Source organism: Pseudonocardia sp., from assembly GCF_050250275.1.
GTDB lineage: Bacteria > Actinomycetota > Actinomycetes > Mycobacteriales > Pseudonocardiaceae > Pseudonocardia.
This window is the reverse complement of the sequence record NZ_JBFWOY010000009.1, coordinates 1-115,343: the sequence shown is the minus strand read 5'-3', so window position 1 is coordinate 115,343 and position 115,343 is coordinate 1. Positions and strand designations below refer to the sequence as shown.

At 73.0% G+C, this 115,343-nt stretch carries 103 protein-coding genes, 4 tRNA genes, 4 pseudogenes and 1 riboswitch (1 of these 112 running past the window's edge); of the genes and pseudogenes, 50 read left to right on the top strand and 61 right to left on the bottom strand.

From position 1 onward, the window contains the following. The 3 genes from AB7F12_RS11015 to AB7F12_RS11005 all read right to left on the bottom strand — a co-directional run. Window positions 1–422: the 5' portion of an NAD(P)-dependent oxidoreductase gene (locus AB7F12_RS11015; RefSeq protein WP_428498257.1), read on the bottom strand. The gene continues 520 nt to the left of window position 1, outside the view; the window shows 422 of its 942 coding nt (coding positions 1–422); the start codon lies at window positions 420–422; the stop codon falls past the left edge of the window. Between the two features lie 191 nt (window positions 423–613). Continuing rightward, window positions 614–1,651, bottom strand: a complete 1,038-nt coding sequence (locus AB7F12_RS11010) for a TauD/TfdA family dioxygenase (protein WP_428498293.1) — start codon at window positions 1,649–1,651, stop codon at window positions 614–616. 5 nt (window positions 1,652–1,656) lie between these two features. Next, a complete protein-coding gene (locus AB7F12_RS11005) occupies window positions 1,657–2,868 on the bottom strand; it encodes a hypothetical protein (RefSeq protein WP_428498258.1) in 1,212 nt (403 codons plus the stop codon). Window positions 2,869–4,755: 1,887 nt separating this feature from the next. Here AB7F12_RS11005 and AB7F12_RS11000 point away from each other — a divergent pair. The 12 genes from AB7F12_RS11000 (at window position 4,756) to AB7F12_RS10945 (ending at window position 18,021) form a co-directional block, all read left to right on the top strand. Beyond that, window positions 4,756–6,510, top strand: a complete 1,755-nt coding sequence (locus tag AB7F12_RS11000; protein WP_428498259.1) for an amidohydrolase — start codon at window positions 4,756–4,758, stop codon at window positions 6,508–6,510. A 122-nt stretch (window positions 6,511–6,632) separates the two neighbouring features. Beyond that, entirely contained in the window at window positions 6,633–7,598 is a 966-nt protein-coding gene (locus AB7F12_RS10995; protein WP_428498260.1) for an ABC transporter substrate-binding protein, read from the top strand. Window positions 7,599–7,751: 153 nt separating this feature from the next. Next, window positions 7,752–8,471 (top strand): ABC transporter permease, encoded by a 720-nt coding sequence (locus AB7F12_RS10990; protein WP_428498261.1) that lies wholly within the window; start codon window positions 7,752–7,754, stop codon window positions 8,469–8,471. Continuing rightward, complete coding sequence (locus AB7F12_RS10985) at window positions 8,468–9,193, top strand: ABC transporter ATP-binding protein (protein WP_428498262.1); 726 nt, start codon at window positions 8,468–8,470, stop codon at window positions 9,191–9,193. Before AB7F12_RS10990 ends, AB7F12_RS10985 begins: the two co-directional genes overlap by 4 nt. A 14-nt stretch (window positions 9,194–9,207) precedes the next feature. Then, the gene (locus AB7F12_RS10980) at window positions 9,208–10,434 is read left to right on the top strand and encodes an FAD-dependent monooxygenase (RefSeq protein WP_428498263.1); all 1,227 of its coding nucleotides are present in this window, start codon (window positions 9,208–9,210) and stop codon (window positions 10,432–10,434) included. A gap of 358 nt (window positions 10,435–10,792) precedes the next feature. Then, complete coding sequence (locus AB7F12_RS10975) at window positions 10,793–11,869, top strand: acetamidase/formamidase family protein (protein ID WP_428498264.1); 1,077 nt, start codon at window positions 10,793–10,795, stop codon at window positions 11,867–11,869. A gap of 361 nt (window positions 11,870–12,230) precedes the next feature. Beyond that, on the top strand, window positions 12,231–12,794 hold the full coding sequence (locus AB7F12_RS10970) for a flavin reductase family protein (RefSeq protein ID WP_428498265.1): 564 nt from the start codon (window positions 12,231–12,233) through the stop codon (window positions 12,792–12,794). A gap of 116 nt (window positions 12,795–12,910) precedes the next feature. Next, on the top strand, window positions 12,911–13,549 hold the full coding sequence (locus tag AB7F12_RS10965; RefSeq protein ID WP_428498266.1) for an FMN-dependent NADH-azoreductase: 639 nt from the start codon (window positions 12,911–12,913) through the stop codon (window positions 13,547–13,549). After that, window positions 13,546–14,331, top strand: coding sequence for a YoaK family protein (locus AB7F12_RS10960; protein WP_428498267.1), 786 nt, complete (start codon window positions 13,546–13,548; stop codon window positions 14,329–14,331). Before AB7F12_RS10965 ends, AB7F12_RS10960 begins: the two co-directional genes overlap by 4 nt. 154 nt (window positions 14,332–14,485) lie before the next feature. Continuing rightward, on the top strand, window positions 14,486–15,541 hold the full coding sequence (locus AB7F12_RS10955) for a thiamine pyrophosphate-dependent dehydrogenase E1 component subunit alpha (RefSeq protein WP_428498268.1): 1,056 nt from the start codon (window positions 14,486–14,488) through the stop codon (window positions 15,539–15,541). 123 nt (window positions 15,542–15,664) lie between these two features. Beyond that, window positions 15,665–16,648, top strand: a complete 984-nt coding sequence (locus AB7F12_RS10950) for an alpha-ketoacid dehydrogenase subunit beta (RefSeq protein WP_428498269.1) — start codon at window positions 15,665–15,667, stop codon at window positions 16,646–16,648. An 11-nt stretch (window positions 16,649–16,659) separates the two neighbouring features. Beyond that, a complete protein-coding gene (locus AB7F12_RS10945; RefSeq protein WP_428498294.1) occupies window positions 16,660–18,021 on the top strand; it encodes a dihydrolipoamide acetyltransferase family protein in 1,362 nt (453 codons plus the stop codon). Between the two features lie 5 nt (window positions 18,022–18,026). On the opposite strand, the gene AB7F12_RS10940 is transcribed toward AB7F12_RS10945, so the two are convergent. Then, the gene (locus tag AB7F12_RS10940) at window positions 18,027–18,545 is read right to left on the bottom strand and encodes an Lrp/AsnC family transcriptional regulator (RefSeq protein WP_428516835.1); all 519 of its coding nucleotides are present in this window, start codon (window positions 18,543–18,545) and stop codon (window positions 18,027–18,029) included. Window positions 18,546–18,656: 111 nt separating this feature from the next. On the opposite strand from AB7F12_RS10940, the gene AB7F12_RS10935 reads away from it, so the two are divergent. Then, on the top strand, window positions 18,657–19,802 hold the full coding sequence (locus AB7F12_RS10935; protein WP_428498271.1) for a Glu/Leu/Phe/Val dehydrogenase dimerization domain-containing protein: 1,146 nt from the start codon (window positions 18,657–18,659) through the stop codon (window positions 19,800–19,802). 136 nt (window positions 19,803–19,938) lie between these two features. Further along, window positions 19,939–21,321, top strand: coding sequence for a dihydrolipoyl dehydrogenase (gene lpdA / locus AB7F12_RS10930; RefSeq protein WP_428498272.1), 1,383 nt, complete (start codon window positions 19,939–19,941; stop codon window positions 21,319–21,321). 231 nt (window positions 21,322–21,552) lie between these two features. Here the strand turns inward: lpdA and AB7F12_RS10925 are convergent. The 4 genes from AB7F12_RS10925 to AB7F12_RS10910 form a co-directional block, all read right to left on the bottom strand. After that, window positions 21,553–21,624, bottom strand: a tRNA-Val gene (locus tag AB7F12_RS10925). Window positions 21,625–21,645: 21 nt separating this feature from the next. After that, window positions 21,646–22,014: a TIGR02611 family protein gene (locus AB7F12_RS10920; RefSeq protein ID WP_428516843.1), complete on the bottom strand. Its 369-nt coding sequence runs from the start codon at window positions 22,012–22,014 to the stop codon at window positions 21,646–21,648. Window positions 22,015–22,070: 56 nt separating this feature from the next. Next, window positions 22,071–22,955 carry an anti-sigma factor domain-containing protein gene (locus tag AB7F12_RS10915; RefSeq protein WP_428498273.1) on the bottom strand — a complete coding sequence of 295 codons (885 nt, stop codon included), beginning with the start codon at window positions 22,953–22,955 and terminating at the stop codon, window positions 22,071–22,073. Further along, window positions 22,952–23,620, bottom strand: coding sequence for an RNA polymerase sigma factor (locus AB7F12_RS10910; RefSeq protein WP_428498274.1), 669 nt, complete (start codon window positions 23,618–23,620; stop codon window positions 22,952–22,954). Before AB7F12_RS10910 ends, AB7F12_RS10915 begins: the two co-directional genes overlap by 4 nt. A 243-nt stretch (window positions 23,621–23,863) precedes the next feature. Here AB7F12_RS10910 and AB7F12_RS10905 point away from each other — a divergent pair, with 243 nt between their 5' ends. From AB7F12_RS10905 to AB7F12_RS10885, 5 genes are all read left to right on the top strand, one after another. Further along, window positions 23,864–24,280: an SsgA family sporulation/cell division regulator gene (locus AB7F12_RS10905; RefSeq protein ID WP_428498275.1), complete on the top strand. Its 417-nt coding sequence runs from the start codon at window positions 23,864–23,866 to the stop codon at window positions 24,278–24,280. A gap of 102 nt (window positions 24,281–24,382) precedes the next feature. Further along, window positions 24,383–24,455, top strand: a tRNA-Gly gene (locus AB7F12_RS10900). Between the two features lie 66 nt (window positions 24,456–24,521). Continuing rightward, a tRNA-Cys gene (locus AB7F12_RS10895) sits at window positions 24,522–24,593 on the top strand. A 1-nt stretch (window position 24,594) separates the two neighbouring features. Continuing rightward, window positions 24,595–24,666, top strand: a tRNA-Val gene (locus AB7F12_RS10890). A 258-nt stretch (window positions 24,667–24,924) separates the two neighbouring features. Continuing rightward, window positions 24,925–26,172 carry a serine hydrolase domain-containing protein gene (locus tag AB7F12_RS10885; protein ID WP_428498276.1) on the top strand — a complete coding sequence of 416 codons (1,248 nt, stop codon included), beginning with the start codon at window positions 24,925–24,927 and terminating at the stop codon, window positions 26,170–26,172. 26 nt (window positions 26,173–26,198) lie between these two features. On the opposite strand, the gene rox is transcribed toward AB7F12_RS10885, so the two are convergent. Beyond that, complete coding sequence (gene rox, locus AB7F12_RS10880; RefSeq protein ID WP_428498277.1) at window positions 26,199–27,626, bottom strand: rifampin monooxygenase; 1,428 nt, start codon at window positions 27,624–27,626, stop codon at window positions 26,199–26,201. 137 nt (window positions 27,627–27,763) lie between these two features. Next, entirely contained in the window at window positions 27,764–29,143 is a 1,380-nt protein-coding gene (locus tag AB7F12_RS10875; protein ID WP_428498278.1) for a chloride channel protein, read from the bottom strand. Window positions 29,144–29,303: 160 nt separating this feature from the next. Here AB7F12_RS10875 and AB7F12_RS10870 point away from each other — a divergent pair, with 160 nt between their 5' ends. From AB7F12_RS10870 to AB7F12_RS10860, 3 genes are all read left to right on the top strand, one after another. Continuing rightward, window positions 29,304–29,753, top strand: coding sequence for a DUF4396 domain-containing protein (locus AB7F12_RS10870; protein WP_428498279.1), 450 nt, complete (start codon window positions 29,304–29,306; stop codon window positions 29,751–29,753). A gap of 44 nt (window positions 29,754–29,797) precedes the next feature. Beyond that, entirely contained in the window at window positions 29,798–30,823 is a 1,026-nt protein-coding gene (locus AB7F12_RS10865; RefSeq protein WP_428498280.1) for an ABC transporter substrate-binding protein, read from the top strand. 189 nt (window positions 30,824–31,012) lie between these two features. Then, entirely contained in the window at window positions 31,013–31,264 is a 252-nt protein-coding gene (locus tag AB7F12_RS10860; RefSeq protein ID WP_428498281.1) for a type B 50S ribosomal protein L31, read from the top strand. 40 nt (window positions 31,265–31,304) lie between these two features. Here AB7F12_RS10860 and AB7F12_RS10855 read toward each other — a convergent pair whose 3' ends face one another. Further along, window positions 31,305–32,192 (bottom strand): metallophosphoesterase family protein, encoded by an 888-nt coding sequence (locus AB7F12_RS10855; protein WP_428498282.1) that lies wholly within the window; start codon window positions 32,190–32,192, stop codon window positions 31,305–31,307. Between the two features lie 117 nt (window positions 32,193–32,309). Here AB7F12_RS10855 and AB7F12_RS10850 point away from each other — a divergent pair, with 117 nt between their 5' ends. From AB7F12_RS10850 to AB7F12_RS10840, 3 genes are read left to right on the top strand one after another with little or no spacing between them, the layout of a single operon-like run. Continuing rightward, window positions 32,310–33,635 (top strand): cytochrome P450, encoded by a 1,326-nt coding sequence (locus AB7F12_RS10850; RefSeq protein WP_428498283.1) that lies wholly within the window; start codon window positions 32,310–32,312, stop codon window positions 33,633–33,635. A 46-nt stretch (window positions 33,636–33,681) separates the two neighbouring features. Beyond that, window positions 33,682–34,530, top strand: coding sequence for a hypothetical protein (locus AB7F12_RS10845; RefSeq protein ID WP_428498284.1), 849 nt, complete (start codon window positions 33,682–33,684; stop codon window positions 34,528–34,530). A 56-nt stretch (window positions 34,531–34,586) separates the two neighbouring features. Then, on the top strand, window positions 34,587–35,495 hold the full coding sequence (locus AB7F12_RS10840) for a polysaccharide deacetylase family protein (RefSeq protein WP_428498285.1): 909 nt from the start codon (window positions 34,587–34,589) through the stop codon (window positions 35,493–35,495). Between the two features lie 23 nt (window positions 35,496–35,518). Here the strand turns inward: AB7F12_RS10840 and AB7F12_RS10835 are convergent, their stop codons facing one another. Continuing rightward, the gene (locus AB7F12_RS10835; RefSeq protein ID WP_428498286.1) at window positions 35,519–36,718 is read right to left on the bottom strand and encodes a DUF2332 domain-containing protein; all 1,200 of its coding nucleotides are present in this window, start codon (window positions 36,716–36,718) and stop codon (window positions 35,519–35,521) included. A 64-nt stretch (window positions 36,719–36,782) separates the two neighbouring features. On the opposite strand from AB7F12_RS10835, the gene AB7F12_RS10830 reads away from it, so the two are divergent. Continuing rightward, window positions 36,783–38,204, top strand: coding sequence for a glutamate decarboxylase (locus AB7F12_RS10830; protein WP_428498287.1), 1,422 nt, complete (start codon window positions 36,783–36,785; stop codon window positions 38,202–38,204). Between the two features lie 82 nt (window positions 38,205–38,286). Here AB7F12_RS10830 and AB7F12_RS10825 read toward each other — a convergent pair whose 3' ends face one another. The 5 genes from AB7F12_RS10825 to AB7F12_RS10805 form a co-directional block, all read right to left on the bottom strand. After that, on the bottom strand, window positions 38,287–38,874 hold the full coding sequence (locus AB7F12_RS10825; protein ID WP_428498288.1) for a DUF6069 family protein: 588 nt from the start codon (window positions 38,872–38,874) through the stop codon (window positions 38,287–38,289). A 167-nt stretch (window positions 38,875–39,041) separates the two neighbouring features. Further along, window positions 39,042–40,106 (bottom strand): phosphotransferase family protein, encoded by a 1,065-nt coding sequence (locus AB7F12_RS10820; RefSeq protein WP_428498289.1) that lies wholly within the window; start codon window positions 40,104–40,106, stop codon window positions 39,042–39,044. Between the two features lie 31 nt (window positions 40,107–40,137). Next, window positions 40,138–40,593 carry a DUF3037 domain-containing protein gene (locus AB7F12_RS10815; RefSeq protein WP_428498290.1) on the bottom strand — a complete coding sequence of 152 codons (456 nt, stop codon included), beginning with the start codon at window positions 40,591–40,593 and terminating at the stop codon, window positions 40,138–40,140. Further along, window positions 40,563–41,417 carry a HipA family kinase gene (locus tag AB7F12_RS10810; protein WP_428498291.1) on the bottom strand — a complete coding sequence of 285 codons (855 nt, stop codon included), beginning with the start codon at window positions 41,415–41,417 and terminating at the stop codon, window positions 40,563–40,565. Before AB7F12_RS10810 ends, AB7F12_RS10815 begins: the two co-directional genes overlap by 31 nt. Window positions 41,418–41,535: 118 nt before the next feature. Continuing rightward, window positions 41,536–42,309 carry a DoxX family protein gene (locus AB7F12_RS10805; protein ID WP_428498292.1) on the bottom strand — a complete coding sequence of 258 codons (774 nt, stop codon included), beginning with the start codon at window positions 42,307–42,309 and terminating at the stop codon, window positions 41,536–41,538. A gap of 599 nt (window positions 42,310–42,908) precedes the next feature. On the opposite strand from AB7F12_RS10805, the gene pgi reads away from it, so the two are divergent. Next, a complete protein-coding gene (pgi, locus tag AB7F12_RS10800) occupies window positions 42,909–44,573 on the top strand; it encodes a glucose-6-phosphate isomerase (protein ID WP_428516831.1) in 1,665 nt (554 codons plus the stop codon). A 73-nt stretch (window positions 44,574–44,646) separates the two neighbouring features. Beyond that, window positions 44,647–45,345: a phosphatase PAP2 family protein gene (locus AB7F12_RS10795; protein WP_428497807.1), complete on the top strand. Its 699-nt coding sequence runs from the start codon at window positions 44,647–44,649 to the stop codon at window positions 45,343–45,345. Here the strand turns inward: AB7F12_RS10795 and AB7F12_RS10790 are convergent. Further along, window positions 45,342–46,145: an Fpg/Nei family DNA glycosylase gene (locus AB7F12_RS10790; protein WP_428497808.1), complete on the bottom strand. Its 804-nt coding sequence runs from the start codon at window positions 46,143–46,145 to the stop codon at window positions 45,342–45,344. The two genes, AB7F12_RS10795 and AB7F12_RS10790, sit on opposite strands and share 4 nt — an antisense overlap. Window positions 46,146–46,266: 121 nt before the next feature. On the opposite strand from AB7F12_RS10790, the gene AB7F12_RS10785 reads away from it, so the two are divergent. Beyond that, window positions 46,267–48,051, top strand: a complete 1,785-nt coding sequence (locus AB7F12_RS10785) for an NHL domain-containing thioredoxin family protein (protein WP_428497867.1) — start codon at window positions 46,267–46,269, stop codon at window positions 48,049–48,051. On the opposite strand, the gene AB7F12_RS10780 is transcribed toward AB7F12_RS10785, so the two are convergent. Beyond that, window positions 48,052–48,810: an alpha/beta fold hydrolase gene (locus AB7F12_RS10780; protein WP_428497809.1), complete on the bottom strand. Its 759-nt coding sequence runs from the start codon at window positions 48,808–48,810 to the stop codon at window positions 48,052–48,054. A gap of 203 nt (window positions 48,811–49,013) precedes the next feature. On the opposite strand from AB7F12_RS10780, the gene rpsT reads away from it, so the two are divergent. Next, window positions 49,014–49,289 carry a 30S ribosomal protein S20 gene (gene rpsT / locus AB7F12_RS10775; RefSeq protein ID WP_428497810.1) on the top strand — a complete coding sequence of 92 codons (276 nt, stop codon included), beginning with the start codon at window positions 49,014–49,016 and terminating at the stop codon, window positions 49,287–49,289. Between the two features lie 281 nt (window positions 49,290–49,570). On the opposite strand, the gene holA is transcribed toward rpsT, so the two are convergent. Further along, window positions 49,571–50,551: a DNA polymerase III subunit delta gene (holA, locus tag AB7F12_RS10770; protein WP_428497811.1), complete on the bottom strand. Its 981-nt coding sequence runs from the start codon at window positions 50,549–50,551 to the stop codon at window positions 49,571–49,573. Between the two features lie 146 nt (window positions 50,552–50,697). Next, a riboswitch (SAM riboswitch) is annotated at window positions 50,698–50,818 on the top strand. 9 nt (window positions 50,819–50,827) lie between these two features. On the opposite strand from holA, the gene thrC reads away from it, so the two are divergent. Continuing rightward, window positions 50,828–52,093, top strand: coding sequence for a threonine synthase (gene thrC, locus AB7F12_RS10765; RefSeq protein WP_428497812.1), 1,266 nt, complete (start codon window positions 50,828–50,830; stop codon window positions 52,091–52,093). A 285-nt stretch (window positions 52,094–52,378) separates the two neighbouring features. Here the strand turns inward: thrC and AB7F12_RS10760 are convergent. The 11 genes and pseudogenes from AB7F12_RS10760 to AB7F12_RS10710 all read right to left on the bottom strand — a co-directional run. Then, window positions 52,379–53,080: pseudogene (locus AB7F12_RS10760) on the bottom strand (ComEC/Rec2 family competence protein); the annotation flags it as partial. Between the two features lie 2 nt (window positions 53,081–53,082). Continuing rightward, window positions 53,083–54,522, bottom strand: a pseudogene (locus tag AB7F12_RS10755) (ComEC/Rec2 family competence protein); the annotation flags it as partial. Further along, complete coding sequence (locus tag AB7F12_RS10750) at window positions 54,519–55,403, bottom strand: helix-hairpin-helix domain-containing protein (protein WP_428497813.1); 885 nt, start codon at window positions 55,401–55,403, stop codon at window positions 54,519–54,521. The gene AB7F12_RS10750 and the pseudogene AB7F12_RS10755, both read right to left, overlap by 4 nt. 427 nt (window positions 55,404–55,830) lie before the next feature. Next, window positions 55,831–56,700 (bottom strand): DegV family protein, encoded by an 870-nt coding sequence (locus tag AB7F12_RS10745; protein ID WP_428497814.1) that lies wholly within the window; start codon window positions 56,698–56,700, stop codon window positions 55,831–55,833. A gap of 40 nt (window positions 56,701–56,740) precedes the next feature. Continuing rightward, window positions 56,741–57,472 carry a diglucosylglycerate octanoyltransferase gene (gene octT / locus AB7F12_RS10740; protein ID WP_428516971.1) on the bottom strand — a complete coding sequence of 244 codons (732 nt, stop codon included), beginning with the start codon at window positions 57,470–57,472 and terminating at the stop codon, window positions 56,741–56,743. Beyond that, a complete protein-coding gene (locus AB7F12_RS10735; protein ID WP_428497816.1) occupies window positions 57,469–58,080 on the bottom strand; it encodes a histidine phosphatase family protein in 612 nt (203 codons plus the stop codon). The genes octT and AB7F12_RS10735 overlap by 4 nt, the downstream gene beginning before the upstream one ends. Before the next feature lie 11 nt (window positions 58,081–58,091). Beyond that, entirely contained in the window at window positions 58,092–58,496 is a 405-nt protein-coding gene (rsfS, locus tag AB7F12_RS10730; protein WP_428497817.1) for a ribosome silencing factor, read from the bottom strand. Window positions 58,497–58,571: 75 nt separating this feature from the next. After that, entirely contained in the window at window positions 58,572–59,174 is a 603-nt protein-coding gene (gene nadD, locus AB7F12_RS10725; RefSeq protein ID WP_428497818.1) for a nicotinate-nucleotide adenylyltransferase, read from the bottom strand. Between the two features lie 35 nt (window positions 59,175–59,209). Further along, entirely contained in the window at window positions 59,210–59,821 is a 612-nt protein-coding gene (locus AB7F12_RS10720; protein ID WP_428497819.1) for an alpha-ketoglutarate-dependent dioxygenase AlkB, read from the bottom strand. Between the two features lie 45 nt (window positions 59,822–59,866). Then, entirely contained in the window at window positions 59,867–60,427 is a 561-nt protein-coding gene (locus AB7F12_RS10715) for a TetR/AcrR family transcriptional regulator (RefSeq protein WP_428497820.1), read from the bottom strand. Between the two features lie 87 nt (window positions 60,428–60,514). Next, complete coding sequence (locus AB7F12_RS10710) at window positions 60,515–60,877, bottom strand: SPW repeat protein (RefSeq protein ID WP_428497821.1); 363 nt, start codon at window positions 60,875–60,877, stop codon at window positions 60,515–60,517. 179 nt (window positions 60,878–61,056) lie between these two features. Between AB7F12_RS10710 and AB7F12_RS10705 the strand changes: the two genes are divergently transcribed. Next, a complete protein-coding gene (locus AB7F12_RS10705) occupies window positions 61,057–61,728 on the top strand; it encodes a hemerythrin domain-containing protein (protein ID WP_428497822.1) in 672 nt (223 codons plus the stop codon). Here AB7F12_RS10705 and AB7F12_RS10700 read toward each other — a convergent pair whose 3' ends face one another. From AB7F12_RS10700 to AB7F12_RS10675, 6 genes are all read right to left on the bottom strand, one after another. After that, a complete protein-coding gene (locus tag AB7F12_RS10700) occupies window positions 61,729–65,016 on the bottom strand; it encodes a BTAD domain-containing putative transcriptional regulator (RefSeq protein WP_428497823.1) in 3,288 nt (1,095 codons plus the stop codon). Window positions 65,017–65,053: 37 nt separating this feature from the next. Then, complete coding sequence (locus AB7F12_RS10695) at window positions 65,054–65,407, bottom strand: hypothetical protein (protein WP_428497824.1); 354 nt, start codon at window positions 65,405–65,407, stop codon at window positions 65,054–65,056. 115 nt (window positions 65,408–65,522) lie between these two features. Then, a complete protein-coding gene (locus AB7F12_RS10690) occupies window positions 65,523–66,413 on the bottom strand; it encodes an SRPBCC family protein (protein WP_428497825.1) in 891 nt (296 codons plus the stop codon). Beyond that, entirely contained in the window at window positions 66,406–66,723 is a 318-nt protein-coding gene (locus AB7F12_RS10685; protein ID WP_428497826.1) for an ArsR/SmtB family transcription factor, read from the bottom strand. Before AB7F12_RS10685 ends, AB7F12_RS10690 begins: the two co-directional genes overlap by 8 nt. Window positions 66,724–66,772: 49 nt before the next feature. Then, window positions 66,773–68,191, bottom strand: a complete 1,419-nt coding sequence (locus tag AB7F12_RS10680) for a vWA domain-containing protein (RefSeq protein WP_428497827.1) — start codon at window positions 68,189–68,191, stop codon at window positions 66,773–66,775. After that, window positions 68,191–69,075: an AAA family ATPase gene (locus AB7F12_RS10675; protein WP_428497828.1), complete on the bottom strand. Its 885-nt coding sequence runs from the start codon at window positions 69,073–69,075 to the stop codon at window positions 68,191–68,193. Before AB7F12_RS10675 ends, AB7F12_RS10680 begins: the two co-directional genes overlap by 1 nt. Window positions 69,076–69,202: 127 nt before the next feature. Here AB7F12_RS10675 and AB7F12_RS10670 point away from each other — a divergent pair, with 127 nt between their 5' ends. Then, the gene (locus AB7F12_RS10670; RefSeq protein ID WP_428497829.1) at window positions 69,203–71,356 is read left to right on the top strand and encodes a RecQ family ATP-dependent DNA helicase; all 2,154 of its coding nucleotides are present in this window, start codon (window positions 69,203–69,205) and stop codon (window positions 71,354–71,356) included. 6 nt (window positions 71,357–71,362) lie between these two features. Here the strand turns inward: AB7F12_RS10670 and fxlM are convergent, their stop codons facing one another. The 12 genes and pseudogenes from fxlM to AB7F12_RS10610 form a co-directional block, all read right to left on the bottom strand. Then, window positions 71,363–72,577 (bottom strand): methyltransferase, FxLD system, encoded by a 1,215-nt coding sequence (gene fxlM / locus AB7F12_RS10665; RefSeq protein ID WP_428497830.1) that lies wholly within the window; start codon window positions 72,575–72,577, stop codon window positions 71,363–71,365. A gap of 233 nt (window positions 72,578–72,810) precedes the next feature. Beyond that, window positions 72,811–73,944 (bottom strand): annotated as a pseudogene (gene proB, locus AB7F12_RS10660) (glutamate 5-kinase); the annotation flags it as partial. Then, the gene (gene obgE, locus AB7F12_RS10655) at window positions 73,941–75,584 is read right to left on the bottom strand and encodes a GTPase ObgE (protein ID WP_428497868.1); all 1,644 of its coding nucleotides are present in this window, start codon (window positions 75,582–75,584) and stop codon (window positions 73,941–73,943) included. The gene obgE and the pseudogene proB, both read right to left, overlap by 4 nt. An 84-nt stretch (window positions 75,585–75,668) precedes the next feature. Continuing rightward, on the bottom strand, window positions 75,669–75,926 hold the full coding sequence (gene rpmA, locus AB7F12_RS10650; RefSeq protein ID WP_147104275.1) for a 50S ribosomal protein L27: 258 nt from the start codon (window positions 75,924–75,926) through the stop codon (window positions 75,669–75,671). Between the two features lie 12 nt (window positions 75,927–75,938). Further along, window positions 75,939–76,247, bottom strand: a complete 309-nt coding sequence (rplU, locus tag AB7F12_RS10645) for a 50S ribosomal protein L21 (RefSeq protein WP_428497832.1) — start codon at window positions 76,245–76,247, stop codon at window positions 75,939–75,941. 141 nt (window positions 76,248–76,388) lie between these two features. Further along, window positions 76,389–79,910 carry a translation initiation factor IF-2 N-terminal domain-containing protein gene (locus tag AB7F12_RS10640; RefSeq protein WP_428497833.1) on the bottom strand — a complete coding sequence of 1,174 codons (3,522 nt, stop codon included), beginning with the start codon at window positions 79,908–79,910 and terminating at the stop codon, window positions 76,389–76,391. Between the two features lie 167 nt (window positions 79,911–80,077). Further along, window positions 80,078–80,863, bottom strand: coding sequence for a TIGR03936 family radical SAM-associated protein (locus AB7F12_RS10635; RefSeq protein WP_428497834.1), 786 nt, complete (start codon window positions 80,861–80,863; stop codon window positions 80,078–80,080). Window positions 80,864–80,891: 28 nt separating this feature from the next. Then, window positions 80,892–81,443, bottom strand: coding sequence for an N-acetyltransferase family protein (locus AB7F12_RS10630; RefSeq protein ID WP_428497835.1), 552 nt, complete (start codon window positions 81,441–81,443; stop codon window positions 80,892–80,894). Then, window positions 81,436–83,394 (bottom strand): TIGR03960 family B12-binding radical SAM protein, encoded by a 1,959-nt coding sequence (locus AB7F12_RS10625; protein ID WP_428497836.1) that lies wholly within the window; start codon window positions 83,392–83,394, stop codon window positions 81,436–81,438. Before AB7F12_RS10625 ends, AB7F12_RS10630 begins: the two co-directional genes overlap by 8 nt. Before the next feature lie 180 nt (window positions 83,395–83,574). After that, on the bottom strand, window positions 83,575–84,453 hold the full coding sequence (gene dapA / locus AB7F12_RS10620) for a 4-hydroxy-tetrahydrodipicolinate synthase (protein WP_428497837.1): 879 nt from the start codon (window positions 84,451–84,453) through the stop codon (window positions 83,575–83,577). A gap of 107 nt (window positions 84,454–84,560) precedes the next feature. Then, window positions 84,561–85,352 carry a TspO/MBR family protein gene (locus AB7F12_RS10615; protein WP_428497838.1) on the bottom strand — a complete coding sequence of 264 codons (792 nt, stop codon included), beginning with the start codon at window positions 85,350–85,352 and terminating at the stop codon, window positions 84,561–84,563. Between the two features lie 49 nt (window positions 85,353–85,401). Continuing rightward, window positions 85,402–87,126, bottom strand: a complete 1,725-nt coding sequence (locus tag AB7F12_RS10610; protein WP_428497839.1) for an acetyl/propionyl/methylcrotonyl-CoA carboxylase subunit alpha — start codon at window positions 87,124–87,126, stop codon at window positions 85,402–85,404. Window positions 87,127–87,228: 102 nt separating this feature from the next. Here AB7F12_RS10610 and AB7F12_RS10605 point away from each other — a divergent pair, with 102 nt between their 5' ends. Genes AB7F12_RS10605 through AB7F12_RS10580 form a run of 6 tightly spaced genes read left to right on the top strand, consistent with a single transcriptional unit; the run spans window position 87,229 to window position 93,583 of the window. Next, window positions 87,229–88,776 (top strand): acyl-CoA carboxylase subunit beta, encoded by a 1,548-nt coding sequence (locus AB7F12_RS10605; protein ID WP_428497840.1) that lies wholly within the window; start codon window positions 87,229–87,231, stop codon window positions 88,774–88,776. Further along, a complete protein-coding gene (locus AB7F12_RS10600) occupies window positions 88,773–89,540 on the top strand; it encodes an enoyl-CoA hydratase/isomerase family protein (RefSeq protein ID WP_428497841.1) in 768 nt (255 codons plus the stop codon). Before AB7F12_RS10605 ends, AB7F12_RS10600 begins: the two co-directional genes overlap by 4 nt. Further along, window positions 89,540–90,310, top strand: a complete 771-nt coding sequence (locus tag AB7F12_RS10595) for an ester cyclase (protein WP_428497842.1) — start codon at window positions 89,540–89,542, stop codon at window positions 90,308–90,310. The genes AB7F12_RS10600 and AB7F12_RS10595 overlap by 1 nt, the downstream gene beginning before the upstream one ends. Further along, a complete protein-coding gene (locus AB7F12_RS10590; protein WP_428497843.1) occupies window positions 90,307–91,506 on the top strand; it encodes a cytochrome P450 in 1,200 nt (399 codons plus the stop codon). Before AB7F12_RS10595 ends, AB7F12_RS10590 begins: the two co-directional genes overlap by 4 nt. Continuing rightward, window positions 91,503–91,697 carry a ferredoxin gene (locus tag AB7F12_RS10585; protein WP_428497844.1) on the top strand — a complete coding sequence of 65 codons (195 nt, stop codon included), beginning with the start codon at window positions 91,503–91,505 and terminating at the stop codon, window positions 91,695–91,697. Before AB7F12_RS10590 ends, AB7F12_RS10585 begins: the two co-directional genes overlap by 4 nt. Continuing rightward, window positions 91,694–93,583: an FAD-dependent oxidoreductase gene (locus tag AB7F12_RS10580; RefSeq protein WP_428497845.1), complete on the top strand. Its 1,890-nt coding sequence runs from the start codon at window positions 91,694–91,696 to the stop codon at window positions 93,581–93,583. The genes AB7F12_RS10585 and AB7F12_RS10580 overlap by 4 nt, the downstream gene beginning before the upstream one ends. Before the next feature lie 78 nt (window positions 93,584–93,661). Here AB7F12_RS10580 and AB7F12_RS10575 read toward each other — a convergent pair whose 3' ends face one another. Continuing rightward, the gene (locus AB7F12_RS10575; protein WP_428497846.1) at window positions 93,662–94,765 is read right to left on the bottom strand and encodes an NAD-dependent epimerase/dehydratase family protein; all 1,104 of its coding nucleotides are present in this window, start codon (window positions 94,763–94,765) and stop codon (window positions 93,662–93,664) included. A 90-nt stretch (window positions 94,766–94,855) separates the two neighbouring features. On the opposite strand from AB7F12_RS10575, the gene AB7F12_RS10570 reads away from it, so the two are divergent. The 9 genes from AB7F12_RS10570 (at window position 94,856) to AB7F12_RS10530 (ending at window position 103,381) form a co-directional block, all read left to right on the top strand. Continuing rightward, entirely contained in the window at window positions 94,856–96,241 is a 1,386-nt protein-coding gene (locus tag AB7F12_RS10570) for a phytoene desaturase family protein (protein ID WP_428497847.1), read from the top strand. Next, a complete protein-coding gene (locus AB7F12_RS10565) occupies window positions 96,241–97,353 on the top strand; it encodes an LLM class flavin-dependent oxidoreductase (protein ID WP_428497848.1) in 1,113 nt (370 codons plus the stop codon). Before AB7F12_RS10570 ends, AB7F12_RS10565 begins: the two co-directional genes overlap by 1 nt. After that, entirely contained in the window at window positions 97,350–97,787 is a 438-nt protein-coding gene (locus AB7F12_RS10560) for a nuclear transport factor 2 family protein (protein WP_428497849.1), read from the top strand. Before AB7F12_RS10565 ends, AB7F12_RS10560 begins: the two co-directional genes overlap by 4 nt. Window positions 97,788–97,818: 31 nt before the next feature. Then, window positions 97,819–99,033, top strand: a complete 1,215-nt coding sequence (locus tag AB7F12_RS10555) for a cytochrome P450 (protein WP_428497850.1) — start codon at window positions 97,819–97,821, stop codon at window positions 99,031–99,033. Window positions 99,034–99,044: 11 nt separating this feature from the next. After that, a complete protein-coding gene (locus AB7F12_RS10550) occupies window positions 99,045–99,455 on the top strand; it encodes a nuclear transport factor 2 family protein (RefSeq protein WP_428497851.1) in 411 nt (136 codons plus the stop codon). 16 nt (window positions 99,456–99,471) lie between these two features. Next, window positions 99,472–101,043: a class I adenylate-forming enzyme family protein gene (locus AB7F12_RS10545; RefSeq protein WP_428497852.1), complete on the top strand. Its 1,572-nt coding sequence runs from the start codon at window positions 99,472–99,474 to the stop codon at window positions 101,041–101,043. 23 nt (window positions 101,044–101,066) lie between these two features. Then, window positions 101,067–101,900, top strand: coding sequence for a mycofactocin-coupled SDR family oxidoreductase (locus AB7F12_RS10540; RefSeq protein ID WP_428497853.1), 834 nt, complete (start codon window positions 101,067–101,069; stop codon window positions 101,898–101,900). 9 nt (window positions 101,901–101,909) lie between these two features. Beyond that, a complete protein-coding gene (locus AB7F12_RS10535; RefSeq protein WP_428497854.1) occupies window positions 101,910–102,671 on the top strand; it encodes an SDR family NAD(P)-dependent oxidoreductase in 762 nt (253 codons plus the stop codon). A 62-nt stretch (window positions 102,672–102,733) separates the two neighbouring features. Continuing rightward, on the top strand, window positions 102,734–103,381 hold the full coding sequence (locus AB7F12_RS10530; protein ID WP_428497855.1) for a TetR/AcrR family transcriptional regulator: 648 nt from the start codon (window positions 102,734–102,736) through the stop codon (window positions 103,379–103,381). A 322-nt stretch (window positions 103,382–103,703) separates the two neighbouring features. On the opposite strand, the gene AB7F12_RS10525 is transcribed toward AB7F12_RS10530, so the two are convergent. The 6 genes from AB7F12_RS10525 to ndk all read right to left on the bottom strand — a co-directional run bounded on the left by AB7F12_RS10525 (window position 103,704) and on the right by ndk (window position 108,416). Next, window positions 103,704–104,402 (bottom strand): alpha/beta fold hydrolase, encoded by a 699-nt coding sequence (locus tag AB7F12_RS10525; protein ID WP_428497856.1) that lies wholly within the window; start codon window positions 104,400–104,402, stop codon window positions 103,704–103,706. A 105-nt stretch (window positions 104,403–104,507) separates the two neighbouring features. Next, complete coding sequence (locus tag AB7F12_RS10520; RefSeq protein WP_428516973.1) at window positions 104,508–105,332, bottom strand: ABC transporter permease; 825 nt, start codon at window positions 105,330–105,332, stop codon at window positions 104,508–104,510. Further along, window positions 105,329–106,162: an ABC transporter permease gene (locus AB7F12_RS10515; RefSeq protein WP_428497858.1), complete on the bottom strand. Its 834-nt coding sequence runs from the start codon at window positions 106,160–106,162 to the stop codon at window positions 105,329–105,331. Before AB7F12_RS10515 ends, AB7F12_RS10520 begins: the two co-directional genes overlap by 4 nt. Continuing rightward, the gene (locus AB7F12_RS10510; RefSeq protein WP_428497859.1) at window positions 106,162–107,085 is read right to left on the bottom strand and encodes an ABC transporter ATP-binding protein; all 924 of its coding nucleotides are present in this window, start codon (window positions 107,083–107,085) and stop codon (window positions 106,162–106,164) included. The genes AB7F12_RS10515 and AB7F12_RS10510 overlap by 1 nt, the downstream gene beginning before the upstream one ends. A gap of 408 nt (window positions 107,086–107,493) precedes the next feature. Next, a complete protein-coding gene (locus tag AB7F12_RS10505; RefSeq protein WP_428497860.1) occupies window positions 107,494–108,024 on the bottom strand; it encodes an N-acetyltransferase family protein in 531 nt (176 codons plus the stop codon). Next, a complete protein-coding gene (gene ndk, locus AB7F12_RS10500) occupies window positions 108,006–108,416 on the bottom strand; it encodes a nucleoside-diphosphate kinase (protein ID WP_428497861.1) in 411 nt (136 codons plus the stop codon). Before ndk ends, AB7F12_RS10505 begins: the two co-directional genes overlap by 19 nt. Window positions 108,417–108,524: 108 nt before the next feature. Here ndk and AB7F12_RS10495 point away from each other — a divergent pair, with 108 nt between their 5' ends. Further along, a complete protein-coding gene (locus AB7F12_RS10495) occupies window positions 108,525–109,487 on the top strand; it encodes a lysyl oxidase family protein (RefSeq protein WP_428516975.1) in 963 nt (320 codons plus the stop codon). A gap of 17 nt (window positions 109,488–109,504) precedes the next feature. On the opposite strand, the gene AB7F12_RS10490 is transcribed toward AB7F12_RS10495, so the two are convergent. Genes AB7F12_RS10490 through AB7F12_RS10475 form a run of 4 tightly spaced genes read right to left on the bottom strand, consistent with a single transcriptional unit; the run spans window position 109,505 to window position 114,755 of the window. Beyond that, window positions 109,505–109,894: a DUF4233 domain-containing protein gene (locus AB7F12_RS10490; protein ID WP_428497863.1), complete on the bottom strand. Its 390-nt coding sequence runs from the start codon at window positions 109,892–109,894 to the stop codon at window positions 109,505–109,507. Then, the gene (locus AB7F12_RS10485) at window positions 109,891–111,399 is read right to left on the bottom strand and encodes a bifunctional folylpolyglutamate synthase/dihydrofolate synthase (RefSeq protein ID WP_428497864.1); all 1,509 of its coding nucleotides are present in this window, start codon (window positions 111,397–111,399) and stop codon (window positions 109,891–109,893) included. Before AB7F12_RS10485 ends, AB7F12_RS10490 begins: the two co-directional genes overlap by 4 nt. Beyond that, window positions 111,396–114,014, bottom strand: a complete 2,619-nt coding sequence (locus AB7F12_RS10480; protein WP_428497865.1) for a valine--tRNA ligase — start codon at window positions 114,012–114,014, stop codon at window positions 111,396–111,398. The genes AB7F12_RS10485 and AB7F12_RS10480 overlap by 4 nt, the downstream gene beginning before the upstream one ends. 42 nt (window positions 114,015–114,056) lie before the next feature. Continuing rightward, window positions 114,057–114,755, bottom strand: coding sequence for a hypothetical protein (locus AB7F12_RS10475; RefSeq protein ID WP_428517913.1), 699 nt, complete (start codon window positions 114,753–114,755; stop codon window positions 114,057–114,059). 39 nt (window positions 114,756–114,794) lie between these two features. Here AB7F12_RS10475 and AB7F12_RS10470 point away from each other — a divergent pair, with 39 nt between their 5' ends. Next, window positions 114,795–115,220: a PPOX class F420-dependent oxidoreductase gene (locus AB7F12_RS10470; protein WP_428517911.1), complete on the top strand. Its 426-nt coding sequence runs from the start codon at window positions 114,795–114,797 to the stop codon at window positions 115,218–115,220. On the opposite strand, the pseudogene AB7F12_RS10465 reads toward AB7F12_RS10470, so the two are convergent. Beyond that, a pseudogene (locus AB7F12_RS10465) lies at window positions 115,217–115,343 on the bottom strand (IS630 family transposase); the annotation flags it as partial. The gene AB7F12_RS10470 and the pseudogene AB7F12_RS10465 overlap by 4 nt on opposite strands.

The window sequence follows — 115,343 nt, the reverse complement described above, 5'->3', positions numbered from 1 at the left end:
GGACCGGAGGCGACGAGCGTGAGCCCACCCGATCGCACCACCCGGGCATTGCCGCTCACCGGACACGCGAGGAACGGCACGCCCAGGTCGTTGCAGCGGCGGCGAACCTCCGCGGACTCGGCCGTCGCGATCGTCGAGCAGTCGACGAGTGACGCCGGGAGCGAGGACGGATCGGCGAGCAGGCCGCCATCGCCGAACAGCACCCGGTCGAGGTCCGGTGCCGTCGACACCATCGTGAAGACGACGTCGTTGTCCCGCAGCTCCGCGATCGACCCCGCCACCGATGCGCCGAACGCGAGGAGCGGCTCCGCCTTGGCGGTCGTCCGGTTCCACGCGGTCAGTTCCACCCCCGCCCGTGCGAGGTTCGCCGCCATCGCGACGCCCATCCGACCGGTTCCGATCCAGCCCACACGCTGAGCCATGCCGTACCTCCGACTGCACTAGTTTTGCTTCACGATCCTGATGGGGGCTGTGACTTCTCGTCCCCGAGCGGATGAACGCACCGCACGGCATCCGTCCAGGTGGTCCGCGTACGGGCTCGACGAGGCGCCGTGTGGCGGATCGAGCACGTTCGCGGGCCACTCGTGCTGCCCAGGCACGACGGGTGCGGTGATCAACCGTTCTCGGCGGCCGACAGGATCCTGTCCGCGCGCTCTGCCGCGGTGAGACCGACGTTCCCGAACCGGAAGTCGTAGATGATCGACTTCGGAGCGGCCGGGTCTGCGTCGGCGATGTCCAGCCACAACCGGAGCAGGTGACGACGGCGGTCGGCATCGGCGCTGTCCTGGAACTCGCTGCGGCCGTGCCACACTCGGTAATCGTTGAGCCAGAGGAGGTCGCCCGGCTGCAACAGGTACTGGAGCGGTGCTTCCGGTCGCCCGGCCACCTCCTCCATGACGTCGAGGGCCTCGGCCTGCATGGGCGTCAGCGGTGGTGCATTGCCCGTGCGCACCGCGTGCTCGATCATCTGACGGCCGGGGTAGAAGCATCCGAACCGGTCGCCGTCGACCGCGAAGATGGGCTGCTCGACGTAAGCCGCCTCACCCGGACGGGTCTCGCCGAGCCGTCCCACCGGGAAGGGCTCGTAGAGGACGGCGAGCAGGTCGGGGCGTTCCGCCTGCAGGACGGCGTGGACGTACTCGGCGTCGACCAAGGTCGACTCGCCACCGTGGGGCGCCTGGTGCACACACAGCAGGCCGGCCAACGGGGTCAGATCGCAGTGGTACTCCAGGTCCGCGGCCGACTTGTAGCCGCGCTCGAAGGCCTTCTCCCCGGAGCGGACCTCACGGCGGACCTGACCGATCAGATCCAGATCGCCGCTCTGTGTGACCGGCACGCCGAACAGCGAACCGATCATCCAGTACAGCCGTTCGGTCACCTCGAGGTCCAGACCCTGGACCGGAACGCCCCGCAGCACGGCGAACCCGGGCCCCGAAGGGCCGAACAGCGCCGCGCGGCACTGATCGACGAAGGGCCGGCACTCGTCGGCGAGGCCCTCGTCAACCGTGACATCGACGAACGACGCGTCGGCCTGGATCGACGCGGCTGAGGTCAGCGCGCCCTTGAGGTGGTCAGGCAGCTCGACCAGCCAACTCTTGTCAGCACGGATCGACTGCCCGTTCCAGGCACGTCCGACGGTTCCGCTGTGCATGGTGCTCACGCCTTTCCTCCCATGTCGACTGCTCCTGGTTCCGCGTTCGTTCGGGTGGTGATCATTTCCGAGAAGCCGCCGGCCGCTTCGACGCCGAAGTGGGCGTGCGCAGCCGCCAGGGTGGCGTTGTCGGCGTTGTCGGTCGCCTGGGTCCGCTGCATCTGCAGGGCGAGGAAGAGCTCCTGCAGCGGGTCGCCGACCCGAGCGACGCTCGACCCGACGGATCGGAACATCAGCTCGCCCGCCTCGTAGCTCAACCGCACGGCGGTCCAGACCATGTTGGGCAGCCGCTCGTAATCGGCGAGCGAGGGCGGGTCGCCGGCCGCGGCCCGCTCGTTGAGCTCGAGCGACTTGCGGGCTGCGGCGTACACGATGTTCTCGGCCGCATCGACCATGGCGGCCGCCTGTCCCCATGCCCGCTGCGAGTCCGGATGGAGGTACCGCAGAACCTGCGGCGGGTGGATCCGCTTCTTCGTCCGGATGATCTGCTCGAACAGATCGAGACACCCCTTGGCGGCGCCGATCTGCGAGCAGGCGAGGGTCAGCGCGTAGTTGATCCCGTTGTACCCGAAGTACATCGGGTTCTTCGTCCACTGCCAGCCGAGGTCCCCGCCGTCGTAGCTGTCGTGCAACCAGGTGAACGGAGACGTCCGCTCCTGCGGTACGAACACGTCCTCGACCAGGACCGAGTTGGATCCACTGGCGTTCAGCGCCATCAGCTGACCGCCGCCCCAGTCGTCCAGGATCCGGAAGTCCGCACGCGGCAGCAGGACGACGATCCGCGCGAGCTCGCCGTCGGGGCCGGTGGTCATCGCGGTGAGCATGGCGTGGGTCGAGTAGGGCACGCCGGACGAGTAGGCCCAGGTCCCCGACACGCGGTACCCGCCGGGCACGGCGACGGCCTTGCCTCTCGGCGCGGCCGAGTGCGGCGCGATGAAGCGACCGTGCTGCTCGAAGACTTCGGCGACCACGGACTCGGAGAAGTGTGCGATGAACGGCACCATGTGCCCGGTCCCGAGAGCCAGGCACCACCCTGCTCCCGGGTCTGCGCGGCACACCTCGACCATGACCTTGGCCCACGTCTCGAGGGACAGTTCGAGACCGAGGTACTTCCTCGGCTGCAGGATCCGGTAGAAGTCGGCTTCGATGAAGGCTTCGTGCACGGCCGGCGTGTAGGTACCCAGATCGGACGCCTCGTGCCGGGATTCCCGGAGCATCGCAGCAAGCGTCCGGGCACGCTGGATCAGCTGATCCTCGCCGGTCAGAGCCCCCATGTCGGTCGGGACTGTCGTTGTACTCACCATACCGCCTTCTCTCGACGTGCCGGATGGCTCGAGATCTTCCAGATCGGGTCGAGCAGCTCGACCCCGGTCGACTATCTCGTCCGCGGCCGGTCCACCGGACGCGGACGCTCCGCGACGTGCTTCGCCGCGTCCGCGAAACAACGTGCGACCGATCGCATCAGCAACGGCGCCGGGCCGTCACCCGCCGCAGACCCCGCCGGTCGTTGACGGTCAGGTACCGCACCTGTGCGTGGTCCCGGATCATCACCGTCCCGGGCCGCCGGTGCAGCCGACTGAGGACTCCGGGCGCCGACGCGCTGAAAGGCGCCTCGGAGGCCGGGGCTCCGGCGCCGGGTGCACCTCCCGAAGCGAGCGGTGACGGTCGAGGGACAGCGGGTCGAATCCGCCGGAACGGCGGACGCCACCGGGCGGAGGACCCCTTCAGTTCTTCACTCCTTGTCCTCATCGGTGTCGCGACGAGACGTGACGGACAGGCCCGGCCGAGCCACTCGGCGCGCACGATCGGCTGACGAGCATCGAGACCCACATCGTGCGCCGGGCCTCGCACCGACTGGCACCTCCCTTTGGACCACCCGCGCGACATGCAGGCGTATGCGATCGGTCGCAGAACCGTATACCGGCCTCTCGATCACCGTCAAGCCTCCCAGCAGCTCGCCCTGCCAGGCTCCGACCACGGCCCACGGGATCGGCGGCGTCGACGCCGCAGTGCCCAGGACGGTGCGGGCGGACAGTGGTCGAAGGCCGGGGGCATGCGACCGACACCGGGACGAGCAGCGGCCTGCGCAGGCCCGAGACCGTCAGGCGGGCCCGCATCGCCTCCCGCCGGCTCGGTGGCCGCTCGACCTCCATCGCTCGCGTTGCGGACGAACTCGCTCGAGCTCGGTCGGCGTTCTCGTTCCGGACCTCGACAACCCGCAGATCTCCCCTCGTCCGCGGGATCGAGAACGTGCGACTCCCCCACAGCCACCCGTTCCGGTCGGCCACACCGACGATGATCAGGAGCGCACACGAGCCCAGTGCGGGAGCACGTCGTCGCCGCGTGCGGAACGGGGTGATCGTCGCGACCGGACGCCTGCACGACGAGGTGCGGGTCGAAGCGCAGCGGCGTGGCGCCCCGAGGGTGCCGGTCACCCGCACGGCCGGCCCGAACGCCGTTCCCATGGTCCCGGGCGGCGACCGCAACGGCGTGGCAGTCGGCGTCGGCCACCTGGTCGGACACCGCCGGATCGTCCACCTCGCGGGCCCGGGGACGCGTCCCCCGCGATGGTGCGGCGAGCAGCCGGCCGCACGAGGACCTCGGTGACGCGCAGCGCGGTCGCCGGTGGCCATCCTGTCCTGAGGATCAGGCGCAACCGTCCGCGACGGCCGTCGCAGCCGCCCCCCGGCAGCTACGCACGTCAGGCGCAGCGACGCCCGGGCCGGGCCGGAACCATCCGGCCCGCCGGAACCGTCTCGTGTCCGACACGAGGCCGTTGCGCCGTCGCAACACGATCGTGGTCATGGCAACCGTCGGTCGGACCAGGGAGTACGGAGAGACCCCCGTCCTCTTGACGGGTAGACGCTCCTCTGGGCATGATCCTGCGACCGATCGCACGCGCAGTCGCACTTCAGCCTCGGGAGAGCCGGGTCGTCGTGCCGAGTCGACCATGCGGGCCCCGTCATCGCAGCACGTGACCGAGGGCTCCCGGAGGAGGACGACATGCAGACGAGCACCGTCGTGGCGCGGCGTGCCCAGGCCGAGGACCGCCCGTCGACCGGCCACCACGGGAGCGCAGGGCAGATGTCCTCGGGGAGGCCGGGTTGAACGACACAGGGCGATCCGCCGCCGACACGGCGATGGACGACGGAGAGCAGTGGGTCATCCGCCGCGCGTCCGTGTTCTCCGGCGCCGCCGCGATGCCGGGCCTGCACGACGTGTGGATCTCGGGTGAGCGGATCGTCGCCGTGACCCCCACCGACGCATCCGCCCGGGCGGACCTCCCGTCCCTGGACGCGCGTGGCAGGCGGCTCTCGGCCGGGTTCACCGACGCGCACGCGCACCTTGATCGCGAGGGTCTGCGTGCAAGGTTGACCCCGCTCGGCGCGCCGCGGTCGCGGCAGGAACTTCTCGATCGGATCGCGGAGGCCGTCGCCCGGGCACTCCCCGGCGAGTGGATCGTCACCGAGCCCCTGGGAACCCCGCCCGACTACCCCGACGCGGTACCGCCGGGAAGCGACATCCTGCCCACCTTGCGGGAACTGGACGCCGTGAGCCCGGAGAACCCTGTGTACATCCGCCCGATCTGGGGCTACTGGAACCCCGGGGTGCCGCTCGTCTCGGTCGCGAACTCGCTCGCGCTGGCACTGTGCGGGGTCGACGTCGAGACCCCGGCGCCGAGTCCGCGCGTCACCATCGATCGTGACGAGAGCGGGTTGACCGGCGTCTTCGTCGAGCGAACTGCCCAGCCGATCGTCGAGCACGCACTTCTCCCCGCCCTGCCAGGGTTCGACGTCGTCGACCGGATGGCCGGGGTGCGTGAGGGCATACGCGTCTACAACCGTCACGGCACGACCTCCGTGTTCGAGGGCCACGGTCTCGCGGCACCGTCGGTGAGCGCCTACGGTCTGGTCGCGGGCGAGCGAGCCGCCTCGATGAAGGCGACGATCATGCTCAGCGCGGACTGGCGTTCGGAGTCGTTCGAACGTGTGGGCGACGTCGTGTCGGAGTGGCAGAGGTGGGCGGCGTCCCGGTCGCGGCGTATCGGCGTGCCCGGCATCTACGTCGAACCCGTGTCCGACGGCGACCACGCACCACGGAGGGCGCGGCATCCGCAGACGGGGTGGGCGGGGTTCACCGCGGCGTCGGTGCAGGACCGCGACGCGCTGCAGGCGCTGCTCGACGAGGCCGCACGCGCACGGATCCGGGTGTCGACCATCTTTCCCGGCATCGCCGAGATGATGGAGAGCACGGCGCGACGTGTCGGGGACATCCGCGATCTGCGCTGGGTCGTGAGCCACCAGCAGGTGTTCACCGAGGCCGACCTCGAACGAATCGCTCGACTGGGGATCGTCGTGACGACGATCGCCGGTCACCAGATCCACCGAACCGGAGAGCACGCCGCGCGGGTGCGGGATCCACACGCCCGGGTGGTGCCGCTTCGCAGCATGCTCGATCGCGGCATCCCTTTCGCGCTCGGTTCCGACAACCGCCCGCCCAGCCTGTTCGACAGCATGCAGCACGTGGTCCTCCGCAGAGGGCGTGGCGGCACGGTGGTCGACCCCGATCAGGCGCTCACCCCGTCCGAGGCGTTGTCGGCGATGACGCAGGGCGGCGCGTTCCTCGTCCAGGCCGAACACGACCGCGGAGAGGTGCGCGCGGGCATGCGGGCCGATCTCGTCATCTTCCGCGACGACCCGCTGACCGTCGCGCCCGCCGAGCTGTCGTCCGTCGAGACGGACGCAGTGATCGTCGACGGGTCGCTCGTGATCGGCGACGGGGAACGCCGACCCGGCTCCCGGCCGGAGCGCTTCGGGCTCCTCACGCAGGTACGACGCGGGACTCCCCGGGGCACCTAGGCCCTGGCTCCAACGCTGACAGCGCTCGTTCCGAAGGCGCCAGTCACACCTCCATCTCGTCCGAAAGGTCGCCCATGAGCATTCCCACCTCGTCCCCCCCACACTCTGGTGTGCTGCGTCGCGTGCGGACCGCCGCCGCCCTCGCGACGATTTCCGTCCTCGCCCTGGCCGGCTGCGCGGGTCCCACGACAGGCGAGTCATCGCAGGTCGTTGCGCGCATCGTCACGGTCGGCTCGCCGGGCACCAGCTACGGCTTCATCTCCGGCCGACTGGAGGAGACGGTCGCGAGAGCGGGTGCGACAGCCGAGGAGACAGGGTACTTCCCGGCGACCGAGCCGGCGTTGGAGGCGTTGAACGCCCGAGCCGCGGACTTCGCCGAGGTCACCACCTCCGGCGCGCTCAGCGGCCTCGCCGGAGCCGGCGACTTCCTCTTCCTCGGCGTCAACACGGCGGCGCCGGGGGCGAACACGACGATCGTCGTGCCGAACGACAGTCCGATCCGGTCGTTCGAGGACCTCGCAGGGCACAGCGTCGCTGTGACTCGGGGAGCCGCGGGCGAGTACATCGTCGACATGGCCCTGGCGAACCGGGGGATGGCGACCGACTCGGTGAAGAAGGTCTTCCTCGGCCCGGGAGACGCCGCCGCGGCGTTCACGAACGGTTCCGTCGATGCGTGGGCGGCGTTCTCGACGTTCATCCCCTTCGCCCTGGAGGCAATGAACGCGCGCACGATCGTCGAGCGGGACGAGCTCGACGGCAAGTACGACTACGGCGTTCTCGTGGTCCGGCGTGAGTTCGCCGAACAGCACCCCGACGTCGCCACGGCGGTTCTCGACGGCTACACCGCAGCGAGCGACGAGACCAGGGCCGACCCGACCGCATGGCTGGCGGCGCAGGAGAAGGCGAACGGATTGTCGCCGAGCCAGCTCACGTACCTCAAGGAGAACCTCGGCCGGTACGTGCCGTACTCCGCGGAGACGACCGCCGCTCTCCAGGCCGGCATCGACGACTGGTCCAGGATCGGGACGCTCCAGCGCGAACTCGTCGCATCGGAGATCGTCTTCGGCTACGACCCGGCCAGCGACTGAATGGACGACATGAAACCTCACACGGTCAAGACGTCCGTCGCCGTCAGACCTGCCCCGGCCGCGGAGCCGCAGGCGGTCGCCCCTCGGCGCCGGCGTACCGACAAGACGAAGCGCAACCGACACAGATTCATCCGATGGGTCGGGCCTGTCGGGGTGCTGGCGATCTGGCAGATCCTTTCGGGCACGGGAACCCTCCCCGAGAACATCCTGCCCTCGCCGGTCTCGGTCGTGGCGGTGTGTGCCGACCTGCTCCAGGCCGGCGAGCTGCAGGAACATCTCGTCATCTCATTTCAGCGGGTCACCTTCTCGCTGCTCATCGGGGTGAGTGTGGGAGTCGTGCTCGCCGTGCTCTCCGCCCTGTGGAAGGTGGGCGAGTCGCTCATCGACCCGCTGATGCAGATGGGCCGGACGGTGCCGATCCTGGCGCTCGTGCCGCTGTTCATCCTGTGGTTCGGCATCGGAGAGCCGTCGAAGGTGATCATGATCGTCCTCGGCGTGGTGTTCCCCGTCTACCTCAACACGTACGCGGGCATCCGCAGCGTCGACGCGAAGCTCGTGGAGGTGGGCCGGATCGTGGGTCTCTCCCAGTGGGGCATCGTGCGGAACATCGTGCTCCCGGGGTCGCTGCCCGGGTTCCTCGTCGGACTCCGGTACGCGCTCGGGCTCGCCTGGCTCCTGCTCGTCATCAGCGAGCAGGTCAACGCCCTCGCCGGCGTCGGATACCTCATGAACAACGCGCGGGTCTTCATGCGTACCGATGTGATCGTCCTGGGCATCTTCATCTACGCCGCAGCGGGGTTCTTCTCGGACTGGCTCGTTCGCGTGATCGAGAAGCGGGCACTGGCCTGGAGAGTAGGAGTTCAAGGACGATGACTGCACCGACGAAGCCCGCACCTGTCGCGATCTTGAAGGGCGTCACGCGCCGCTTCGGCGATCGTGCCGTCGTGAACAACGTCGACCTCGAGATCTACCGCAACGAGACCGTCGCACTGCTCGGACATTCCGGTACCGGCAAGAGCACGCTCCTGCGGGCGCTCGTCGGGCTCGACGACGAGGCCGAGGGTGAGATCATCGTGCCCCGGCGGGTGGCGGTGGGATTCCAGGAGCCGCGCCTGCTCCCGTGGAAGAGTGTGTGGCGGAACGTCGCGCTCGGCCTGCCTGCCCCCGCAGCGCAGGCGAGAGCCGCAGCACTGGCGACGCTCGACGAGGTGGGACTGGCGGCGAAGGCCGACGTCTGGCCGAAGACGCTCTCGGGAGGCGAAGCGCAGCGCGCCTCGCTCGCACGGGCACTCGCGCGTGATCCCGAGCTCCTCGTGCTCGACGAGCCGTTCGGCTCCCTGGATGCGCTCACGAAGCTCAAGATGCACGGTCTGCTGCTCGAACTGTGCAGGCGACACGAACCCGGCGTCCTTCTGGTGACCCACGACGTCGAGGAGGCGATCGTCCTCGCCGACCGGATCCTGGTCATGGACGACGGGTCGTTCGTCACCGACATCCGCATCGATCTGCCGCACCCGCGGGTGCGCGCCGGCGATGAGTTCGCGGCTCTGCGTGCGCGCCTGCTCGCGGATCTCGGCGTGCACGACGAGGCATGACAGAGGTGGAGAAGATGAAGGTCATCATCGCTGGTGGAGGCATCGGCGGCGTGTGCGCTGCGCACGCGCTGATCGCCCGAGGCATCGATGTCACGGTGTACGAGAAGGCAGGTGACAGCCGTGAGGTCGGTGCCGCCTTGATGCTGACGCCGAACTCGACCCGTCTGCTCGCGCACATCGGTCTGCTCGAACGGTTGCGGTCGATCGGTGTCCAGACCCGCGCCGCGGTCCGACGCAGCGCGCTCGACATGTCGCTCAAGTACGGGATGACTCTGGGCGTGGAGGCGGAGGAGCTGTTCGGAGCGCCGCTGCTGCACCTGCACCGCGGCGAGCTGCTGGGGACGCTCTCCGACGCTCTGCCTCCAGGCGTGCTCCACCTCAACCGCCGGGTGGTCGGGTTCGGGCAGGATGCAGAGGGCGTCCGACTGGAACTCGAGGGCGGCGAGACGGTCGTCGCAGATCTGCTCGTCGCGGCCGACGGCAGCCAGTCCCGCATCAGGAGTGCACTCTTCGCCCCCGCGGAGCGGGTGTTCCGCAAGGGCTGGTCGCATCGTGCGCTGATCCCGCGGGACTCCAGTCCGCTGGCGCGCGAGTTCGCGGACGCGGCCACTCTCACGTTCTTCGGCGACGCGCAGGCCGTCGGGTTCATCTCGTTCGCCGGACCGCACTTCCTCAACACGATCGTGGGCACGCCGGGTTGGGACCTCGACCTGCCGGACGGACGCACCAACGTTCCCGTCACCCATGAGGAGGTCATGGGCTTCATCCAGGATTGGGACCCTCGCCTTCAGGACTTGCTGAGCCATGCCGGTCAGTTCGTTCGCTGGCCGATGTACGACACCGAGCCACTCGACACCTGGAGCAGAGGACGGGTCACCCTCCTCGGAGATGCCGCGCACGCGATGCTCCCGACGTACGGCCAGGGCGCGTCGCAGACGATCGAGGACGGATTCGCCCTGGCGCACGCCCTCGCCGTACACGGCGACAGCGTGGGCGACGCGCTGGCGCAGTACGAAGCCGTGCGCATCCCGCGCACGCGAGAGATCCAGATCGGCGCGCGCCGACTGTCGGGAACCGGCCGGCGCACCGACGGCGACCTCGTCATGGCGGCCCAGCCGATGCAGCCTCCGGGCGATGGCCGGTTCGTGAGCGGTGTCGGCCTCGGGCTTCCCCCCGATCCCGCCGCAATCTACCGCTACGACCTGCACGCGGTCCTGAACGGCTCGCAGAGCCCGACATGAGACGTGGCGCCGGCCGGGCGTCGGGTCCGAGCCCTTTGGCCGTGGAGGCGGGTGAGGAGGCGCCTGCACGAGTAGACGCTCACTCGTCGACGTTCGGGGTCCTGCCCCTCGACGATCGCTCGCCGCGACGACGTCGACCGCCCCACACCCTCGCGTTCGACCGAGCCGCCCTATGCGATCGATCGCATCGACGAATCCATGACAACACCGGCCCTGCCGCAGCCACCGACGAGGCCGTCGGCCGCGCGAACCCGACGCTGCCGGGCCTGCCGGGCCCGACCCCGGCCGCCACCCCCGCCCACCGCCGTGTGGGTCCTGCACGGGCCGGCTCGTGCTCGGCCCGTGAAAGGAACCCCCGATGACCGCCGAGACGGTCGCCCGCACTCACCGGCTCGAGGCACGCCCGGACACCGTGTTCTGGGGCAGGCTCCCGTGCGCCGACGACCCACCGATCCTCACCGTGGCCGCTGGTGATCGGATCGTCGTGGACACGGTGAGCCACGAGGGCATCCTCGAGGACCAAGGACGCGACCCGGTCCGCTACTTCAGGGAGTTCGGAGTCCCGCCGGAGTCCGTCCTCACCGACGCCCAGGCCGTCGCCGCAGAGGTACCCCACACCGCTACGGACGGCCCGCACGTGGTGGTCGGTCCGATCGGCGTCGCCGGGGCGGAGATCGGTGACTCGCTCGCGATCCGGATCGAGTCGCTGGCCCGGCGGGCCGACTACGGGATCGTGTCGAACCGGCACCGCAAAGGAGCGCTGCCCGACGTCTTCCCCCTGCACGGTGCGGCGCTGACCAGCGTCTTCGTCACCGTCGAGGAGGAACACGGGGTGATTCCGGTGCGCCGTGAGACCGCCGCACCGCGCGTCCGTTTCCCGCTGGCGCCGTTCCTCGGCACCATCGGCGTCGCGTCCGCCGGGCGCGAGCGCCTGCATTCGACTCCACCGGGTGCACACGGCGGCAACCTCGACATCAGCCTGCTCCGCCCCGGCTGCACGCTCTACCTGCCGGTCCAGGTCCCTGGTGGCAACCTCTACCTCGGCGATCCGCACTACGCCCAGGGCAACGGCGAGGTCGCCCTCACTGCGTTCGAGGCGCCGCTCCAGGCGGAGATCACGGTCGACGTACTGCCCGCGGAGCACGTCCGACTCCTGCTCGGCGACTGCAGCGGTCCGGTCGTGCGCACGCCGGACTTCCTGGTCACGACCGGTCTCGACCCCGATCTCGACATGGCCGTCCGACACAGCGTGCAGAACGCGATCCACGTGCTGGGCGCATCCTTCGGGATGGCCCCGGACCTCGCCTACGCCTACCTCAGCGCCGCCGTGGACTTCGACATCTCGCAGGTGGTCGACATTGTGAAGGGAGTGCACTCCCGCATCCGCCTCGCCGACTTCGCCGACGTCCCTGCACCTCACGGGCTGCGATGGTGAAGCCGCCCTCCCCGACCGAGCCGGAAGCGATGAGGGTCTTGCCGAGCATGCCTACGCCCGACCTCCACAGCACCATCCACGACCGCGACGGGAGGACTGCAGACCCTGGACGACTCCGGTCTGGTCGCTACCGGACCGACGTCCCCAGCGCCGGCGTCGCGCGGTGCGCAGGCGTCAGCCGCTCCGGCGCGATCGGTGGACCCGTTGCCGGCGGTCTGCTCGTCGCCGTGGGCCCCGGACTGAACTCGATCTCCTCCATGCCGGCGGCCATCGCCGTGTTCGGCGCCCTGCTCGTTCCCTCCGCGGCTTCTCGAACGGCGAAGTTCGCCGCCGCTGCGCCTGCCCTGGACGCGAGGCCGCGGTGACGGCGGAGCAGACGGCTCACCAGGCGGGGACGGACGAGTTCGGCCGGGGTGTGCTCGCGCTCGCCCCGGCTGTCGCCGGATCTCCTCAGGTGCGCACCGTGTTCGGGCGCTACGCGGCGAGCGTCGGTGCGATCTGCGCCCTGATCGACGGGACTCCGGTGGGCCTGGTGGCAACCTCGCTGGCCGTGGGTGCCTCCTACGACCCGCCGATGGTCACCTTCTCCTGCCGCAAGGAGTCGAGGACGTGGCCGGTGCTGCGCTCGGCGCCACGCATCGGGGTCTCCGTGCTCGGCGAGGGACAAGCTGCGGCCTGCGCTCAGATCGCGGGGCCTGCGACCGCCCGGTTCCGCGGCATCGACCTGCACGGGACTGCCGAGGGCGCACTCTTCGTCAGGAACGCGATGACGTGGCTGGACTGCCGGATCGCCGCCGAGGTGGAGGTCGGCGACCACGTCGTCGTCGTGCTGGAACTCGTGGAGGCCGGGCACGACCGGGCGACCAACCCCCTGATCTTCCTCGACGGGGAGTTCCCCACCCTGCGCCGGGCCGCGGCGCCGTGACGCACGGGCCCCAGCCCCACGGCTGTTGCTCGGGCGAACCGCCGGTGCCCTGCACCACCTGCCGAACGCCCCAGACGTGAACACCCAACCCACCAGCCCCGAGGAGATCATCAGCGATGTCCGTCCTGCGCATCGACACCAGCATCCAGGGCCCGCGCTCGGCCAGCAGCGCGCTCGCCGACGTCGCCGAGGCCGAGTGGTCGGCCGTCCGCCCCACGACCACGTTCGTCCGCCGCCACCTGGGCGCCGAGCCGTTGCCCGCAGACGCCTGGGCCGCCGCGATCACCGGCGGGCCGCTCCCTGAGGAGCAGCGCACACCTGCCCAGCGGGACGCCATCGCTCTGGCCCGCACCCTGGCCGACGAGATGCGCCACGCCGACGCCGCGATCCTCGCTCTGCCGCTCTACAACTGGGGCGTCTCCCAGCACGCCAAGACCTGGATCGACCTGACCATCGCCGGCGCGGAGAAGGGCGAGCGACTGCTGGAGGGCAAGCCTGCCATCGTGCTCACCACCCGCGGCGGGGGTTACGGGCCCGGCACCCCTCGTGAGGGCTGGGACCACAACACCGCGTTCCTGCGCCGCATCGTCGCGGACGTCTGGGGCGCCGAGCTCACCCTGATCGAGCGCGAGCTCACCCTGGCTCGCGTCAACCCCGCCATGGAGGCGTTGCTGGAGACCGCCGAGCTGATGAGGAAGGCCGCGCACGAGGCGGCCTCGCACGCCGGCCGTGCCGCGGCATCGTCAGCGCGGTGAGCGGGTGGGATCGTCGTCCAGGGTGCGCCGCGCTGCCGAGCGCCGACCGGGTGCAACCCACCGCGGTTCCCACTGGTGCGCCGGCGCGTGAACGCGCCCGGATCGTCCTGCTGCTGAGCCTCACCTTCGTCACGGGGGTGGTCGACGTGGTGAGCTACGTCGGTCTGGACCACGTGTTCGTCGCCAACATGACGGGCAACGTCGTGCTCCTCGGCGCCGTCGTCACCGCCCAGGGCTCGGTACCGATCGTGTCCGTCGCGGCCGCGTTCGCCGCCTTCGTGCTCGGCGCTGCCGTGGCGGGCAGGGTCAGCAACGGGCGGGAAGGCAGCGGCGCACCCGCGGCGATACTGCTCGGGGCCTCGACGGTGCTCCTGGCTGGTAGCGGCGCACTCCTCGATGTCGCCCCGCTCTCGCCGCTCGTGCCCGCCGTGCCTATGGGAGCGCTTGCGCTCGCGATGGGCCTGCAAGGCGGGTGGGCCCGAGCGCACGCCGCTGCGGACCTGCCCACCGTCGTGGTCACCTCGACGCTCGTCGGCCTCGCCTTCCAGTCCGCGCTGGGCACCGGGGAGCACCAGCGGTGGCGCCGTCGCGCGGCCGCGGTCACGTTGTTGGTGCTCGGCGGACTGGCCGGCGGGCTCCTGCTCCGTGTCGGGCCGGGCCTCGCCCTGGGATTGTGCGCCGGCATCACCGCCGCTGTGGCCGTGGTGTCCTGGCGCGTGGAGCGCTGCACCACGACCAACCCCACCGAACCGCGCATCCGACCGCAACACTCGAACAAATGACTGATATCTGCGCTTGTGTTCGGTCAACCGTTCGTTCTTCTTGCTGATCTTGTTACACTCGATCGCATCCGCCTACCAAGGCGGTTGCCCTCCACGGTCACGACCGCCTCACCAGGCAGCCGCGCACCGGTGGAGCCACTGGTGGAGGAACCGCATGAAACCCGTGCAGCTGCTCGACCCCGAGGGACACCTGCGTGAGGATCCGCAGTGGCCCCTGGACGTCACCCCCGAGCTGGCCCGCGACCTGTACCGGCGGATGCGCATCGCCCGCCGATTCGACGACGAGGCCCTCGCCCTCCAGCGGCAGGGCGAGCTCGGTCTCTGGCTGCAGTCGTTGGGCCAGGAGGCTGCGCAGGTCGGATCGATCACCGCGCTCCGCGCCGACGACCACGTCTTCCCCAGCTATCGGGAACACGCCGCCGCTCTGTGTCGTGGGATCACCCCCGCCGAGCTCCTCGTGCAGTGGCGGGGCAACAGCCACAGCGGATGGGACCCCGCCGACCACCGCTTCCACATCTACACGCTCGTCCTCGCAGCTCAGCTCCCCCACGCGACCGGATATGCGATGGGTGTGCAGCGCGATGGCTCGGACGAGATCGTCGCCGTGTACTTCGGCGACGGATCCAGCAGTCAGGGGGAAGCCAGTGAGGCCCTGAACTGGGCCGCCGTGGCCGAGGTGCCACTGCTGTTCTTCTGCCAGAACAACCAATGGGCGATCTCCACACCGACCGTCGCACAGATGAGAGCTCCGCTGCACCAACGAGCATCGGGGTTCGGACTCGACGCACATCTCGTCGACGGCAACGACGTCTTCGCCGTGCACGCGGTCACCCGTGCTGTCGCCGACCAGATCCGCTCGGGGGCTGGACCCGCCCTGATCGAGGCCGTGACCTACCGGATGGCCGGCCACAGCACCTCGGACGACCCCACCCGGTACCGGACGTCCAGCGAGCTGGACAGCTGGCGGGGCAAGGACCCGATCGCGCGTCTCGAGCTGTTCCTGACCCGCGAAGGCTGGTTCGACGAGGAGTACCGCTCCGAGCTCGACGCCGAATGCGACGTCCTGGCCGTCGAGACGCGTCGCGTCTGCCGTGAACTGCCTCTCGGGGACATCGCATCGCTGTTCGGCACGGTGCTGGCCGAGGAGAGCTCGGCGCTGGCCGAGGAGCGTCGGCGGTACGAGCAGCGGATCGCCTCCTACGTCGACTGACCATCCCCTGGACCCGATCGCCACCGGGTGATCCCCCGAACGACCGGACCTGCCGACGCCACATCGGCGACACCTCACCGGACCCGCCGTCCACCCCCGACGGCACACCTCACGGGAGCGGACATGCCCGTCATCACCCTCTCCAAAGCGATCAACACCGGCCTGCGCCGAGCCCTGGAGGACGACCCGAAGGTCATCGTCATGGGGGAGGACGTCGGCGGGCTCGGCGGCGTCTTCCGCGTCACCGACGGCCTGCAGAAGGACTTCGGCAGCGACCGCGTCATCGACACCCCACTCGCCGAGGCAGGAATCGTCGGCACCGCGATCGGCCTGGCACTGCGTGGTTACCGGCCCGTCTGCGAGATCCAGTTCGACGGGTTCGTCTACCCGGCCTTCTCCCAGATCGTGTCCCAACTGGCCAAGATCCGCGCCCGCAGCAGCGGGAAGCTCGCCGTGCCCGTGGTCATCCGCATACCCGCCGGCGGTGGGATCGGTGCGGTCGAGCACCACAGCGAGTCCAACGAGGCCTACTTCGCCCACACCGCAGGACTGCGGGTCGTGTGCTGTTCGAACCCGCAGGACGGACACTGGATGCTGCGCCAGGCCGTCGCCTGCGAGGACCCCGTCATCTTCTACGAACCCAAGCGCCGCTACTGGTCCAAGGCCGAGGTTGCCGACGCCGCCGACGACGATCGCGTGCTCCCCCTCGACCGCGCCCGGATCGTGCGACCGGGACGGGACCTCACGCTGCTCACCTACGGCGGAATGGTGCAGCCCTGTCTCCAGGCCGCGAACGCCGCCGTCGAGGACGGCCGCGACATAGAGGTGATCGACCTGCGAAGCCTGTCGCCACTGGATCTGGGCACCATCACCCGCTCGGTCGAGAGGACCGGTCGCTGCGTCGTCGCCCACGAGGCACCGACCTTCGCCGGGTTGGGTGCCGAGATCGCGTCTGCCGTGACCCAGAGCTGCTTCTACCACCTCCAGGCCCCGATTCTGCGGGTCGGCGGATTCAACACCCCCTACCCGCCCGCGAAGTTCGAGGACCAGTACCTGCCCGACCTCGACAGCGTCCTGGACGCCGTCGACCGATCCTTCGCCTGGTGAGCACCCCCGACATGAGCGCTCGACAGTTCCGCCTGCCCGACGTCGGTGAAGGTCTGGAGGAGGCCGAGGTCGTCACCTGGCACGTCGCCGTGGGCGACACGGTGACCCACAACCAGGTCCTCGTCGAGATCGAGACCGCCAAGTCCATCGTCGAGCTCCCGTCCCCCTTCGAGGGGACCGTCCTCGCGCTCCTCGTGCCGGAAGGCGAGACCGTCGCCGTCGGGACGCCCATCATCTCGATCGGCGCCGGGTCCGGCTCGACACCCGTCGACGAGCCGGCCGCCGGCCCACCCACTGACGGGGCGCCGACCTCCGCCCCGAACACGACGGCGGCCGAGGCCGGTTCGACGGCCACCGACGACGAACCGGCTCCATCCGTCCTGGTCGGTTACGGCCCGACCGAGTCCAGCGGAACCCGCCGGCGGCGCAAGGCTCCGGCGTCGACCGGCAACGGTGCCGACCCGAGCGGCGGGGTGGCGCCCAGGACTGCGATCAAGGCGAAGCCTCCGGTCCGCAAGCTCGCCAAGGACCTCGGCATCGACCTCGCCGCCGTCAGCCCGTCCGGACCGGACCACACGGTGACCCGCCAGGACGTCCTGGAACAGGCCGAGAACAGCGCGCCGCCGCAGGTCCCCACGATTCCAGCGGCCCCCACAGCGCAGCCGGACGACGCGCGGTCGACCCGCATCCCGGTCAAGGGGGTCCGCAAGGCCATCGCCACCGCCATGGTGAGCAGCGCGTTCACCGCTCCGCACGTGACCGAGTTCGTCACCGTGGACGTGACCCGCTCGGTGAAGCTGGTGGAGAAGCTCAGAGCCGAGCGAGCCTTCGAGGGCTCACGCGTGACGATGCTCCTGCTCGTCGCCCGAGCCCTCCTCGCCGCCGTCCGTGACTTCCCGGAGATCAACGCCCGCTGGGACGGCGACACCGACGAGATCGTCCTGCAGCACCGGGTCAACCTCGGAATCGCCGCAGCGACTCCGCGCGGGCTGATGGTGCCCAACATCAAGGACGCCGGGTCGTTGACCCTTCCGAGGCTCGCCGAAGCGCTGACCGGCCTCGTCCGCACCGCCCGGGACGGGAAGTCGACCCCGGAGGACATGTCCCGAGGCACGATCACGATCACCAACATCGGTGTGTTCGGCGTCGACGCAGGTACGCCCATCCTGAACCCGGGAGAGGCCGCCATCCTGTGCCTCGGAGCCGTCCGCCGGACGCCCTGGGAGCACAAGGGCGAGGTGGCGCTGCGCTGGACCACCCACCTCTCGCTGTCGTTCGACCACCGGCTGGTGGACGGTGAACTCGGCAGCAAGGTCCTCGCCCGCGTCGGGAGAATCCTGGAGAACCCGAAATGGGAACTGCTGCTGAGCTGACCCGGCTACGAGCCGGTCGCCCGGCCGAGTGGACGGTCGTCACCGTCATCCGACGGTGCCGCGGTCAGCGGGGTCGCCGACGACCACGCCTGCAGGATGATCATCGACTCGCTGTGCTGGAAGTCGGCTACCGACCACACGTCGCCGAGCAGGATCTCGCGCAGGTGCAGCTGATCGCGGACGAGCAAGGTGAGCAGGAGGTCCCATCGCCCGGTCACCAGCTGGACCGAGCGAACCTCGGAGATGCCGCGCAGCGAGTCCACGGTGTCGCGGACCGGCTTGCCCTGGCGCAGCTGGATCGCCACGACCACCTCCAGACCGTAGCCCAGCGCGGCCGGGTCGACCTCCGCGCGGAACCCGCGGATCGCTCCACTCTTCTGCAGCCGGTCCAGCCGCTCGCCCACCGAGCTCGGCGACATCTGGATCGCCCGGGCCAGCGCACGATTCGACAGCCGAGGGTTGTCGAGCAGCAGCTCGAGCATCCTGCGATCCGTCGCGTCGACCTCTCTGCCGTCCCGCTCCATGATCGCCCCGTCTCCCCCGTCACCACGCATGACAGGCACGCACAGTAGCGCCCAGCCACGTGACCGGACCGCCACGAGCTACGTCCGGACACCCCGCCGAATGGACACATGGTGAACCACACCAGCCTGACGAACACGATGGCCGACCGGGACTTCGAACAGGTCGTCGTGTGCCGCGATCCCGCCACCGGACTTGAGTCGGTGATCGCGGTACACGACACCACCCTCGGCCCGGCGCTCGGCGGCATCCGGATGCGCGCCTACCGGGATCTCGACGCCGCCGTCGCCGACGCCCTGGACCTGGCCGAGGCGATGACCTACAAGGCCGCGCTCGCGGGTCTGGACCTCGGCGGCGGCAAGAGCGTGATCAACGCGGACCCCCGCCGTGTCGACCGGGAACGCCTGATCGAGGCCCACGCCCGCTACATCGGCACCTTGGGCGGCCGCTACATCCCCGCGGTGGACATGGGCACCACCGTGCACGACCTCGACATCGTCGGCCGGCACGTGACGCCGGTGTCCGGTCGACGTCGAGATCCGTCCGTCTTCACGGCGCAGGGAGTCGTCGCGGCCATCAGGGCAGCAGTGACGCTGCGGGACGGATCCACGCTCAGCGGTGTCCGCGTCGCCGTGCAGGGTGTCGGACACGTGGGCAGGCAAGTCGTCGCCCTGCTCGCCCAGGAGGGCGTCGAGCCGTACGCAGCCGATGTCGACCCGGCACGGCTCGACGAGGTCTGCCGCGAGTTCGGAGCCACCCCGGTCGACGTCGAGGACATCCTCGCCGCCGACGTCGACGTCATCGCGCCCTGCGCCGCAGGCGGAGTGCTCGACGAACGTGCTCTCGACCGGCTCAAAGCCCGCTACGTCGTCGGTGCCGCGAACAACCTGCTCGCCCACGACGCGATGCCCACCCGGCTCACCGAGCGCGGCATCGTCCACGTCCCCGACTTCGTCGCCAACGCCGGCGGTCTGATCGCCTGCGAGGCGGAGGTCCGCGGCGACGACAGCAGCCTGTCAGCCGACGTGGAAGCCATCGGGCACACCACGAGGGCTGTTCTCGACCGAGCACTGCAGACGGGCGCGGACACCGTGACCGTCGCCATCGACCTCGCCCGGTCCCGGATCGACGCCCGGCGAGGGGCACGACCGTTCTTCCGCGACCGACGACGCGGTTCTGCCATGCCCATCGTGACGACGCCCCCCACGAGGGAGCCCCTCCTCCCCCGCACGCCGCAGGCCGCCGGGGGCCCGCAGTGACCATCCACGGGCTCGGTCGTCCCGGACCCGGCCACCTCGCCGGCTGTGCCGCCGTCGGTCTCACCCGCCGGGGCGGTCTGCTTCTCGGCGGGTGGTCGCGCACGACGGAGTGCCGGCCGCTCCAGGGGGCGACGGCATGACCGAGCAGCACGCCGACCTGGTGATCCTCGGCGGTGGCTCCGGCGGCTACGCCTGCGCGCTCCGCGCCGCCGAACTCGGCAGGTCCGTCGTCCTCATCGAGAAGGACGAGCTCGGTGGCACCTGCCTCCATCGCGGGTGCATCCCGACCAAGGCCCTGCTCCACGTGGCAGAGGTCGCCGACCATGCCCGACACGGCGCCGGCATCGGGGTCCGCTCGGAGCTGACGGGCATCGACATGGCGGCCGTGAACGCCTACAAGGACGCCGTCGTCGGGAGACTCCACAAGGGACTGCAGGGGCTGGTGGCCTCTCGAAAGATCACCCTCGTCGAGGGCAGGGGAACCGTCGTGGGCCCCCGCACGGTCGAGGTCGGCGGCGACCGCCACACCGGCACACACCTCGTCCTGGCCACCGGGTCGTATCCCAAGACCGTCCCCGGCCTCGACGTCGCCGGTCGCGTGATCACCTCCGACCAGGCGCTGAGCCTCGATCGGGTGCCCGACCGGGCGGTGGTGCTCGGCGGCGGGGTCATCGGCGTGGAGTTCGCGTCGGTCTGGGCGTCCTTCGGCACCGAGGTCACCATCGTCGAAGCCCTCCCCCGGCTCGTCCCCAACGAGGACGCCTTCATCTCGACCGCGCTGGAGCGCGCCTTTCGCAAGCGGAGGATCACGGCGCGAACCGGTGCCCGGTTCGCCGGTGTCCGGCAGACCGGGCACGGGGTCACGGTGACGCTGGAGTCCGGTGAGGAACTCGACGCCGACCTGCTCCTGGTCGCCGTCGGCCGCGGCCCCAGCACGACGGGTCACGGCTTCGCGGAGGCCGGCGTGGCCATGGAGCGGGGGTTCGTGACCGTGGACGAACGCCTGCGCACCAGCGTCGAGGGCGTCTACGCCGTGGGCGACATCGTCGCGGGCCTCCAACTCGCCCACCGCGGCTTCGCACACGGGATATTCGTCGCCGAACACATCGCCGGCCTCGATCCGCAGCCTCTGGTCGAGACCGAGATACCCCGGGTGACCTACAGCGACCCCGAGATCGCATCCGTGGGGCTGACCGAGGAGCAGGCGAAGCAGCGCCACGGCGAGGTCCAGACGATCACCTACGATCTCGGCGGCAACGGCAGGTCCCAGATCCTGCAGACGGCCGGAGCGGTCAAACTGGTGAAGGCCGGACCGAAGGGCACCCCGGGACCCGTCGTCGGCGTGCACATGGTCGGCGCTCGAGTCGGAGAACTCGTCGGCGAGGCCCAGCTCATCGTGAACTGGGAGGCACACGCCGATGACGTCGCGCCGCTGATCCACGCCCATCCGACGCAGAACGAGGCGCTCGGCGAGGCGCACCTCGCCCTCGCCGGCAAGCCGCTCCACACCCACGGCTGAGCGCACCCGGGCGGCCGTCGCCCGCCCGGGAGCGAGGGCCTCGGACTGCTACAGGTCGCGCGGGATCAGCCTCACGGTGTCGCGCGTGGTGCGCGAATGCACTCGCGCTCAACCGCCCCTCGTCCGGCAGCGCGTACGCGACGCTCCCACATGCTCCGGCCGCCACCCCGGAAACGACGAACGGCCTGGTCCCAGGGCTCGTGATGAGCCTCTGACCAGGCCGTTCGGCTGTGGGCGATACTGGGATCGAACCAGTGACCTCTTCGGTGTGAACGAAGCGCTCTCCCCCTGAGCTAATCGCCCGCTGCCGTCGCCAACCCTACATCACCCGAAGATCGGGCTCCTCAGCCAGGTCCAGTGTTCCAGCCCGACCCAGCCGGCGACCAGCGCGAACGCGTTCAGCAGCCACAGTGTGCCGACGACGATCGCCGCCGTGGCGAGGACCACCAGGCTCTTGACCGCCCAGTGCTGCCGGCCGAGCCAGTCGGTCCAGGCGTCGTACTTGCCCCGGGCGTACCCGAGGACGCGCTTGGCCCAGGTGAACTCGGTGGAGAGGATCGCGAGGCCGGCGAAGACGATCAGCCAGCCGGGGCCGGGGTACGGGATGGCGATGATCCCGGCGGCGAGGACGGCGGTGCCGACGACGCCGACGCCGATCTTCCAGGCCCGGCGCCAGGTGGGCCGTTCCTCGATCCGCGCTCGGAACGCGGCGAGTCCCGTCGGCTCTTCGCGTTCGTCGGTCTTCTCGCTCAGATCTCCACCTGCCCGGTCGCGACCACTTTCGTAGGGACGGCGGGGAGGTCCCTGCCGGGTTCGAGCGAGATCGCGTACCAGCCGTAGTCCCCCGTCGCCGTGCCCGATCCTATGTCGTGCGGTCCGGTTTGTGTGGATGCGACGTCGAAGGTGCCGAGCGGGCGGGGGTCTCCGTCACCCATCCCCCAGAGGACGTAGGTGTCGTCGGCCGCCGAGTTGGCGGGCAGGCCGACGGTGACGACGGCCCGGGTGGCGCCGTCGACCATGACCGCGGCGACCGGCGACCGGCCGGGTTCGGCGGCGAGCCACGCGTGCCGGACGCCGGGCCGGTCGAACCGGGCGACCATGTCGATGATCGTCTGGGTCTGCTGGATCTGGGCGTCCCGCTGGTTCTGCAGCTGGACGGTGCGGGCGGCGAGTCCGCCGACGCCGGCGGCGACGATCAGGGCGAGGGCGGCCGCGACGAGGGTGCGGGTGCGTCGGCGGGGGGCGCGGTGAGCGGCCGGCGGCCGTGACGGGCCACCGGGGCGCGCGGGTGCGGGACCGCGCCCGGCCGCGGCGGGCGCAGCCGGTGCGGGTGGTGCGGGCGGCGCAGGTGGTGCGGGCGGGGCGGGCGCCGGGTCGACGGATGGTGCGACCTGCGGGGTGCGGGCGGCGGTGTCGAGGATCGCGTCGCGCAGCCGGGGCGGCGGGTCGACCTGGTCGACCGAGCTGCCGAGGCTCGACAGGACGGCTTCGGCGTCGCCGGCTGCGGCGGTGCAGTCGGGGCAGCCGGGCAGGTGCGCGAGGGCTTCGAGCTCCTCGTCGGGCTCGAGGGTGTGCAGGACGAGGCCGACGGCCTGCTCGACGCGCGGGCAGCCCGGCCGGGGCGGACGGGTCACCGCGCACCTCCGGTCAGGTCGCCGGGCACGTCACCGAACACGGGTCCCAGTTTGCCGCGCAGTTTCTGGATGCCGGTGAACATGCGCGACTTGACGGTGCCGAGGGGCACACCGACGAGGGCGGCGACCTCGCGCTGGGTGTAGCCGCCGAAGTAGGCGAGGGCGAGGGCTTCGCGCTGTTCGTCGGGGAGGGCGCCGAGGGCGTCGCGGACCTGCCCGGCGACGACGGCGCCGAGGGCGGCCTGGTCGGCTCCGGGTCCGGCGGGGGCGGATCGGTCGTCGGCGTCGTCGCCCGCGGGCACGGTGCGGCGACGGACGGCGCTCTCGCGCCGGACGGCGTCGACGGACTTGTGGTGGACCAGCGTCATCAGCCATGAGCCGAACGCGCCCCGCAGGGGGTCGAAGCGGGCGGGATCGCGCCAGACGGCGATGAACACCTCCTGCACGACGTCCTCGGCGATCCCCTCGTCGGCGCAGATCCGGCGGGCGAGGGAGTACGCGGCCCGGCCGTAGCGGTCGTAGAGCGCGGCGAGGGCGGTGGAGTCGCCGCCGGTCATGCGGCGGACGAGGACGTCGTCGGCCGGTTCACCCAGGACGCGTGCGGCGTCGTCGCGCGTGCGGCCGCGCCGACCCGACGTGCCGTGCTCGCCGGTCGGGTCGGCCACCAGGGTGTTCCTCACGCTCGTAGTTCGCACCGTCCCCGGTGCGCGGTTCACCCTATGTCGCCGAGTCGTGCACCGCGCGGCGAATCGTGCAGGTCGGGGCGTTGCCGGAGACCCCGGGGCACTCACCCGGGTGGATTTCGCCGATCTTTCGGGCGGACTCGCCGCAGTCGACCCGTCACATCTTCGCGGGACGCTCGTTTTTGTGCATGACGGACCACGCGGGACCCCAGGAAGAGGAGCACGATGCGCGACGTAACCAACATCATCTGCAAGCAGACGGTGTTCGAGCTGATCGCTCCCGACTCGACGGTGTCGGTGAACGTCGAGCTGACCTACTCGTTCAAGGACCCGTTCGCGGTCGAGGCGTCGTTCCGGACGGGCAATGCGCAGCCGGTCGTGTGGGTGTTCGCGCGGGAGCTGCTCGCCGACGGCCTGTCGGAGGCGTCGGGCGACGGTGACGTGACGGTGGCCCCGATCGAGCGGGACCAGGTCGAGCTGGTCCTCACCTCCCCGTCGGGCCATGCGCGGTTCCACGCCTCGGCGTCGGTGCTGTCGGACTTCCTGGAGCACACCTACGCCGCCGTCCCGCCGGGCGCCGAGTACTCGTGGCTCGACTTCGACGCGGCGCTCACCGACCTCCTCGAGAAGACCATGGACTGATTCTGCAGATCAGGGGCCGCACGCAGGTCCTGGAGGGGGGTGCTTGCACCGGCCCTCCAGGCTTGCGCTAATGTTTCCCCATCGCACCGACACGGTGCACATGCGGACGTAGCGCAGCTGGTAGCGCATCACCTTGCCAAGGTGAGGGTCGCGGGTTCGAATCCCGTCGTCCGCTCGGAGGAACCTCGAGTCAACTTCTGGACCTCCAGGTCTCGAACCGCCGGAGCGATCCGGAGGATCGGGCGGAGTGGCCGAGTGGCTTAGGCAAGGGCCTGCAAAGCCCTGTACGCGGGTTCGATTCCCGCCTCCGCCTCGGGCGATTAGCTCAGTGGGAGAGCGCTTCCTTGACACGGAAGAGGTCACAAGTTCAATCCTTGTATCGCCCACAAGGTCAAGGCCCCGTCCGCGCTGCGGACGGGGCCTTGTTCATGTCCGGGTGTCCACGCCCCGCGGGTCGATCGCGATGGCACGACCGGGCGCCGTCACACACCGTCCGCAGCCGGGGACGGACAGCAAACGTGTATGCCGACAGGCCGGTCCGAGGGCCACAATGGACCAATCGGCGCTTATGCGACTCCTCTCGGGGCGGTAGACCGTAGGCGGTGTCCCTCTGCGGGTCGCCTCCGGCGCCGAGGGAGCAGGACATGAGCCGATCGTGGATTCGGTACCTCGGGGCGGTGGGCCTCACGCTCGTGCTGATCGCGGCGGGCGCCGCGCCGGCCGCAGCCACCACGTCGTCGAAGGGTGGCCACGGCGCCGGGAGGTCCCTCGACCGGGCGACGCTGGCGGAGGTACAGCGCATCATCGCCCGGTTCCAGGACACCAACCACACCCCCGGTGTCCTGGTCGGGATCTGGAGTCCGAAGGGGAACTTCGTCAGCGCGACGGGCGTCGCCGACCTGAGGACGGGGGCGCCGCTCACCCCTGACATGCAGTTCAAGATCGCCAGCCAGACGAAGGCCTTCACGGGCAACCTCATCCTGCAGCTCGTCGGAGAGGGGCGTGTCGCGCTCGACGACCGCATCTCGAAGTGGGTGGCCGGGGTGCCAGGCGGTGACCGCATCACGATCCGTCAGCTCCTGACCATGACCAGCGGCCTGAGCACCGGCTTCCTGGTCCAGGAGGCGAACGTGAACAAGCTGGCCACCGGATGCACCGAAGAGGAGGTGCTCGCGGCCGGTGCGGCGGAACCGCCCGTCGCGGCGCCGGGTGAGATGTGGTCCTACAGCAACTACGGCTACGACCTGCTGGGGCGGGTCGTGGAACTGACCACCGGTCTGGACATCAGCACGGCGATCCAGCAGCGCATCGCCGAACCCCTCGGGCTGCACCGCACCTTCCTGCCCAGGTCGGGCAACGGTCTGACCAAGCCCTTCACCCACGGGTACGGGACCGGTGGCGTCCTGTCCGCCGTGGCGCCGGGTGTCGCGTCCGACGACGTCACCGCCCTGCACCAGTCCTGCGTCGGGGCGTCGGGCGGCATGGTCTCCACGCTCTCGGATCTGCAGGTCTGGTCACGGGCCCTGGCGACCGGCGCGCTGCTGGAGCCGAAGGTGTGGCGCGAGGCGACGAAGGACCCGATCCCGTACGTCTTCTCCGACGGCTACAACAGCACCGGTCGCTGGTTCCAGGGGTTGGGCTTCGTCAAGTCCGGCCCGTTCATCGGCAAGGAAGGCAGCTTCCCCGGGTACGAGTCGATCACCATGTACTCGCCGTCCCGACGAACGACGATCCAGGTCGTCGCCACGAAGCAGCCCAACGGCATCACCCCCACGCTGATGTTCCAGGCCCTGGCGATGGCGCTCTACGGTCCGAACCTCGGTTTCGGGCTGACTCCGGAACAGGCTCTCACTCCCAGCTACACGGGCCTGCCGCCGGTCGCGGGGCCCTGAGGGCCGGCGGTCAGGCGGTCAGGCGGTCAGGCGGGTACACCGAACCAGGTGATCAGCTGCGCCGTCAGGTCGTCCTGGTCGTCGCCGACCCACGCGACATGGCCGTCGGGTCGCAGCAGGACCGCGGGCGCGTCGAGCTCGTCGCCGACGTCGTCGATCCGGTCGACCCGGTCGGCCCACCCCACGACCGTCAGCCGACCGGTCCGGTCGAGCAGCATGCCCCGCCCGGCGTGCATGCGCCGGTAGAGCCGGCCCTCCTGCAGCGCGATGTCGCGCAGCCGCCGGCCCAGCAGCGGGTGGCCGTCGCCGAGGTCGTAGCGGACGCCGATCGCGGTGATCTTCTCGACCAGGTACCGGTTGACCTCCTGGAAGTCCATGATCTCTGCGAGGAGGGCACGCGCGGCCCGCGGGCCGGGTTCGTCGGTCATCAGCAGGAGCTGGGCGCGGGTGTTGTCCAGGACGGCCGCGGCGACGGGACGTCGTTCGGTCTCGTAGGTGTCGAGCAGGTTCTCGGGGGCCCAGCCGGCGACGGTGGCCGCCAGCTTCCAGCCGAGGTTGAAGGCGTCCTGGATGCCGAGGTTGAGGCCCTGCCCGCCCATCGGTGGATGGATGTGGGCGGCGTCGCCCGCGAGCAGGACGCGACCGGCCCGGTAGTGCCGCGCCAGTCGGGTGGCGTCGCCGAAGCGGGAGAGCCAGCGCGGTGAGTGCACGCCGAAGTCGGTGCCGGCATAGGCGATGAGCTGGGTGCGGACCTCGTCGAGTGTCGGTGCGGCCCTGCGGTCCTCGGCGACCCCGGCGGCGGGGACGACGACCCGGAAGATGCCGTCGTCGCCCATGGGGCCGAGGCCGAAGCGCAGTTGCCTGGTGCGGACCTCGGCGACGACCGCGGCGATCTCGTCGGCGGGGGCGGTCACCGCCATCTCGCCCAGGAGTGTGTCGACGCGGCTCGGTTCTCCGGGGAAGGCGATCCCGGCGAGGCGGCGGACGGTGCTGCGCCCGCCGTCGCACCCGACGAGCCGGCTCCCCCGGACCGAGGTGCCGTCGGCGAGCCGTGCGGTGACGCCGTCGGTGTCCTGCTCGAGGCCGGTCACCGCGCAGCCGCGGCGCACGTGTGCTCCGGCGGCGACGGCGTGCTCGCCGAGCAGCCGGTCGGTCAGTGGTTGCGGGATTGCCAGTACGAACCCGTGCGCGGTGTCCAGCCCGGGGGGCGGGGGTTTCGCGATGGCGGCGAAGGAGCTTCCGAGAGGGTGCGTCCGGCCGTGGGCGAGGAACCGCTCCAGCAGCCCGCGCTGGTCCATGATCTCGATGCTGCGCACGTGCAGCCCGAGGGACCGGACGTTCGACGGGGGTGCCTCCTCCTTCTCCAGCACGAGCACGGAGACGTCGTGCAGTCGCAGCTCGCCGGCCAGCATCATGCCGGTGGGGCCGCCACCGGCGATGATCACGTCGTACATGTACCGCCCATCGGTCGTCGGGCCGTCGTCCCCTGTTCTCGCAGGTCACGACGCTCGGGTGGGCGATTGTGCGGCACTGTCGGGGTCTTGCGGCAAGCCCCCCGGAGCGCTGTACGTTGAGGTGGGGCGGCGGGGCGTCAGTGCGGGGACGGCACCTCGGACAGCCGCGCGGAGTAGATCGAGTACCCGTCGACGCGGCGCGCCACGGTCGTCGCGATCAGGGTGACGACGGCGGCGGGGACCATGATCTCGAAGCCGCTGTGGGTGAGTTCCAGGACGAGCGCGAGCGCGGCGAGGGGCGCCTGCATGCCGGCGCCGAGCATGGCGGCGGCGCCCATCATCGCGAAGGCCCCGACGGGCGCGCCCGGCCAGAGCAGTGCCCACGCCGAGCCGAGGAAACCGCCGAGGACGGCCCCGGTAGACAGTGTCGGGGTGAGTAGTCCGCCGGCGGCGCCACTGCCGAGGCACAGCGTCGTGACCAGGGGTTTGAGCACCATCAGGATTGCGAACAGGCCGAGCCCGCCGATGCCGAGGAACGCGTCGCGGGCCATGCCCTGGCCGTTGCCGTAGAGCTGGGGCCACAGCAGCCCGAGCGCGGCGAGGACGGCGAACGCCCCGAGTGGGGCGACGAGCTCCCACCTGCCGCGCGGTCGGTGGTGCGACACCCACGCGACGAGCCGGACGAACCCGACCGCGGCCAGCCCGATGACCGGCCCGGCGAGCAGTGCCCAGCCGATCTCGGAGAGGTGGAACGGGTAGCTGGGGATGTCCGGGTAGACGGGGCCGGTCGGCAGGTAGATCCAGCCGACGAGCGTCGCCGTCGCCGACGACGCGAGCGCCGGCAGGATCACGGGCAGCCGGACGGTGCCGCACAGCACCTCGGCGGTGAACAGGGCGCCGGCGAGCGGCACGTTGTAGACCGCGGCGACGCCGGCGCCCGCCCCGCATGCGACGAGCAGCCGGCGCTGCGCCGGGCTCAGCCCGAGAGGGCGGGCGAGGATGCTGCCGCAGACCCCGCCCATGAGCTTGGGGGCGGCTTCCCGCCCCAGCGAGGCCCCGAGTCCGACCACGATCTCCGACAGCACCGACGTCCCGGTGCTGCGTGCGACGGAGAGGGTGCCGTCGCCGCGCCAGATGGCGTCGTCGACCTCGGAGGCCTGACCTGCGGTGGCCCGGCGCAGCACGTACCAGCCGACGCCCGCGATCACGCCGGCGGCGAGCAGCGGCAGGACCCGGTGGAGCGGGTCGGCGGCGGCGACGGCGGCCTCGACGTCGGAGGTGGGTGTCCCGGCGCCGAAGGCGAGTCCCTGCACAGTGAAGAGGACGAGCATCAGCGCCACACCGACGAGGCCCGCGGCGATCCCGGTGAGCACGACGGCACACCAGAACCGGACGGTGAGCGGGACGTCGCCGTCGCCGGTGGCGTTGGGCTGTTCCATCGCGCCTCGGCCGGACGCGATCCGCTTGCGCAGCAACGGTGGCGGTTCGCGTCGTCGCTCGGAGGGCCCTTCGGCCACGGTCGCCTCCCTGGTCGGTCCGACCGCGCTGGTGAATGTCCGGTCATTGTGTCGGATGTGCCGGCGCCGGCGACAGCGACGGACGTCACCCAAATACCCCCTGGTGGTATAAGCGGGACCGGCGTACACCTACCGGGGGTATCGGAGGGAGGTGCTCGGGATGAGCACTCGGGTCAGCTGGGGAACCGCCGCACAGGCGACGCTGCACTGCCTGACCGGCTGTGCGATCGGCGAGGTCCTCGGCATGGTGATCGGCACCGCGCTCGGGCTGCACAACGCCGCGACGATCGTGCTGTCGATCGCGCTCGCGTTCGCCTTCGGCTACGCGCTGACGATGCGCGGGGTGCTGCGCGCGGGCGTCGGGCTGCGACGCGCGCTGAAGATCGCGCTGGCCGCCGACACGGTCTCGATCGCGGTCATGGAGGTCGTCGACAACACCGTGATGGCGACCGTGCCGGGCGCGATGGACGCCGGGCTCACGTCGGGCCTGTTCTGGGGGGCGCTCGCCTCCTCACTCGTCGTCGCGTTCCTGCTGACGACGCCGGTGAACCGGTGGATGATCGGCCGCGGGCTCGGGCACGCGGTGGTGCACGCCCACCACGCGCACTGAGCCCACGCGCACTGAAATCGCACAGGGCAGGCTAACCTCACCGCATGCTTCCGACGAACCGACCGCGCCGGCGTCCCGGATGGGGCGCTGCCGCGGTCGTCCTGGCCGTGGCGCTCGTCGCCGGCGCCTGCTCCGACCGGTCCCAGGACGTCCGTCCCGGGAACACCGACGTCGCGACCGGCGGCACTCAGTTCTCGACCGCCGACGAGGCCACCGCGAAGTTCGGCGCCGACGCCGCGCCCGGCGTCTTCCCGCGGACGGTCACCCACGCGAACGGCACGACCCGGCTCGAGCGCAAGCCCGAGCGGGTCGCCGTCCTCGACAGCGGTGAGCTCGACGACGTCGTCGCGCTGGGGCTCACACCCGTCGTCATGGCCAACCCCAACAACACCGCGCCGTCCTACCTCGCCGACAGGACCGCCGGCGTGCCGACGGCCGGGGACGTCAGCACGCTCGACCTCGAGTCGATCGCGGCCGCGAAGCCCGACCTGATCCTCGGCAGCAAGCTGCGCGCCGACCAGCTCTACGACCGGCTCTCCGCCATCGCTCCCACCGTGCTGAGCATCCGGCCCGGGTTCCCGTGGAAGGAGAACCTGCTGCTCGTCGGCGCCGCCACCGGCGAGGAGGCGAAGGCCGTCGAGCTGCTGAACGGTTACCAGCGCCGCGCCGACGCCCTGCGGGCGACGATCTCCGGCGACCCGCCGACGATCTCGATGGTCCGCTTCATGCCGGGGCGCATCCGGCTCTACGGCAACCTGTCGTTCATCGGGGTCGTCCTGAAGGACGTCGGACTGCCCCGCCCGGCCGCGCAGGCCTTCGACGAGCTGGCCACCGAGATCTCGGCCGAGCGTATCGACCAGGCCGACGGCGACTGGATCTTCTACTCCAGCTACGGCCCGCCCGAGCGGACGGCACAGGCCACGGTGCTCGACAGCGCACTGTGGCAGGGCCTGCCCGGGGTGGCCGCGGGACACGTGCGCCCGGTCGACGACGAGACCTGGTTCCTGGGCCTGGGGCCGATCGGCGCGGGCCGGGTCCTCGACGATCTGGAACGACTCCTCGGTTCCTGACCTCGCCCACGACCGTGTCGTCAGCGCCACCGGATCGCGCTGATGACACGGCCGGTGGCGGTGCCACCGCCGCGACACCGACCGGGCCGGGGACGCCGGCGGCACCGCAGCGCCGGCGCTCCGACCACGGAATGAAAACGATTGTCATCATGTTGAGGACGACGGAAGCCACCGCGGAAGGAGCCCACCATGCGCACCGGAATCCACCCCACCTACGGGCCCGTCGTCTACCAGGACCGGGCGACCGGGGACACGTTCCTCACCCGCTCGACGGAGACCTCGACCGAGACCGTCGAGTGGTCCGACGGCAGCACCTACCCCGTCGTGAAGGTCGACGTGACGTCGTACTCGCACCCCTTGTGGACGGGCACGACCCGCGTGCTCGACGAGGCGGGCGCGGTCGAGAAGTTCCGCCGCCGCTACGGCGACCGGCGCCGCTGACCTGATGTCGACTACCCCTGTGTGCAGCGATCCTCGCAGCTCACAGGGGTTTGTCGTATCGGGCGAGCGGATCGGGCTCCGGTGCCGGGACGGGCAGGACCTGGCGCGGGAGGGTCTCGGTGACGATGCCGCGCTCGGCCCGGAACCGCTGCTCGCGCGGGTAGCCCAGCGACACCTCGACGAACCGGACCCCGTCCTCCCACGTCACGCGCGGCACGTGCAGGTGCCCGTAGACGACCGTGCGGGCCCGGTAGCGGACGTGCCAGTCGGCGGTCCGCGTCGAGCCGCACCACAACGAGAACTCCGGGTGGCGCAGGATGCGCGTCGGCGAGCGGGTCAGCGGCCAGTGGTTGACCAGCACCGTCGGCAGGTGCGGGTCGATCCCGTCGAGACGGCGCTGCGTCGCGGTGATCCGCGCGTCGCTCCACTCCTGCCGCGACGCGTAGGGATCCGGGTACAGCAGGAACTCGTCGGTGCACACCACCCGGGCAGCCTGCGCGGCGGCGATCCCCTCCTCGACGGTCGACGTGCCCGCGGGCAGGAACGAGTAGTCGTAGAGCAGGAACAGCGGGGCGACGACGATCGGGCCGTCGGCACCCGTCCACACCGGGTACGGGTCCTCGGGGGTGACGACGCCGATCCCGCGGCAGCGCTCGACGAGCCGGTCGTAGCGGGCGACACCCTTCGGCGCGCCCTCCTCCTTCGGACGCGTCCACAGCTCGTGGTTGCCCGGCACCCAGATCACCTCTGCGAACCGCTCGCGCAGCGACGCCAGCGTCGACACGGTGTCCTCCACCTGCTCGGCGACGTCGCCGGCGACGATCAGCCAGTCGCCGGGGTGGGTCGGGCGCAGCGCCGCGGCGATCTCGCGGTTCTCGGGGTGGCGGACGTGGAGATCGCTGACGGCGAGCAGTCGGGGGTCGGGCACCCGCACAGTCCTACCCGCCGCGATCCTCGCGGTGTGGGCGGCGTGCGCGGCACCACCCTCTGGACGCACCTAAGTTACCGGCGGTAAGTTGCCCGCAGGCGAGGCGAGGAGGCAGCCATGGCGGCGTCGGGCGGGCCACGACGACTCATCCGGTGGGCGCTGCGACACGGGATGGTGCGCCGCGCGGTCGGCAAGCGGGCCGCCGCGGGCGAGCTCGGTGCCCGGCTCATGCTCGACCCCGCGGTCCTCGCGCAGCCCTACCCCTTCTACGAGGAGGTCCGCGCCCGCGGCCACTTCGTCGACACCGGGCTCGCCGTCACCACCGTCGACCACGCCGTCGTCACGGAGATCCTGCGCAGCAAGGACTTCGGTGTCGGAATGCGACTGCCGGAGAACCTGCCCGGCGCCGTCCGGATCGCCCTCAAGGCCGGTGGCACGTGGCCGCTGGGGCCCGCACAGCCACCCTCGATGCTCTCGTCCGACCCGCCCGACCACACCCGCTACCGCAAGCTCGTGACCCGTGCGTTCAGCGCGAAACAGGTCGCAGCACTGCGCCGGCGCACCGAGGAGGTCGCCGCGGGCCTGCTCGACGACCTCGCCGCCCGCCCCGGCGGCACCGCCGACCTCGTCACCGACTACGCCGCCCTGCTGCCCGCCACGGTGATCGCCGAGATGCTCGGCGCCCCGCCGGCGATGCGCGACCAGTTCCTGCGGTGGGGCGAGGGGGGCGCGCTCTCGCTCGACATGGGGCTCACCTTCGCCGAGTTCCGACGTTCCGAGCGCGACATCGACGCCCTGCACGCCTGGATGCTCGGCCACTTCGACCGCATCCGCGCGAACCCCGGCGAGGACATCCTGTCCGCGCTCGTCGGCGTGCACGACGAGCAGGGCGGGCTGTCCGAGGACGAGCTGTCCAGCATCGCGATGCTGCTGCTCGCCGCCGGGTTCGAGACGACGGTCAACCTCATCGGCAGCGGCGCCGCGCTGCTGCTGGAGCACCCCGACCAGCTGGCACTGCTGCGCGCGGACCCGTCGCGGTGGAACAACGCGATCGACGAGATGCTGCGCATCGACTCACCCGTGCAGCGCACCGGCCGGGTCGCCGACGTCGACGTCGAGGTCGCCGGCACCCGCATCCGCGCCGGGACGGTGGTCATCGTGCAGCTCGGCGGCGCCAACCGCGACCCCGCCGTGTTCGACGACCCGACCCGCTTCGACGTGCTGCGCGCCAACGCGGGCGAGCACATCGCGTTCTCCGGCGGCATCCACTACTGCCTCGGGGCCGCGCTCGCGAAGATGGAGGGCGAGGTCGCGCTGCGGACGCTGTTCGAGCGCTTCCCCGACCTCACCGCGGCCGGGCCCGGGCGCCGCCGCCCGACGCGCACGCTGCGCGGCTACGCGTCGCTGCCGGTCGCGCTGTCGAGGACCACCGTCCCCGCCTGAGGCCCACCCCTCGTCATGATCGGCGGGCGGATGGCAGGCTGCGGTGGTGGACATCACCATCGACCTGGTGCCGACCATCGGCGAGGGCCGCGCGCTGGTCGCCTGGCTGCTCGCCTCGTTCGTGGTGACGTTCGTCGTGACCCGGGTGATCACCCGGATGATCGCGAGCGGACGCGGACCGTTCCGGGACACCACGATCGGTGGCGTCCACATCCACCATCAGGTGTACGGCATCTTCATGATGATCGGCGCCGGCACGTTGATGTTCACCTACCGGCCCGAGGCGCCCTGGGCGGAGGTCCTCGCCGTCGTCTTCGGCGCGGGCGCGTCGCTCACCCTCGACGAGTTCGCGCTCTGGCTGCGCCTCGACGACGTCTACTGGGCCGAGGAGGGCCGCCGGTCGGTCGACGCGGTCATGATGGCCGCCGTCGTCGGCGGACTGCTGCTCATCGGCAGCAACCCGCTCAACGACGCCGACGCCGGCACCGGGGCACCGCTCGTCGCACTCAACATCGCGATCAACCTCGTGTTCGCCGCGCTCGCCATCCTCAAGGGCCGCAACATTCTCGGCCTCCTCGGGGTGTTCATCCCCGTCGTCGCGCTCGTGGCCACGTGCCGGCTCGCCCGGCCGCACTCGTTCTGGGCCCGCCGCCGGTACAAGCCCGGGTCACGCAAGCTCGAACGGTCGTTGCGGCGGTTCCCGCCGGGCCGGCTCAACCGGTGGGACAAGGTCGTCGACTGGCTCGCCCGACCGCCCGCTCCCCCGCGGATCGACCCGGCCGCGCCACCCGTCGTCGAGTTCGGACCGGCCGTCGCGCACGCCGACGCCCCGGACCCCGCCACGCCGGGCACGGTCGACGGTGCCGCCCCGGGTGGCCAGTCGGGCAAGGGTTGACCGCGCACCGGCGTGTCCTCCGGACTTGATGCCCCTATCGGGTCATCATCACGCGAGTGCAGGACGTACCGGTGCGGGTCGGGACACCGGAAGACGAGACGGCCGACGGTGGCCCCGACCGCCCCGTCGCAACCCGCTGCGCACCGCGCCGCATTCCGGTCACGCGCACGTCGACGCCCCGGCCGCTCGCCCCGCCACGGGGACCGGCGTTCCCGTCGCGGCCCGCGCTGACCCGGACCTCCGCCGTCCTCACCGCCCTGCTGTTCGGGATGATCACGTTCGTCAGCGCACCCGACTCGCCCTTCCGGATCGTGGCGCCCCCGGCCCCGCCCGCCGCCGTCGCCCCCGCCCGCCCCGCCGCGGTGCCGCAGGTGATCACCGAGGTCCGGCAGAACGGCACCGCGGGCGCCCGGACCGTCGCGCTGACCTTCGACGACGGGCCGGACCCGACCTGGACACCGAAGGTCCTCGACGTGCTGGCGCGCAACGGTGCCGTCGCCACCTTCTGCATGGTGGGAACCCAGATCGAGCGCCATCCGCAGCTCGTCGCCCAGGTCACGGGCGCCGGGATGCGGCTGTGCTCGCACTCGCGCAGCCACGACGAGTCGCTGGCCACCCGGCCCGAGCCCGCGCTGCTCGCCGAGATCACCGACGTCCGCGACCGCACCGCCGACGACCCACGCGCCGACGTCCGCTACTTCCGCGCGCCCGGCGGTTTCTGGTCACCCGCGATGCTCACCGACGCCGCGACCCACGACCTGCAGCCGCTGGGCTGGTCGGTCGACCCGCGCGACTGGAACCGGCCCGGCGCCGACGCCGTCGTCGCGACCGTGCAGAAGAACATCCACGACGGGGCGATCGTGCTGCTCCACGACGGCGGCGGGAACCGCACCCAGACCGTCGCGGCGCTGGAACGGCTGCTGCCCTGGCTGACCTCGCAGGGCTACACGTTCGTCTTCCCCTGACCCGCCCGCCGGGTCCTGCCACGTCAGCGCGCCGGCAGCCACTCCAGCCACGCCGCGCTCGGGTGCGCGCGGCCCACGACGCGGCCGCTGCGCCGGCCGTCGCGCAGCGAGACGTGCCCGATCACGCCGAACACCCCGCCCGCGCGGTTGTGCGCGACCCAGCCCTCGGGCACCGGCAGCCCCTGGACGGTGGCCTCGGCGTCGGGGCCGAGCGGGACCAGCGGGTCGACCGAGACCCACTCGATCGGCCGCAGCCGGCTCAGCCGCTGCAGCAGCGCGTCGAACCGGGCCAGCTGCGCGGGCGGCAGGAAGACGTGCACATAGGTGTCGAGCAGGCACACCGTCGCCTCCTCAGGCAGCCCGGCGACGGCGTCCTCCAGCACGTCGAGCAGGTCCCCGCGGACCGCGCGAGCCCCCTCCGAACGGGCGATCGCGGCCGCGGCCGCGAACCGGGTCACCGCGCCCGCCTCCGGCGGGACGCAGGCGGCGAGCCAGCCGTAGGTGTCGGGGTCGGCGAGGTCGTGCGGCTCCACATCGACACCGACGCGGGCCAGGATCGGCGGCACCCGCGCCGGGACGTCGGGCGCCACCCCGTGGACCGCGCAGTCGAGCTGCACCGACGCACCCGGATCACCACAGGTCAGCGCCTCTCCCCCGGCCAGCCGGTAGGTGTAGGCGTAGCGGTCCAGGTGCAGGGCCAGGCCCGCACCGGTGCCGAGGTCGACCAGCGCGAGCGGGCGTCGGTCACGGTCGGCGATCGCGTTCAGGACCGGCAGCACGTCGAGGCAACGAGCGACCTCGTTCATCTGGTAGCGGTGGCCCGCGCACAGCGCGGCCAGCGCGTCGCGCTCCTCCCGGACGAACGCCGCGGCGGCCGCGGGGAAGCCGCCGTCGTCGACGGGCTGCGGACCGCCGGGCCGCGGGAAGTAACGGGCGAACGCACTGTCGGGGCGCAACGCCGCCTGCCGCGACAGCGCCGCCACCACCAGCAGCGCAGGCACGCGATCGGGCGGGATCGACGCGGCGAGGGCGCGCAGCACGTCGTCACGCGCGACCGCGGTCAGCGTCGCCGCCGTCAGCCACCAGCTCTCCGGCGCGCCCGGCGGCGACCAGGCCGCCGCCACCGCGAGCGCCTGGTCGGCGACGACCTTCTCCCGCTGCGCCGCATCGGACCCCGCGGCGCCGGATTCCGATGCAGCGGCGGGGGCGTGATCGGCGTCCATCGCGGCAGTGTTCACCTCGAAGGGACGACGCGCCAAGAACCACTTCTCCCCTACCTTGACCGACATGCCCATCGCGCAGCCGCCGTCGGAGACCGGTGGCAACCGGTCGGACGTTTCCGTCAACCCGATCTTCGCCCGCGAACCGGTCGCGATCCCCCGGTTCGCGCTCCCCGACGAGGGGCTCGACCCCGAGATCGCCTACCAGATCGTGCACGACGAGCTGATGCTCGACGGCAACGCCCGGCTCAACCTCGCGACGTTCGTGACCACCTGGGCAGACCCGCACGCCGAGCGGCTGATGACGGAGTCGTTCGACAAGAACGTCATCGACAAGGACGAGTACCCGCGCACCGCCGACCTCGAGGCGCGCTGCGTGCGGATGCTCGCGAAACTCTGGAACGCCCCCGACCCGCAGCACGCCGTCGGCTGCTCGACGACCGGCTCCTCGGAGGCGTGCATGCTCGGCGGGCTGGCGCTCAAGCGGCGCTGGCAGATCGCCCGCCGCGCGGCCGGGAAGCCGACGGACCGGCCCAACATCGTCATGGGTGTCAACGTCCAGATCTGCTGGGACAAGTTCGCGAACTTCTTCGAGGTCGAGCCCCGGCTGGTGCCGATGAAGGGCGACCGGCTGCACCTGGGCGCCGCCGAGGCGGTCGCGCTGTGCGACGAGAACACCATCGGTGTCGTCGTCATCCTCGGGTCCACGTTCGACGGCAGCTACGAGCCCGTCGCCGAGGTCTGCGCGGCCCTCGACGACCTGCAGGAACGCACCGGTATCGACGTGAAGGTCCACGTCGACGGCGCGTCGGGTGCCATGGTCGCACCGTTCTGCGACCCGGACCTGGAGTGGGACTTCACCCTCGACCGGGTGGCGTCGATCAACACCTCCGGGCACAAGTACGGGCTCGTGTACCCGGGGGTCGGCTGGGTGCTGTGGCGCGACGCCGCCGCGCTGCCCGAGGAGCTGGTCTTCCGGGTCAACTACCTCGGCGGCGACATGCCGACGTTCGCGCTGAACTTCTCCCGACCCGGCGGACAGGTCATCGCGCAGTACTACAACTTCCTGCGCCTCGGCACCGCCGGCTACCGCCGCGTTCAGCAGACCTGCCGGGACGTGGCGACGACGCTCGCGGCACGGATCGCCGAGTTCCCCCGGCTGTCGCTGCTGACCGACGGTTCTCAGCTGCCGGTGTTCGCGTTCACCGTCGACCAGGACGCGCCGTTCTCGGCGTTCGACCTGTCGGCGGCGCTGCGGGAGGCGGGCTGGCTCGTCCCGGCCTACACGTTCCCGGCCGACCGCGAGGACCTCGCGGCGCTACGCATCGTGGTACGCAACGGGTTCTCCCACGACCTGGCCGGTCTGCTGCTCGACGACCTCGCCCGCGCCCTGGAGCGCCTGGGCCGTCAGCCGGGACCGCAGCGCGGCGCGGAGTCGTCGTCGTTCGCACACGGCGCGGGCGCGCCGGCCGGGTCCGCACAGCGCTGACCGGCCCCGGGTGGCCGACCCGCCCCGGGTGGCGCCGGCCGCCGTAGCACCCGGCGCCGCCCGGGTCGGCGCACTCGCGGGGTCAGCGAGAGGCCGCGCGACCGCCCGTCGCCGACACCGCGGCGCCCGTGACCAGACTGCCGATCGCGATGCCGATGACCAGGTAGATGATCGCCGACGCGAGCTTGACGCCCAGGTCGGACGTGCCGAGGAACGGCAGGATCACGGCGACGACCGTGCAGAGGCCGACGATCCAGCCGAAGTAGGCCAGCGGACGTGGTGTGCTCAGCAGCAGCAGGTGCGCGAGGCCGGTCGCGGCGAGCGCGGCGGCCGCGGCCAGCAGGCACAGCACGGCCGTCTGCCCACTGCCCAGCGGGCCCGAGGCCAGCGGGCCGAGGAACTCCACCTTGGGCAGCGCCCGCGCGATCAGCACCCCGACCAGCCCGATCAGCGCGGCGACGATCGCCGTCGCCACCCCACCGGACCACAGCCGCGCGGCGTTCACCGGCGGCGCCGTCGTCCCGGGCGGTGTCGCACGACCCGCCGCGAACTGCTGCCGCCCGTAGGGGTCCTGCTGCTGGTCGGCGGGCAGCTCGCGGGTGCGGTCGTCGTACTGCGACGGGTTGCGCGGGGTCCCGTACTCGTCCCCGGTCCCGTATCCCCGTGTCATCGTCGTCCGTCTCCCAAGCCGAGTGCGGTCGCAGTGCACGCCGGTCCCGCCGGCGCGTCGCGCGATTGTCGCGCACATCGTCGGCGATGCGGCGTTCGAAACGTCCACCGGAAGTGTTCCGATCCGGTGACGACGACCTCGCCCGGCGCCGCGGCCGGCACCCCCGGTCAGCCGCCGAGCACCCGGCGGGCCTCCTCGACCTGGGCCTGCAGCACCTCCAGCCGGGTCGCGGTGGCCCCGTCCCACTCACCGCCCGGACCCATGTGGCCCGCGACGTAGCGCGAGTACACCCCGGCCCCGATGCAGGCCGAGCGCCAGCGCGCGAAGGCCACGTAGTAGTCGACGACGTCGCCGCCCAGCGGGGTGCCCGTCCGTTCGACGTAGCGCGCCACCAGCTCCTCCCGCTCCGGGAAACCGGGCTGCGCCGTCGGGCTGTTGGTGCCCGCGGGAACGGAGTCACCCGGGCGGGTCCACGACATGAGCAGCCAGCCCAGGTCGGCGAGCGGGTCGCCGAGCGTCGCGAGCTCCCAGTCGAGGACGGCCCGCACGTCGCCGTCGGGTGCGTACATGAGGTTCCCGGCGCGGAAGTCGCCGTGCGCGATGCGGGTCACCGTCGCGTCGGGGGCGGCCGCGGCGAGGAGGTCGTGCACGGCGTCGATGCCCGTCAGGTCCTCGACCGCCGACGCGTGGGCCTGCTTGTGCCACCGCTTGAGCTGGCGCTGCAGGTAGCTGCCGGGCCGGTGCAGGTCGCCGAGCCCGGCCTCGTCGGGGTCGACGGCGTGCAGGTCGGCGAGCACGTCGACCGTCGCGAGACCGGCGGCGTGCCGGGCGGCCTGCGGATAGGCGGCGCCTGCGGCGTCGTCACCGAGGACGGTGCCCTCGACGAACCCCATCACGTAGAACTCGGCGCCGATCACCTCCGTGTCGGCGCAGTAGGCGACGGGTCGCGCGACCGGCACCGGTGTCGGGTGCAGCGCCGAGATGAAGCGCCATTCACGGCTCATGTCGTGGGCGGTGGCCAGGACCCCGCCCATCGGCGGGCGGCGCAGCGCCCAGGAGGCGCCGGCGTCGTCGACGATCCGGTAGGTCAGGTTCGAGTGCCCGCCGGCGATGCGGTCGACGCGCAGCGTCCCGGACGCGGCGGACACCTCGTCGACGTGTGCGTCGAGCCAGCGGGCCAGGGGCGCCACGGGCACGGGGTCCCCGGTGGCGGTCTCCGTCGATCGGCTCATCCGCCCATTCAAGGTCCTCGGCGCAGGCCTGTCACGTGAGCGGCAGCACAAGGCGGGCAAGGAGCCTCGCCGGTTCCCCCGCCGGGTCGGCGGTGAGTCCGGTGTGGACGGAACCGGCACGCACGACCGTCGACCGGGGCGCGGTCAGCCGGCGGAACCGTCGCCCCAGGTCCTCCCCCTCGGCCGGGCCGGTCGCGGCGAGCGCGGCGTCGGTGAGCCGGTCCGACCGCGCGGGCGCGGCCGCGGCCGCGGTCCCCGCGACGGCGTCGAGGGCCAGGCCGATGGCCTCGACGTCGGCGTGCGGGTCGAGGACGGCGATCCGGGTGGCGTCGAGGTGCACCGCCGCGCCGAGGAAGTCGACGTCGCGGCAGTAGACGAGCACGCCGGCGTTGACGGCCTCACCGCGGTCGGGGCGGGGCACGACCTGCAGCAGTGCGTACTCGTAGAGGTGCAGGGTCATCGCCCCGCCCGCCACTCCGCGAGCCACGACGGGTGCCTCGCCGGGCGGTTGCGGCGCGCGGCACCGGTGGCCGCTGCCTCGCGCAACGGCGGCAGCCAGGCGTCACGGGCGTCGAGCCGGGCGGTGAGGGCGGCGACGTAGGCGGCGCGGACGTCGTCGGGTACCCCGAAGCCGGGTTCGCCGCCGAGCCACTCGTCGGGCACGGCTGCGGTGGCCGCGGCCAGCAGCTCACCGGTGACGCGTGGGGCCAGCTCGGCGTCGGCGGCGTCGACGTCGGGCGCACAGCCGACCAGCACGTGGTCGGCCGCGTCGTAGGGGCGGGCGGCGCGCTGGGCCAGCGCCTGCGCCGTGGGCGGCCCCGACCAACCGTGGTGGAAGGTGAGGGTGGCGCCGTGGTCGATCAGGTAGGGCCGCCGGTGCCACAGCAGCAGGTTCGCGTTGCGCCAGGACCGGTCGACGTTGCCGACGAGCGCGTCGAACCACAGCACCCGGCCCGCGAACCCGGGCCCGGGGTCGAAGGCGAGCGGGTCGAGGTCGAGCGCGCCGGGCAGGAAGTCGACACCCAGGTTGCGACCCGGGGAGTTGCGCAGCAGCTCCTGGACCTCCTGGTCGGGCTCGGCCAACCCGAGCCGCGGATCGACCTCGACGGTGACCAGCTCGGGCACCGGCAGGCCGAGCCCGCGCGCCAGCTCGCCCGCCACGATCTCGGCGACCAGCACCTTGCGCCCCTGGCCGGCGCCGTGGAACTTCACGACATAGGTGCCGAGGTCGTCGGCCTCCATCAGCCCCGGCAGCGACCCGCCCTCACGCAACGGCGTGACGTAGCGGATCGCGGTCACCCCTCGCAGCACGACACCCCGTCCTCTCGCTCGGCGACCATCCTTGCCGACGGCCGTCGCGGCGGAGAGCGGGGTGTGCGTGCGCCGCGGGGGGCGGACCGGCGCTCGCGGGAACCCTGACGGGTCCGGCTCAGCGGGAGGAGAACAGGTGCGGCTCCGGCTCGGTCCAGGCCGGGACGTAGCGGGCGGGCTCGCGGTCGTCGGAGCCGGCGGCCGAGCGGGGCGCGTCGTGCTGCGCCGCAGCGGGATCGGCGGCCGGGCGCGGCGCCGGGCGGCCCATCGGGACGAACGTCTCGCTCAGCATCGGGAAGCCGCGCGCCTCGGTCGTGGCGTCGGCGTCGGCAGCGGGGGCGGTCGTCGCGGAGACGGTCGCGCCGGCCATCGCGGGGGCAGCCGGGCGGCCCGTGTCGTGCACGGTGACGACGACCGAACGGCGCTCGGCGCGCCGGGCCTCGGCGCGGGCCCGCCACCCGGCGGCGACGTGGGACAGGCTGAGCCGGCCCGGGCCGAACGCGGCGATGCCCAGCACCACCGCGATGATCATGCCGACGAGCTCCCAGCCGCCGTCCTTGACGAAGATGCCGTTCTTGGCGTGGACGAACCAGACGGCGCCGGACATGACGAACACGAAGCCGGCGGCGGCCCAGCGGACCATCACCCCGAACAGCAGCAGGAGCGAGCCCGTGAGCTCCACGACCAGCGTGAACGCCGTCGCGGCGATCGCGATCGGGATGCCGAAGTTGGCGAACACCACCGTCGTCGAGGCGAACCCGGTCTGCACGAAGGTCTGCCAGACGTGCGCGAGCATCACCACCGAGACCAGGACGCGCGCGACGAGGATCAACACGTCGCGGTACCAGTTCTCGGCCCAGTCGCGGACCTGGGCGGGGAGCGTGCGGGGCATCTCAGCCTCCTGTGCATCGATCGTTCGTCGTGTCCGGCAGGGCGTGTGTCCGGGGCGCTGCGCGTGTGCCGCGTGGCCGACGCTGCGTGCCCGACCGGACGCTTTCCGTAGCGGTCGTGGAGCCGACGTTAGCCCGGACGCCATCCCCATGGGAGACGAACGGTCGAACCGACGACGACCGAACGGTCCTGCGCGGTGAGCTGTCGCACATCGACCACTCAGCTGTGTAACGCTCGTCCGCGCAAAAGGTGACGCTCCGAGATTCGACCAGGACCTACCGGACACGTTTCGACCCGAAAGTGTGGTGTGCGTCCGTACGGAGGTGGGGTTACCACCACCACGGTCGGCGGGTCAGCACGGTCGTCGCGCCCACCCCGGTGCGGCAGAGTTCCGGGTGCCGGGCGGGAGGGCAGCACCTGGGGGGCCCGCCCGGCACGGACGACCACCACGTCGCCGCCGCTGGGGAGCGGGCCGCGACACCGGTGGCGGGGTTGTCGACGGGGGCGTCGGGAACCCGCAACGGCCGGGCGGCACTGGGGAGCGCCGCCCGGCCGATCTCGTCCTCCTCAACCGCGTCCGAGGTCGGCATGATGGGCCCCGTGAGCGCATCGAGCCGTCCCGCCGACATCACGTCGACACCCGAGTGGGCCGCACTGGCCGCCCACCACCGCGAGGTCGAGCCACTCCACCTGCGCGAGCTGTTCGACTCCGACCCCGACCGGGTCGAGGCCTTCACCGCCACCGCGGCCGACCTCGTCCTCGACCACTCCAAGCACCGCATCACCCGCGACACCCTGCCGCTGCTGTTCGCGCTGGCCGAGCGCGCGGGCATCCCCGACCGGATCACCGCGATGTTCCGCGGCGACCACATCAACACCAGCGAGGACCGCGCCGTCCTGCACACCGCACTGCGGCAACCGCGCGACGTGGTCCTGCACGTCGACGGCCAGGACGTCGTCACCGACGTGCACGACGTCCTCGACCGCATGGGCGCCTTCGCCGACGCGGTGCGCTCGGGAAAATGGACCGGACACACCGGCGAGCGGATCCGTGACGTCGTCAACATCGGCATCGGTGGCTCCGACCTGGGCCCGGTCATGGCCTACGAGGCGTTGCGCGCCTACGCCGACCGCGACCTCACCGGCCACTTCGTGTCCAACATCGACCCCACCGACCTCGCCGAGACCCTGCGCGGCCTCGACCCGGCGACGACGCTGTTCATCGTCTCGTCCAAGACGTTCACCACGCTCGAGACGCTGACCAACGCGCGCAACGCCCGCGACTGGCTGCTGGCCGCCCTCGGCGACGCCTCGGCCGTCGCCAAGCACTTCGCCGCCGTCTCCACCAACGCCGAGAAGGTGCGCGAGTTCGGCATCGACGAGGCCAACATGTTCGGCTTCTGGGACTGGGTGGGCGGGCGCTACTCCGTCGACTCCGCGATCGGGCTCTCGCTCATGGTCGCCGTCGGCCCCGACCGGTTCGGCGAGTTCCTCGCCGGCATGCACGCCATGGACGAGCACTTCCGCACCACGCCCGCGGAGCGCAACGTCCCGATGATCGCCGGGCTGCTCAACGTCTGGTACTCCAACTTCTTCGGCGTCCAGACCCACGCCGTCCTCCCCTACAGCCAGTACCTGCACCGGCTGCCCGCCTACCTGCAGCAGCTGACGATGGAGAGCAACGGCAAGTCGGTGCAGCAGACCGGCGTCCCCGTCACCACGACCACCGGCGAGATCTGGTGGGGCGAACCCGGCACCAACGGCCAGCACGCCTTCTACCAGCTGCTGCACCAGGGGACCCGGCTCGTGCCCGCCGACTTCATCGGCTTCGCCCGGCCCGCGCACGAGCTGCCCGGCGAGGGCGCGGCCGACATGCACGACCTGTTCTCCGCCAACCTCTTCGCCCAGACCGCGGCGCTCGCGTTCGGCAAGACCGCCGAGGAGATCGCCGCCGAAGGCACCCCCGCCGACGTGGTGGCGCACAAGGTGATGCCGGGCAACCGCCCGACCTCGACGATCCTCGCGGCCGAGCTCAGCCCGTCGGTCCTGGGCCAGCTCATCGCCTTCTACGAGCACGTGACGTTCGTCGAAGGCTCGATCTGGGGGATCGACTCCTTCGACCAGTGGGGCGTCGAGCTGGGGAAGGTCATGGCCAAACAGATGGTGCCGGTGCTCTCCGACGCCGACCCGTCCTACGACGGTCTCGACGCCTCGTCCGCGGCCCTGGTCCGGCGCTACCGGGAGCTGCGCGGCCGCCCCGCCTAGCGGTGCCACCACCCCGCGACCGACGCCGAGCCGACCGGGTGCGGCCCGCCCGCTGCTCGGCGAGACTGGCCGGATGCGTTCACCGTCCGCGCGGCTGCCGGTCCTGCTCGGCGTCGTCGCGGTGCTGGCCCTCGCCGTCGCCGCGGGCTGGCTGCTGCATTTCGGCGCGACCGGCACCGGCACCGCCGACGCCGACGCGGCGCTGCTCACCGACGCCGTGGCCGTCCGCGAGCCCGTACTCACCACCACCGCGGTGACGATCACGACGATCGGCAGCACCGCCGCGATGGCCCTGCTCGCCGCCGCCATGTGCATCGTGAGCTGGCTGCGCGGCCACCGCGCCGACGCCCTGTTCGTTGCGGCCGCCGCGATCGGCGGCAGCGTCCTGTTCCGGCTGCTCAAGCTCTTCTACGACCGGCCCCGCCCCCCGGTGGCGACCCGGCTGGTGAACGAGACCAACGAGTCCCTGCCGTCGGGGCACGCGACGATGTCCGTGGTCATCGTCGGCGCGCTCCTCGTGCTGCTGTGGGCGGGACGCAGCACCGCGGCCCGCGTCGCGCTCGTCACCGCCGCGACGCTGTGGGTGGTGGCCGTGGGCGCGACCCGGATCTACCTCGGCGTGCACTGGTTCAGCGACGTGCTCGCCGGCTGGTTCGTCGGCGCGACCTGGCTCGCGGTGTGCGCGGTCGTACGCCGGTCGTGGGGCAGCCGACCCGGCGAACCGGCCCCGGTCGACGCCGACCCGGTCGGGCCCGTCGAGGACGGTCGCTAGCCCTGCTCCTTACCGCACCACCACGTCGACCGGCCGCCGACGGTCCCGTGCACCATCGGCGCCCCGCACCGCGGGCACGTCCCATCCGCGTGGCGGTGCTCGATGACCCGTCCGGTGTGGACGCCGCCGTTGGCGGTCGCCGCCCGCAACGCGCGTCGCAGACTGCGGTGCAGGCGGTTCACCTCGGAACGGTCCAGCTCGTCGGACGGACGCGACGGCGAGAGCCGGGCCTGCCACAACGTCTCGTCCGCCAACAGGTTGCCGACCCCCGCGAGCACCTTCTGGTCGAGCAGCCGCGCCTTGAGCGGCGCGTGGCTGCGGCCCAGCCGCTCCCGCAGCTGCGCCGCCGTGATGTGCTCGGCGTCGGGGCCGAGCGCGTCGATGTCCGGGTCCAGCCGCACCCGCCCGAGCCGGCGCTTGTCGAACAGCCGCAGCTCGCCGCCGTCGTCGAACCGGACCGTGAACCGGTTCCACCCGGCCTGGCGGGGCGCCCGGTCCGGCCGCGGATCACCGCCCGCACGCACCCCGTCGGCGTCGGTGACGACGATCCGCCCGCCCATCCCCAGGTGCAGGCCGAGAGCCGGGCCCTCCTCGCCGTGGACGTCACGCGTGTCGCACCACATCGACTTGCCCCGCCGGTGCGCCGCCGTCAGCGTGCCGCCGAGCAGCACCGACGCGATCTCCCCCGGCCGGTGCGGGCGGCACACCCACTCGTCGGTGTCGTCGACGGCGACGATCCGACGGTCCAGCGCGTGCTCCAGGACGCGCCTGGCCGCTTCGACCTCGGGGAGCTCGGGCACGTGAGCAGTCTCGCCCAACCGCCTTCGCGGCGCGCGCCGCAGCGGGACGCACGCCGCGGCCGTGAACGAGCACCGGAACACCCGGCGATCCCCGGAGGTTGACCACCGCGTGACGACCCGGATGCGTCTGCGCGCCCCCGAACTGCACGGCCGGCGATGGCTGGGCACGGGAGGCCGTGACCTCACCCTCGCCGACCTGCGCGGCAAGATCGTCCTGCTCGACTTCTGGACGTTCTGCTGCGTCAACTGCCTGCACGTCCTCGACGAGCTGCGCCCGCTCGAGCAGCGCTGGTCCGACGTCCTCGTCGTCGTCGGCGTGCACTCGCCGAAGTTCGTGCACGAGGGCGAACCCGCCGCCGTCGAGGCCGCCGTCGAGCGCTACGGCGTCGGGCACCCGGTCCTCGACGACCCCACCCTGCAGACCTGGGACGCCTACGCCGCGCGCGCCTGGCCGACCCTCGTCGTCATCGACCCGACCGGCTACGTCGTCGCGCAGCTGTCGGGCGAGGGACACGCCCACGGCCTCGACGTCCTCATCGGCGAGCTCGTCGCCGAGCACGAGGCCGCCGGGACCCTCCACCGCGGCGACGGCCCCTACGTCGCACCCCCCGACCCGGCGACGGCGCTGCGCTTCCCGGGCAAGGTCATCGCCCTGCCCGGCGGCACCTTCCTCGTCTCCGACACCGCCCACCACCAGCTCGTCGAGCTGGAGACCGACCTCGTCACCGAGCGGCGCCGGTTCGGGACCGGCCGCCGCGGCCCGTTGTCGGAGCCGCAGGGCCTCGTCGCGCTGCCCGCCGACGTCGCCGCCGAGGTCGGCTACGACGTCGTCGTCGCCGACTCGGTGAACCATGCGCTGCAAGGCCTCACGCTGGCCACCGGCGAGCTGCGCCGGGTCGCCGGCACGGGCGAGCAGCTGCGCGACCGGATCGACGTCGGGGGCACCGCCGAGGAACTGTCCACACCCTGGGACGTCGCCTGGTGGGAGGGCCGCGTCGTCGTCGCCATGGCCGGGTCGCACCAGCTGTGGTCGTTCGACCCGCGCACCGCGACGGTGTCCGTGCTCGCCGGCACCACCACCGAGGGCCTGCGCGACGGCCCACCCACCGACGCCTTCTTCGCCCAGCCCTCCGGCCTCGCCACCGGCCCCGACGCGACGCTGTGGGTGGCCGACGCCGAGACCTCCGCACTGCGCTCGGTCGTCGCCGCCCCCGCGGTGGGCGCCGCCGTCACGACCGCCGTCGGGCTCGGCCTCTTCGACTTCGGGTTCCGCGACGGCCCCGCCCCCGACGAGGCGCTGCTGCAGCACCCGCTCGGCGTCGGCATCCTGCCCGACGGGACCGTCGCGATCGCCGACACCTACAACGGCGCCGTCCGCCGCTACGACCCCGCGACCCGCACCGTCACCACGTTGGCCCGCGACCTCGCCGAGCCCTCGGACGTGATCGTCGACGGCGACACCCTCGTCGTCGTCGAGTCGGCCGCACACCGGCTCGTGCGCCTGCCCATCCCCGCGGGCGCCCGCGTCGACGCCGGGGCGCACACGGTGCGCCGCGCACGCACCGACCTCGCCCCCGGCCCGCTGCGGCTGCGGATCGACTTCACCCCACCCACCGGCCAGCACCTCGACAGCCGCTTCGGCGACCCGACCTCCCTGACCGTGACCGCGTCACCGCCGGCACTGCTGGTGAGCGGCGCCGGGACCGCACCGGGCCTCGCGCGCTCCGTCGAGCTCTCCGGTGAGGTCACCGAAGGCGTCCTGTCGGTCAGCGTCGCCGCCGCGGCGTGCGACGAGGGCGACGGCATCTACGCCGCCTGCCACCGCTACCAGCAGGACTGGGGCATCCCGGTCAGGCTGGCCGCGGACGCACCGTCGGAGCTGACCCTGGACCTGCGGGCCCTCTGATCAGCGGAACGAGGTCCAGAACCGGGTGAGCGCCGCCGCGCCGCGCGCCGGGTCCTGCAGCATCCACCAGTGCCCCAGCCCGTCGAGCTCCTCGACCCGGGCACCGGCCCGCTCCGCGGCCCGCAGCTTCTGCTCCCGCGTGCCGACGTACGGGTCGTCCGACGGGATCAGCACCAGGCCCGGCACCCGGGCCGCGGCGTCCAGACCGGCGCCGAGATCGGCCATCGCAGGCTGCGCCGCCGACCGGTACAGCCGCAGGATGCACTCCCCCATCGCCGGGTCGAACGCCGCCGCGACCTTGTCGGCCACGGCCGCATCCATCCCGTCCGCCGCGAGCCGCTGCGCACGTCGCGCGACCGGTGCCGCCCCCATCCGCGCGACGAGCTCCTCCCCCACCCGCGGTGTCTGCCACTGCTGCGCCAGGTCGTGCCACACGTAGTCCGGGTCGTAGATGCCGACGACGTCGCACGCCCAGCTGCGCACGAGGTCCGGCCGGGCCAGCACCGCGTTCACGACGTGCCCGCCGCCCCAATCGTGCCCCACGAGATCGACCTGCCCGCCACCCGCCGTGAGCTCCTGCAGCTCGGCGACCAGCCAGTCGCGGTAGGCCTGCCACGTCGCGGCGAACCCGTCGGGCACCGGCGCGCCGAAACCGGGCGGGGACAACCGCACCGTCGGCTCCTCGACACCCAGGTGGTCCACCAACGGACCCCAGATCGCCGCCGTCTCCGGGTTGCCGTGCACGAGGACTACCGTCATGGACGGACCGTAACCAGCGGGACCGACGCCCGCCCGGCTCACGACGTCACCCGACGGGGGCGAGTGAGGGCGCGGCGGAGTCGCTGTTAGCATGAATGACCGAGCGCACGGCGTGCTCGCTCGATCCGGGTCACACGACCTGCGGTACGGGTCGTAACGCCGGCCCAGTACACGTTCCAGGTAGGAAGACTCGAGGCAGACGCGTGGCCAACATCAAGTCCCAGATCAAGCGGGTCAAGACCAACGAGAAGCGCCGCCAGCGCAACAAGGCGGTCAAGTCGTCGGTCCGTACCGCCATCCGCCGGTTCCGCGAGGCCGAGGCGGCCGGCGACACCGAGAAGGCCGTGGAGCTGCAGCGCGCGGCCGCCAAGGCCCTCGACAAGGCGGCCAGCAAGGGCGTCATCCACCGCAACCAGGCGGCCAACCGCAAGTCGGCCATCGCCAAGCGCGCCGACGCGCTCACCGCGTCCGCGAGCTGAGCACCTCCGGCGCCCTGCGCCGGACCAGGCACCCGACGACGGCGCCGCCCGCAATTGCGGGCGGCGCCGTCGTCGTGTCTGCCTCGTCGAGCGGCCCGCCGCCGCGCCCCGCGAGCCGTACTGCCGGTCGGGCCGTACTCCCGGTGGGTGCCGGTCGGGCCGCGCTCCCGCCGTCGAGACTCACCGCCCCCGCCGAGCTCGACCGAGCTGCTTCGATCATGGATGCGACCGGTCCGACGTCGGACTCGCCGGAGGTGTGCGTCCCTCGGCATGTCGGACCGTCAGCGCAGCTCGCGTGCGTCGATGATGCGACGGACCGCGCGTTCGAGCGCGAACTCCGGGTCGGCGGCGGCGCCCTTGACGTCGGCGTTCGCCTCCGCGGCCGCCGCGAACGCGACCGCCAGCCCCTCCGGCCGCCACGACCGGACCTGGCCCTGCGCCTTGCGGATCTTCCACGGCGGCATCCCCAGCGAGCTCGCGAGCCGGTTGGGGTCGCCCCGCCCGGCGGAGCCGACCTTCGCGAGCGTCCGCACCGCGTCGGCGAGCGCATCGGCCACGAGCACCGGCGCCACCCCCAGCACCAGCGCCCAGCGCAGCGCCTCGAGCGCACCGGCCCGGTCGCCCGCGACGACCTTGTCGGCCACGGTGAACCCCGACGACTCGGCCCTACCCCGGTGGTAGCGCCGCACCGCCGTCTCGTCGATCGCGCCACCGGTGTCGGCGACCAGCTGCCCGGCCGCCGACGCGAGCTCGCGCAGGTCGGACCCCACGGCCTCCATCAGCACCTCGACGGCGTCGCCGCCGATCTTCCCGCCCAGGCGGCGCACCTCGGCGCGGACGAAGTCGGCCCGCTCGGCCGGGCGGGTCAGCCGGTCGCAGCGGACGACCTCCGCGCCCGCCTTGCGCAGGTCGTCGGCGAACGACTTGCCCCGGGCGCCGCCCTGGTGGACGAGGACGATGACGATGCCCTCGGCCGGCTCGGCCGCGTAGCGCAGCACGGCGGTGGCCATGTCCTTGGCGACCTCCTGCGCCGAGGTGAGCACGACGACCCGCCCCTCGGCGAACAGCGACGGGCTGAGGTGCTCGGCCAGGTCCTCGGGGGCGAGCTCACCGATCCGCATCCGGCGCACGTCGGTGTCCGGATCGGCCGCCCGCGCCCTGCCCACGATGTCCTGCACCGCCCGCTCCGCGAGGAGCTCCTCCTCGCCCACGACGAGGTGGACCGGGTGCGGAGGCGTCGCGTCGGCGGCCGGTGGGGTCACCCCCTCATCGTGGCCCAGCGCCGGCCGAGGACGTGACCCGCCTCCCAGATTCCGGACGGCGGCTTCGCGTCGGGGACGGTCATGTCGTACCGTTGACCCGAGCACCGGCGCGCACCGCGACCAGCCGGGCTCGCACAACCGAATATGGCTCATCCAGAGGGGTAGAGGGAACGGCCCGTTGACACCCCGGCAACCGGCGGCACACGACCATCGCGTGTGACGATCACGGTGCCAATTCCGACCCGCTTCGTGCGGGGAAGATGAGGAGATTTTCCGATGACTTCTGTTGCGCCCGCGCGCGCCACCGGCCTCGACCTCGGTTCGGCCCGTGCCCTCTCCTGCCGCGAGTGCGGCCACGAGACACCCCTCGCCGCGGAGTTCGCCTGTCCGCAGTGTTTCGGCCCTCTCGAGGTGGCCTACGACTTCCCAGCCGTCACCCGTGGGTCGATCGAGGCCGGCCCACAGTCGATCTGGCGCTACCGCGACCTGCTGCCCGTGCCGTCGAACGTGCAGGCGCACCCCAACACCGAGCCGGGCATGACGCGGCTGATCAAGGCCGACCGGCTCGCCGCCGCCCTGGGCCTGCGTTCCCTGTGGGTCAAGGACGACACCGGCAACCCGACGCACTCGTTCAAGGACCGCGTCGTCGCCGTCGCCCTCGCCGCCGCCCGCGAGCTCGGCTTCACCGTGCTGTGCTGCCCCTCGACCGGCAACCTCGCCAACGCCGTCGCCGCCGCGGCCTCCCGCGCCGGCTGGGACTCGGTCGTGCTGATCCCGTCGTCGCTGGAGAAGGCCAAGGTCCTCACGACCGCCGTCTACGGCGGGACGCTGCTGGCCGTCGACGGCAACTACGACGACGTCAACCGCCTGGCCACCGAGCTCGCGGCCGAGCACGAGGAGTGGGCGTTCGTCAACGTCAACGTCCGCCCCTACTACGCCGAGGGCTCGAAGACGCTGGGCTACGAGGTCGCCGAGCAGCTCGGCTGGCGCCTGCCCGAGCAGATCGTCGTCCCGATCGCGTCCGGCTCGCAGCTGACCAAGGTCGACAAGGGTTTCCAGGAGTTCGGCAAGCTCGGGCTCGTCGAGCCCACCCCGTACCGGATGTTCGGCGCGCAGGCCACCGGCTGCTCGCCGGTCGCGACGGCGTTCGCCGAGGGCCACGACGTCATCCGGCCGGTCAAGCCGGACACGATCGCCCGCTCGCTCGCGATCGGCAACCCGGCCGACGGCCCCTACGTCCTGGACTCGGTGCGCCGCACCGGCGGCGCCATCGGCCACGTCTCCGACGACGAGGTGCGCGACGGCATCCAGCTGCTGGCCCGGACCGAGGGGGTCTTCGCCGAGACGGCGGGCGGGGTCACGGTCGCGACCGCGAAGAAGCTGATCGAGGCAGGCCAAATCGACCCCGACGCAGAGACCGTCCTGCTCATCACCGGTGACGGCCTGAAGACCCTCGACGCCGTCGCCGACCGCGTCGCCCCCAGCGCGACCGTCGCGGCCACGAGCAAGGCCGTGCGCGAGGCGCTCGCCGGTCTCGGCTGAGCCGTTTCTCCCCCGCCCGGGCCGTGCACGTCGTCGGCGGCCCGGGAGCGGATCACCGCGCGACACCACCGAGGGGCCGTCGTCGCCCGCCTGCGATCCGGCGACGACCGCGGTGTCGCCGTCGTGGTCGGTGCGCCGTACTTCCACGCCCGCCGAACCGAGGACGCCGAGCAGCTGCGGATCGGGGTGCCGGTAGCTGTTGCCGGCCCCGACCGAGACCAGCACGACCCGCGGCGACACCGCCGCGAGGAACTCCCGCAGGCTGTAGCGCGACCCGTGGTGGGGCATCTTCAGGACGTCGGCGCGCAGCGGCACCCCGGCGGCGAGCAGGTCGGCCTGGGCGGCGATCTCGACGTCACCGGAGAGCAACACCGACCCCGCCCGCGTCCGGGCCCGCACCACGAGCGATCCGTCGTTGACGGCGGTGCCGTCGTCGGGGTCGACATCGGCGGCCGGGTGGACGGGACCGATCACGTCGAGCACCAGCGCGGGCCAGGTGAGCCGCTGCCCGGGCCCCAGCGCCACCACACTCGTTCCGGCCTCCCGGGCCTGCACCGAGAGGCGCCGCAGGGCCGCGCCGGGCCGGCGGGACGGCCCGACCGCGATCCCGCCGACGGCCCTGCCCCGCAGCGCGCCCGACATCCCTCCGACGTGGTCGGCATGCAGGTGGCTGACGACGACGAGGTCGAGCGAGTGGACGCCCAGCCGCGCCAGGCAGGCGTCGACCGGTCCGTCGTCGGGGCCGGCGTCGACGAGTACCGCGTGCCCGGGTGAGCCGGTGGCCAGCACGAGTGCGTCGCCCTGCCCGACGTCGCATGCGACGACCCCCACCCGGCGGGCGGCCAGCCGGGGGTGACGACCCGCGTCGGCACCAGCACGAGCAGCAGGCCGACCAGCACGGCCGCCAGCAGCGCCCGCAGCCGCCGCGACCGCACCAGCACCGCCAGCACCACGACGACGGCGACCAGCAGCAGCGCGCCGACCCATCCCGACGGCCACGGCACGACGCCGTCCTGGACGGCGGCGGCCCGGTCGGCGACCAGGACGAGCCACCCGACCTCGGGCCCTGCCGACCACGCGCACACCCGGGCTGCGGCCGGGCTCACGACCGACAGGAGCGCGGCCAGCACCCCGAGCACCGTCGCTGGCGGGACGGCGGGCGCGGCGAGGAGGTTGGCCAGCAACGAGACCAGGCTGACGGTGCCGCTCAGCCCGGCGATGAGCGGTGCCGTCGCGATCCCGGCCGCGGCGGGGACGACCAGTGCCTCAGCGATCCCCGGCGGCACACCGCGCTCACGCAGCCGACGAGCCCACCCCGGAGCGACCAGCACCAGCGCCGCAGTGGCGGCGGCCGAGAGCGCGAAACCGGGGTCGACGGCGAGTCGCGGCATCCACAACAGCAGCCCGACGACGGTCGCGGCGAGGGCCGGCACCGCGGACCGCGTGCGCCCCATGGCCAGCGCGAGCAGCACGACGCCACCCATGACCGCGGCCCGCAGCACGCTCGGCGACGGCCGGGCCAGGACGACGAACCCGACGAGTGCCAGCCCGGCCCCGACCGCGCACACCCGCGGCCCGGCGCGCAGCAGCCGCAGCAGGAGCAGCACCGCGCCGGCGATCACGGCGAGGTTCGCGCCGGACACGGCGGTGAGGTGGGTGAGCCCGGCGGCGCGGAAGTCGTCGGTGACCTCGGGGACCTGGTCGCGGGTGTCGCCGACGGTCAGCCCGGGCAGCAGGCCCGCCGAGCGCTCCGGGAGCACAGCCGACGCGGTGCGCAGGCCCCCGCGCAGCGTCCCCGCGGCGCTCTGCCACCACGGTGGTGCGGTGACCTCGCCCGGTGCGCCGCGGACCCGGAGGACGGCGACGGTGAGGTCGCTGCGGGAGGGCGGCGCGAGCAGGCCCTCCGCCCGCACGGACTGTCCCGGCAGGAGCCCGGACCAGCGGTCGGCGGGGGCGATCAGCAGCACCCGGCCACCGGTGGTCCACCGGCCGGCGCCGGCAGCGGCCTCGGTCAGGTCGGCGGCGATCGTGACCTGGCCGCCTGCCGCGATCGGCGCGCCCGTGGCCGGGCGGACCGGGCGTGGGTCGTCGGTGAGCGTGACCCGCACCGTTGCCGACGCCCCGGTCGCCGCCGCCGCGGCCAGCGGGTGCCCGGCGACGACCCCGACGTTGGTGCCGACGACGACCGCCGCCGCCGCGGCGCATCCGAGCGCGGCCGCGGCACCGGCGGCCCAGCCGCGACCACGGGCGCGCCGGACGAGCACGACCCCGCCGACGAGCAGCACAGCCGCGACGACGACCACGCCCGCCACCCCGCCGAGCAGCCCGGTGAGGGTCACCGCCCAGACCGCGAGGGCGGCCGGGACCAGCCGCAGGTCGGGCGGGACGCGGGTGTCCTCGTCGACCTCCTCCCGGACGGCGGCCGTCATCGTGCGACGACCAGTTCGCGCAGCTGGGCGTACTTGCGCTCGCCGATGCCGTCGATCTCGCGCAGCTGGTCGACCCGGCTGAAGCGGCCGTTGCGGGTGCGCCAGTCGACGATGCGTTGCGCCGTGACCGGGCCGACGCCGGGCAGGCCGTCGAGCTGGGCGACGGTCGCGGAGTTGAGGTCGACCGTGCCGCCCGTCGTCCCGCCCGGCGCCGGGGGCTCCGCCGCCCCCGATCCGAGGGCCTCGCCCGGTGGTGCGGGGGCGCCCACGACGACCTGCTCCCCGTCGGCCACCCGTCGTGCGAGGTTGAGGCCCGCGGCGTCGGTGCCGGGCAGGACGCCGCCCGCCGCCTCGACGACGTCGGCCACCCGGGCGCCGCCGGGCACCCGGACCAGACCCGGCCGGGCGACCGTGCCGACGATGCTGACGACCAGCTCGCCGCCGGGCGCCGACCCCGTCGGCGGCGCGGAGCCGACCGGCCCGTCCACGAGCGGCGACAGGCCCGCCACGGGACCCGGCGGTAGCGGCTCGGCGCGCGGCCGGTCGAGCCACACGCCCACTGCTGCGGCGAGCGCGGCGAGCAGGGTGACGACGGTCAGCGCGACGGCCCCGGGACGCCCGGGATCCAGGCGTGCCCGCCGCACCGGCTCCGGCACCCACCGCCGGACCGCGGCACCCCGCCGGCGCCGGAGCCGGTCACCGAGCCGGCCCGCACGACCGGCCGGCGGCGCCTGCGGCACCGCCGTGAGCTCGACGGTGTCCGGCTCGACGATCCACTCAGGACGATCGTCCCAGTGCTGCTCGGCGGGTGTCGGCCGCGGGCACGGCGGGCTGCCCAGCGCAGCGGCGAGCCGCCGCCCCGGATCCACCGCACCTGTCACGGGATCGACGGTAGGGGCCGATCAGCTGCTCACGACCTCGTCGACCGAGCACTGTGGATGGCTTGGCACCGATGTGGACAACCCGGCTTCCCGGGGCTCGGCACAGTCGTTCGTGTCGGCCCGATGTGCAAGGCTGCGCGGGGACCGTCGGCCACCGCGCGCCACCGGCCACCACGGGCTCGACGGGCCGGATCCGACAGCCGGATCGGCCAGGCGGGGTCGACCAGGCCGGGTCAGCCCGGCGGGTCAGCCAGGCCGGGTTAGCCAGGCCGGGTCGACCAGACGGGGTCGACCAGACGGGTCAGGCAGGCCGGGTCGACCAGGCGGGGTCGACCGGGCGGGGTCGACCAGGCGGGGTCGACGAGCCGTGCCCCGACGACTCGTCGGCGGAACGGACTCCCGGGTCGAACCCGGCGCGTTGATGCGGTCAGCCCTCGTCCGGCGCGCCGTCCCCACGCCGGGGCACCACCACGATCCCCAGCAGGCCCTGCCCCGCGTGCGCCCCGATGACCGCACCGACCTCCGACACCAGCAGCCGGGCGGCCGAGGGCAGCCGTTCCCGGAGCTTCGCGGCCAGCTCCTCGGCACGTGCGGCGACGCCCAGATGGTGCACGGCCAGGTCGGCGCCCTCCCCCGCGGCGGCGACCGCGAGGTCGAGAAGTCGTTGCGCCGCACGGGCGCTGGTGCGCACCTTCTCCAGCGGCATGATCCGGCCCTCGGCCAGGTGCAGCAGCGGCTTGACGGCGAGGGCGGTCCCGAACAGCGCGGCGGCGGCGCCGATGCGCCCGCCGCGGCGCAGCCGTTCGAGGTTGTCGACGGAGAAGAAGACGCGGCATCGGGAGGCGACGTCGGCGGCGGCGTCCTCGACGTCGGCACCGCAGGCGCCGGCATCGGCGGCGTCGCAGGCGGCGAGGACGGCGTACCCGAGCCCCATGGCGACGGCGCGGGAGTCGACGATGCGGACCCGCTCGGGCCCGACCTCCTGGGCGGCCAGGCGCGCCGCGTCCCAGGTGCCGGAGAGCTCGCGGGACAGGTGCACGGAGACGACCCCGGTGGCGCCGGCGGCGAGGGCCTCGCGGTAGACGGCCTCGAACGCGGCGGGGGTGGGCCGGGAGGTGTGGACGGCGAGTGTCTTGTCGGCGAGGGCGGTGACGAGTTCGGCGGGACCGATGTCGGTGCCGTCGCGGCCGGTGCGGTCGCCGAGGCGGACTTCCAGGGGGACGACGCGGATGCCGCGTTCGGCGGCGAGTCCGGCAGGGAGGTAGGCGGTCGAGTCGGTGACGACGGCGACGGGCACGACGACGGACCCTAGCGCCTCGGCGGCGTATCCGGACACATCAGGCGCGGCCCGGGTCGATCAGTTCGGCGACCGCCGCCCCGACGGCCGTGTGGGCGGTCCAGCCCCAGTGCATGCCGTCGGGGTTGCCGTGGCCGCCGCGGACGTGGTCGCCGACGAGCGCGGGGACGTCGAGTACCCGGACCCCGGTCTCGGTGGCCCAGCGGCGGGTGGCGCGTTCGGCGGCGGCGCGGCCGGGGTGGACGCCGCCGTAGATCGCGGCCCGGTGCGGGGCGGGCAGCGCGGCGACGACGGGGATACCGGGGCGCAGCGCGGTGACGGCGGCGCGACATCGTTCGAGGTAGGCGACCGTCAGCCGCGGTGGCAGGGCGACCGGGCCGCCCCCGAGCCGGGCGAGCGTCCGGGCCAGGCGCGGCTGCGCGCGCAGGTAGCCGGCGCGCACGGCCGCGCGCAGCGGTTCGGGCCGCAGCACGGGGATGAGCTCGCGTACCGCGGTGGGCAGCGGCGACGGGAGCGCGTCCATGCCGCCGACGCCCAGGACGAGTGCACGGGCGTGGGGCACCGCGGCCCAGGCGCGCGGATCGTGGGTGAGCGCGTGCCAGGCGTGGCGGGCGGTCCAGCCGGCCCCGGCGAGGAGCTCGGTGCGGGCGCCGAGTGCGGCTGCGGCGATGTTGGGCCAGAGCCTGGGGTCGTCGGCGGGTTCGGCGCGTTCGGGGCCGTGGAAGGCGAGCGAGTCGGCGAGGACGAGTAGGCCCGACCCGCCCTCGCTCACCTGCTGACGCCCATGTTGTACGCGGTGAGCCGCCACATCGCCTTGCCGGGTCTGCGCCCGAGCACCGCCCAGTGGGCGTTGCCCATGCCGCCGACGGCGGGCCACACGGTCTGCGGCAGGTCGAGCAGGCCGGACACCATGCCGGCGATGACACCGCTGTGGGCGACGAGCAGCACGGTGATGTCGGCGTCGGTCTCGGCGTACTCGGCGTCGAGCTCCTCGACCAGCGGCACCGACCGGGCGACGACCTCGACGCGGGTCTCCCCGGCGGGTGGGCGCCAGAAGGGGTCGGAGCGCCAGGCGTCGATCGCGCCGGGCGTGTCCCTCTCGATCTCGACGATCGACTGCCCACCCCAGTCGCCGAGGTCGGTCTCGCGCAGGCGGACGTCGTGCTCGACGGTGAGTCCGGTGACGGCGGCGACCTCGTCGGCGGTGCGGGCGGCACGGCTGAGGTCGGAGCTGATGAGGCGGGCGGGCTCGAAGCGGGCGAGCTGCGGAGCCGCCTCGCGGGCCTGTCGCAGACCGGCATCGGTGAGCGTCGAGTCGATGTGGCCCTGCATGCGGCCCTCGACGTTGTGGTCGGTCTGCCCGTGCCGCAGCAGGACCACCCGGCGCAGGCTCACCCGGCCGCGCCGGACGACTCGGTCTCGTCGGGCTCGACCCGGGCCTCCTCCGGGAAGTCGAGCACCGGGCAGTCCTTCCACAGCCGGTCGAGGCCGTAGAAGCCGCGTTCCTCGGTGTGTTGGACGTGCACGACGATGTCGGTGAAGTCGAGCAGCACCCAGCGGCCTTCCCGGGTGCCCTCGCGCCGCGTCGGCTTGACGCCGTGCTCGCGCAGCTTCTCCTCGATGCCGTCGACGATCGCCGAGACCTGCCGTTCGTTGGGCGCGGAGGCCAGCACGAAGCAGTCGGTGATGACGAGCTGCTCGGACACGTCGAGCACGAGGATGTCCACGGCCTTCTTGTCCGCGGCCGCGGCCACTGCCACGCGGGCCATCTCGATCGCCTGATCGGTCGCCGTCACGGTTCCCCTTCCGGCGCGACCCGGGGGTCGGGACCGCGCGACGTCGACGATTGTCCCAGGACGGGCGGGACGCCCTCAGCTGGGCCGGTCGGTCGGCTTCCGGTAGAGCGAGCGCTTCGAGATGTACTGGACGACACCGTCGGGGACGAGGTACCAGACGGGGCGGCCCGCGGCGACGCGGCGACGGCAGTCGGTCGAGGAGATCGCCATGGCGGGGACCTCGACGAGGGAGACGGCCCCGTCGGGTAGATGGTCCCCGTCGAGCTCGTAGCCGGGCCGGGTGACGCCGACGAAGTGGGCGTTCTCGAACAGCTCGTCGAGCTTGCGCCACGACAGGATCTGTTCGAGCGCGTCGGCGCCGGTGATGAAGAACAGCTGCGCGTCGGGGTTGGTCTTGCGCAGGTCGGCGAGGGTGTCGGCGGTGTAGGTGGGGCCGCCGCGGTCGATGTCGACGCGGCTGACCGAGAAGCGCGGGTTGGACGCGGTGGCGACGACCGTCATGAGGTAGCGGTCCTCGGCGGGGCTGACCTCGGCGGCGGTCTTCTGCCAGGGCTGGCCCGTGGGCACGAAGACGACCTCGTCGAGGTCGAAGCGGTCGGCGACCTCGCTGGCCGCGACGAGGTGGCCGTGGTGGATCGGGTCGAACGTCCCACCCATCACACCGATCCTGCGCGTCATCGACGCAGCTTAAGGGGCGGCTGCGGCCGGGCCGATCATCGCGGGTAGGCGTGCCGGAACTGGATGCTGATCCGGGGCGCGCAGGCCCGGACCTTGGGGACGCTGTGCTGGCGGGTGCGCTGGCAGGTACCGCCCATGACGAGCAGGTCGCCCGGGCCCGGCAGGTACGACACGCTGGGACCGCCGCCGGTGGGGCGCAGCCGGAAGGGCCGCGCCGCCCCCAGTGACACCAGCGCGACGACGGCCGACGGGAGCTCCCGGGCGACCCGGTCGCCGTGCCAGGCGACGCTGTCGGCGCCGTCGCGGTAGAGGTTGGCGCCGACCTGGGTGAACTCGACCCCGTACCGCTCGCCGAGCAGCCGGGCGAGACCGGCGAGCCGGGCGGGTGCGTCGTCGAGGTTCCAGCGGTGGGTGAGCCGGGGCTCGGTGAGCGTGCGCTCGTACATGCGGACGGTCCGCCCCGACCACGGGGTCCGGTCGAGCAGGTCGGCGAACAGCCGGTCGGCGCCGTGCAGCCAGCCGGGCCCGTGGTCGAGCCAGGCGCCGTCGCCGAGGTCGTGGCGGACCACGCGGGCGAAGTCGCCCGCGGGCCCGGGGTCGGGTGCGTCGTCGAACAGCGACGGCTGCCACGCGAGGTCGATGGCCATGCTCCGGGACGCTACCCTCGTTCGAACATCAGTTCGAACTATTTCTCAGTGGGGCCGTTCGAGTGCGGAGGCGAGGAAGGTGAGCTCGCGGCGGATGGCAGCGGCGCCGTCGTCGACGTGGCGGGCCACGGAGTGGCGGTAGCTCACGGCGGAGGCGAGCAGGTGGGCGGCGCTGTCCACATCGGCGTCGCAGCGCGGGAGGGCGGCGGCGATGACGTCGCGGATCTGCTCGACGAGCAGGTCGAAGCGGGCGTGCAGGGCGTCGAGCACGGCGGGGTGGGTGTCGGCCTCGCGCCACAGCAGGTGGGAGAGCAGCGCCGACGACCCGAGGGAGGCGTCGAGGCCTGCGACGAGCCGGTGCAGGCTCTCGGTGACGTCGCCGGGGACGACGACGTCGGCGGGGGCGACGCGCTCGTCGGGCAGCCGGTCGACGAGCGCTTCGAGGAGGTCGGGCTTGCGGGCGAAGTAGTAGTGCACGAGCCCCTTGGGCACGCCCGCGCGGTCGGCGATCCGGGAGGTCGGCGTGGCCTCGAAACCGGCTTCGGCGAACAGCGTCTCGGCGGCGTCGAGGATTCGCTCGCGGGCGGGTCGCTCGTCGTCGGTCATCGGGTCGTTCCCGTCTCGGCGAGGGGGTCGCGCCGGGCACGCGCGGCGGCCGCGGCCCGGGGCCGCGGCCGTCGCTCTTCGGAGGGGTCAGTGCTGCGCGGTGAGGCCGGTGTGGCTGTGCTGCGCCGCCGGGATGGCGGTGAGCCCGACGACGACCGCGAGGGCGCCGGCCACCCAGGACGTCCAGGACGCCCCGAGGAGGTCGCTGTAGCCGAGCACCCACGGCGAGATGAACAACAGCACGCCCAGTACCGCGTGGACGTACTCGCTCGCGACGGACCGCGGCGCGCCGAGCGACCAGAGACCGGTCGCGGCGAGGAGGACCCCGAGGACGACGAGTGCCCACACGGCCGCGGCGTCGACGGTGAGCACCAACGGCGAGAGTGCCGCCAGCACGCCGATCACCACTGCCGCCCAGTCCTGCCAGCGTTGCCATGACCTGGTGGTCATAGCGATCACCTTCTTTCCTGACGATGTCCCGAGTCTGCGCCTTGACTGACCGGCCGGTCAAGGCGCGCTGCTGTCTGCTGGGTCACCCGCAAGTCGACGACAAGTCGGCCGCAAGTGGGTCGCCGGACAGTGGTCGTCGACAGCTCGACGAGCGAGCCCACGAACAACCGGAGAGACCGATGACCGCCACCACCGCCACCACCCCCGACCTGCTCGGACTTCGCCTGCTGCACCGCGCGATGCGCACCGAGCTGCACCGCACCACCGCGATGGCCGAGCGGCTCGCCGACGTCCGGACCGGGTGCTCGCCCAAGCGCGCCAAGGCCATCGACAAGTGGGTGCGCGACCTGTGCGCCGAGATCCACCACCACCACACCGCCGAGGACCTCGACGCGTGGCCGGTCATCGCCGCACGGGCAGGCGCCGCCGTCGACCTCAGCGAGCTCTCCGACGACCACGCCGCACTCGACCCGCTGCTCGAGCGCGTGCGTGCCGCCTCGCACGCCCTGGCGAACGGCCGCGCCGAGGAGCAGCCGGCGCTGGCGTCGGAGCTGGCCGCGGCACTGCGCGTCGTCCGCGACGAGCTCGACGAGCACATCGTGGCCGAGGAGCGCGACGTGTTCCCGATCGTCGAGCAGTACGTGCCCGCCGACGAGTGGAAGGCCGTCGAGGCGGCCGTGCAGAAGCGCAAGGGCGGCCCGGGGATCGGGTTCCAGCTGCCGCGGATCGTCGCCGTCACGACGCCCGAGGAGCTGGCGGCGATGCGCAAGGTCGCCGGGCCGGTGCTCGTCGCCCTGTTGAAGGTGATCACGCCGGGCTACGACCGACGGGTCCGGCTGGTGTTCGGCTGATCAGCCCAGCTCCGCCGACGCCCTCGCCGCCCAGTGCGTCGCGCCGAGTCGCTCGGCGAGGGCGACCGCGCCGCGGAAGTGCTCCTCGGCGGGCAGACCCAGCAGCCGCGCGAGGCGGCCGAGCGTCTCGTCGACGGGGCCGAGGGTGACCGTGCCGCTGGAGAGCCCGGCGAGCGTGCCGGCCCAGGGGCGCAACGCCTCGTAGCACTCGGCGGCGACCTCCCGGTCGGCGAGCGCGACGGCCGTCTCGGCCCGCATGGCCATCCCGAGCTGCCAGTAGTACGTGCGGCGCTGCGGCACGTCGGGGCGCCACACCTCGCGGGCCCGCGTCAGGTCGCCCGCCATGGCGAGGGCGAGCGCGTACGACTCCGCCGCCTCGACCGGCGCCCGCTCGTGCACCATGGCGAACAGGCCGACGAGCTGCTCGCTCACCGTCCCGCGGGCGTGCGCGACGGCGAGCCGGCCGAGGAGCGCGATGAGCCCCGCGTTGGTCACCCCGCCCGCCTCGAGCCGCGCGCCGATCTCGGCGTAGGCGGCCTCGGAGGCGGCGAAGTCACCGGCGACGAGTGCCCGCAACGCCGCGAAGATCGCCGACCAGCCGAGGGTGAACCCGAGCTGGCCGCCCGGTGCGGCGGCGACGGCGGCGGCGACGTGGCGCCCCGCCGCATCGAGGTCCTGCTCCGAAGCAGCGTCCATGAACAGCAGGTGCAGTCCCTGCGCCCGGTAACCGGGCAGGCCCGCGCGGTCGGCCAGCTCGACCAGCTCGGTGCCGACGCCCTTCATCTCCTGCCACAGGTCCGGCCCGAAGATCGCGTAGAAGCGGGCGTTGAGCGCGAGGCAGCGCAGCGCCGGGTCGGCGCCCTCGCCCTCGGTCAGCGCGAGCGCCTCCGCGGTCAGCTCGCGCACCCGGTCCTCCTGCTCCCCCTCGATCTCGAAGACCAGCGAGGTGAGGAGCCGGACGCGGTCGGCGACCCGGTCGACAGGGGTCCGCGCGAGCAGCGCGTCGAGGACCTCCACGAGCCGGGTGTCGACGCTGTTGTCGGCCCGCAACGTCCACGACACCGGGGCGTCGTAGCAGGTCACGACCCTGGTCAACGTCGGGTCGGCGACCGGGGCGGGGGCGAGGGCGAGGGCGAGGGCCTCGGCGCGGCGGCGGACGGCCGGGGCCGTGGCGCCCGCGTGCGCGAGCGCGGAGACGTGCGCGCAGAGGACGTCGAGCCGGGCGTCGCGGTCGAGGCCGGCGGCGTCGAACCGGTCGGCGACCGCGGCCCACAGCCCGGCGGCCTGCCGGTGCGCGCCCGCGGCCGCGGCGGCGCGGGCCGCGTCGGAGGCGAGGACGACGGCGCGCCCCGCGTCGACCGCCGCGCCCGCGGCCAGCGCGTGGTGCGCCAACGCGCTCCGGTCCCCCGGCCGCACGACGGAGACGGCCTCGAGCGCGGCGGCGTGTGCCCGGGTCCGGCGCAGCCGCGGCATGTCCTCGTAGAGCGTGTCGCGCACCAGGACGTGGGCGAACCGCACACGGGCCGGGTCGGGCTCGGTGAGCAGCCCGGACATGACACCGAGCTCCAGCGCGTCGAGCGCCTCGTCCTCGCCCGCCTCGCCGACGAGCGCCAGTAGCGTGTCGACGTCGACGTCGCGCCCCAGCACCGCCGCCTGCCGCAGCACCGTCCGGGCCTGCGCGGGCAGCCGGGCGAGCCTGCGGCGCAGCACGTCGCCCACCCCGGCGGGGACGGCGGTCGCCGCGGTCGCCCAGCCCTCGGCGGCGGCGAGCCGTGCGGTCTCGCGGACGAACAGCGGGTTCCCGCCGGTGCGTTCGGCGACGCGCGTGACCATTTCCTCGGTCAGGTCACCGGAGCCGTTGCGACGCAACAGTTCCGCAACGGACGCCCGGTCGAGGCCGGGCAGCTCGATGCGGTCGCCGATGGGCCCCGCCAGTGCGGCGAAGGTGGCGGCCAGGTCGTCGCCCGCCTCGGCGGGCCGCAGCGTCGCGACGACGAGGAGCCGGTGCCCGGCAAGGCCTCCCGCGACGGTGCGCAGCAGCTGCAGCGACTCGCCGTCGGCACGGTGGAGGTCCTCCAGCACGACGAGCAGGGGCGCGCCGGCACTGTGCGCGGCGAGCAGCTCGGCGACGGCCGTCGCCAGCCAGAACGTGCGGTCCGGGGTGACCGGACCGGCGGAGAGCAGCGGGGCGAGGCGGTCGGCGAGCCCGGCGGCGGGCGGGTGCGCCGCCGTCAGGGCGGTGACGATCTCGCGCCACGGCCACCCGGGCGGGGCGCCCTCGGCCTCGGGGCACCGTCCGACGACCGTGCCCCAGCCACCCGCGGCGAGCTCGGCGCGCAAACCCTCGACCAGCGTCGACTTGCCGACGCCCGCGTCGGCGGAGACGAGCACGACCTGTGGGCCGGGCGTTCCGGCCTGCGCGGCGGCGGCGCGGAGCCGGTCGAGCTCGGCGTCGCGGCCCAGCAGCACGGGCGGCTGCGCGGCGGGCGGAGCCGGGGACGCGGCCGCCGCCCTCACCGTGGCCACCGGCGCTGCGCCCAGGTGCGCCGCCTGGGCCAGGACATCGCGTTCCAGCTCCCGCAGCGCCGGACCGGGATCGACACCCAGCTCCTCGACCAGCCGCGCACGCGCCCCCGCGAGCGCCGCGAGCGCGTCGGCCTGCCGCCCGGCCCGGTACAGCGCCAGCACCAGCAGCCGGACCGCCTCCTCGCGCAGCGGATGGTCACGGACGTGCCGGTCGAGATCAGGGACGACCGCCGCGGCCTCCCCCGTCGCCAGCCGGGCCTCCGCGAGCCGCTCCACGGCCTGCAACCGCAGTTCCGCGAGCCTCGCCGCCTCGGGTGCGGCCCACGGCGCGTCGGCGAACTCGGCGTACGCGGGACCCGCCCAGCAGTCCAGCGCCGCGCGCAGCGGCGCGACCGCGGCGGCGGGCGGCAACGCGGCGGCCTCGTCGAGCAGGCGCGCGGCCCGCCGCGCGTCGAGGGCGTCGGGCGCCAGGTTCAGTGCATAGCCGGGCGCGACGCTGACCAGGACCGTCGCCGGTGCCCGCGGCGGCCGGTGCGGTTCGAGGATGCGCCGCAGGTGCGAGACGTGGACCTGCAACGCGGCCAACGCGCGGGGCGGCGGTTCACCCGACCAGATGTCGTCGACGAGCAGGTCGGCCGACACGGGCTGGCCGCCCGCGACGGCGAGCCGCGCGAGTACCGCACGCTGCCGGGGACCGCCCAGGTCGGCCGGGCGGCCGTCGACGTCCGCGCGCAGCGGACCGAGGACGGACACCGAGGCCACGACCGTCACGATACGGCCCGCCCGGACGGCGGCGTGATCAGCCGGGGAGCTGGGAACGGACCTTTCGCGACGGCGCGAACACGAACAGGCTCACCAGGTCCGGGGCGTCGACCACGCCCGGACCGCCCGCGCGCACCCACTCCACGATGCCCTCGGTGACGTCGTCGTCGAGCACGTCGCGCAGCCAGATGGGGCGCGCTCCCGCGGCCCGGCCCGCCGAGGACGGCGACACCACCACGACGTTGGACTGTGCGCACACGTCGAGGCAGTCGCTGGCCCTGACCTTGCCGGTGTCGCCGATGCCGTCGACGAGCCGGTCGAGCTGTGCGAGGTGGTCGACACCGGGGTGCTTGCGCGCGGTGCCGCAGCAACAGCCGCGGCAGACGGTCACGCGGCAGGGAGCGCCGGAGCGGCCGGGGGTCGCGGCGGCGCCACGACTGGCGCGACGGAAGCTCACCGGGCTCGGCGGTCGGGAACGATCTCCACCCGGTGAGGGTACCCGGCGCTCAGGCGTGCGCGGACGCCCAGGCCGCGGCCTCGGCGGCGACGTGCGCGACCGCGCCGCCACCCCACTGGTCGACGGCCGCGTCGCGCTCCCCGGCGTCGGTGCCGGTCACCGTGAGCACCAGGCGGGCGCCGTGGCCGGTGCCGTCGCCGAGCTCGAGGCGGACGGTGTCGCCGGGCTCGGTCGGCGCGACGTCGAGCGCGAGGACCCGCGGCCGGTCGGCCTCGACGACCGTGCCGAGCGCGACCTCCTGCGCGGCCGGGGCCCGGAACGGCTCCCCCACCCCCGGCGCGGGGAGTCCGCCCAGGAACAGGTCCCACGCCACCTCGGCCGGGCAGGTCAGCTGCCGTTCCCAGCGCGCGGACCAGCCGGCCGGGCCGTCGGTGACCTCCGGACGGTCGAGCCCGAAGCGCGCGACGAGCTCCTCGTGCCGGGAGACGGCCCGCCCCGACGGCGGCACCGGCGTTCCGGCCAGGACGGGCGAGAGCGCGGCCAGGCACATGTCCCAGCCTGCGGCGTAGCTCGGCGCGCCGTAGCGGTCGTCGAAGGTCGTGACCAGCACGAACCGGGTGCCGTCGCCGTCGGGTTCGAGCTCGAACCGCATGTCGTCCTCGCCCCAGGTGAACGCGAGCAGGCGCGGCGGGTCGAGCGCGGTCACCTCGCCGGTGAGGTGCGGGCCGCCCTCACCGAAGGTGAACGTCATCGTCCCGCCGACCCGCAGGTCCACCTCGACCGCCGACGGGAACCACTGCGCGAGGTGCACGGGCTGTGTGACGGCACGCCACACCGTGTCGACGGGGTGGGCGTAACGGCGTTCCAGGCGCAAGGCCCAGCGGTCGGCGGCGGGGGCGAACTCGGGGTCCGGGCCCGGGCCGGGGTCTGGATCAGGCATCGGGGTCCTCCATCCGGTCGAGGTGGTGGCCGAGCGCGTCGAGGCGGTCGGCCCACATCCAGCGGTAGGGCGCGAGCCAGTCGTCGATCGCGGCGAGCGGCTCGGGACGCAGCTCGTACCAGCGGCGCTGCGCCTCGGCGCGGACCGTCACGATCCCGGCCTCGCGCAGCACCCGCAGGTGCTTGGAGACGGTCGGCTGGCTGACGCCGAGGGCGTCGACCAGGTCGGTGACGGTGCGCGGGCCGGTGCGCAACAGGTCGAGGACACGCCGCCGCGTCGGGTCGGCGACGACGGCGAACGGCTCGGACACACGTCGAACATACCGCTTCAGGCATATACGTCAAGCGGCATACACGCTCTCAGATCGGGAGCAGCGACTCCACGACCGACGCCAGCTGCGCCGCGGTGCGGCACTCGTGCATCGGGACGACATCGGCGTAGCGCAGCGCCGCCGAGTCGCCCGTCCCCCACTGCCGCCGCGGCTCCGGGTTGAGCCAGTGCGTGTGCCGGGCCCGGCCGGCGAGGCGACGCAGCACCGTCAGGTTGGGGTCGCGGTAGTTGGTGCGGGCGTCACCCAGGATCAGCAGCGAGCTGCGCGGGGTGAGCGCGTCCGACCAGTACTCGGCGAAGCTGCCGAAGGAGCCGCCGTAGTCGGAGTGCCCGTCGAAGGCGACGAGCGAAGCCTCGCGCAGCACCCGGTTCATCACCCCCGACAGCTCCGCACCCGGCTCGAACAGATGGGTCACCTCGTCGGCACGCTCGACGAACGCGAACACCCGCACCTTGCTGAACTGCTCCCGCAACGCCTGGACCAGCAACAACGTGAAGTGGCTGAACCCCGCGACCGACCCGGACACGTCGCACAGCACGACGAGGTCGGGGCGGCCGGGCCGGCGCGCCCTGAACGCGGGGTTCATCGGGACCCCGCCGGTGGACATCGAGCGTCGCAGCGTGCGGCGCATGTCGAGCTCGCCCCGCTTGGCGTGCTTGCGGCGCACCGCGAGCCGGGCCGCGAGCCTGCGCGCCAACGGGTGCACGGTGCGGCGCAGCTCTGCGAGCTGACCGGCGTAGGCGGAGAGGAACTCGACCTGCTCGGCCTGCTTGGGCACCGCGGTCCGGGCGACCTGCTCGCGGCCGCGGGTCTCCGCGGTCCGCCTGCGGACCTCGTCGGTGATCATGTCGCGGAACCGGGCGATGCGGTCGCGGAGCTCGCGGCGCAGCACCTCGTCGGCGAACGAACCGGGTTCGATGTCGGGATCGCGCAGCGCCTCGACGATCCGCGCCAGCAGCGTCTCCGGCGAGAGCACGCGCAGCGCCTGGTAGGCCGACCAGCTCGGCTGCGCGCCCGGCCGGTCCCCCGCCCCGCCCGACCCGGTGCGCGCCAACGCGTCGACGACCGCGCGGGCCAGCTCGGCCAGTGCGGCGTCGTCACCGTCGCGCAGCAGGTCGGCGAGGATGTCGCGCAGGGCCTCGACGTCGACGTCGCCGTCGTCGGCGTCCCCGACCCGCGGCACCTCGACCTCCCCGGAGCCGGCGCCCAGCGCGGCCGGGAAGAACAGGTCGAACAGGGTGTCGAACACCTTGCGCTGCCCCGACCGGCGCAGCACCGCGGCGGCGAGGCCCTCGCGGAGCTGGTCGCGGTGCAGCAGGTCCAGCGCGGTGAGCACCTTCGCGGCGTCGATGGTCTCCCCCGGCCCGACCGCGACCCCGTGCGACCGCAGCGCGGCGACGAAGTCGACGAGATGCCCGGGCAGGCCGTGCGGGGCGAGCAACGCCATCAGTTCAACCTCAGCTCCGCTGCCGCCTTGATCTGGTCGGACTGGTGCTTGAGGACGACGCCCAGCGTCGTGCGCACGGCGTCGTCGTCGAGGGTGTCCATCCCGAGCGCCAGCAGGGTGCGGCCCCAGTCGATCGTCTCGGCCACCGACGGCGCCTTGCGCAGCTCCAGCCCGCGCAGCACCCGCACGGTGCGCACGAGGGCGTCGGTGAGCGCGTCGGTCAGCTCCGGGACCCGGCTCGCGACGATGCGCCGTTCCAGGTCGGCGTCGGGGAAGTCGAGGTGCAGGAACAGGCAGCGCCGCTTGAGCGCCTCCGACAGCTCCCGCGTGGAGTTCGACGTCAGCACCACGAACGGCTTGCGCGTCGCCGTGATCGTGCCCATCTCCGGGACGGTCACCTGGTAGTCCGACAGCACCTCCAGCAGCAGGCCCTCGACCTCGACGTCGGCCTTGTCGATCTCGTCGACGAGCAGCACGGTCGGGTCGGGGCGCCGGATCGCGGTGAGCAGCGGCCGCGGGAGCAGGAACTCCTCGGAGAACACGTCGTCACGGGTGCGGTCCCAGCTCTCCGCGCCCTGGCTCGCGGTGATCCGCAGCAGCTGCTTGGCGTGGTTCCACTCGTAGAGCGCGCGGGCCTCGTCGATGCCCTCGTAGCACTGCAGGCGGACGAGCTCCGCCTTGGTCGACTCGGCGACGGCCTTGGCCAGCTCGGTCTTGCCGACGCCCGCCGGGCCCTCCACGAGCAGCGGCTTGCCGAGCCGGTCGGCGAGGAACACGGTGGTGGCGACGGCCGTCGACGCGAGGTAGCCGGCCGCCGCGAGCCGCTCGGTCACGTCGGCGACCGACCCGAACGACGGCGACTGGAGTGGGCTCACGTCTCGCATCCTGCCTGCCGGTGCCCCGTTCCGCCCAGAGGCGTCTCATCGGGTGCCGCGAGTCACAACGCGGACGTCGAGCTGTCTCACGGGAGACCGGTGCGGAAACGTCGGTGGCGGCGGGCACCATGGGGGCATGGCTCCCCCCACCGCCCCCGCTCCGCGCGACGGCGCCGGTCCCGCACTGCGCGACGGCGCCGGTCCCGTACTGCGCGACCGCGCCGAGGAGCTGCTCGCGGGCCTGGCCGGGCCCGGCGCGCGGCTGCGCGAGGACCAGTGGACCGCGATCCACGCCCTGGTCGCCGAGCGCAGACGGGCGCTCGTCGTGCAGCGCACCGGGTGGGGCAAGTCCGCGGTCTACTTCGTGTCGACGGGGCTGCTGCGCGAGCAGGGCGCCGGGCCGACCGTCATCGTGTCGCCGCTGCTGGCGCTGATGCGCAACCAGATCGACGCGGCGGCCCGCGCCGGGATCCACGCGGTCACGGTGAACAGCGCGAACGTCGACGACTGGGACGCCACGTACGCCGCGATCGACACCGGCGAGGTCGACGTGCTGCTGGTCAGCCCGGAGCGGCTCAACAACCCCGACTTCCGCGACCGGGTCCTGCCGCGGCTCACCGCGTCCGCGGGGATGCTGGTGGTCGACGAGGCGCACTGCGTGTCCGACTGGGGGCACGACTTCCGGCCCGACTACCGGCGGCTGCGCAACCTGATCGCCGACCTGCCCGACGGCATCCCCGTGCTGGCCACCACCGCCACCGCGAACGACCGCGTCGTCGTCGACGTCACCGAGCAGCTGGGCCTGGCCTCGGGCGAGCCGCTGGTGCTGCGCGGCACGCTCGACCGCGACAGCCTCCGGCTCTCGGTCGTTCAGCTGGTCACACCGGCGCAGCGGATGGGCTGGCTCGCGTCGCGCCTCGACGAGCTGCCGGGCGCGGGGATCGTCTACACGCTCACGATCCAGGCCGCGGAGGAGGTGGCCGCCTTCCTGCGCGAACGCGGGTACGCCGTCGCCTCCTACACCGGCAAGACCGACCCCGAGGCGCGGCTCGCCGCGGAGGCCGACCTGCTGGGCAACCGCGTCAAGGCGCTGGTGGCCACGAGTGCGCTCGGCATGGGCTTCGACAAGCCCGACCTGGGGTTCGTCGTGCACCTCGGGGCACCGGCCTCGCCGGTGGCCTACTACCAGCAGATCGGCCGCGCGGGCCGCGCGCTCGACCACGCCGAGGTCGTGCTGCTGCCCGGGCGGGAGGACCGCGACATCTGGAACTACTTCGCCTCGCTGGCCTTCCCGCCCGAGCCGCTGGTCCGCCAGACCCTCGACGTGCTGTCGGGTTCGCCGCTGTCGACGGCCTCGATCGAGACCCGGGTCGACCTCTCCCGCACCCGGCTGGAGATGCTGCTCAAGGTCCTCGACAGCGACGGCGCCGCCAAGCGCGTCAAGGGCGGCTGGATCTCCACCGGCGAGCCCTGGTTCTACGACGCCGAGCGCCACCAGCGCATCGCCGCGGCCCGCAAGGTCGAACAGCAGGCGATGCTCGACTACATCGCGACCGACCGGTGCCGGCTCGCGTTCCTGCGCTCCCAGCTCGACGACCCCGGCGCCGCCGACGACCCGCGCTGCGGACGCTGCGACGTCTGCACCGGACAGGTGTTCTCCCCCGAGGTCGACGCGGCAGCCGCCACCGCGGCCGCGGCCCGGATCGCCCGGCCCGGCGTCGTCGTCGCGCCCCGCAAGCAGTGGCCGAGCGGCATGAAGGACGTGGGGGTCCCGCTGGCGGGCCGCATCTCCGCCGGCGAGGTCGCCGAGGAGGGCCGCGTCATCGGCCGGCTATCCGACATCGGCTGGGGGACCCGGTTGCGCGAGCTCGTCACCGGCGACGACCAGCCCGTCCCCAAGGACGTCCTCGACGCGGTCGTGACCGTCCTCAAGGGGTGGGACTGGGCGCGGCGCCCGGTCGGGGTCGTGGGCATCGGGTCGCGCACCCGCCCGCACCAGCTCGACCACCTGGCCCGGCGGATCGCCGACATCGGGCGGCTGCCGCTGCTGGGAACGCTGGCGCCGCACGGCGAACGGCCGCCCGCGCGGGACAACTCCGCGCAGCGCCTCGCCGCGGTCGCCGACGCGTTCGACACCGCGTCGCTGCCCTCGCTCGACGGGCTCGACGGCCCGGTCCTGCTCGTCGACGACGTGATCGACAGCGGCTGGACCATGACCGTGGCCACCCGGGCGGTCCGGCTCGCCGGCGCCCCCGCGGTGCTGCCGTTCGCGCTGGCCCAGGCGGGCTGACCGGGCTCAGGGCGCCGGCGGGCGGAGGTGCTCCACCAGTACCGTCGCCGACGGCAGCTCCACCCGGCACCGCCCCGGGGGCCGGACGGTCCCGCGCGGTGACACCGTCAGCTGCAGGTCCGCCGAGTGCGGCCGCTCGGCACCCACCCACGCCGCGACGAGCCCCGCGACGTGCGCCGCCAGTTCCGGACCGACGTCACCATGACAGCGGACCCGGGCCGGACCACCGTCGTCGTCCTGCACGATCGCCGCGAACCCGCCCACCCCCGGGACGGCGAGCGTCGCCCGGGCACCCGCGATCGCCACCAGCTCCGCCGCCGTGTCCGACGCGGCGGCGGCGTCGCGGGCGAGCAGCCGGAACACCGTCGGTTCGGCGAGGGCGAGCCAGAGCCCGAGGCCGTCCCAGACGTCGGCCCCCGCCAACCGGACACCCAACGTCGTCTCCGGGCCCGGCCGGTCCAGCGCCCCGCGGATCGCGTCGCGGTCGGGCAGCGACGTGCCGGGGTCGGCGAGCTCGGCCCACCAGCCCTCGTCGTCGAGCGCGACCACCTGCTCCTCCCCCGCGCCCTCCCCACGGAGCCGGATGAACGCGCACGACCGCACCGACGCGCTGCGCAGCAGCCCGTCCGCACCCAGGTCGAGCGCCACCGACAGCTGGCTTCCCCGCACCCGCAACGGCAGCAGCAACCGGCCGCCCGCCGCGAGCTGCGCGACCCACTCCGGCCGCAGGTCGGCGGCGCCGACCGTCAGCACCACCCGGTCGTATGGTGCACCCGCCGGGTGGCCCAGCGCGCCGTCGCCGGTGACGAGCACGACGTCGGGGCACCCGGCCGCGACGAGGTGGCCCGCCGCGGCGACGACGATGTCCTCGTCGATGTCGACCGACGTCACGACGCCCGCCCGGCCGACCAGCTGCGCCATCAGCGCCGCGTTGTAGCCGGTCCCGGCCCCGATCTCGAGCACCCGCTGCCCGGGGCGCAGGTCCAGCTGCTCCAGCATGATCGCCACCATCGACGGCTGCGACGCCGAGCTCAGCGCCACCCCGTCGACGACCTTGGTGACGACGGCGTTGTCCGCGTAGGCGGTCTCGACGGTCGAGTCCGGCAGGAAAAGGTGCCGCGGGACGGTGCTCATCGCCCGCGCGACGGCGTCGGTGCGCACGCGGCCGTCGCGGCGCAGCGCGTCGACCATCCGCGCTCGCGCCTCCTGCGCGGAACCCATCCGCGGGAGTCTGCCACCGCCCGCCCGCCCGGGCATCCCGGACGATCACCCCTGGCCGGCTGCGACGCCCCCGCGCGCAACCTCACGGTCGTCCCGAGCCGTAACCACGACCGTGAGGTTGCGCCCCGCTCCGGCCGGCCCGCACGCACCCCGACCCGCGCGCAACCACACGGTCGTTCCGGAGCGGATCGGCGACAGTGCGGTTGGGCGCGGGGGCGTCGGCGCGGCGCGCAGGTCAGGGGGACGAGGTCGTCGGCGTGGACGACCTCGCGGCGCTGCTCGGGCGGCAGCTGCGAGGTGCGCCGGCCGATGATCGCGGGGAGCTCGCTCGCGTCGTAGCCCACGACCCCCCGGGCGACGACGACCCCGTCGGGGCCGACGAGATCGACGACGTCGCCGGCGACGAAGTCGCCCGAGATGCCGTGGATGCCCGCGGCCAGCAGGGAACGGCGGCGGCCGATGACGGCGGCGACCGCGCCGGCGTCGAGGTCGAGGCGGCCGTGGACGTCGGCGGCGTGGCGCAGCCAGAACCGGCGCGCCGACATCCGCCGGCCCGAGGGCCGGAACGCGGTGCCGGTCTTGGGGCCGTCGGCGGCAGTGTCGAGAGCGGCGGTGACCTCCTCGGCCGAGGTCAGCAGCACGGGGATGCCGGCGGCCGAGGCCATCGCCGCCGCAGTGATCTTGGTGCCCATCCCGCCACGGCCGAGGCTGCCCTGGCCGGGCCGGGCGATCTGGACGGACTGCAGGTCGACGGGGTCGTCGACCTCCGCGACCAGCGACGACCCCGGCTTGCGGGGATCGCCGTCGTAGAGGCCGTCGACGTCGGAGAGCAGGACGAGCCCGTCGGCGCCGACGATGTGGGCGACGAGCGCGGCGAGCCGGTCGTTGTCACCGACGCGGATCTCGTCGGTGGCGACCGTGTCGTTCTCGTTGACGACGGGCAGCACGTCGAGCCCCAGCAGCCGTTCGAGGGTGCGCTGGGCGTTGCGGTAGTGGGAGCGGCGGATCATGTCGTCGGCGGTGAGCAGGACCTGGCCGATGGCGAGGTCGAACCGCGCGAACGACGCCGAGTACGCGTGCGCGAGCAGCAGCTGCCCGACCGACGCCGCGGCCTGCTGGGTGGCGAGGTCGCGGGGTCGGCGGTGCAGGCGCAGCGGGGCGAGCCCGGCGGCGATGGCGCCGGAGGAGACGAGCACGACCTGGGTCCCGGCGGCGCGACGGCCGGCGAGGGCGTCGACGAGCCGGTCGAGCCGGGTGGGGTCGATGCCGCCGTCGAGACTGGTGAGCGACGACGACCCCACCTTGACGACGATCCGCCGCGCCGCGGCCAGCTGCTCGCGCGGCGTGGGCACGACGCGTGGGGTCATCGCCGGCTCGTCTGCTCTGCCTCGTCGGGCCCGGCCTCGTCGGCCCACACACCCTCGTCCCAGGGGTCGCCGGCCTCGGTGACACCCGGGACGCCGGCAGCGTCCCCGGGACCGTCGGGGTCGAGGCCGTCGGGGGCCACGTCGTCGGGGGCCACGTCGTCGGGGTCGTCGCCGAGGTCGGCCTCGGCCTCCGCGGCGAGCTCGTCGTCGGTGCGGTGACGGCGCCGCTCGGCGCGGGCGGCCTTGCGGACGGAAGCGCTGACGCGGTCGTTCTGGTCGAGGCGGCGATCGGTGCCGCGGCCCGACATCAACGTCGCGACCCCGGCCGGCGTGCTGGGCTGCCACTCGAACACGTAGTCGCCGATCGTCACCGGGCAGCCGGGGACGGCTCCGGCCTTGGCCAGCGCCTCCTCGACGCCGAGCCGGGCGAGCCGGTCGGCGAGGTAGCCGACGGCCTCGTCGTTGTCGAAGTTGGTCTGGCGGATCCAACGCTCGGGCCGCTGCCCCCGCACGAGGAAGCCGCCCTCCTCCTCGGGGTCGACCTCGACGGTGAAGCCGCTGTCGTCGACGGCCTGCGGCCGGATGACGACGCGGGTCGCCTCGGCGACGGGCTGCGCCGCCCGGTAGTCGGCGACCTGCGCGGCCATCGCGAACGACAGCTCCCGCAGCCCGGCATGGCTGGCCGTGGAGATCGCGTACACCGGCCAGCCGAACTCGGCGGTCAGGTCGCCGGTGACGATGTCGACGAGGTCGGCGGCGTCGGGCACGTCGATCTTGTTGAGCGCGATCAGCCGCGGACGCTCCGCGAGGTCACCACCAAGGGCCGGGGTGTAGCGGGCCAGCTCCTGCTCGAGGGCGCGGACGTCGGCGACCGGGTCGCGGCCGGGTTCGAACGTCGCGCAGTCGACGACGTGGACGAGCACGGAGCAGCGCTCGATGTGGCGCAGGAAGTCCAGCCCCAGGCCACGGCCCTCGGAGGCACCCGGGATGAGCCCGGGGACGTCGGCGACGGTGAACACCGAGTCGCCCGCGCTGACGACGCCGAGCTGCGGGACGAGCGTGGTGAACGGGTAGTCGGCGATCTTCGGGCGCGCCTGCGACAGCGCGGCGACCAGCGACGACTTGCCCGCCGACGGGAACCCGACGAGTCCGACGTCGGCCATGGACCGCAGCTCGAGGACCAGCTCGCGGGTCTCACCCTCCTCGCCGAGCAGGGCGAACCCGGGGGCCTTGCGAGCGGCCGACGACAACGCCGCGTTGCCGAGCCCACCACGACCACCCTCGGCCGCGACGAACCGGGTACCGGCACCGACGAGGTCGGCGATGATCTCGCCGTCCTCCCCGAACACGACGGTCCCGTCGGGCACGGCCAGCTCCAGGTCCTCGGCGTTGGCGCCGGCACGGAAGCTGCCCTGGCCCTCCTTGCCGTTGCGGGCCTTGGCGTGCGGGCGGTGGTGGAAGTCGAGCAGCGTGTGCACGCCGGGGTCGACGACGAGCACGATCGAGCCGCCGCGTCCGCCGTTGCCGCCGTCGGGACCGCCGAGGGGTTTGAACTTCTCCCGGTGGACCGACGCGCAGCCGTTGCCACCGCTTCCCGCGGTCGCATGGACAACGACCCGGTCGACGAACCGAGACATCAGGTTTCTCCTACCTCATGAGAACGCAAACGGCGGGCCGCCCTGCTGGGCAGCCCGCCGTTGCTGAAGATCGCGGTGGTGCAGGCCTCAGACCTGGACCGGAACCACGTTCACGGTCTTGCGACCGCGCTTGAAGCCGAACTCGACCGAGCCCTCGACCAGCGCGAACAGCGTGTCGTCGCCACCGCGGCCGACACCGTCGCCCGGGTGGAACTTGGTGCCGCGCTGACGAACGAGGATCTCGCCCGCGTTGACGGCCTGGCCGCCGAAGCGCTTGACGCCGAGCCGCTGGGCGTTGGAGTCACGCCCGTTGCGCGAGCTGGACGCACCCTTCTTGTGAGCCATGTCCAGGTCTCCTTACTTGCTGATCGCCGTGACCTGGACCCTGGTCAGCGGCTGACGGTGGCCCTGACGCTTGTGGTACCCGGTCTTGTTCTTGAACTTGTGGATGCGGATCTTCGGGCCCTTGGTGTGCTCGACGACCGTGGCGGTCACCGAGGCCTTGGCCAACGCGTCCGCGTCGGTGGTGAGCTGGCCGCCGTCGACGAGCAGCAGGGCCGGCAGGCTGATCTCGGCGCCGGGCTCACCGTCGATCTTCTCGACGGTCAGCACGTCGTCCACGGCCACCTTGTACTGCTTGCCGCCGGTCTTGACGATCGCGTACATCGTTGACGCACGACTCCTGAATATCGGGGGACACGAGGCGCGCTGCGTGCGCGCCGCCACATCCCGTCGACATGCGCGGGCGCGGCTCCGGTGTCCCAGGGTACGGAACGGATTTCTCCAGGGTCAAACCGGGTCCCCGGTCTACTCCCCGGCCTTCTCATCGGTCCCGGCGGGCGGACCCGCCGGGCGTGACGCGGCACGCCGCTGCCTGCGCGGACGTGCCTCGGTGACGGGCTCGGGCTGCGGCGCGACCGTCACGGGCGCGGCCGCAGCCTCCTCCGTCGCGGGCCCGGGAAGGGGTGCGGTGATGACGGCCGCGGCCGCCCCGCTCGGCGAGCCCGCGGTGCGGGTGACGCGGCCCCTGCGCCGGCGCGGACGGTCTCCGGCGTCGTCGGGATGCGGTGCGACGCCGTTGGTGGGAACCGGGTCGTGCCCGTTGAGGGCCGGCGCGGCGCCGTTGCTCGCCGGGGCACCGTTGCGCTCGGCGTGCCCGGCGACGGCGACCGGGGTGTCGTCGGCCGGGGTGTCGTCGGCCGGGGTGTCGTCGGCTGTCGCGGGCGCCGACGTGGCCGGGGCCCCCTCGGCCGCGGCGGCACCGGTGATCGCCGGGTCGACGGGCTGGGGCGTCGGCGCGGCCGGCCGCACGGACTCCGCCGGCGGCACGGTCTCCCCTGCCTGCTGCGACTCCCCTGCCTCCCGGGACCCGCCTGCCTCTCGTGACCCGCCCGGCTCCGGGGAGTCCGCCGCCACGGAGGCCGCGGACTCGTCGGAGGTGGTCGCCGACCTGCGCGACCGGACCCGGCGGCTGCGCCCGCGCGGCGCGTCGTCCTGCACGGCAGCAACGTCGTCCTGCACGGCAGCCACGTCGTTCTGCGTGGCAGTCACCTCGTTCTGCGCGGCAGCAACGTCGTCCTGCGCGGGAACCGCGTCGGACGCCGGTGCCGCGTCGACCGGGGACACCGCGGCGGCTGCGGCGACCTCGGTGGCCCCCGGAGCGCCGTCGGGATCATCGGCTCCGGCGAGGCGGAGCGCGGGCTGCGCGGTCCGGCCCTCCGGCTTGCCCTCCGACGCGATCGACGCCGCGACGACGGCGATGTCGGCCGACGCCGAGGGGCGCTCCTCGGCCGGCTCCGGGCGGGCGTCGTCGCGACGGTTGCGGTTGCGGCCGCGACGGCCCTCCCGCTCGTTCTGCCGTTCGCCCTTGTCGTGCTTGTGCTCGCCCTTGTCGCTCTTGGCGTCGCCGTCGGTCGACACGATGACCCCACGCCCGCGGCAGTGCTCGCACGGCATCGAGAAGTGCTCCAGCAGCCCGCCGCCGACCCGCTTGCGCGTCATCTGCACCAGGCCGAGGGAGGTCACCTCGGCCACCTGGTGGCGGGTGCGGTCGCGGGCCAGGCACTCGGTGAGCCTGCGCAGCACCAGGTCGCGGTTGGCCTCGAGCACCATGTCGATGAAGTCGACGACGATGATGCCGCCGATGTCGCGCAGCCGCAGCTGACGGACGATCTCCTCGGCCGCCTCGAGGTTGTTGCGGGTGACGGTCTCCTCGAGGTTGCCGCCGGACCCGGTGAACTTGCCGGTGTTGACGTCGACGACCGTCATCGCCTCGGTGCGGTCGATGACCAGCGTGCCGCCCGAGGGCAGCCACACCTTGCGGTCGAGCGCCTTGAGCAGCTGCTCGTCGATGCGGTACTCGGTGAAGACGTCACCGGGGCCGACGTGGCGGTGCAGGCGGTCGGCCAGCTCCGGGGCGACGTGGCCGATGTAGCTGGAGACGGTCTCCCACGCGTCGTCGCCGGAGACGACCAGCCGGGTGAAGTCCTCGTTGAACTGGTCGCGGACGACCTTGACCAGCAGGTCGGGCTCCTCGTAGAGCAGCGCGGGGGCCTTGACCTTGTTCGGGCCGGTGGCGTCGGCCTTGCTCTTGACGACGTCCCACTGCGCCTGCAGGCGACGCACGTCGCGCTCCAGGGCCTCCTGGGTGACGCCCTCGGACGCGGTGCGGATGATGACCCCGGCCTCGGCCGGGACGATCTCCTTGAGCATGTCCTTGAGCCGCTTGCGCTCGGTGTCGGGCAGCTTGCGGCTGATGCCGGCGGTGCCGCCGGAGGGGACGTAGACCAGGAAGCGCCCGGCCAGGCTGATCTGCGTGGTCAGCCGGGCGCCCTTGTGCCCGATGGGGTCCTTGGTCACCTGGACGAGGACGCTGTCACCGGTCGACAGGGCCTGCTCGATGCGGCGGGCCTTGCCGTTGAGGCCTGCGGCGTCCCAGTCGACCTCGCCGGCGTAGAGCACGGCGTTGCGGCCGCGCCCGATGTCGACGAACGCGGCCTCCATGCTGGGCAGCACGTTCTGCACACGGCCGAGGTGGATGTTGCCCACCATCGACGAGCCCGACGGGCCGTTGCCGTCGTGGGTGCCGCCCGCGACGAAGTGCTCGACGAGCACGTCGTCCTCGAGGACGGCGATCTCGACGCGGTCGCCGTGCTCGCGCACGACCATCGACCGGTCGACGGACTCGCGGCGGGCCAGGAACTCGGCCTCGGTGAGGATCGGGACGCGGCGGCGGCCGGCGTCGCGGCCGTCGCGGCGGCGCTGGCGCTTGGCCTCGAGACGGGTCGAGCCGCGGACGCTCTGCACGCCGTCGGAGGCCTCGTCGTCGTTGCTGCGCTCGCGGGGGGTGCGGACGCGGGTGACGGTGCCGGGCGGGTCGTCGGAGGACTCGACGTCGTCGCCGTTGCCGCGACGGCGGCGACGGCGGCGCCTGCGCCGGGAGCCGGCGGCGTCGTCCGCGTCGTCGGAGTCGCCGTCATCGCCGGAGTCGGTGTCGGACTCGTCGGCGTCGGACTCGTCGGCGGCGGGATCGGCATCGTCGGAGCTGTCGTCGGAGCTGTCGTCGGACCGGCCGGGCGCGGCGTCGGCCCCGTCGGAGTCGGAGTCGGAGTCGCCCGACTCGGCGTCGGAGCCCCGGCCCCGGCCACGGCCACGGCGGCCACGGCGGCGGCGACGCCGACCCGAGGCGTCGTCGTCGGAGTCGTCGGCGTCGACCTCGGTGTCGTCGACGTCGCCGTCGGCCACGGTGTCCTCGACGTCGTCGCCGTCGGCCACGGTGTCGTCGTCGGCCTCGCCGGTCGGGCCGGTGGTGGGCGCCTCGACGACACGGAACGGGTCGGCCGCCTCGGGGGCGGACGACGCGGCGCGGGTGCGCCGGGTCGCGCGGCGCTCGGCGGCGGGGGCCTGGAAGACCGGCGCGGCGAACAGCGGCGGCGGCGCGGCGACCTCGTCGGCCTCGGCGGCGACGGGATCGGCGGCCACGGCGGCCTCACCCGCCGCGGCGGCGGCCGCGACGTCGGCCGGGATGTCGGGGAGCGCCGGGGCGGGGACCGTCGTCGTCGCGTCCTCGTAGGCGTCGTCCGCGACGGCGGTCTCGTCCTCCGCGCCCGCGTCGGGCAGCAGCGCCGTGACGACCCGCTCGGCGAGCGTCCGGTCGACGCTCGACTGCGGGCTGCGCACCTCGGCGCCCAGCTCCGACAGGGTCGCGAGCACCTCGCGGCTGGTGCGTCCGATCAGCTTGGCCAGGGCGTGCACCCGCAGCTTGGCGGGCAGGTCGGCCAGCACGGACGGCCCGCCGGTGCTACCGGCGGGCGCATCGTTGTTCGACATTCAGCTCCTTCGCCCCCGGGCGCCTCCTGGTGAGGGGGCGGCCGCGCAGGGGCCCTACGTCAATCGTTCTCTCCCCGCGCGGTGCGCGGGGAGCAATCCTCAGCTGCGGTGTATCTCGACGGTGGCCGCGGCGCGGCGCGGGGGGCTCCCTCGTCGCACCGAGCCGCTCAGACCTGGGCGGTGACCCGGCCAGTGCCGAACGGATCGGCGAGCTCACCCGAGTCGTCGAGCAGTCCCTGCGCCATCCGGGTCGCCCTCGCGGGTACCGGCGGCGTGAGGCCTGCGACAACGTCGAGTGCACCCAACACATCGTCGGGTCGAACGGCGGGTGTCGTCTGCCGCACGACCGCGGTCAGTATCGCACAGCCCGCAACCGCTGCGGTTGCGGTCGCGAGCCCCGGACCGTTGCTCGCGGTCAGGACCGTGGCCCTCACCAGGGCTTTCCGGACGTCGATCTGCTTTCGACCCGACGGTGTGACACGCTCGATGACGACGGACTCCTCCGCCAGCAACGCGTCGACGGCCGCGCGGAGCTCGGCCTCGGCCACCCCGGGCAGCTCGATGGCCCAGCGCACGGCGTCGATCCGGTCGGCCAGCGCGGGCGGCGTGGCGAGGACCGCCTCCAGCACGTCGAGCCCCGACGGCAGCGCCCGGTCGAGCGCGTCGGCCAGCTGCGCGGGATCCACCTCACGGGTGAGCCCGATCTCCATGTACTCGGCCTCGCTCGCCGCGCCGGTGGGCGCGGCGCCGATCCAGGACAGCCGCGGGTGCGGGCTGAACCCGTGCGAGTGCGACACCGGGACCCCCGCGCGGCGCACCGCACGTTCGAACGCCCGGGCGATGTCGCGGTGTGACAGGAAACGCAGCCGGCCCCGCTTGGCGAAGCGCACACGAATCCGCTGCACCGTCGGGGGTGCCGGGTTCGCCGCCTCGCCGGGCCGTACACGCGCCATGACGGCAAGGGTACGGAGGTGGGCCCGGTCAGGCGGGATCCGGGGCGGCGAACGGGTCGAGCACCAGGAGCGCCTCCCCCGCCGGGGCGAACCCGGCACGCCGGTAGAACGACGCGCTGCCCGCCGTCGGCGCCAGCATCAGCCGCCGGTAGCGGCGCTCCCCCGCGTGGTCGACGGCCGCCTCCAGCAGCGCGCGCGGCACACCGCGGTCGGCGAACCCGGCCAGCACGAACGCGTTGCCGACCTGCCCGACCCGCCCACCCCGCGACCCCGGCCGGGGCATCGACACGATCTCGACGACGTTGATCGACCCGATCGGCGTCCAGCCCGCCCGGTCCGAACCGACCTCGGCCAGCCAGAAGGTCCGCCGCGGCTGCTCGGTGCGCCACCACTGCGCGAACGCGGCCTCGAACCCGGGGTCGTCGACGGGCGCGCCCGCGCGCTCCTCCAGCCACGCGCGGCGCAGCGCCGCGAGCGCCTCGACGTCGCGTTCGTCGGCGACCCGCACGACGAACTCCGGCCGCGCGGCCGAGCCCGGCCCGTAGGAGCCGGATGCGGACGCCGATGCGGACTCAGGCACTCCCGAACCGGTTCCCGCCGACGGGGTCGGCGACCGTCAGCGGGAGCAGCTGCGTCCCGCTGGGACCGACCTGGATGTCCTGGCCCGTCGACGGGCACACCCCGCAGTCGAAGCACGGCGTCCACCGGCAGTCGTCCTGCTCCCCACCGGCCAGGGCCTCCTGCCAGTCGTCCCACAGCCAGTCGCGTTCCAGACCGGAGTCGAGGTGGTCCCACGGCAGGACCTCGTCGCGCTCGCGCTCGCGGGTGGTGAACCAGTCGAGCGTCACCCCGAGCGGGGCGAGCTCGGCCTCCGCGGCGCCGGTCCAGCGTTCGAAGGAGAAGTGCTCGCTCCAGCCGTCGAACCGGCCGCCCTCGCGCCACACCCGCTCGACGACCCGGCCGACGCGCCGGTCGCCCCGGGCGAGCAGGCCTTCGATCAGCGACGGCTTGCCGTCGTGGTAGCGCATGCCGATGTTGCGGCCCAGGCGCCGGTCGGAGTTCACGGCCTCGCGCAGCTTGCGCAGCCGCTCGTCGACGACATCGGGGTGGGCCTGCGGCGCCCACTGGAACGGGGTGTGCGGCTTGGGGACGAACCCGCCGATGGAGATGGTGCAGCGGACGTCGTTGTGCCCCGACGCCGCGCGCCCGGCCTTGATGACCCGGTGCGCCATCCCGGCGATCTCGAGGACGTCCTCGTCCTCCTCGGTGGGCAGCCCGCACATGAAGTAGAGCTTCACCTGCCGCCAGCCCTGCGCGAACGCCTCCGAGACGGTCCGGATGAGGTCCTCCTCCGACACCATCTTGTTGATGACGCGCCGGATGCGCTCCGACCCGCCCTCCGGGGCGAACGTCAGCCCGGAGCGACGGCCGTTGCGCGAGATCTCGTTGGCCAGGTCGATGTTGAACGCGTCCACGCGCGTCGACGGCAGCGACAGCGACGTGTTGGAGCCCTCGTAGCGGTCGGCCAGGCCCTTGGTGATCTCGGCGATCTCGGAGTGGTCGGCGCTGGAGAGCGAGAGCAGGCCGACCTCGTCGAAGCCGCTGGCGCGCACGGCCGAGTCGACCATCGCACCGATGCCCTCCAGCGACCGCTCCCGGACCGGGCGGGTGATCATGCCCGCCTGGCAGAAGCGGCAGCCACGGGTGCAGCCCCGGAAGATCTCGACGCTCGCGCGCTCGTGCACCGTCTCGGCCAGCGGGACCAGCGGGGCCTTCGGGTAGGGCCAGTCGTCGAGGTCGCGGGTGGTGCGCTTCTGCACGCTGCGCGGCACCCGCGGGTCGGCGGGCTCCACCGCCGCGATGGCGCCGTCGGCGCCGTAGGACACGTCGTAGAGGCCGGGGACGTAGCAGCCGTCGGTGGCGGCCAGGCGCAGCAGCAGCTCCCGGCGCCCGCCCGGGCGGCCCTCGGCCTTCCACGCCGCGACGACGTCGGTGATGTCGCCGACGACCTCCTCGCCGTCGCCGATCGCGACGACGTCGACGAAGTCGGCCATCGGCTCGGGGTTGAACGCGGCGTGCCCGCCCATCAGGACGACGGGGTGGCTCTCGTCGCGGTCGGCGGCGTGCAGCGGGACGGCGGCGAGGTCGAGCGTCGTCAGCAGGTTGGTGTAGCCGAGCTCGGTGGAGAAGCTGACGCCGAGGACGTCGAAGTCGCCGACAGGGCGGTGCCCGTCGACGGTGAACGCCGGCACCCGGTGCTCGCGCATCAGGGCCTCGAGGTCGGGCCACACCGCGTAGCAGCGCTCGGCGAGGGCGTCCGGGCGCTCGTTGAGCACCTCGTAGAGGATCATGACGCCCTGGTTGGGCAGGCCCACCTCGTAGGCGTCGGGGTACATGAGCGCCCAGCGGACCGGGGTCGCGTCCCACTCGTCCTCGTCGGCCACCTGGGCGTTGAGCTCGCCGCCGACGTACTGCACCGGCTTGGACACGCGGGGCAGCAGCGGTTCGAGGTCGGGAAACACGGAGGTCACGCAACGTCAGGGTAGTCGCGTGCTCGCGGCGACGACGCCGCCGCCCCCGAGCCGTGTGCGCCCGCGAATCCGGCCAGGTCCGCAGGCGGGCGGGCCCGCGCGAATTGCAGGAACGGCACTTCCCCGCAACCGGGTTGCGGGAGTGCCGTTCCTGCAGATCGGGGCCGGCCCCCGGGGCGCCTACTCCAGCAGGCCCGCCGAGCGCAGGGCAGCGCGGACGTCCTCGTGGTGCACCTCGTCGAGCGGGACCAGCGGCAGCCGGATGCCCGGCTCGATCAGCCCCAGCTCGGCCAGCGCCCACTTCACCGGGATCGGGTTGGGCTCGGAGAACAGGGCGCGGTGCAGGCCGGCGAGGGTCGCGTCGATCTCCGACGCGGTCTCGTCGTCACCGGCGACGGCCGCGTTGCACATGCGCGCCATCGCCTCGGGGGCGACGTTGGCGGTGACGGAGATGTCGCCGTGGAACCCGGCGAGCATCGAGGCGCGGGCGGTGCCGTCGTCGCCGGAGTAGAGGGCGAAGTCGGACAGGCCGAGGGCGACGAGGTCGCGGACCCGGTCGAGGTCGCCCTTCGCCTCCTTGAGCCCGACGATGTTGGGCACCTCGGCGAGGCGCTCGACGGTCGACGGCAACATGTCGCAGGCGGTGCGGCCGGGGACGTTGTAGAGGTACTGCGGGAGGTCGACGGCCTCGGCGACGGCCTTGAAGTGCCGGTACAGGCCCTCCTGGGGGGGCTTGTTGTAGTACGGGGTGACGAGCAGCGCGGCGTCGGCACCGGCGTTCTTCGCGGCCTGCGTGAGGTGGATGGCCTCGGTGGTGCTGTTGGCGCCCGTGCCGGCGATGACGGGGACGCGGCCGGCGGAGACGTCGATGGTGTGCCGGATGACCTCGGTGTGTTCCTCGACCGAGAGGGTCGCGGACTCGCCGGTGGTGCCGACCGACACGACGGCCGCGGTGCCGGCCTCGATGGTGCGGTCGACGAGCTTGGCGAGGGCGTCCATGTCGACGGAGCCGTCCACCCGCATCGGGGTGACGATGGCGACGATGCTGCCGGTGATCATGGTGTACGTCCTTCGCGGCGGGCCGGGATTCCGGGCGACGACGCTACCCGTCCGGGTGGATTCGGCCGAGCCCCCGTGCTCTGGGCCACTCACCGGCAGCGTCGGGGTCAGCCCCAGGCCAGGCGGGTCGGCTGGACCGACCGGCCGACGCGGCGGATCGTCACCGACACGATCAGGGCGGCGGCGACCAGGGCGGTGACGGTCACGGCGACCGGCCGGTCGTTGGTCGCGACCCCGACCAGCGCCCACACCGTCGCGGCGGCGTAGCCGACGACCGCGGTCCCGGTGTTGACGACCCAGCACACGATGGCGGCCGCCACGAGCAGCACGGTGATGGCGGCGGCGAGGGCGAGCGCACCGTCGCCGGGCAGCCCTTCCGCGACGCCGGTCGCGGCGGTGCCGAGCACCGTCGCGAACGACACCCAGCCGGTGTAGATCGCGATCGGCGCGCGGAACAGTGCGCGCTCGGCGGGGCTCGTCGCGGGCTCGTGGGACAGCCTGCCGAACACGACCGCCAGGCACACGAGCAGGGCGATGATCACGACCTCGGCGGCGAGGATCTGGCGGGTGCCGAACGCGAGGATCCACAGCGGGTTCAGGACGGCGGAGGCCGCGAGCCACCAGCCGGTGCGCCGGTGGACGGCCCGGGATCGCTGGGCGGGCAGCAGCGCGAACACGGCGTAGGCGAGGAAGCCCAGGTAGATGAGCCCCCAGATGGAGAACGCCCAGCCGGCGGCGAGCACCGGCGTGGGGTTGTCGTTGGCGACGACGCCGACCCCGTCACCGATCGCGCCGGAGCCGCCGAATGCCGACACGACGATCTGCACCACCGCGAGGACCAGCACGACTGTGCCGCGGACGAGGTCGGGGAGCGTGCTGCGGGGGGCCGTAACCGTCATGCCGCAATGCTGCCGCCGCGCGGCGGGTCCGGCCAGTCGGGCCGCCGCGTCAGCCGAGTTCCAGGAGCGGGGAGCCGGCGGCGACCGGGCCGCCCACCTCGACCAGGACGGCGGTCACCTCCCCGGCGACGCCCGCGCGGATCTCCATCTCCATCTTCATCGCCTCGAGGACGGCGACGACGTCCCCGGCCTCGACCTGCTGCCCCGGGCGGACCCGCACGTCGACGACCGTGGCGTCCATGGGGGCGACGGCGGGTCCGGTGCTCGCCGCGCCTGCGGCGGCGGCGGGGACACCGGCGGCGCGGGAGGTGCGCGCGACCGGTCGCGGGCCGGCGCCGTGGACGTCGACCTCGACGACGCCGCGGTCGGTGGCGATGCGGACGCGTCGGCTCGTCGTGTCCGGCTGTGGTGTCCGGGTGCGCGGCCGCGCATCCGGGTCGGGTGTCCAGTCCCGGGCGACGGAGCCCGTGTCGTGGGTCGCGGCGGTGAACGACTCCGAGGCCAGCACCGACCGCAGGTAGGGCGCGGTGGTGGGGATGCCGTCGATGCGCAGTTCGTCGAGGGCCCCGACGAGCCGGCGCCGCGCCGACTCCCGGTCGGTGCCGTGCGCGAGGACCTTGCCGAACATGGAGTCGTAGTCGGGCGCGACGGCACCGCCGGCCTCGATGCCGAAGTCGTTGCGGATCCCGGGGCCCTGCGGCAGGTCGAGGGTGTCGACGCGGCCGGGCGCCGGCCGGAAGCCCTCCCACGGGTCCTCGGCGGCGATGCGGGCCTGGATCGCGTGCCCGCGGGTCACGATGTCGTCCTGGGTGAACGCGAGCGGCTCCCCGGCGGCCACCCGCAGCTGGGTGACGACGAGGTCCTGGCCGGTGACCAGCTCCGTCACCCCGTGCTCGACCTGCAGGCGGGTGTTCATCTCCAGGAAGAAGAACTCGCCGGTCGCCGGCAGGACGAGGAACTCGACGGTCCCGGCCCCGACGTAGCCGACCGTCCGGGCGAGTGTGACCGCGGCGGCGGTGAGCGCGCGCCGCAGACCGGTGTCGAGGCCCGGCGCCGGGGCCTCCTCGACGAGTTTCTGGTGCCGGCGCTGCACCGAGCAGTCCCGGTCGCCGAGGTGGACGACCGTGCCGTGGGTGTCGCCGACGATCTGGACCTCCACGTGCCGTGGCTGCTCCAGGTAGCGCTCCAGGTGCACCTCGGACCGGCCGAACGACGCCGCGGCCTCGCGCCCGGCGGCGGTGACGGCGGCGGCGAGCGCGCCGGCCGCGGTGACGACGCGCATCCCGCGTCCGCCGCCGCCGTGGGTGGCCTTGACGACCAGCGGGAACCCGATGCCCTCCGCTGCCGCGGCGGCGTCGTCGACGGTGACCGGTCCGCTCCCCGGAGGGACGGGAACACCGCACTCGACGGCGACCGCGCGGGCGGCGACCTTGTCCCCCATGCGCGCGACGACGTCGGCGGACGGGCCGACGAACGTCAGCCCCGCCGCGGGGACGGCCGCGGCGAAGGCGGCGTCCTCGCTGAGCAGCCCGTACCCCGGGTGCACGGCGTCGGCGCCGGAGCTCTTCGCGGCGTCCAGGATCGCGTCGACGTCGAGATAGGACGAGCGGGCCGGCGCGGGCCCGATCCGGACCGACTCGTCGGCCATCCGGACGTGCGGGGCGGCGGTGTCGGCGTCGCTGAACACGGCGACCGTGCGCAGGCCGAGCTCTCTGCAGGCGCGCAGGATCCGGACCGCGATCTCACCGCGGTTGGCGACGAGCACTGTCCGCACGGGACCTCCTGGGTTGGGACTGTCGCACCCTATCTACCAATCGACCGTCTGGTAGTCTAGCGTCGGTCGGCGAGACCCCTGCACGACCGACCCGGAGGTCCCGTGACTGCCGAGAGCCCCGCAGTTGCCCAGCGCACGGCCGATCGGATCGCCCTGCTGCGCGACAAGCAGGAGGCCGCGCACGCCAGCGGCGGACCCGAGGGCCTGCGCCGCCACCGCGAGTCCGGACGGCTGCCCGTGCGCGAGCGGATCGACATGCTCGTCGACCCCGAGAGCTGGTTCGAGATCGGCGCCCTCGCCCTGCCCGAACTGCGCCGCGCGAAGCCCATCCCGGGCGACGCCGTGGTCACCGGCTTCGGGCTGCTCGACGGCCGCCGGGTCGGCGTCATCGGGATCGACTCCAGCGTCGTCGCGGGCACCACCGCGCCGATCAGCATGCGCAAGCAGGGACGGCTGATCGAGCACGCGCAACGGCACGGCTTCCCCCTCGTCCTGCTCTGCGACGCCGACGGCGGCCGGATGCCCGACGTCTCCGGCTGGCGGTTCTCCGGGCTGCCATTGGACTTCACCACCTTCCTCAAACCCCCGCCGGGCGAGCCCGTCGTGCCGCGGGTCGCGGCCGTGCTCGGGCCGTCGTACGGCGACTCGGCGCTGCACGCCTCCACGGCGCACTACGTCGTGATGGTGCGCAGCGGGTCGATCGCGCTGTCGGGGCCCTCGGTGGTGGAGCCCGCGATCGGCGAGAAGGTCAGCGACGACGAGCTGGGCGGGCCCGCCGCGGCCACCGAGGCCGGCAACGCCCACCTCGTCGTCGACACCGAGGCCGACGCGATGGACGCGGTCGCCGCCTTCCTGTCCTACCTGCCGCAGAACTCGACGCTGCCCCCACCGGTCGCGCCTCCCCTTCCGCCGCAACGGGATCCGGGCGACCTCGCCGACATCGTCCCGCTCGGCGCCCGCGCCGGGTACGACATGCGCGACGTCTTCGCCTGCATCGCCGACGCGGCGAGCATCCTGCCGTGGGCCGACGGCTGGGGCGCCTCGCTGCTGTGCGCGCTGGCGCGGATCGAGGGCCGGGTCGTCGGCCTGGTCGGCAACCAGCCGATCGTCCGCGCCGGGGCACTGGACCCCGCGGCGCTGGCCAAGGAGGCCGCGTTCGTGCGGCTGTGCGACACGTTCGGGGTGCCGCTGGTGTTCCTGCACGACGTGCCGGGGCTGATGATCGGCACCCAGGCCGAGCGCGGCGGCATCCTGCGCGGCTACGAGGTCCTGGTCTCCGCGATCGCCGAGGCCACCGTGCCGAAGGTGGGTGTGGTGCTGCGCAAGGCCTACGGCGGCGGGCACTTCGCCATGGGCGGACGCCCCACGAAGCCCGACTTCCTCTACGCCTGGCCGTCGGCCGAGCTGGGCTTCATGGCCCCGGAGACGGGGATCCGCACGATCCACCGTCGCCGGCTGGAGAAGGTGCTGGCCGAGCAGGGCCCCGAGGCGCACGCGGCGCTCGTCGCGGAGCTCACCGCGGAGTGGGTGAGCGAGGCCGAACCCTGGGAGGCCGCCGCGCACCTGTCCCTCGACGACGTCATCGAGCCCGCCGCGACCCGGCACGTGATCGCGACGAGCATCGACATCACGCTGGGAGGCCGGGCGTGAGCAACATCCGGGTGCACACCGACGACGCCGTCGCCGTCCTCACGATCGACGACCCGGCGCGGCTCAACGCGATGGGGCGCACCTTCTGGCCGGAGGTGCGGGACGCGCTGGCGCGCCTGGAGTCCGACGGCCGCACCCGCGCGCTCATCGTCACCGGCGCCGGGGACAAGGCGTTCTCTGCGGGCGGCGACATCGCCAGCTTCGCCTCGCTCACCGACACCGCGGCCAAGCGCGAGTTCCAGCGCGACTGCATGCGCACCTTCGCCGCCGTCGAGGAGTCGCCGCTGCCGGTGATCGCCGCGGTCAACGGCTACGCGATGGGTGGGGGCTGCGAGCTGGCGCTGGCCTGCGACATCGTCGTCGCCGCCGACACCGCGACGTTCGGGATGCCCGAGACCGCGGTCGGGCTCGTCCCCGGGTTCGGGGTGCTGCGCGCGCCGTCGGTGATCGGGCGGCACTGGACGAAGCTGCTGATGTTCACCGGCGAACGGGTCGACGCCGAGACGGCGCTGCGGATCGGGCTGGCGCAGAAGGTGGTGCCCGCCGCGGCGTTGATGGACACCGCACGAGAGCTCGCCACCACGATCGCGGCCAAGGCGCCGCTCGCCGTCGCCGCCGGGAAGGGCCTGGTCAACCGGGGGGTCGACCGCGGCGAGTTCGACCACTCCACCGCTGCGCTCACCGCCCTGCACGCCACCGAGGACGCCGCCGAGGGCATCGCGGCGTTCGTCGGGAAGCGGGCGCCGACGTTCGAGGGGCGCTGATGGAACCGCTCGTGGCGCTCATGCGCCGGTACGTCAACGACTACACCAACCGGCACGACACCTCGGTCTGCGCCGAGATCATGGAGCCGGACTACACGCTGCGGATGGGCCCGCACGAGGTCGCGGGCCGCGACGAGCTCTACATCCCCGCCGCCCGGAAGCAGTTCACCGAGTTCCCGGGCCTGTGCCTGACGGTCCACGAGATCGTCACCAACGGCGAGCGGCTCGCGATGCGGTTCTCCGAGCACGGCCGCTCCGTCCGCCACGACGGCGCCGCCGCGGTGTGGACCGGCCTCGGGCTCTACCGCTGGAACGGGCGCAAGCTCGTCGACAACTTCGTGGAGCAGGACTACCTGTCCCGCCGACGGCAGCTGGCCGGCGGACCGACGGCGGTCGTCGAGGCGCCGGCGACGGCGCCGTGGGACACGGTCGCGCTCGCTCCGGACCCGACCGCCGAGCTCGCCGTACGCGAATGGATCGCCGCCGACGAGGGCGGCGCGACCGTCGACGACTCCGGGCCGCTGCTCGCGGACGGTTCCTCGCAGGTCGACGACCTCTTCTCCGCCGGGCCGGACGTCGCGTTCCGGGTCACGCGCACCGGCACCTACAGCGGCGGCCTCGACGTCGACCCGGCGATGGTCGGGCGTCGCGCCACCCTGCACATGGTCGGCCTCGTGAGGGTCGAGGGCGGCCGGGTCGTCGGCGGGCACGTGGTGCGCGACCGGCTCGGCCTCACCCGCTCCCTCAAGGCCGTGGGGAGCCCGTCGTGACCGTCGACCTCACCGCGCCCGCCGCCAGCGCCGACCCCTACGCGGTGCTGCGGGAGCTGCGCGCAGCCGACCCCGTGCACTGGAGCGTGACCCACCGCGCCTGGCTGATCACCCGCTACGACGACGTCTCCGACGCCTTCCGCAACAAGGCCTTCTCCAACGACCGCGTCCGCCCGGTGCTGGCCCGCCGCACGGAGCCGAGCGCGGCCTCCGACGTGCTGGGCCTGCTGGCGGGCTGGATGGTGGTCACCGACCCGCCCGAGCACACCCGGCTGCGCCGCCTCGCCGCGGGCGCGTTCAAGGGTCAGCGGATCGCGGTCATGGGCGAGCAGATCACCGCGATCGTCGACGCGCACATCGACGCCTTCCTGGCGGGTTCGGGCGAGCAGGACCTCATCTCCGAGGTGGCGTACCCGTTGCCCGCCACCGTGATCGCCACGATGCTCGGCGCCGCGCCGGAGGACCGCGACCGCTTCCGTGAATGGTCCGACGAGCTGGCCCTCGTCGCGTTCGGCACCGGCGGCGCCGCACGCGCCGACCGGCACGAGCGGGCGCTGCGCGGGTTGCGCGAGATGGACACCTACTTCCACGAGCTCGTCGACCGCCGCCGCCGCGACCCGGGCGAGGACATGTTGTCCGCGCTCATGGCGAAGGACGGCGACGACCTGCTCTCCGACGACGAGCTCGTCGCCATGTGCGCCCTGCTGCTGTTCGCGGGCCACGAGACCACGACCAACTCCGTCGCCAACGCGACGCTGGCGCTGCTCCGCCATCCCGACCAGCTCGACCGGCTGCGCGCCGATCCCGACCTCATCGGCCCCGCCGTCGAGGAGCTGCTGCGCTTCGACGGGCCGATCAAGGTGCTCAACCGCTGGGTGGTCGCCGAGACCGAGGTGCGGGGCAAGCGGATCTCCCCCGGTGAGCGGGTGCACCTCGTGCTGGCCTCGGCCAACCGCGACCCGGAACGTTTCGACGACCCGGACACCCTCGACCTGGGCCGCAACCCCAACCCGCACATCGCCTTCGGCAAGGGCATCCACGCCTGCATCGGGGCGCAGCTGGCGCGGCTGGAGACGCGGATCGCCGTCGGGCGCATCGTCTCCCGCCTGCCCGGCCTGGTGCTGGCGCAGGAGCCCTCGTGGAAGGACGTCCTGGCGTCGCGGGCGATGGACCGGTTGGTGGTGCGGCACTCGTGAGGATCGCTGTCGACAGCTCGCTGTGCGAGGCGCACGGGCAGTGCTCGGTCGTCGACTACGACCTGTTCCCGCTCGACGACGACGGCTACTCCGCGGTCGGTCCCGACCGCGAGGTGCCCGCCGGCGAGGAGGCGGCCGCGGAGCTCGGCGTGGCCGCGTGCCCGGCCCGGGCGCTGCGGACGCTGCCGTGAGCGTGCTGTTCTCACCGGTGCGCCTCGGTGCGCTGACGCTGAAGAACCGCCTGGTCATGGCCCCGATGGGCACCTGCCTCGACAACGGCGGGTACATCACCGACGACACTGTCGCCTACTACGAACGACGGGCCCGCGGCGGCGTCGGGGCGATCACCGTCGAGGGCTGCCTCGTCTCGGCCGACACCGTCGGGCCGGAACCGCGGATCAGCGGGCCGGAGTTCCTGCCGGGGCTGCGCCGGGTCGTCGACGCCCTGCGCCCCCACGACGTCACCGTCGGCGTCCAGCTCATGCACCCCGGCCGCCAGGTCGTCGACGGGCCGTCGGTGGCGCCGTCGCCGGTGCCCCTCAACTCCGTCGCGCCCGTCCCCCACGAGCTGACCGTCCCCGAGATCGCGACGATCGTCGCCGACTACGCGCGCGCCGCCGTGTTCGCCCGCGAGGCGGGTTTCGACTTCCTCGAGGTCCACGGCGCCCACGGCTACCTGCCGTCGAACTTCCTGTCGCCGCAGCACAACCACCGCAACGACGCCTACGGCGGCGACCTGGAGAACCGGGCGCGGTTCGCCGTCGAGGTGGCCCGCGCGATCGTCGCGGCCGTCGACCTGCCGCTGGTGTGGCGGCTCAACGGCACCGACGCCGAGCCCGGCGGGTTCGACCTCGGCTCCGCGGTCACGGTCGCCCGGATGCTCACCGCCGCGGGGGTCGCGTCGATCAGCGTGACCTCCGGGACCTGGCTGACGCTGCAGGAGACCCTCGCCCCGATGTCGACCCCCCGCGGGCACATGCGGGAGCTGGCCGCTGCCGTCCGCAAGGCCGTGGACGTGCCGGTGATGGCCGTCGGGCGCCTCGACGACCCGGCGCTCGCCACCGAGCTCGTCGAGTCGGGCGAGGCCGACCTGATCCTGCTGGGCCGCGGGCTGATCGCGGAACCGGACTGGCCCGCGCTGGTGCAGGCCGGACGTCTCGACGAGGTCCGCCCCTGCATCGCGTGCAACGCCTGCGTCGACCTCGTCGGGCGTGGCGAGCGGGCCCGCTGCTCGGTGAATCCCGAGGTCGGCCGGGAGCTGACCTGGTCGGTCACCCCCGCCGCGCACCCGCGGCGGGTGATGGTCGTCGGCTCCGGGCCGGCGGGGCTGGAGGCCGCGCGGATCGCCCGGCTGCGCGGGCACGACGTCTCCCTCTGGGAACGCGACGCCGAGCTCGGCGGGAAGCTGGAGGTCGCCGGGCTGGCACCGAGCAAGCACGAGGTGTTGCGGTTCAGGGCCTTCCAAGCGGCGCGGGTCGCCGCACTGGGCGTGGAGATCCACACGTCGGCGCCGGTGTCGGCGGCGACGATCCGCGCGCTGCACCCCGACGTCGTGATCGTCGCGACCGGCGCCGACCCGCTCGTCCCCCCGATCCCGGGGATCGACGGCCCGACCGTCCACGACGCCCAGGCCGTGCTCCGGGGCGATGTGCCCGTCGGGCCGGGGACGAGGGTCGTCGTGGTCGGCGGCAGCGCCACCGGCTGCGAGACCGCGGAGCTGGTGCGGGCGCAGGGTGCGGAGGTGGCAATCGTCGAGATGCGCGGCAGCATCGGGCGCGGCATCGAGGCGATCACCCGCCGCCGGCTGGTCCGCCACCTGCGCCGCGACGGCGTGGAGATCCTGACGGGGGCGACGGTCGTCGGCATCTCCCCCGACGCCGTGAGCTGGACCGACCCCGACGGTGCGGTGCATCGGCTCCCGGCCGACGTGGTCGCCCTGGCGATCGGCTGGCGCCCCACGGGCACGGCCGACCTGGCGCTGGACGACATCGAGGTCCGTGTCCTGGGCGACGCCGACACCCCCGCCGACTTCGTCCGGGCCGTCAACACCGGCGCGGACGCGGCCCTCGCCCTGTGAACACCGTTCCCGGTGCACGAGCGACGGATGCGTCGCTCGTGCACCGGTTTCGATGATCACCCGGAGGGGGGTCGGGGCTCAGCGCGAGCCTTTCGCCGTCTGGGGGACCTTCATGCGGCCGATGCCCGTGCGGAAGGGCTCGGCCACGCCCGACAGGCCGGCCAGGGCGTCGTCGTAGGCGGCGAGCAGGGCGTCCTCGGCCGCGTAGTCGAACGGGTCGGTGGTTCCGGTGCGGCGCATCAGGTCCTCGTTGGCGAGCATCCACGCGACGGTCTCGGCCAGGCCCTCGCGCAGGCCGACGACGTCGCGGTAGCCGAGGTCGCGGCGCAGGGTCGACGTGTCCAGCACGCAGGTGGCCACCTCCCGGCCACCGAACGCCGACATCGCCCATCCCGGGCTGGGCAGCTCGTGGGGTAACGAACGGATCTCCAGCTCGCCGCCCGCGGCCTCGGCCACCAGCTGCACCCACTGCCGGAAGGTCACCAGCGAGTCGTCGGCGACGTTGTAGGCCTTGCCGCTCGCCACCTCGGGCCGGTCGACGGCGAGCAGGACGGCCTCGGCGGCGTTGCGGACGGCCATGCGCGTGTGGATGCCGTGGCCGCCGTCGGCGAGGACGACGGTACGGCGGCCGTCGAGCACCCGGCGGACGACGTTCCACTCCCAGGCGTACGGGTTGCGGGGGCCGTAGATCGTCGGGTAGCGCAGGTAGGTGGCCCCGAACGCGCCCTGCTCGGCCAGCGAGAACACCAGGTCCTCGGTGCGGCGGATGGGGGCGACGTCGTACCCGGCGGAGCGCGGGGCGTCGGGTGCGACGAGCGGGTGGTCCTCGCGGACGGGCAGGGCGAGGCCGTGCGGGAACCGGGACGACGGGTCGACGTACCCCGCGTACACCGGCACCCCGCCGACGGCGACGAAGTGCCCGCACCGCCCGGCGAGGTGCGACGCGAGCAGCCGCACCCGCCCGTAGGTGGCGACGACCGTGTCGAAGGTCCGTCGCCCCAGCGTGTCGGCGATGCCCTCCGCCTGGAACGGGCTGCCGTGCAGGTGCGGGACGTCGGGGGCGCCGTCGATCTCGTGGCGTCCGGTGTGGAAGACCGTGACGTCGTGCCCGCGGGCGACGAGCCCGTCGACGATCGGGGGGCCCGTCGGGCCGGTGCCACCCACCACCAGAACAGTTCCCACGGCCCCATCCTCACGTCGACGTCCGCGCCGGATTGACGCTATCGACGGGCTGTGAGACCGTCAAACGGTCGGTTGGTAGAGAGAGGTGTCATGCCGAGCTACGACGTCGTGGTCATCGGAGCCGGGGCCGCCGGCCTCTCCGCGGGCGCACTGCTGGCCAAGGAGGGCAAACGCGTCGTCGTCCTCGACCGCAGCCCGCACCTGGGTGGGCGCGCCATGGCCGTCCCGGACGAGGGCTTCACCGTCAACCTCGGCGGGCACCTCATCGAGGACGGCGGCTCGGGCATCACCAAGGTCTTCGAGCACGTCGGCAAGGAGCTGGTCCACGGCGAGGTCAGCAACGACATGCCGATCTGGGAGAACGGCAAGGGCTGGACCTCGATCCGCGACCGCTACACCGACCGCACCGAGCTGAAGAAGGTCATCAAGGCGCTCGTCGAGACACCGTACGAGGCCCTCGACGACTGGGACGACCGGTCGCTGCGCGAGTGGATCCACCAGTACACCGACGACCAGGGCGTCGTCGACCTCTTCGAGTTCATCTCCGTACTCGAGTGCATGACCGAGAACTGGTACGACCACTCCGCGAGCGACAACCTCTACGTCCGCAAGATGCACTTCGAGGAGCGCAACACCGCTGCCTACTCGTGCTGGCCCGGCCAGGGCTGGGACGGCATCTGGCGCGACCTCGCCGACGCGATCACCACCCACGGCGGCGAGCTGCGGCTGGGGACGAACGTCGAACGCGTCGTCATCGAGAACGGTGCGGTGAAGGGCGTCGCGATCGGGCGCGAGCCGCGGATCCTGCCCAACGAGTTCTACGAGGAGGAGATCCTCGAGGCACCGGCCGTCATCTCGACGCTGCCGGTGTGGAACGTGCTGAACGTGGTGCCGCGCAGCGCGTTGCCCGAGTGGTACGCCTCCCAGATCGAGTTCCTCGCCCAGGACAAGTTCCGGATCGCGTGGCTGGGCCTCTACATCGCCACCGAGGAGCCGGTCACGCAGTTCGACCCGCGCGAGCTGGCGACGTGGACCGCGACGCCGTCGACGAGCAGCTCCGGGTTCATGTTCGACCAGTCCGCGATGGACCCCTCGTGCTCCCCGCCCGGGACGCACCTGCACGTGATGGGCGCGATCATCCCCGGCGCCAAGGGCCGCGACCGCGAGTGGTGCCGGGCCACGATGGACGCCTTCGAGCGCGACGTCGAGACCATGTGGCCGGGGATGGCGAACCCGATCTGGCGTCGTCGGCACCTGGTGTTCGAGCCGAGCTTCGGGGTGATCCAGATGCCAGGACTCGTCGGCAAGTACCGGCCGCACTGGCGGGCACCCAACGTCGAAGGGCTGTGGTTCGCCAGCGAGACGTTCCGCAGCCGCGGCATCGGCACCGACCGGGCGGCCCGCGCGGCGCTCACCTGCGTCGAGGACTACCTGGGTGGACGGATCCCGACCTTCGGCGACGGGTGGCGCTACTGATGAAGCGGCTGCAGCTGGGCGTGCCCGGCCAGATCATGCCGCCCGCCGACGCGGCGGTGCGGTTCGCGCAGCGCAGCGAGGCCGACGGCTACGACGCCGTGTGGTGGCCCGACCACCTCATGGGCTGGCACCCCGACACGATGTGGACCGAGGACCTGACACCGCTCGCGAAGGTCCAGGCCAACCCGCACACCTACTTCGACCCGATGATCATGATGGGTGTCGTCGGCGCCCAGACCGAGCGGATCAGGGTCGGCGTGGCCGTCACCGACCTGATCCGGCGCGACCCCTCGATGGCCGCGGCAACGGCACTGACGCTCGACCACGTCACGCGGGGCCGGGCGATCATCGGGCTCGGCACCGGCGAGAGACTCAACGTCACGCCGTACGGGATGTCGTTCGAGAAGCCGGTCGCGAAGCTCTCCGAGGGCATCGACGTCATGCGGCTGCTCTGGTCCTCCGAGGGCCCGGTGGACTACCAGGGCACGTTCCACACGCTCGACCGGGCGGTCCTGGGCCTGCGTCCCTACGGCGACACGCCCCCCGAGATCTGGACGGCCGCGCACGGGCCCCGGATGCTGCGGCTCACCGGCGAGAAGGCCGACGGCTGGCTGCCGACCAAGATGACCGCCCCGGACTACGCGAAGTCGTTGACGACGATCCGCCAGTCCGCGCAGGACGCCGGCCGCGACCCGGACCGCATCACCCCCGGGATGCTCGGCTACGTCCTGATGGGCCCCGACGCCGAGGCGGTCCGCCGCCTCACCGAGGCGCCGCTGGTGCGGGCGCTGTGCGTGCTGCTGCCCTCGCAGGTGTTCCGCGACCTCGGCGTCGAACCGCCGCTCCAAGGTGGCTCGGGCTTCCACGACTTCATCCCGACGACGATCCCCCGCGCCGAGTCGTTGCGGATCATCGACGCCATCCCGCCGGAGGTGGTGCGGCACTACGCGTTCTGCGGCACCCCGGCCGAGGTCGCCGAGCAGCTCTACGAGTACCGCGAGGCGGGCCTGGAGCACCTCGTCATGTGGAACATCACCGCGTTCGGCGACCCGTCGCTCGCCCGGTGGTCGTTCACGGCGATGGCGGAGCTGAAGAAGCTGCTCGACGCATGAGCCGGGCGGTCGTCGAGGGCTACTTCGCGGCGATCAACGCCGACCGGTTCGACGATCTGGCCGACGTCTTCGCGCCGGACGTGGAGATCCACACGGTCGGCGCGGAGCCGGTCCACGGGCGCGACGCCGCGCTCGACCACTTCCCCGCGTTGCTGGCGAACTACGTCGAGCACGACGACCGGGTGACGCGCTGGATCGAGGCTCCAGGGGCGGTCGTCTGCGACATCGCCTTCCGCGGCCGCCTGACCGACGGGCGTTCCGTCGCGTTCGAGGCGCTCGACGTGTTCGACGTCGTGGACGGCCTGATCGTGCGCGTCTGCACCTGGTTCGACACCCACGACGTCCGCCGTCAGGTCCGGCCGCGCCAGGTCCCCTGTGGGAGTTGTCACAGCCGGATCACGGTGCTAGCGTCGCCTCCACCAAACGACCGGTAGACAACGTCGCCTCAGGTCTTGGGAGCCCGCCTTGAACGCTGCCACCGCGCCGGACATCCTCTCCCCCGAGTTCGCGGAGGACCCGTACTCCGCCTATCGCGTGCTACGCGAGTCGCACCCGCTGATCTGGCACGAGCCGACCAGCTCCTACGTGATCAGCCGGTACCGCGACGTCACGCGCGCGTTCAAGGAACCGGTGTTCACCAGCCGCAACTACGACTGGCAGCTCGAACCCGTGCACGGCCGCACGATCCTGCAGATGGACGGGCGCGAGCACTCGACCAAGCGCAACCTCGTGGCGTCGGCGTTCCGCGGCAAGGACCTCGCGGAGAAGTTCGTACCCGTCATCGCCCGCAACTCCGCGAGCCTCATCGAGGCCTTCCGCACGACCGGCGAGGTCGACCTCGTGGCCGAGTACGCCACGAGGTTCCCGATCAACGTCATCGTCGACATGCTCGGGCTGCCGACGAGCGACCACGCGCTCTTCCACCGCTGGTACACCGCGATCATGGCGTTCCTCGCCAACCTGGCAGGCGACGAGGAGGTCACCCGGGCCGGGTTGGCGACCAAGGCCGAGCTCGAGGAGTACCTGCTCCCCATCGTCGCCGAACGCAGGCGCAACCCCGGCGACGACCTGCTCTCGGTGCTGTGCACCGCGGAGATCGACGGCGTCGTGATGACCGAACAGGAGATCAAGGCGTTCTGCAGCCTGCTGCTGGTCGCCGGGGGCGAGACCACCGACAAGGCGATCACCAGCGTGATGCGCAACCTCGTGTCCCACCCCGATCAGCTGCACGCGGTCCGCGAGGACCGCAGCCTCGTCCCGGCGGCATTCGCCGAGACCCTGCGGCTCACCCCGCCGGTACACATGATCATGCGCCAGCCCGCGGAGGACGTCGAGCTGTCGGGCGGGACGGTCGAGGCCGGTCGGACGGTCACCTGCCTGATCGGCGCCGCGAACCGCGATCCCGAGCAGTACGCCGATCCCGACACCTTCGACATCCACCGCCCCGACCTCGACCTGACACGGGCCTACACCGCCGGTGCGAACCACACGGCCTTCGCGCTCGGCCGGCACTTCTGCGTCGGTGCGATGCTGGCCCGCACCGAGCTCGAGATCGGCATCTCCCAGCTGCTCGACGCGATGGACGACATCCGGTTCGCCGACGGTGCACCGCCGCCGGAGCAGGGCGTCTTCACCCGGGCGCCGCAGTCGCTGCGCCTGACGTTCACCCCGACCGCCTGAGAGGGAGCGCAATGACCGCACGCGCGGAGATCGAGAACACCCTGGGTCGCGCGTCCTGGGGCTACGACGAGAACGACGTCGACCTCATCGCGGCCCAGTTCACCGAGACCGCCACGATGACCATGCAGATCGGTCGCGACGGTGCCCCGATCGGCCCGTTCGAGGGGCGCGAGGCCATCCGCGCGCTGCACGCCGACTCGCTCGCCGCACAGACCGACCAGCGGCGGCACAACCTCTCCAACATCGTGGTCACCGCCGAGACCGCGGACAGCGCCTCCACCACGAGCAACCTCACGCTGCTCTCCATCGAGAACGGCGCACTCAAGGTCCTGTCCAGCGGCTGGTACCGCGACGACCTGGTCCGCGACGGCGACTCCTGGCTCATCGCCTCCCGCCACATCTACCTCGACCTGCCCTACTGACCGCCGCGGAGAAGTCATGGTCAACATCGGACGGATTCCGCAGAAATGGGCGGCGCTGACACCGTCGCGGGATGCGATCGTCGACGCCCCCAGCGGCCGCCGGACGGACTGGAAGACCCTCGACGAGCGGGTCCGCCGCCTCGCCAACGGCCTCGCCGGAACCGGTGACGGCGGGCTCGGCCTGGCCAAGGGCGACCGCGTCGCGATCCTGGCCAAGAACTCCATCGAGTACCAGGAGCTCTACTACGCCGCGGGCCGCGCCGGTCTGGTCGCGCAGCCGCTGAGCTGGCGGCTCGGCGTCGGCGAGCTCGCGAAGATCGTCGCCGACGCCTCCCCGCGCGCCCTGGTCGTCTCCGACGAATGGCTCGACACCGCCAAGGAGCTGCAGAGCGCCGTCGACGTCCCGACCTGGCTGCAGTACGGCGCCGGCGGCGACGGCAGCTACGAGGACCTGATCGCCCGCTCCTCCGACGAGGAGCCCGAGCGCTCCGCGACCACGGGCGACGCCGACCCGTTCTTCATCCTCTACACCGGCGGCACCACCGGCGAGTCCAAGGGCGCCCTGCACTCGCACACCAGCGCGTCCTTCGGGATGCTCAACCAGACCGTCGCGGAACGGATCGTCGCCACCGACGTCTACATGCTGACCGGGCAGATGTACCACATCCCGGTCGTGCTCTCGATGAACTACATGCGCCACGGCTGCCCGCTGGTGCTGATGAACTTCGACGCGACGACCGCGCTGGAGCTGATCCAGGAGGAGAAGGTCTCGGCCTTCCTCGGCATCACCACGATGCTGAACTGGATGATGGCCGTCCCCGGGTTCTCGAACTACGACATCTCGTCGCTGCGCAACATCCAGTACGGCGGCGGGCCGATGCCCTCGTCGGTGGTCAAGGCGGCACTGGACAACTTCCCGTGCACCCTCATCCAGGGCTACGGCCAGACCGAGGGCACGACGATGTGCTTCCTGTCCCAGGAGGACCACCTCGACGCCGTCCGTGGCGTGCACCCGGAGCGCCTGATGTCCTGCGGCCGCGAGGGTTTCGTCACCGAGGTCCGGGTCGTCGACCCCGACGGCAACGAGGTTCCCCGCGACGGCAGGACCGCGGGCGAGATCGTCATCCGGTCCGAGGCGAACATGCTCGGCTACCTCAACCGGCCCGACCTCACCGCCGCCACGCTGCGCAACGGCTGGATGTGGACGGGCGACGTCGCCACCTGGGACTCCGAGTCCTACGTGTTCATCGTCGACCGCGCCAAGGACATGATCATCTCCGGCGGGGAGAACATCTACTCGATCCAGGTCGAGGAGGCCGTCAACCGCCACCCGGCCGTCCTGGAGTGCGCGGTCATCGGCGTCCCCGACGACGAATGGGGCGAGTCGGTCAAGGCGTTCGTCGTCCTCAAGCCCGAGACCTCGGCGACCGAGGCCGAGATCATCGACACCGCCCGCAACCACCTGGCGTCGTACCAGAAGCCGCGGTCGGTTGAGTTCGTCGACGCCCTGCCCAAGGCCCCCACCGGGAAGATCCTCAAACGCGAGCTGCGCCGGCCGTTCTGGGCCGAGCGCGACCGGTCCGTCTGACCCCGATCGGCAGGAGACACCACATGACAGGACGCGTCGAGGGCAAGGTCGCGTTGATCACCGGTGCGGCGCGCGGCCAGGGCCGCTGCCACGCGGTGCGGCTGGCCGAGGAGGGCGCCGACGTCGTCCTCGTCGACGCCTGCGCACCGCTGTCCACCGTCGACATGTATCCCCTGGCGACGCCGGAGGACCTCGACGAGACCGTCGCCGCGGTCGAGAAGACGGGCCGGCGTGCCGTGGCCCGCATCGCCGACGTCCGCTCCGTCGAGGACCTGAAGGCCGCGGCCGACGACGGTGCGGCCGAGCTCGGCGGGATCGACATCGTCGTCGCCAACGCCGGCATCGCGACCTACGGAATGTCGTGGGAGCTCACCGAGGAGATGTGGCAGCAGATGCTGGACGTCAACCTCACCGGCGTCTGGCACACCGCCACCGCGACCCTGCCGCACCTGCGCGCCCGCGGCGGCGGCTCGATGATCTTCACCAGCTCCATCGGCGGCCTCAAGGGCATCATGCAGGTCGCGCACTACGTCGCGGCCAAACACGGCATCGTCGGCCTCATGCGCACGATGGCCAACGAGCTCGCCCACGAGCGCATCCGCGTCAACACCGTCCACCCCACCAACGTCGACACCCACATGATCCAGAACCCCGGGACGTGGGGCATGTTCGCGCCCGGCGACCCCGAACCCACGCAGGAGAAGGCGATGGCCGGGTTCACCTCGCTCAACGCGATGGACGTCCCCTGGGTGGAGCCGATCGACATCGCCAACGCCGTGCTGTTCCTCGCCAGCGACGAGGCCCGCTACATCACCGGCGTGACGCTGCCCGTCGACGCCGGCGCGAACATCCGATAGGAGCACGGGATGCGGATCGAGGGCGCCGTCGGGCTCGTCACCGGCGGCGCGTCCGGCCTCGGCGCGGGCACGGCCCGGATGCTGGTCGAGCGCGGCGGCCGGGTCGGGATCCTGGACCTGCCGTCGTCGGCCGGTGCCGCGCTCGCCGACGAGCTGGGCGACGCCGCCGTCTTCTGCCCCGTCGACGTCGCGCTCGCCGATCAGGTCGAGCGGTCCGTCGTCTCGGTCGCCGAGCACTTCGGACGCATCGACGTGTGCGTCAACGCCGCCGGCATCAGCCCCGCCGCGCGCGTGCTCTCCCGCAAGGGCGAGCTGCACCCGCTCGACATGTTCCGGCGCACCGTCGACATCAACCTCGTCGGCGCCTTCGACGTGCTGCGCCACGCCGTCGCCGCCATGTCCCGCAACGACCCCGGCCCGGACGGCGGGCGTGGACTGGTCGTCAACGTCTCCTCCGCCGCCGCGCTGGAAGGACAGGCCGGGCAGGCCGCCTACTCGGCGTCGAAGGGCGCGCTCGTGGCCCTGACCCTGCCGCTGGCCCGCGACCTCGCGATCTGGGGCATCCGTGTGATGACCGTCTGCCCCGGGATCATGGACACCGGCATGCTCGCCGGCGTCGACGAGAAGCGCCGCGCCGCGCTCACCGACCTGCACGTGTTCCCCAAACGCCTGGGCAGGCCGTCCGACTTCGCCGCGCTCGTCGCGTCGTTCATGGAGAACGAGTTGCTCAACGGTGAGGTGGTCCGGCTCGACGCGGCAACCCGGCTGTGATCGGCACTGTACCTACCAAACGGTAGAGTGGCGGGATTCTCAGCCTGTGAAAGGGGACCCGGGTGCGACAGCCGGCAGGACGGAGCGCGCGGCGCTCCGGGGGTGAGCGCAAGCCTCGCGAGGAACGCTGGGCCGAGCTCATCGAGGTCGCCACCCAGGTCTTCTACGAGAAAGGCTACGACGGCGCCTCGCTGCAGGACATCGCCGACCGCCTCGGCATGCTCAAGGGCAGCCTCTACTACTACATCCAGTCCAAGGAAGACCTGCTCTTCGACGTCATCAGTGCCGTCCACAAACTGGGCCTCGAGGTCGTCCGCGGCCGCGCCGACGTGCCCGGCGGACCGCTCGACAAACTGGAGAGCGTCATCCTCGGCCACGTCGAGCACACCTGCCGCAACCTCGTCCCCACCGCCGTGTTCCTGCACGAGCTGTCCGCCCTGCCCGTCGAACGGCGCCAGGAGATCCTCGGCACCGAGCACGCCTACCAGGGCGTCTTCCGCGACCTCGTCGAGCAGGGCCAGGCCGCAGGCGAGGTCCGCGCCGACCTCGACCCCCGCCTCGCCGCCCTCTCGATCCTCGGCTCGACGAACTGGGTCTACCGCTGGTTCCGCCCTGGCGGCACCTTTACCCCCGAGCAGATCGGGGCCGAGATGGCCGCCATGGCCATCCGCGGCATCGCCACCCCCGACGCGCTGGCCCGCCGAACCTGAACCCTCCCCCCGACACGTCCCGGCCCTGCCCGGCCGGCCGAACCCCGGCCCTCCCCGCCGCCCCGGCCCGCCGAACCCCCGCCCTCCCCGCGCGCAACCTCACGGTCGTGCCGCGCTCGCCCGACGACCGTGAGGTTGCGCGCGGGGGGCCGGAGCAGGCGTGGGCGCGGGCCCTCCACGCGGACGCCGACAACCGGGCCGCCGACATCCGGGCCGCCGACATCCGGGCGCCTGCATCCGGGCGCCTGCATCCGGGCGGCCGGCTCCCGGGCGGCAGGCTCCCGGGCCGGGCGAGCGAACCGTGCGACGCCAGACCGGTCGATCAGGGCGTGCCGGCGAGCAGGCGGGCCGTCAGGTCGGGGTCGTCGAGCATCACGTCGTGACCGGTGGGCGCCTCGACGATCGTCCACAGCGGGTCGTCCGCGTTCGCGTCACGGAACTGCAGGAACGGGTTCGGCGCCCAGCCGCTGGTCCACACGAACGTCCGCGGGATGCCCGCGCCCGCGCCGGTGAGCCGGATACGTTCCAGGAGCGCGGCGATCGGCATCGGCCGGCACAGGTCGTCGACCATCTTCCGGTCGGCCTCGTTGACGTTGAACATCGCCGCCGGGATCGGCGGCACCCATACCCCGCCGCCGGCGGCCGCGCCCTCGACGAAGAAGTCGCGGAACTCCGGCGCCAGGTCCCAGCAGCTCTGGCCGTCGGCCGGGACGTGCCCGTCGAGGTAGACGAGCCGGGAGACCCGCCCCGGCTCGGCGTCGGCCACGCCGGTGATGACGTTGCCGCCGTAGGAGTGGCCCGCGAGCACGACATCGGTCAGGTCGTGGCTGCGCAGCAGGTTGACGACGCCGGCGATGTGCGTCGTCAGGTTGACGTCGGCGGCGTTGCGGTGGTGGTCGTCGCCGTGCCCGGCCAGGTCCGGGGTGTGCACGTCATGGCCGTCGGCACGCAGCCGCTGCGCGACCCGCTGCCAGCACCAGGCGCCGTGCCAGCCACCGTGCACGAGGACGAACGTGGTCATCGGAGCCTCCGGGTCCCGGTCTGTCGTTCCGCCCCGAACCTAGTGGCTATCAAACAGTCGGTAGTTAAGCTCTTCGGGTGATCGTCAGGGCCACCGACCAGGCCTTCAGCGCAGCAGCAACGTGTCGAGACGCCGTGCCGCGATCACGATGCCGACGATCGCCATCGCCACGAAGTACCCCAGGTGCCCGAGCAGGCCCGGTCCGACGATCCCCGTCGTCAGCCCCCGCATCAGCTCGACCGCGTGGTAGAGCGGCAGGCACTCCACCACGATCTGCAGCCACCGCGGATAGACCGAGAGCGGGTAGAACGTCGTCGAGAACAGGAACATCGGCAGCACCACGAGGGTGACCAGGTCGAAGTCCTGCCACGACCGCATGAACGACGTGGCCGCCATCCCGATCGCCGCGAACGCGAACGCGACCAGCAACGCCGCGGGCAACGCGAGCAGCGCCCACGGTGACGCGATCAGCCCGAAGCCCGCCATGACGGACAGGAACGCCGTCGCATAGAGCCCTCCGCGCAACAACGCCCAGCCGATCTCGCCCAGCGCCACGTCGACCGGGCCGAGCGGCGTCGCGAGCATCGAGTCGTAGAGCCGCGCGTAGTGCAGCTTGAAGAACACGTTGTACGTCGAGTCGAACACCGCACCGTTCATCGCCGACGCCGCCAGCAGCCCCGGCGCGATGAACGCCGCGTACGAGATCGGCTGCCCGTCCGGCCCCGGCAGGTCGCCGACCAGCGAGCCCAGCCCCGTCCCCATCGCGAGCAGGTAGAACAGCGGCTCGAAGAAGCCGGACAGGAACGCCAGCCAGGTCCGTCGCGACGCGGTGGCCGAGCGCACCATCATCATCCGGGCACGGCCGGCGTAGCCGCCCGCGGGCAGCAGCCGCCACACCGACGGCACCGCCGGAGCCGGTGGCGTGCTCATCGGGCCAGCCTCCGGCTGAACAGCCGTACCAGCAGCAGCCCCCCGACGACCAGCAGCCCCAGCAGCGCCGCGAGATGCCCCAGCGTCGGCAGCAGCTGCCACGTGCCCAGCGCGGCGCCCCGGGCCACCTCCGTCCCGTGCCACAGCGGCGACACCCACACGACGGGCCGGACCCATTCGGGCAGCCGGTCGACCGGGAAGAACGTGCCGGAGAACAACGTCATCGGGACGACGACGAACCGGAACAGCGCGCTGAACGCGTTGCCCTCGTTCTCCACGGTGGCCGCGAACGCCATGATCAGCGACGCGACCGCGAGCCCGGTGAGCAGCGCCGCCAGCAGCGACACCACGATCCCCGGCCCCCGCACCCCGCCGAACACGGCTATGACCAGCACGTACACCGCGCCGGAGCCGAGCATCTTGATCCCGGTCCACGCCAGCACACCCAGCCCGACCTGCGCGCCGGTGATCGGACCCGCCGACATCGCCAGGTAGATGCGCTGCCACTTGAAGCCCGACAAGATCGGGTACGTCGAGTCGAACGCCGCGCTCTGCGCCGCCGACATGGCCAGCAGCGCCGGGGCCAGCCACACCAGGTACGGCACCCCGCCCGTCGCGGCCGCGGCCTGCGGCCCGCTGCCCACGAGCGCGCCGAACCCGACACCGAACGCCAGCAGGAACAGCAGCGGCTGCAGGATCGACGACACCGCGGTGGCCCGCCAGTTGCGCCGGTACCACCACCAGTGGTGCTCGACGACCCGCCCGACCCCGCCCAGCGCGGTCGGGGCCCGGCCCGTCGAGCGGGCCACGGTCACCGTGGGGGCCGCCATTAGTCGACCAACGTCCGGCCCGTGAGCCGCAGGAACACGTCCTCCAGCGACGAGCGCCGCACGAGCGACGACAGCGGCGTGAACCCCGCACCCACGACGTCACTGTGGGTGCGTTCGCCGTCGGCGGTGTAGAGCAGGAACCGGTCGGGCAGCTCCTCCACCCGGTCGGCATGACGTTGCAGGTCCGCGCCCGCGGGCCGGCGCTCCGGGTCGAACCGCAGCTCCAGCACCTCGCGCGTGGAGTAGCGGCCGATCAGCTCCGCCGGGGACCCCTCCGCCGCGATCACCCCGCCGTCCATGACGACGAGCCGGTCGCACAGCTGCTCGGCCTCGTCCATGTAGTGCGTGGTGACGATCTGCGTGACCCCCTCACGCTTGAGCCGGTACAACCTGTCCCACAGCAGGTGCCGGGCCTGCGGATCGAGCCCCGTGGTCGGCTCGTCGAGCAGCAGGAGCTCCGGGTCGTTCACCAGCGACCGGGCGATCGTCAGCCGGCGCTTCATACCGCCCGACAGTTCCTCGACCGTGTCGCCCGCCCGCTCGGTGAGCTGCGCGAACTCCAACAGCTCGGCCGCCTTGCCCCGCACGTGACGGCGCGGCAGCCCGAAGTAGCGGCCGTAGATCTCCAGGTTCTCCCGCACCGACAGCTCGGCATCGAGGTTGTCGAGCTGCGGGACGACACCGATCCGGGCGCGGATGCGGGGCCCGTCGACACCCGGGTCCATCCCCAGCACCGACAGCGTCCCCGCCGAGCGCGGCGACACGCACGCGATCATCCGCATCGTCGACGACTTCCCCGCCCCGTTGGGGCCGAGGAAGCCGAAGACCTCACCGGGCGCCACGTCGACGTCGATCCCCCGGACCGCCTCGACCGCGCCGAAACTCTTGCGCAGACCCCGGGCCTGGACGAGCGCGTCGGACACGACCTGACCGTAACCCGCAGCACCGACAGGACGCGCAGCGATCAGCGCCCGAACCCGGCCGGAACCAGGTACCGCCGACGCGCCGACCCCGGAGCTCGAGCGACGACGGCGAAGCGCGCGGGCCCGGAAGGGGTGCACCAGCCTCAGGTCGGCGCGGTCGCTGCAGGCCGAGCGGTGGTGGCAGGGGCCGCGCGCTGATGGCCGGGTCTGCGCGGGCGTCCGAGCCGTCGCGGCGCCGGGGCCTTCCCCGGTCGCCGCGCAGGTGTCGGGGTCGGGCGCCGGCTGGACGTGCGGTCGCGCCGGGACTCGACCGCCGGCACGCGGGCTCCCGCCGCACCGGGACCGACCCGCGCGCAACCCCACGGTCGTCCTCGCGGCCGCGGACAGCAGTGAGGTTGCGCGCGGGCGTCAGCGGATGCGGAACTGGAGCCAGTGCTCGTCGCGGAGCTCGTCGCCGACACGCAGGGCGGCGGGGAAGCAGCCGACCTCGGTCCAGCCCCGGGCGGCGTAGAAGCCGGGCAGGCCGGTGCCGCCGCGGGCCGAGGCGAGGAGCTGGTCGAGGCCCAGGTCGCCGGCGAGACGGATCGCGGCGTCGATCAGCATCGTGGCGAGGCCCGTGCCCCGGGCGTCGGGGCGCACCATCAGCCTGATCATCTCGGCCCGGTGCGCGACGACGGGGCCGGCTCCGGGCCGCAGGAACACCACGCCGAGCAACCGGGAGGACTCCCCCGCCACGAGCATGCTCAGGGTGCCGGCGCGGACGTCGTCGACGGTGCGGGCGGCGAGGGCACGGATGTCGGCCTCGGGGGCGTCGGCGGGGAAGCCGACGGCGCCGCCGTCCCGGGTGACCGCGACCCACAGCGAGGCGAAGGCCTCGGCGAGCTCGGCACCCGGGTCGGCGATGACGCGCGTGGTCGAGCTCAGAGGTTCGGGAACCACAGCTTGATCTCACGGGCGGCCGACTCGGGCGAGTCGGAGCCGTGGACCAGGTTGTACTGCACCTCGAGGCCGAAGTCGCCGCGGATGCTGCCGGGGGCGGCCTTGTCCACCGGGTCGGTGCCGCCGGCGAGCTGACGCCACGCGGCGATGGCGCGAGGGCCCTCCGCGACGGCGGCGAGGACCGGGCCGGAGGTGATGAACTCGAGCAGCGACTCGAAGAACGGCTTGCCGTCGTGCTCGGCGTAGTGCTGGGAGGCGAGCTCACGGTCGACCGTGCGCAGGTCGAGCGCCACGAGCGTGAGGCCCTTGCGCTCGATGCGCGAGACGACCTCGCCGATGAGGCGGCGCTCGACGCCGTCGGGCTTGACGAGGACCAGGGTGCGTTCAGTCACCGGCTCAGCGTATCGACGGGCCCGCGGACTCCCGGTACGGGCCCGTCACCTGTTCGGCCCCACCACCGCGGACCGGCCCGGTCGTTGGACGTCGATGTGAGGCGCGGTGTGAGGGGCAGGCCGGGGCGGGCGTTCGCGGTGGCGGTCGTGGTCGGTCTGGCGACGACGGTCCTCGCCGCCTGCCAGGACCTCGATCCGCCGCTGCTGCCCGATCTGACGCAGGCCGCGGTGGGGTGCGCCCCGGCGACGGATGTGGCGCCGGGCAGTTGCACGGCGTGGGACGTGTGCCCGGTGGCGGATCCGCAGAACCCGCATGCACGGTGTGTGTCGTCGGGGCCGATGCGGCAGGTGCGGCTGCGGTTCACGTCGTCGGAGGAGAACGTGGGCGACGGTCCGCTGCTGATCTACGGCCACCGCGACTCGACGGCGACACCGACGATGGCGGTGCGTCAGGCGTTGCAGCCGGGCGAGGACGAGCCGGTGCCGGCGTCGTTCGCGTCGGCGCAGCGGCCGATCGCGGGGGCGTCGATGTACTACGAGCCGGCGACGATGCACCAGCACTGGCACCTGCTGGCGTTCGACCGGTTCCGGCTGGTGGCCGAGGACGGCGCCACCGTGGTGTCGGACCGCAAGAACGGCTTCTGTCTCGGCGACCGCTACGACATCGTCACGACCGACACGCTCGCCCACATCCCGGCCGACGACGGGTCACCGCAGGCGGTGCTGGGTGATGCGCTGGCGGCCAACGACTGCCGGATGCATCATCCGGAGGCGCTCGACGTGGCCGAGGGCATCTCGGTGGGCAGCGGCGACAACTACGACTACACGGTCGACTTCCAGTGGCTGGACGTGACGGCGGTGCCGTCGGGGACGTACACGCTGGTGAACACGGTGAACCCGGACCGCGAGATCCTGGAGAAGGACTACGAGAACAACTCGTCGTCGATCGTGGTGTCGCTGCGGTGGCCGGGTGGGGGCGCGGCGCCGCGGACGATCACGGCGCCTCCGGAGGTGCACCTGGTGCGCAGCTGCCCGGGGCACGAGACGTGCAGCGAGGACGACGCCTCCTGACGGCCCCGGCCGCGGGGTCAGCGCTGCTGGGACGGCAGCTGGCCGCGCGCCATCTTGCGGGCGACGTCGCGGCGCAGGAGCAGCAGCCCGCCCCACACCATGACGAAGATGATGCCGATCGCCCACATGGCCGGGACGAACGTGATGCAGGCGAACACCCCGAGCTGCAGCACGAGCGCGTAGGCGAGCCCCCACGAGCGGCGCTGCAGCCCGGACCCGACGATCATGAGCACGGCGAGCGTGGTCATCGAGACGACGCCCGCCGTGGTGGCGCCCTCGCCGAACTTGGGCAGCACCAGCATCGCGAGCAGCACGACGATGGCCTCGAGGATCAAGGTCATGGCGAAGACCCCGCGGATGCCCTTCATGGGGTCGGTCGCGGGGGGTGGGACGGCGGGGGTGCTCACTCGGGCTCCCGTCCGAATATCGCGCGGGCCTGCCCGGCGGTGACCACGGAGCCGGTGACGATGACCCCGACCCCGGAGTCGCCGCCCTCCTCCGCGAGCTCGACGGCCTCGTCGATGGCCTGGCCCAGGTCGGGTTCGACACTGACCCGTTCGGTGCCGAAGATCTCGACGGCGATCGCGGCGAGATCGTCGGGGTTCATCGCACGCGGGGTGTCGGCGGCCGTCACGACGATCTCGTGCAGCGCGGGTTCGAGCTCCTGGAGCAACCCGCGCGCGTCCTTGTCGCGCATGACACCGACGACGCCGACGAGACGGGTGAACCGGAACTCCGACGTGAGCGACGCGGCCAGCGCCCCGGCGCCGTGGGGGTTGTGCGCGGCGTCGATGAGGACCGTGGGGGTGCCGGGTTCGCTGCGCATCCGTTCGAGCCGGCCCGGGGTACGCACGGACGCGAACGCGGCGCGCACGGCGTCGGCGTCGAGGGGTTGCGAGGGCCCCGCCCCGATGAGCGCTTCGGCGGCCGCGAGCGCGACAGCGGCGTTGGTGGCCTGGTGCTCGCCGTGCAGCGGCAGGAAGATGTCGTCGTAGGTGCCGGACAGTCCCTGCAGCTCCAGGCGCTGGCCGCCGACCGCGATCTCACGTTCCCGCACGCCGAACTCGGCGCCTTCGCGGGCGACCTGCGCCCCGACCTCGACGGCCCGCTCCAGCAGGACGGCCGCGACGTCGCGCTCCTGCGTGGCCAGCACGGCGACGGCCCCGGGCTTGATGATCCCGGCCTTCTCCCTGGCGATTCCCAGAATGTCGGTGCCGAGGTACTCGGCGTGGTCGAGGCCGATCGGGGTGATCACGGCGACGGTGCCGTCGGCGACGTTGGTGGCGTCCCAGCGTCCGCCGAGGCCGACCTCGACGACGGCGGCCTCGACGGGGGCGTCGGCGAAGGCGGCGAACGCCATCGCGGTGAGCACCTCGAACTTCGACAGGGCCGGTTCGTCGGCGGCGCGCCGGGCGTCGACGAGATCGAGGAACGGCGCGACCTCGTTGTAGGCGGCGACGTAGCCCTCGGCCGTGATCGGCCGGTTGTCGAGGTTGATCCGCTCGGTGGCGCGCTGCAGGTGCGGGCTGGTGTAGCGGCCGGTGCGCAGCCCGACCTCCGACAGGATCGCGTCGATCATGCGCGCGACGGAGGTCTTGCCGTTGGTGCCCGTGACGTGCACGACGGGGTAGCCGCGCTGCGGGTTGCCGAGTGCGTCGACGAGCGCGGCGATGCGGTCGAGGGAGGGCTCCATGACCGTCTCGGGCCAGCGCTGGTCGAGCACCGCCTCGACGGCGAGGAACTCCGCGAAGCCCGCGACGGTCGATCCCGCGGGTACGACGTCGGGGGTGTCGCCGCCGCGGATCGCGTCGAGGACGTGGGCGATCACGGCGTCCTGTGCGGACTCCTCGGGCGTGCTGACCCCGCCCTCGCCCTCGGGGAGCTCCTCGTGCCCGGGATCGTGGTCGTTCACGATGCCGGCAGCGCCTCGAGCCGCGCGGTGACCCGCGCGATGTCGGCCGCGGCCGCCTCACGGCGGGCGCGGATGCCCTCGACGATGTCGGCGGGCGCCTTCTCGGTGAACTTGGGGTTCCCGAGCTTCTTGTCGGCGGCCTCGAGCTCCTTCTGTGCGGCGGCGAGGTCGCGGCCGAGCCGGCCCCGTTCGGCGGCGACGTCGATCGCGCCCGAGGTGTCGAGCTCGACGTGGGTGTCGCCGATCTCGACGGTGGCCGTCGGCGCGAAGTCGTCGCCCGGGTCGTCGAGGCGGGTGAGGAACCGGATCGCGCGCTCGTGGCTGCCGAGACCGGCGGCGTCGAGGCCGCCGAGCTTGGCGGCGACGGAACGCCGGTCGGGCAGGCCCTGCTCGGTGCGGAACCGGCGGACCTCGGTGATCAGGCGCTGGGTGGCGAGGACCCGCTCGCCGGCGGCCGGGTCGGGCTCCAGGCCTGCGTCGGTGGGCCAGGCGGCGACGACGACGGACTCCCCGCCGGTCAGGCCCGTCCACAGCGCCTCGGTGACGAACGGCGCGATCGGGTGCAGCAGGCGCAGCAACGCGTCGAGGACGTGTCCGAGGACGGCCCGCGTCGAGCCGGCCGAGGCAGGGTCGGCGAGCTGCGGCTTGGCCAGTTCCAGGTACCAGTCGCACAGCTCGTCCCACGTGAAGTGGAAGAGCCCCTCGGTGGCCTTGGCGAACTGGAAGTCCTCCAGCAGCGCGTCGGTCTGCTGCTGGACCTGCCGCAGCCGGCCGAGGATCCAGCGGTCGGCGTCGGTCAGCGCGTCGGCCGCGGGCAGCGGCGCCGAGGCGTCGGCCCCGTTGGCGATCGCGAACCGGGTGGCGTTCCACAGCTTGGTGGTGAAGTTGCGCGACGCGGCGACCCACTCGTCGGACAGCGACATGTCGGTGCCCGGGTTGGAGCCGCGGGCGATGGTGAAGCGCAGCGCGTCGGCGCCGTAGGCGTCGATCAGCTCCAGCGGGTCGATGACGTTGCCCTTGGACTTCGACATCTTGCGGCCGTGCTCGTCGCGGATCAGGCCGTGCAGGTAGACGTGCCGGAACGGGCTCGCACCCATCGCGTACGTCCCGAACATCATCATCCGGACGACCCAGAAGAACAGGATGTCGTAGCCCGTGACCAGCGCGGACGTCGGGTAGTAGCGCTCGAGGTCCTCGGTCTTGTCGGGCCAGCCGAGTGTGGAGAACGGCCACAGGCCCGAGGAGAACCAGGTGTCGAGGACGTCCTCGTCCTGCCGCCAGCCCTCGCCGGTCGGGGCCTCGTCACCGGGGCCGACGCAGACCGTCTCGCCGTCGGGGCCGTACCAGACGGGGATGCGGTGGCCCCACCACAGCTGCCGGGAGATGCACCAGTCGTGCATGTTGTCGACCCAGTCGAAGAACCGGGCGGACATGTCGGCGGGGTGGATCGTGGTCTCACCGCTGCGGACGGCGTCGCCCGCTGCCTTCGCGAGGGCCTCGACGCGGACGAACCACTGCAGCGAGAGCCGCGGCTCGATGACGACGCCGGTGCGCGAGTCGTGCCCGACGCTGTGCAGGTACGGGCGCTTCTCGGCGACGATCCGGCCCTGCGCGCGCAGCTCCTCGCGGACGGCCTCGCGCGCCTCGAAACGGTCCATGCCGTCGAACCGGGTGCCCGAGCCCGCGATGCGGCCGGACTCGTCCATGATCGTGGGCATCGGCAGGCCGTGGCGGCGACCCATCTCGAAGTCGTTCGGGTCGTGCGCCGGGGTGATCTTCAGGGCGCCGGTGCCGAACGACGGGTCGACGTAGGGGTCGGCGATGACCGGGATGTCACGCCCGGTGATGGGCATCCGGATGGTGCGCCCGACGAGGTGGGCGTAGCGCTCGTCGTCGGGGTGGACCGCGACGGCCGTGTCGCCCAGCATCGTCTCGACCCGCGTGGTCGCGACGACGACCGCGTCGTCGCCGTCGCCGTAGCGGATGGAGACGAGCTCGCCCTCGACCTCCTTGTGGTCGACCTCGATGTCGCTGATCGCGCTCTGCAGCGCGGGCGACCAGTTGACCAGGCGCTCCGCCCGGTAGATGAGGCCGTCGTCGAACATCCGCTTGAAGACGGTCTGGACCGCTCGCGACAGGCCCTCGTCGAGGGTGAAGCGCTCGCGCGACCAGTCGACGCCGTCGCCCAGGCGCGTCATCTGGCCCAGAATGGCGCCGCCGGACTGGGCCTTCCACTCCCAGACGCGCCGGACGAACTCCTCGCGTCCCAGCTCCCGACGGGTGGGCTCCCCCGCGTCGGCCAGGCGGCGCTCGACGACGCTCTGCGTCGCGATGCCCGCGTGGTCCATGCCGGGCAGCCACAGGGTGTCGTAGCCCTGCATGCGGCGGCGCCGGGTGAGGATGTCGATGAGGGTGTGGTCCATCGCGTGGCCCAGGTGCAGGCTGCCCGTGACGTTGGGCGGCGGGATCGCGATGCAGTAGGGCGGCCGGTCGGACGACGGGTCGGCCTGGAAGTACCCCCGATCGACCCACCGCTGGTACATGCCGCCCTCTACCTCGCCGGGGATCCACTTGGCGGGCAGCTCGGACGTACGCGGTGGGAGGGTCTCGGTCACGCTGTCAAGTCTACGAGCCCCATGCATTCGGTTTTCGGCGGCTCAACCCCGGGGCAACAGGACGGCGTGCAGGTGGTCGAACCCCAGCACCGGGGCGAGCGCGCGGCGCCCGATCAGCTTCGGATCCAGGGCCCTGACCTGGCCCGACGTCGGTTCGTAGACGTTCCAGCCGCCGTCGTCGCGGACCCCGAGCGCCAGGCAGTAGTGGCGGGGCACCACGGTGCCGACGAGCAGCGGAACGGGCCTGCCGGTGGCCAACGCGGCGACGACCTCAGCGACGAGCGGACGCACATCCTGCGCCGAGCTGTCGTCGACGAGCCTGACCCGGTACCGACCGGCCCCCGGAACGTTGCGGCCGAGCCAGCGGACCATCGCCCACGGCGTCGTGCCGAGGGCCTGCGGCCACAGCCGGTTGGTCTCGCGGTGCACCTGTTTCTGCCGGGCGTCGTAGCGCGCGCCGAAGCCCTGCCGGATGCCGCCGACGAACGGGTCGGGCCCAGCGGGGTCGAGCCGGGCCAGCTCGTCGGCCGACGCCCACGCCGACAGCGCGACGAGCACGGCGCTGCCGCACGTCGTGCCGTCGACCTGGTCGAGCCGGACCCCGTCGCGGACCTGGTCGCCCGGCTCGGTGCCGAGCAGCGGCACACCTCTCGTCACGAGGGGACGGGCCCCCTCGCCCGCGACCGGGGTCCGTTCGAACAGCGCCTGCACCTTGCGCCCGAACCCGCAGACCGTCCGCACGACGGGAATCTATCCCGCACCGGCGGGGTTTCGCGGGGCATGAGCGCCGAACTGACCCCCGAGGTCGTCGACTTCCTCTCCGCCGGCACCCGCACCGGCATCCTCGCCTTCACCGCCACCGACGGCCGCCCCCTCGCGGCGCCGGTGTGGTTCGTCGTCGAGGACGGCGAGGTCGTGTTCAACACCGGCGCCACGACGGCGAAGGGGCGGGCGTTGGCGCGGGACACACGGGTGGCCCTGGTCGTCGACGTCGCGGAGCCGCCGTACGCGTTCGTGCAGGTCCAAGGTGTGGCCGAGACGAGCGAGGACGCCGCGGAGCTGGTTCGCACCGCGACCGCGCTCGGTGCCCGCTACATGGGCGCCGACCGCGCGGAGGAGTACGGCCGTCGCAACGGCGTCCCCGGCGAACTCGTGGTGCGGCTGCGCCCGACGAAGGTCGTCGCGAACCTCGCCGTCGCCGACTAGTGTCGTGAGTCGTTAATCCTGGTGCAGTAGCGGGCGATGGACGCGAGGATGTCGTCGGCGGTCTTGGTCCAGACGTAGGGCTTGGGGTCCTGATTCCAGTTCGCGACCCAGGACCTGATGTCG

Bases quoted from the DNA above. Each gene is read 5' to 3' on its own strand.
- rpmA (WP_147104275.1), bottom strand. From the start codon at position 75,926: ATGGCTCACAAGAAGGGTGCGTCCAGCTCGCGCAACGGGCGTGACTCC.
- rplU (WP_428497832.1), bottom strand. From the start codon at position 76,247: ATGTACGCGATCGTCAAGACCGGCGGCAAGCAGTACAAGGTGGCCGTG.
- AB7F12_RS10965 (WP_428498266.1), top strand. From the start codon at position 12,911: ATGTCCGTCCTGCGCATCGACACCAGCATCCAGGGCCCGCGCTCGGCC.
- AB7F12_RS10550 (WP_428497851.1), top strand. From the start codon at position 99,045: ATGACCGCACGCGCGGAGATCGAGAACACCCTGGGTCGCGCGTCCTGG.
- AB7F12_RS10720 (WP_428497819.1), bottom strand. From the start codon at position 59,821: ATGGCCATCGACCTCGCGTGGCAGCCGTCGCTGTTCGACGACGCACCC.
- AB7F12_RS10560 (WP_428497849.1), top strand. From the start codon at position 97,350: ATGAGCCGGGCGGTCGTCGAGGGCTACTTCGCGGCGATCAACGCCGAC.
- AB7F12_RS10870 (WP_428498279.1), top strand. From the start codon at position 29,304: ATGAGCACTCGGGTCAGCTGGGGAACCGCCGCACAGGCGACGCTGCAC.
- AB7F12_RS10780 (WP_428497809.1), bottom strand. From the start codon at position 48,810: ATGACGGTAGTCCTCGTGCACGGCAACCCGGAGACGGCGGCGATCTGG.
- AB7F12_RS10905 (WP_428498275.1), top strand. From the start codon at position 23,864: ATGCGCGACGTAACCAACATCATCTGCAAGCAGACGGTGTTCGAGCTG.
- AB7F12_RS10785 (WP_428497867.1), top strand. From the start codon at position 46,267: ATGCGTCTGCGCGCCCCCGAACTGCACGGCCGGCGATGGCTGGGCACG.
- AB7F12_RS10940 (WP_428516835.1), bottom strand. From the start codon at position 18,545: ATGGAGCGGGACGGCAGAGAGGTCGACGCGACGGATCGCAGGATGCTC.
- AB7F12_RS10615 (WP_428497838.1), bottom strand. From the start codon at position 85,352: ATGACGGTTACGGCCCCCCGCAGCACGCTCCCCGACCTCGTCCGCGGC.
- AB7F12_RS10825 (WP_428498288.1), bottom strand. From the start codon at position 38,874: ATGACACGGGGATACGGGACCGGGGACGAGTACGGGACCCCGCGCAAC.
- AB7F12_RS10835 (WP_428498286.1), bottom strand. From the start codon at position 36,718: ATGGACGCCGATCACGCCCCCGCCGCTGCATCGGAATCCGGCGCCGCG.
- AB7F12_RS10865 (WP_428498280.1), top strand. From the start codon at position 29,798: ATGCTTCCGACGAACCGACCGCGCCGGCGTCCCGGATGGGGCGCTGCC.
- AB7F12_RS10705 (WP_428497822.1), top strand. From the start codon at position 61,057: ATGACCGCCACCACCGCCACCACCCCCGACCTGCTCGGACTTCGCCTG.
- AB7F12_RS11005 (WP_428498258.1), bottom strand. From the start codon at position 2,868: ATGCTCCGGGAATCCCGGCACGAGGCGTCCGATCTGGGTACCTACACG.
- AB7F12_RS10680 (WP_428497827.1), bottom strand. From the start codon at position 68,191: ATGGCGTTGCTCGCCCCGCACGGCCTGCCCGGGCATCTCGTCGACTTC.
- AB7F12_RS10540 (WP_428497853.1), top strand. From the start codon at position 101,067: ATGACAGGACGCGTCGAGGGCAAGGTCGCGTTGATCACCGGTGCGGCG.
- AB7F12_RS10570 (WP_428497847.1), top strand. From the start codon at position 94,856: ATGCCGAGCTACGACGTCGTGGTCATCGGAGCCGGGGCCGCCGGCCTC.
- AB7F12_RS10595 (WP_428497842.1), top strand. From the start codon at position 89,540: ATGGAACCGCTCGTGGCGCTCATGCGCCGGTACGTCAACGACTACACC.
- AB7F12_RS10565 (WP_428497848.1), top strand. From the start codon at position 96,241: ATGAAGCGGCTGCAGCTGGGCGTGCCCGGCCAGATCATGCCGCCCGCC.
- AB7F12_RS10805 (WP_428498292.1), bottom strand. From the start codon at position 42,309: ATGCCCCGCACGCTCCCCGCCCAGGTCCGCGACTGGGCCGAGAACTGG.
- AB7F12_RS10860 (WP_428498281.1), top strand. From the start codon at position 31,013: ATGCGCACCGGAATCCACCCCACCTACGGGCCCGTCGTCTACCAGGAC.
- AB7F12_RS10985 (WP_428498262.1), top strand. From the start codon at position 8,468: ATGACTGCACCGACGAAGCCCGCACCTGTCGCGATCTTGAAGGGCGTC.
- AB7F12_RS10520 (WP_428516973.1), bottom strand. From the start codon at position 105,332: ATGAGCACGCCACCGGCTCCGGCGGTGCCGTCGGTGTGGCGGCTGCTG.
- AB7F12_RS10525 (WP_428497856.1), bottom strand. From the start codon at position 104,402: ATGACCACGTTCGTCCTCGTGCACGGTGGCTGGCACGGCGCCTGGTGC.
- AB7F12_RS10715 (WP_428497820.1), bottom strand. From the start codon at position 60,427: ATGACCGACGACGAGCGACCCGCCCGCGAGCGAATCCTCGACGCCGCC.
- AB7F12_RS10640 (WP_428497833.1), bottom strand. From the start codon at position 79,910: ATGTCGAACAACGATGCGCCCGCCGGTAGCACCGGCGGGCCGTCCGTG.
- AB7F12_RS10830 (WP_428498287.1), top strand. From the start codon at position 36,783: ATGCCCATCGCGCAGCCGCCGTCGGAGACCGGTGGCAACCGGTCGGAC.
- AB7F12_RS10545 (WP_428497852.1), top strand. From the start codon at position 99,472: ATGGTCAACATCGGACGGATTCCGCAGAAATGGGCGGCGCTGACACCG.
- fxlM (WP_428497830.1), bottom strand. From the start codon at position 72,577: ATGGGTTCCGCGCAGGAGGCGCGAGCGCGGATGGTCGACGCGCTGCGC.
- rox (WP_428498277.1), bottom strand. From the start codon at position 27,626: ATGTACGACGTGATCATCGCCGGTGGCGGCCCCACCGGCATGATGCTG.
- AB7F12_RS10535 (WP_428497854.1), top strand. From the start codon at position 101,910: ATGCGGATCGAGGGCGCCGTCGGGCTCGTCACCGGCGGCGCGTCCGGC.
- AB7F12_RS10950 (WP_428498269.1), top strand. From the start codon at position 15,665: ATGCCCGTCATCACCCTCTCCAAAGCGATCAACACCGGCCTGCGCCGA.
- nadD (WP_428497818.1), bottom strand. From the start codon at position 59,174: ATGACGCGCAGGATCGGTGTGATGGGTGGGACGTTCGACCCGATCCAC.
- AB7F12_RS10850 (WP_428498283.1), top strand. From the start codon at position 32,310: ATGGCGGCGTCGGGCGGGCCACGACGACTCATCCGGTGGGCGCTGCGA.
- lpdA (WP_428498272.1), top strand. From the start codon at position 19,939: ATGACCGAGCAGCACGCCGACCTGGTGATCCTCGGCGGTGGCTCCGGC.
- AB7F12_RS10515 (WP_428497858.1), bottom strand. From the start codon at position 106,162: ATGGCGGCCCCCACGGTGACCGTGGCCCGCTCGACGGGCCGGGCCCCG.
- AB7F12_RS10795 (WP_428497807.1), top strand. From the start codon at position 44,647: ATGCGTTCACCGTCCGCGCGGCTGCCGGTCCTGCTCGGCGTCGTCGCG.
- AB7F12_RS11010 (WP_428498293.1), bottom strand. From the start codon at position 1,651: ATGCACAGCGGAACCGTCGGACGTGCCTGGAACGGGCAGTCGATCCGT.
- dapA (WP_428497837.1), bottom strand. From the start codon at position 84,453: ATGATCACCGGCAGCATCGTCGCCATCGTCACCCCGATGCGGGTGGAC.
- thrC (WP_428497812.1), top strand. From the start codon at position 50,828: ATGACTTCTGTTGCGCCCGCGCGCGCCACCGGCCTCGACCTCGGTTCG.
- AB7F12_RS10635 (WP_428497834.1), bottom strand. From the start codon at position 80,863: ATGGCGCGTGTACGGCCCGGCGAGGCGGCGAACCCGGCACCCCCGACG.
- AB7F12_RS10710 (WP_428497821.1), bottom strand. From the start codon at position 60,877: ATGACCACCAGGTCATGGCAACGCTGGCAGGACTGGGCGGCAGTGGTG.
- AB7F12_RS10470 (WP_428517911.1), top strand. From the start codon at position 114,795: ATGAGCGCCGAACTGACCCCCGAGGTCGTCGACTTCCTCTCCGCCGGC.
- AB7F12_RS10690 (WP_428497825.1), bottom strand. From the start codon at position 66,413: ATGCCTGATCCAGACCCCGGCCCGGGCCCGGACCCCGAGTTCGCCCCC.
- AB7F12_RS10885 (WP_428498276.1), top strand. From the start codon at position 24,925: ATGAGCCGATCGTGGATTCGGTACCTCGGGGCGGTGGGCCTCACGCTC.
- AB7F12_RS10675 (WP_428497828.1), bottom strand. From the start codon at position 69,075: ATGCGAGACGTGAGCCCACTCCAGTCGCCGTCGTTCGGGTCGGTCGCC.
- AB7F12_RS10820 (WP_428498289.1), bottom strand. From the start codon at position 40,106: ATGAGCCGATCGACGGAGACCGCCACCGGGGACCCCGTGCCCGTGGCG.
- AB7F12_RS10670 (WP_428497829.1), top strand. From the start codon at position 69,203: ATGGCTCCCCCCACCGCCCCCGCTCCGCGCGACGGCGCCGGTCCCGCA.
- AB7F12_RS10955 (WP_428498268.1), top strand. From the start codon at position 14,486: ATGAAACCCGTGCAGCTGCTCGACCCCGAGGGACACCTGCGTGAGGAT.
- AB7F12_RS10980 (WP_428498263.1), top strand. From the start codon at position 9,208: ATGAAGGTCATCATCGCTGGTGGAGGCATCGGCGGCGTGTGCGCTGCG.
- AB7F12_RS10975 (WP_428498264.1), top strand. From the start codon at position 10,793: ATGACCGCCGAGACGGTCGCCCGCACTCACCGGCTCGAGGCACGCCCG.
- AB7F12_RS10945 (WP_428498294.1), top strand. From the start codon at position 16,660: ATGAGCGCTCGACAGTTCCGCCTGCCCGACGTCGGTGAAGGTCTGGAG.